The sequence below is a fragment of the Marininema halotolerans genome (assembly GCF_900116235.1).
In the GTDB taxonomy this organism is placed as follows: domain Bacteria; phylum Bacillota; class Bacilli; order Thermoactinomycetales; family DSM-45169; genus Marininema; species Marininema halotolerans.
In genome coordinates this window covers 57672-173014 of record NZ_FPAA01000004.1, presented here as the reverse complement: position 1 = coordinate 173014, position 115343 = coordinate 57672, and the positions used below count along the sequence as shown (strand labels likewise).

Here is a 115343-nt window from a genome sequence, read left to right as displayed (position 1 = left end):
AACGCGGAGGCACCCAAGGCACCGAAGGGATGCCATTTCCCAAAGATCAACGCTGCCAGTGCGATAAACCCTTGGCCAGCAATCGTTGATTCACTAAATTGGCTTCCAATTGCGATGGATAAACTCGCTCCACCTAATCCAGCCAATGCACCACTGATGATCACGCCTGTATACCGCATCCGATATACATTCACTCCCATGGTCTCTGCTGCCTGAGGATGTTCCCCAACCGCCCGAAGTCGCATACCAAAAGGTGTACGGTACAGGACAAAATAACCGATAAAAACAATGATGAATGCAAGATAGGTCGTTGGAAATACATCGAATAGAGCAGGACCGATCACAGGAATTTTCTCCAACCCTGGAATCGGCATTTTTCGTAACACTTCCTGCACATCAGGAGTTTGGCCCGCTCCTTCGTACAATGCTTTTACCAAATAAACGGCCACCCCTAAAGCTAAGAAGTTAATCGCGACTCCACTTACTACTTGATCGGCTTTAAAGGTAATCGAAGCAACCGCATGGGGAATTGAAAAGAGCATCCCAGCAATCATCGCAGCGATCAGTCCAAGCCATGGATTGTGTGTCTCAAGCGTCGTAATCACAGCGGTAAATGCACCAATCGTCATTAAACCTTCCAAACCAATGTTGACGACACCGGAACGCTCTGAAAACAGGCCACCCATAGCAGTCAACAGGAGCGGAGTCATGTAGAGAATGGTTGTTGCCAAAATATCTGTTAGGGAATTGATCACTTACCTTCACCGCCTTTATCGATCACTTTTTTCTTCCTCCGTTGCGCTACCCACCGAACGATGTTCGCAGCAACAAAGAAGATAATTGCAGCAAACACCACTCGGATCACTTCACGAGGAACTGCTGCCACATACTCCATATTGCTGCCACCATAGGTGAGTATGCCAAAAAGTGAGGCGGATAACACAATGCCGAGTGGTGAATTTCCACCAAGCAGGGAGACCGCGATTCCATCAAAGCCAATTCCGGTATAGGAAGCTTGAATGGCTTGATATCCTGCCGTTCCAAGCAACTCCGATGCGCCCGCCAAACCAGCAAAAACCCCGCTGATCATCATCGACAAGACGATATTTCGTGATACATTCATCCCTGCATACTCTGAGGCATGAGGATTATAACCGACTGCTCGCAACTGATAGCCCGTGGTCGTTTTCCACAATAAATAATACATAAAGAATGCCGCTACGATAGCAATAAAGATACCAAAGTGAACCCGTGAGCTATCAAATAGTTGACTTAACATATTCCAATGAAGCGAGGCAGACTCAGGAATTTCCTTCGTTTTATCTGCCCCATCGGTCAACCATTCCCGAACGGTCAAATTGGATAGGTACAGCGCTATGAAATTGAGCATGATGGTAGTAATTACTTCATGGACGCCCCGTTTGGCTTTGAGATAGCCAGGAAGAAAGGCCCACAAAGCACCACCTAATGCCCCTGCAATCACGGCAACAATGGCATGAATAACGGGGGGTAAATCCAATTTTAAAGCAACAATCACGGCTGCCAGTTGACCAATTATAAATTGGCCTTCCACACCAATATTAAATAAACCGGTCCGAAACGCGAGTCCGACAGCAAGACCCGTTAAGATCAAAGGCGTGATCGTACGAATCGTTTCACCGATATCAAAGGGCTGTAAAAATGCACTCTGAAATAGGGCGATATAGGCTTGAATCGGGTTATAACCGGCTAAAATCATCATCACTCCACCAACCAATAACCCCAGGAACACGGAGACAAGAGAAGTGAAGATCGATGACTGCTTGTTAATCTTCGATAGTACCTGCATTTTAAGATGACACCTCCGTACCTACTTGACCACCAGCCATCAAGAGGCCGATCTCTTCTTCCGTCGTTGTAGCTGGATCAACCCACCCAGCGATCTTCCCTTCATAGATCACTGCAATGCGATCCGCTAATTGCCAAACTTCCTCAAGCTCGAGGGACATTAACAGAATCGCTTTTCCTTTATCCCGCTGCTCAATTAAGCGGCGATGGATCCCTTCGATCGCACCGACATCAAGCCCTCGTGTGGGTTGTGCTGCAATGAGGAAATCAGGATCCCGATCCACTTCACGTGCGATAATCCCCTTTTGCTGATTTCCTCCCGAAAGTGCTCGTGCTGGTGTGTGAATATCGGGGGTACGTACATCAAACTCTTTAATTAAGCGCTTGGCGTGCTTAAAAATTTGGGGATACTGTAATGTCCAACCCTTTGCAAAGGGTTTTTGATCAAAGGTTTGTAACACCATATTTTCACCAATCGAAAAGTCCAATACCAGGCCACGGCGATGGCGGTCTTCTGGAATGTGTCCCACACCACGGTGGGTAATGGCTTTAGGCTTTAAATTGGTAATCGCTTTTCCATTTAGGACAATTTCACCTTTATGGGCTGATTTCAACCCGGTAATCGCTTCGATTAATTCGGATTGACCATTCCCATCAACACCTGCTAAACCAACAATTTCCCCTGCCTTAATTTCCATATCCAGGCCACGAACCGCATCGACTCCACGGCTATTCTTTACCCGCAAGTTACGAATGGATAAGACAGTCTCTTTTGGTTGAGCCGGTTTTTTATCGACAGTGAAAGAGACATCGCGTCCAACCATCATCGAAGCAAGGCGACTTTCATCGGTATCGGCAACATCGACACGACCGATAAACTTTCCTTGTCGGATAATGGTTACCGCATCACAGATACGCATAATCTCTTTTAGCTTATGAGTGATGAAGATGATGGTTTTTCCCTCTTTAACTAGGTTCTCCATAATGACAATTAATTCATCAATTTCCTTGGGGGCGAGAACCGCTGTCGGTTCATCAAAGATCAGAATGTCCGCTCCGCGATACAAGGTTTTTAAAATCTCTACCCGCTGTTGCATTCCCACAGAAATATCGCGAATTTTCGCTCGCGGATCTACTTTAAGTCCATAACGGTCGGAAATGGCCTGCACTTCCTTTTCCGCTTTACGTTGATCAATCATTCCGTTCTGGGTGGGTTCCGAACCAAGGATAATATTTTCTGTTACCGTAAAAGGATCAACCAGCATGAAATGTTGGTGAACCATCCCAATCCCCAATTCCCCAGCAATATTAGGGCCTGTAATCTCAGTCTTTTTTTCCCGGATAAAAATTTCACCTTCGTCCGGTTGATAAAGACCAAAAAGGATGTTCATCAAGGTGGATTTTCCCGCACCATTTTCACCTAACAGCGCATGTATCTCCCCTTGTTTCACCGTGAGGTTGACGCGATCATTCGCTACAATTCCAGGGAAGCGTTTCGTAATCCCTTTCATTTCTACTGCATTCATTGACTCTTCCCCTTTCCAACACGGAGAAAGGACCAGCTGGCGAGCCGGCCCCTTTTTCCGCGCCTGATAATCTCATACTCTTCGAACGTTACGGCTTGAACTTTTTTAACTCGTTTTCGTTAGCAGGTACTTTGATTTTGCCGTCAATAATTTGTTGTTTGAAATCGTCTACTTTTTTCAAGACTTTCGCTGGGACATGTTCCTTGGTTGTATCAGCATAGCCAACTCCGTTATCCTTCAGACCTATCTGGACTTGCTCGCCGCCTGGGAACTTATCATCCTTTACTTTCTTCATCATGTCGTATACCGCTACATCCACGCGTTTTACCATGGAAGACAAGGTATGATCCGGTGCGAGTTTGGACTGATCCATATCCACACCAATCGCCCAATACTTTCCTTGTTTGCGTGTTTTCACTTCGTTAAAGAGCCCTTTACCTACGCCACCCGCTGCATGATAGATGATATCGGTTCCACCATTATACAGACTCGATGCCAAGGCACGTCCTTTAGCACTATCGGTAAAGCTTTCTGCATAAACCACTTTTACCTCTGCCTTTGGATTGGCTGCTTTAACCCCTGCGCGGTACCCTGACTCAAACTTTTTAATCAATGGGGAGGTAATCCCGCCAATAAATCCAACTTTATTGGTTTTTGTCATTGACCCAGCGATAACCCCCATCAAGAAGGAGCCCTCTTCTTCTTTAAAGGTAACGGCTGCAACGTTGTCAGGAATTTTCCCACCCATATCGGTATCAACAATGGCGAAGTGTTGATCCTTAAATTGGTTGGATACCTTTTCTAATGCATTTTGAATTTTAAAGCCCATTCCCCACGTAATCGTCCGCTTTTCCCGAGCAAACTTGGTTAAGTTTGGAATATACTCATCATCCCGTTTGGATTCCAATGCTTTTACGTTAAAGTCCATTTCTTTTCCAGCTTTTTGGAGACCCGCCCAGGCATTTTGGTTAAAGGATTCGTCATTTAAACCACCAACATCTGTTACAAGGCCAGCGCTTTGACCTTTGCTTCCACCTTTACTATCTTGTGCCGCGCCACAACCTGCGACGGTTACGAGTGCTGCACTTAACAGCAATGCACCGAGTGCTTTCAGCTTCATTTTGTTTGAATCCCCCTTGGTTGAGATCTTTCGAGCAATTGGATCAGGCTTATTATCCCCCAAAATGTAAGCGCTTGTAAAAAGCAGACAGAAACAGCCATGATGGGGGTAAAACGGGGTTTCCGTTTTATGTTTGGATACTATCATTTCCCTGACCCATACTACGCTCTTATGTTATACCATGCTAGCAATCTTTTTTCTACACTTTTATTATGTCGTATTGTAATACTAATTATTGGTAATTTAAGCGTTATGTTGTTGTCGCCACTGTTCTGGATGCAAGAGCACCTCCCTTGGTTTACTGCCTTCATAGGGCCCCACAATTCCCTGTTGTTCCATAAAGTCAATTAAGCGTGCGGCACGCGTATAGCCAATGCGCAGACGCCGTTGCAAAAGGGATACAGAGGCTGTTTTTGCTTCGACGACTAACTGCACAGCATCCGGGAATAAATCATCTTCCACTTGATCGGTGGATAGTTCTGTCTCCTGTGGGATCATCTCTTCGTTATAGTCTGCCTTTTGTTGATCCTTTACAAACCGTACAACTGTTTCCACCTCTTTATCTGAGAGGAAGGAACCTTGCACCCGAATTGGCTTTGAAGCGCCAACAGGCAGGTAAAGCATATCGCCTCGTCCAAGCAGTTTCTCCGCTCCCCCCATATCCAATATTGTGCGAGAATCCGCTTGTGCAGATACACCAAACGCGATGCGAGAGGGAATATTCGCCTTAATTACCCCTGTGATTACATCCACAGATGGTCGCTGTGTAGCAATAATCAAATGGATTCCCGCAGCTCGCGCCATTTGTGCTAAACGGCAGATGGCATCCTCTACTTCTGAGGGAGCCACCATCATTAAATCAGCAAGTTCATCCACAATCACGACAATATAAGGAAGAAGACTTCCTTCTTTTTTCTCCCGGATCCCTTCATTATAGCGCTCAATGTCCCTTGCTCCCGATTTAGCAAACAATTCATACCGCTTCTCCATCTCTGCAACCACTTTTTTCAAAGCAACTGCCGCTCGACGTGAGTCGGTCACAACGGGGGCTAATAGATGGGGGATCCCATTATAAATGTTGAGCTCCACCATTTTGGGATCAATCATCATAAACTTTACTTCATGAGGCTTTGCCTTATAAAGAATGCTACAAATAATATCGTTTATACATACACTCTTCCCAGATCCCGTGGCACCTGCCACCAATAAATGGGGCATTTTAGAAAGGTCACCCACAATGGGTTCCCCGGAAATATCCCTTCCCAGTGCAATCGATACTTTTGAGGGTGATTCATGGTATTGGGAGCTTTCCAGTACATCCCTTAAGCCTACCACGGAAATCTCTGTGTTTGGCACCTCGATTCCAATGGCCGCTTTCCCTGGTATCGGTGCTTCAATACGAATATCTTTTGCAGCAAGGGAGAGCGCAATGTCATCGGAAAGGTTTACAATCCGACTCACCTTTACACCAATATCTGGCTGCACTTCATACCGTGTTACCGCCGGGCCACGATGAATCTGGGTCACTTTCGCTTTCACGCCAAAACTCTCCAAGGTCGCTTCCAATTTACGAGCATTTTCAGTCATGCCTTTACGCTCGTGATTTCTTCCGCTTTTCTTTTGCTTCTTTAGTAACGAATAAGAAGGAAGACGATATTCTGGCAATTCCTGCTCTTGATTAAATTCAACCACAACGGCACCGCGCTTCTCATTCGGCTCCTTTGAACCTTTTGCTTGTGAGGGGATCGATACTTCTTTATCGGTTGGTGTTGGAGGCTCCACAGGAAATAATTCAGGTTGTTCCAACTCGCCAGGTTGGTAACTCTCTTCTTCTTTTTCTGAAAAGTCATGGATCACTGGAACATCACCTGGTGACTCTTTATTCATGGTTGCTGACTGATTGGGTTCCACTTCTGCTTGTTTCTTTCGCGAAGGAGGTTTCTTTTTTCCCTGATTTTTCTTTGCAAACCGACGTACCATATGCGTCTTCCATTCCCGGAGCCATTGCCTTCCACTCTCACGCAAGGATCGCAGTGTATTAACAAAGGAAGAGCCCGTTGAAAGAAGGCCTCCAGCCAATCCAAGGGCGAAAATGGCTAAAGTGGAACCTGTGCGATCAAAAAGGTATTGGAAAAGTGCATAGCCCAATCCCCCTATCATTCCACCTCCAATATCGGTTGGCAATGCCGACTGGCGACTCGCAAGAATTTGGTTCCATGTTGTCTGAATCACCGGTCCATCCATGCCGCGGGCGCGAAGGTGATCAAAGGTATCCATATGATTCCAAATCAGAAAAGCCAGTACGATTAAAAGGATCCCCGTCCAGCGACTGGACCATCGATTGGGCCAATGACGTTTCACCATCACATAAACAGCAACAATTAATCCGCCAAGTGGTAAAATAAAATCCCAATTTCCTACAAAAAATCGAGAGAGATATGTAAGCGACCGTCCAACTGCACCCAGTTGTGCCAATGCCATTACGGACAATGTAAACAACGCGATTCCATATAGTTCATAAAAAATCGCCTGTTGTAGTCCTGTCTCTTTCTTTTTCTTTCCTTTTGCCATCGAATCACCTTTTCCGCCTATTCCAACACTTCGTTCCAAACATTCGCTATCTTTAACTTCGATTATAACATGGAAAGACCCTCCAACTGTTGGAGGATCCTTTTAAATGAATGGATTATACGAGATTGACTACATTTCCTGGTTGATAGCGTGGATCCAGGTAGTGCGCGGGGTCGGGAGAATGAAGACGGTGGATTCGTGCCTGTCCTTGAACCATCTCCACTGTCATCAATATCCCTTCCACTTCGACTTCCTGGTAATCGGGGGTGGGAGCCGATGCATCCACCAAAGCCACTTCTGGGGGCACAATGGAATAGTAAATCACTGCACCACGCCCCCACTGTTCTTACGGGTTTCAATCAATCGATTCAGTTCAGCAAGGGCATCCCCCAGACCGCCAACGCGATCGATCAGCCCATACTTCACTGCATCTGCTCCAATCACATTCGTTCCGATATCCCGCGCTAATTCACCCGTACGAAACATTAACTCACGAAATTGTTCTTCGTTACAATTAGAATGATTTTCGACAAAGCGAATCACTCGCTCCTGCATTTTCTCCATGTACTCAAAGGTTTGTGGAACCCCCACAACTAACCCCGTTAAGCGAACGGGATGGATCGTCATCGTTGCGGTTTCTGCGATAAAGGAAACATCTGAGGAAACAGCAATCGGAACCCCAATACTATGTCCTCCACCTAATACCAAGGAAACCGTCGGTTTCGTCATGGAAGCGAGCATTTCCGCAATTGCCAAACCTGCTTCGACGTCCCCACCTACCGTATTCAGAATGATAACTACACCCTCGATGTTGTCATTCTGTTCCGCTGCAACAATTTGAGGAATCACATGCTCATACTTCGTCGTCTTGTTTTGTGATGGCATGACAATATGTCCTTCAATTTGTCCAATCACCGACATGCAATAGATATTGGAAGCTAATTGAGGGACATTGGATTGCCCTAAAGACTGAATGGCATCAATGACCCCTTTTTTCTTCTCAGAATCTCCGTGTTTATCCGGCCCTTCACTTTCCGGCGAAGGATCCGAAGCGTTTTGAAACGCTCCTCGTTGACTATTCATGCGATTATCCATCATCCATCCCAACCCCCTTCTGTTCTAGTATGTACTGGAAGGGAAGGGTAACATTCAATTGAAAGGGCAAATCCCCCCTCCTTCGTCTGACGCTCGCTTTCATCCCAATCCTGAAGGGCTAGCTTTTCCCGCTCGCAATCAATAAAAACCACTAATACCAAAAAAGTCGCAACCGTAGGGTTGCGACTTATCATGTCTTCTTCACTCCATTATACTTCCATAATAATCGGTAGAATCATTGGTCTGCGGCGTGTCCGATCATATAGGAATCGAGACAATGCGTCACGAATGCTTGTCTTCAATGAAGCCCATTCACTTACACGTTCATTTGCACATTTTTCCATCGTTTGGGTGACAATGCGGTTAGCTTCCTCGAGCAGTTTTTCGGATTCGCGTACATAGACGAAGCCACGAGAGATGATATCCGGGCCGGACAAAATCTTACCGTTGTTTTTGCTGAGTGTGACGACAACGACGAGAATCCCATCCTGCGATAAGAGTTTTCGATCACGCAGGACAATGTTGCCGACATCCCCAATTCCTAGACCATCGATTAATACTTTTCCTGTTGCAATTTTTGAACCGAAGCGGGCTTTCCCACCGAAAAATTCGACTGCGTCTCCATTATCACAGATGAAGATATTTTCCGGTCGTACCCCTACGGATTCGGCTAGTTGGCCATGAGCCCGTAACATCCGGTGCTCACCATGAATCGGGAGAAAATATTTGGGTTGCATAAGGTTGAGCATGAGTTTGAGGTCTTCTTGAGAACCATGTCCGGATACGTGAACACCATTTGAGGAATTGGCGCTGTAAATCACGTTGGCACCGACACGGTAAAGTTGATCTACGGTTTTAGCCACTGTCTTCTCATTACCTGGGATGGGGGTAGCTGCAAGGACAACGGTATCACCAGGAAGAATCTCGATCTTCCGGTGTGCACCATGAGCCATACGAGTAAGCGCACTCATCGGTTCACCTTGGCTACCCGTAGAGATGACAGCGACTTTATGAGCGGGAAGTCGATTAATCTCATCCGGATCGATCAAAAGATCAGGAGGAACACGTAAATAACCTAGTTCCATCGAGATATTCACTGCATTCACCATACTCCGTCCGATCACAGCCAGTTTCCGGTTATGATCCTGGGCTGCATCCACCACTTGCTGAATTCGGGAAACATTGGATGCAAAGGTAGCGACAATCACCCGTTGCTTTGATGTACGGAATATTTCCGCTAACGCTTCCCCGACGTTCCGTTCCGAACCTGTAAAGCCAGGACGTTCAGCATTGGTGCTATCGGATAAAAGACACAAGACGCCCTTTTTACCGATTTCTGCCATCTTGTGCATATCCGCCATATTGGAGTTCACTGGGGTCATATCAAATTTAAAGTCCCCTGTATGAACTACCGTACCCTCTGGTGTTTCCAAAGCAATCCCTACGGAATCAGGGATGCTATGATTCACTTTAAAAAAGCTTGCTCGAATGGACCCCAGTGTCACTTCCGAGCGGTTATTGACAATTATCCGCTTTGTTTGGTTTAGCAAATGTGCCTCACGTAATTTATGTTCGACCAAACCTAACGTCAACTTCGTCCCGTAGATAGGAACATTCAGCTCCCTCAAAATATAGGGAAGCCCCCCAATATGATCCTCATGCCCGTGCGTCAGCAAAATGCCGCGCACTTTATCCCGATTTTCAACCAAATACGTGATGTCTGGGATCACCACATCGATCCCTAACATTTCCTCCTCTGGAAACATCAATCCGGAATCGATGACGATGATATCGTCTCCGTACCGCACCACGTACATATTTTTCCCGATTTCATCCAACCCACCGAGAGCAAATACAGATAGCTTGCTTCGTGAGTTGTTTTTCATTAAAAAAAATTCCTCCTGTTATTTATTCAATTGTTGTTAATCACCCATATAACCGCACAAGTCACTTAGCCACATTATACACGATTGCCGAATCCGCTTGCAAGAAATCCCCTCAAAAAAAGAAAGCGGTTCCTGAAAAGACGGGGCACATCCACTTGTATTTAGTAGATTTCCCCTGAGATCCATTCATTAACCCGTGGTTAGAAAAAGCCAGGAGAGAACCTCTGCTCGACAAGATCGAAAATGTTTTTGCCGTTCAAAGGAATCGCTTGTATCGAATGGGGTTCCATACAAAAAACCGTCTGACCTTGAACAGGTTCAGACGGTTTTAATCATTCCATGATCATTATTTTAAGAGTTGGAGTTCATCAAGAAGTCGATCCATGACCAATTTTTCTTCTGCAGATAGAGGAATCACTGGCATCCGAACATGCTCTTCACAAATTCCTAAACGATTCATTGCATATTTTAAGGGTGCTGGGCTAGAAGTCATAAATAGGGCCCGAATCAACGGAAGGTGTTTCCGTTGGATTTCTGCAGCGTGAGCGATCTCGCCCCGATCAAAAGCCTCAAGCATCTCCTTCATCTCCATACCCACAAGATGGCTCGCTACACTGACTACACCATCTCCACCCACCGAAAGATATGGCAGATTTAACTCATCGACACCACTATGCACAACAACATTCTCAGGTTTATTACTGATGACATCCATCACTTGAACCAAGTTGCCGCTAGCCTCTTTAATCGCCTGAATATTGTCGACTTCTGACGACAAGCGGACCATCGTGTCGGCACTCATGTTCACCGATGTACGGCCAGGTACATTGTAGACCATGATGGGCAAGGTGGTTGTCTTAGCAATCGTAGAAAAATGTTGAAACAACCCTTCCTGGGTTGGTTTATTGTAATAGGGAGCTACTAACATGATTCCGTCTACGCCACAATCGGCGGCTCTTTTCGTCAATTCCATGCTCGAGCGTGTATCATTGCTACCTGTACCCGCTATAACGTTTACGCGACCCTTCACACGTTCCACCACATAGGTAAAAAGCTGTACTTTTTCTTCTTGGGTCAACGTTGGCGATTCCCCCGTTGTGCCAGAGACGACAATCCCTTCTGTCCCAGTTGCTACCAGGTGTTCCAGAACCGCCTCTACACCATTCCAGTCGATGTCTCCCGTCTGATGCATCGGTGTGATCATCGCCGTCATGATTCTGCCAAATGTCACAGTGTCCAACCCCCTAAAACCAATCTACAAAGTAATGAACTCTATCTCTGTAATTCCTACATATACGTTTTATGGAGATCAAATTTACGATGAAGCGAGCGTACCGCATTCACCATATCATCCCCTTTTACTAACACCCAGATCGTAGTATGGGAATCCGCAGACTGTAATATTTGAATATCTTCTTCAGTAAGGGCCTCGGCAATTCTTGACATCACTCCAGGAACACCTGCAATCCCTGCACCCACAATGGATACTTTGGCACAACCCTGATGAAGCTCAGGTTCAAAGCCAAGGGAGCTAAGAATTTCCCGTGCCCTCTCTGCTTCATGATCATACACCGTATAAGCTACACCACTCGGATTGATGTTGATAAAATCCACACTAATCCCGTTCTCCGCCATCGCTTTAAATACGGTCAGCTGAAGATCATATTCTCCTTCTTTTGCAGCCACCTTAATTTGCGTCACATTCGCCATCTGCGTAATCCCAGTGATCATTCGCTCACGCATCTCGCCTGCGATCTTATCCTGCTCCTGGATGCTCGTAACCAGGGTACCTGGATGATCACTCATCGTTGAACGAACGCGAATGGGTACATTGGTCTGCATGGCAAGCTCCACCGCACGAGGATGAATCACCTTGGCCCCTTGGAAAGCTAAATTGCAAATTTCTGTATAAGTGACGGTTTCAAGGGGGGAGGCATCTTCAACAATGCGAGGATCTGCAGTCATAATTCCTTCCACATCCGTAAAGATGTCGACCACCTCAGCCTCTAAAGCGACGCCCAGGGCAGTCGCTGTCGTATCGCTTCCACCACGACCGAGGGTTGTTACTTCGCCATCTGCGGTTCTCCCTTGGAATCCAGCAAGAACAACCACGTTCCCCATTTCCAATTCCTCACGAACCCGCGTTGGGTTAATGGTAACAATCTGAGCATCCGTATATTTATTATTGGTAATAATGCCCGCTTGCCCACCTGTCAATACGGTATTGGCAATACCTTCTTCGTTAAGTAGGCTGGATAAGGTAGAAGCTGAAATAATCTCTCCACATGAAAGTAATAAGTCCTGTTCCCGAGGAGAAAGTGTACGCCCATTTTGACCGATCCATTCTAAGAACGTATCTGTCGCATAGGGGTCCCCTTTTCGTCCCATCGCTGAAACGACAACGACAAGCGAGGCACCTTCCTCTCTCGCCCGTTGGATATGATGAAGGACGCGTGATCGCAAGTCTGGTGTAGCTACTGACGTTCCGCCGAATTTTTGTACACGTATATTCATGAAGCATTCCCTTCTTCGATGAATGATTGTATTAGACCAGGTATTCAGCAATCTGAACGGCGTTTGTGGCCGCTCCTTTTAACAAGTTATCGGAGACAACCCACATATTCAACCCACGAGGGTTCACCGTATCTCTACGTACACGCCCTACAAAGACCTCATCTTTCCCTGTCGCGTTCAGTGGCATGGGATAAACTTGGGCAGCGATGTCGTCTTCCAAAATAACCCCCTCCGCCTCGCGAAGTGCGTGACGAATCTCTTCCATATCAAAATCCTTGTTTAATTCTACATAAACGGATTCACTATGCCCGCGTAACACCGGCACTCGGACACAAGTGGCTGATACGCCAATACGATCATCGGAAAAGATTTTTTTGGTCTCTCGTACCATTTTCATCTCTTCCAGTGTATACCCGTTTTCCTGTGCAACATCACATTGCGGAATTGCATTAAAGGCAAGGGGATAATGTTTATCCAATGCACCTACCGGCATCACTTCTGTGCGTGGCTCTTGACCCTCAAGAATGGCTCGCGATTGCTCCTCAAGTTCTTTCATCGCTTTCGCACCAGAGCCAGAAACTGCTTGGTAAGTAGAAACAATCACGCGTTCAAAGCCAAAACGATCATACAATGGTTTGAGTGCCACAACCATTTGGATCGTTGAACAATTGGGATTAGCAATGATACCTTTATGTTTTTTGATTGCTTCTTTGTTGACCTCCGGAACGACCAGCGGTACATCAGGATCCATCCGAAAGGCGTTGGTGTTATCTACTACCACCGCCCCCCGCTTCACCGCTTCTGGAGCAAACATCTTACTAATTCCTCCACCCGCGCTGAAAAGAGCGATGTCCACGCCTTCAAAAGCTTCTGGTGTCGCCTCGCGGATTACGACCTCTTCATTCCGAAAACGAATCGTTTTGCCTGCGGAACGTTTTGAAGCAAGAGGCCGTAATTCTTTGACAGGAAAGTTCCTCGCTTCTAGGTTGCGTAATAGTTGCTCCCCGACAGCTCCGCTAGCACCGAGGATGGCTACAGTCATTTCTCGTGATGGCATGGTTAGATATCCTCCTCATAAAAGATCGCCAAAAGAATTGAAGGCCTTCGTGTGATCATTCCTTTGGAAGGCCGTTCTGATTCTATGGCGTTTTTGCACAATCTTTATCTATTATGAGGTTAAATCACGATATTTTTCAACTATCAATGGTTGTAATTGATATCCATCCATTGCTGCTACTAGGGTTTCGGGTATCGATTCCATTCTTGCGACCATGGATTTTGGCTTTCCTGCTGGGTTATCTTGACCAAAGGGAACAAAATAAACATCCCGCGCAACCAAAAGCTTTGCCAAATTGGCCGCATTAAAACCAAGGGCGTCATTGGTTGAAATAGCGATAACAACTGGCCGATGATTTCTCATCTGCGCTTTTGCTGCCATTAACACCGGGCCATCGGTGAGTGCATTGGCCAAACGAGCAAGGCTGTTCCCTGTACAAGGGGCTATTAACATACAATCAAGCATTTCCTTTGGGCCAATCGGCTCCGCTTCAGCGACGCTGTCGATCACTTTTTCACCTGTAATGGATTCCATGCTCGTTAACCATTTTTCCGCTTCACCAAATCGGCTATCGACGGTTTTCACCGTATGAGAAACAACTGGAATCACTCGTGCTCCCATGTCGACAAGCCTTTGCATTTGGGGTAGGACTTCGTCATGGGTACAATGGGATCCAGTCAATCCAAATCCAATTGTCCTCCCTGCAAAATTCATGGGCTCGACCCCTCCTCACCAAACTCTTTTGCCAACAGGCGCGTCATCGTCTGAGCCAAAATCCTGCCTGCGGTTTTTGGAGCAACAATTCCAGGGAGGCTTGGGGCTAACAAAGCCTTGATTCCTCGCTTTTCAGCATAGGCGAAATCGACACCTCCCGGCTTGGAAGCCAGATCGATTATCACCGCGCTATAGGGCATTTTTTTCAAAACAGCCTCCGTCACAACCTTTGCAGGAATGGTATTAAATAGTAAATCGATATCTCCCACTTCATTTGCTAGTTCTTCCATTGAAAATGGTAACAGTCCCATCTCTACACTCCGTGCCACGTGAGCGGGTTTACGAACCCCCACTTTCACTTGTGCGCCTAAAGCATGGAGACTCCGACAAAGGGTAACGCCGACCCTTCCTAGCCCCAACACCATAGAATTGGAACCATGGATGGTGATGTTGGTATGTTGAATCGCCATCATCAAAGCACCCTCCATCGTCGGGATGGAGTTGTAAATTGCCACATCGTCCCGTTTCAGTAGTTCAACGAGGCGAATTGTCGCCTCTTCGCATAGATTTTTCAGATATGATTTCGCAATTCCGGCATAAACGACGGCATGGGGCGGAAGCGCCCGCATATCCCTTTCGGTTAACACGAGGGTCTTTGTTGTAAAAATACTATCCACATGCCCTTCTTCATCTGTGCCGAGAATTGGCAAAATTAACATGTCGACAGTCGCCAAGAGTTCCGGGGAGATCTCCCGGTTAGTTGCTCCACTGAACGGGCTTTGCAAGTTTTCGAATCCAATCAAGCTTACTTTTGCATCGAGTGAAAGACAGCTTTTAATCACTTCCAATTGCCTAGCATCCCCGCCGATAAATGCGACATGCTTCCCTGTCAACATCTCCCTCTGAAGACCCCTTTCCCGGGGAGCTCCCCAGCGATGCCCTCCCTTCGGAAGTCGTCGCTTCCATGCATCATATGTTGACTGCCCGGCAAGGGTTACCATAGGGTTTTGCTGATTCAACTCTCGCGCGCAGAGGAGGGATGATCCACTTCAACGATGACCATTTCCGGACCAATTTTCCGAATATGTTTCCATCGAATCATTTTTTCTTCCTGTTGACGCCCAAACCATGACGAACCAATGGATAACAGCAATGCTTCAACTTTTCCGTTCTCTGGATCAATCACCAAATCAGCCTGTCCTAGGCTCCCCATTCTTTCGCCTCCTGCGATATCAATTAATTCTTTCCCTGCTAATTCACTCCATCGCATCCGATCTTCCCCCTTCGATGATGGGATGAAAAACCCGTCCTTGATTGAAATCTATCGCTTACAGAGACCCCATATGCTAAAAACGTCCCACTCCCATCCATGAAAAAAACAGATAAGTGCAAGCACTTATCTGTCCAGAAACTTGATCCAACATTTTATTATGAAGGTTGCCGATTTTTTTCGGCATAGTACTGATTTAAAATGTCATCCAGTTCGCGGCTAATTGGTAGGACTGAGGTGTGGGAAAGACGTTCACGCTCTCCCTCGATTTCACGATATAGGGCGGCTCTCAACATTTCCATCTCCCACTCCAGGGTTTCCAATCGTGCAGAACTCACCTTGTCCCCTCCGCTGCGATTTATTTGCCAGTATGGCCGAATCCACCTGCACCACGTACCGTGCTAGAAAGCTCTGCTACCTCCGTGATCTTCACCTGGGGTAACATTTGAAAAACCAGTTGCGCAATACGCTCACCACGATGAACGATAAAGGGTGCATGTCCTAAGTTATGAAGGATCACTTTGACTTCCCCACGGTAATCCGCATCAATCGTCCCTGGCGAATTCATCAGAGTAATTCCATGCTTTAATGCCAGCCCACTTCGGGGTCGAACCTGTGCTTCCAATTGTTCTGGCATCTCCAGAGATATTCCTGTGGGAATGAGCTTCCATTCTCCAGGTGCAATCGTAATCGCTTCTTCCACAGCCGCTGTTAAGTCAAATCCCGCTGCTGCTGCGGACATCTGTTTTGGCAAAGACAAATCGTCATTTCCAGGGGTTTTACAAATCTTCACATTATACAACAAGTGCATTCCTCCTGTAAGCAGCCGGCACTTTCCCTGTCGGTGATAATAATGATAACGCGATGGGTTGTGAAAAAATGGTTTGCGCAGTGCTCAAAAGATCCTCTTTATGAACCCTTCCCACCGCACTCACCACTTCGTCCAGGGACATATGACGCCCTAACAGAAGTTCATTCTTTCCAAGGCGACTCATTCGGTTATTTGTGCTCTCAAGGCTCATCATTAAACTACCTTTTAACTGCTCTTTCCCTTTTTGTAATTCATTTTCCGTCACGCCATCCTGCCGTATCTTATCAATGGTATCTAAAATGAGTGTGGTCACATCCTCTGCTTGATCATGACCGGTTCCCGCATAGATCGTAAAAAGACCACTATCCTGATATGCACTATGATACGAATAAACAGAATAAGCCAACCCACGTTCTTCCCGGATCTCCTGAAAGAGTCGTGAGCTCATATTTCCACCAAGAATGTTATTTAATAAAATTAACGAGTAAATTCGCTCATCCGTTAACGCAATTCCAGGAAACCCTAGACAAATATGGGTTTGCTCGGTTCCCTTTGCTCGTACAATGGTCTCACCCGTATATACCGGTGAATCTCCCGCGCACCGCTCCCCTTTACCAGTAAAATGGGAAAAGCGCGCTTCGACCTGCGCTAACCAATTGGTTGGTAAATTCCCAGCAACCGCAATCACCAACTCTTCGGGTCGATAATGACGGTCGCGATAATCGAGAACCGTTTCACGATCGAAGGTTTGTAGATTTTCCAGAGTCCCTAACACAGGATAACCCAAGGGGTGACGCGAATAAGCGGCTTCGGAAAGCCAATCATGGATAATATCATCGGGGGTATCCTCTACCATCCGAATCTCTTCCTCGATTACTTTTCGCTCCTTTTGGATCTCCTCCGTTTGAAATGTTGACTCAAAAAACATATCCGCCAAGACATCCATTGCATGTTCCAAATGCTCGTCCAATACTTTGGCGTAATAGCACGTTATCTCCTTTGATGTGAAGGCATTAACATGACCTCCTACTTCATCAAAGGTTTCAGCTAGCTGACGAGCAGTCCTTGTTTTTGTCCCTTTGAACATCATATGTTCTAAGAAATGAGAAATCCCGTTATTATGTGGCATCTCAAAGCGTGAACCTGTCCCAATCCACAATCCAAATGCAACAGATCGCACATGGGGAATCGATTCTGCAACCACTCGAACACCATTAGGTAGTGTATATTTTTGTATCACCGTGTGCCAAGTTCCTCCTTCACCCCATCGCCACACTCGAAGCGTGGCATATGTAATAATTTTCCGCGAAGTATCCCCACTATATCAGAAGGTACCTTTTGGCTCAACAGGATTTACCCGCTTGGAAGAGAGTACCTCCGCTACCGTTCCCAATTTTATTCCTTTTTGCTTCATCGTCCGTATAATTTGAGGCAATGCGATAGCTGATCGATCAGTGGGATGCATTAAGATCAATGCTCCATTACCGGCCTTCTCTCTCACCCGAGAAATCATCCACGCAGGGGCTGATGTTTTTCGCCAATCCACCGTATCCACCGTCCACATCACCGTTTTCATCCCCAAACCATGAGCGACCTCTACGGTCTGCTGAGTGAAATCCCCACTCGGTGGAGCAAAAAAGTGGGAGCGTGTACCCAGTTTTCGAATGAAGGACTCTGTACGTTGAATTTCCTGAGTCGCTTTTGCGCGATTAAGCCGACTCATCATCGGATGCGAATAGGCATGATTACCTATTTCATGTCCCTGTGCCAGGATCAATCGTGCCTCCTGCTCGTGCTTGGATAACCATGAACCATCTAGAAAAAATGTAGCCTTAACGTGTTCTTTGTCCAAAGTAGCCAACATGTTTGATAGATGTTCAGTCCCCCAAGCGACATTAATCATCAAAGCAGCCATTGGCTTATGTTCATTGCCACGGTAAATAGGACTGGGAGAGAGGTCATCCAGCCCTACCTTTGGAGGCACTTCTCGATAAATCCATTGCTTAGGAAAGGTTCGTTTCTCCTTGGAAGCCAATTGGTAAGTAGCCTCTTGATCCACCACACGCCCATTATAACCTGGGATCGCTTTCCACACTTTATCAAAACGAGCATCAATAGGCTTTTGTGCTCGTCTCTCTGACTCCTTTGCAATTGCATCTTGTAGCTCATCATAGGCAAAAACCGCTGGAGTCGCTCCTCTTTTCACCGTCTCGATGTAAGCCGTCACTGCTGTAGAATGAACCCCCATCCATATAACAGGCACTAAAAAGAGGATCCACCGTTTTCGTATCTGCCACTTTTTCATTAGTTGCCCCCCTGTCTGACGCTACTAACTTATGCTAGACAAGGAGCTTCTATACGAAGTCGTTGAGATAGTAAGCCCGTCTTCACCTCATAAAAAAAGAGACAGATCGCTCTGACTCTTTTTGCCTGCGAAGACTTACTCTTTCGAGTCTGTCTCGCCCTTAAGTGCTGCTTTGCGCGACAAATTGATTCGCCCTTGGTTATCAATTTCCGTTACCTTGACCATAATCGAGTCACCGAGGTTGACCACATCCGTCACTTTGTTCACCCGTTCAGAATCCAGCTGAGAGATATGTACTAGACCCTCTTTTCCAGGGAACAACTCCACGAAGGCGCCATACTTCTCCACACGTTTAACCGTGGCATTATAGATTTCGCCTACCGTAACTTCTCGGACAAGATCTTCGATCATTTGTTTCGCGCGCTCATTATTGCCTTGATCTGGCGAAGCAATATAAACACGACCATCTTGTTCGATATCGATTTTCACGCCAGTTTCATCGATAATTTTATTGATGGTACGCCCACTTGGTCCAATCACGTCCCGGATTTTATCGGGATGAATTCGTAGGGCTACGATTTTAGGAGCATAGCGGGAGAGTTCCTGGCGAGGCTCAGCAATCGCTGTTTCCATATGATCCAGGATAGTAAGTCGAGCTTGATGGGCCTGCTTTAGTGCTTCCACTAAGACAGAGCGGCTAATCTCTTCAATCTTAATATCCATCTGCAAGGCGGTGACTCCTTGACGGGTTCCAGCGACCTTAAAGTCCATATCCCCGAGATGGTCTTCCATCCCTTGGATATCTGTTAGAATCGTTACCCGATCCTCTTCTTTCACTAGACCCATTGCAATCCCTGCAACAGGAGACTTAATCGGTACACCTGCATCCATCATTGCCATGGTCGACGCACAAATACTAGCCTGGGAGCTCGATCCATTAGATTCTAATACCTCAGATACCAAACGAATCGTATAGGGAAACTCTTCTTCGGAAGGAACAACGGGTTCCAACGCCCGTTCACCCAACGCACCATGTCCAATTTCTCGTCGACCTGGTGCACGCATCGGACGCGAATCGCCTACGGAAAAGGGCGGGAAGTTGTAGTGATGCATAAAGCGCTTTGATGCTTCCAAATCGAGGCCATCTAATATTTGCACATCACCCAACGCACCAAGTGTACAGATCGAAAGTACTTGGGTTTGTCCTCTGCGAAATAGACCTGACCCATGGGTACGTGGCAGGATGCCTGTTTCACTATCCAAGGGGCGAATCTCTTCAGGAAGACGTCCGTCAGGGCGCTTTTTCTCATCCAAGATCATCCGTCGAACTTCTTCCTTCAATACCGTATTAAGAATTGAAGTGATTTCTTCTTGTTGTTCTTCTTCCGGATACTCTGATGATAGTTGTTCGATAACTTGCTCTTTTACTCCATCAATCGCCGCTTGACGCGCTTGCTTCTCGACCACTTGTGCCGCTTCAACCATGGGAGGGACAGCTAACTCTCTCACACGACGATCCAATTCAGGATCAACCTGGATTAGCTCTGGCACCATTTTTTCTTGACCAATCTCTGCAATAATGCGTTCTTGGAAAGCAATATTTTCTTTGATGGCATCGTGACCAAAGAGAATCGCTTCTAACATTACTTCCTCAGAGATCTCTTGTGCCCCTGCTTCTACCATATTAACTCCGTGACGAGTCCCAGCAACAACTAGATGCAAATCACTCTGTTCCGATTCCTCAACCGTTGGGTTTAGAATCAGTTGACCGTCCACTCGACCTACGATTACCCCAGCAATGGGTCCAGCAAAGGGAATATCCGACACACCTAAAGCGGCGGATGCACCAATCATTGCTGCAACTTCTGAAGAACAATCCTGATCCACCGACATCACTGTCGTAACGACTTGCACATCATTTCGAAAGCCCTCTGGAAAGAGTGGTCGAATCGGTCGATCAATCAAGCGGCTGGCTAGAACCGCCTTTTCACTCGGACGTCCTTCCCGTTTAATAAAGCCTCCTGGGATTTTCCCTACTGCATAGAGTCGCTCTTCATAGTTAACGGTTAGGGGAAAGAAACCCATGTTTTTTGGTTTTTCTGATGCAACAACCGTAGCTAATACAGCGGTTTCTCCATATCGTACAAAAACGGCGCCGTTTGCTTGATTTGCAAATTTCCCAAACTCCAAGGTGAGCATCCGGCCAGCCAGTTCGGTTTCATATCGCACGTTTTCCATTATGATTCTCACTCCTCCTCTCATGGGAGACATTACCCTTTACTTTTCTGCATTCATCCAGTATATCCTTTTGACGCAAATTTAGATCGGACTACGAAAAAAGCGGGGGAAATCCCCGCTTTGCTGTGTTACCGACGTAAACCAAGTTTTCCAATCACTGTCCGGTACCGTGCGATGTCGTTGTTCTTCAGGTAGTTGAGTAGGTTACGACGTTGCCCAACCATCTTCAGAAGACCACGGCGGGAGTGATGATCCTTCTTATGATCACGCAAATGATCATTCAATTCGTTGATCCGCGTGGTCAGAATAGCGATCTGCACTTCTGGAGAACCCGTATCATTCTCGTGGGTTTTAAACTCGCTAATAATCTGTTGTTTACGCTCCAAAGACAAGCTCATTACTTTCACCTCCTTCAATATTGAACCCCCCTTGGCCCAGGACAACGCCGAGGCAGTCGATGAACCGCGCCAAGGGTTATGGTTAAAGTGAGTCGATACCCACTCTAGCACATCCAACAGTATAGCATACAAACCTTATCAGAGTAAATAATTGCAAAAGAGAATTCACTTACGCTCCAAGAGCACTCGTGCATCACGTTCATCCCGTTGTAGCTGATCAATTAAATCCGCGACTGAACCAAAGCGCTTTTCTTCTCGCAGACGATGGTGGAAGTGAACGATCAGTTCCTCCCCATATAAGTCGATATCGCGATCAAAAAGATGAACCTCTAGTGTACGTTGGGCAGTCGGATTCTTAAAGGTGGGTCGATGACCAATATTCATCATGCCTTCTGCCACCTGATTCTCTCCCCATGTTACCTTGACCGCATATACACCTTCGAGGGGAACGGTATACGGCTCCTCTAACGATAGGTTGGCCGTTGGATAGCCGATCGTACGCCCTCGTTGATCCCCTTTTTCAACTCGACCACGAAGGGAGTACGGACGCCCTAATATCTTCGTCGCTTCCTCAACTTTGCCAGCGTCTAATAGGCGCCGTAGGCGGGAACTCGACATGGGTTGTCCCTCTAGATCAATCGGAGGAGCGACCACAGCTTGAAAGTGCCCCTCTCCTAACTGGCGTAAATCCGCTGGCTTCCCGGCTGCACCTCGTCCGAAGGAGAAGTTGAAACCACAAGCCATCCCCGTCACACCCAAGGGAAGCAAGACCCTCTCAACAAAATCTTCCTTCGATAGTCCTGCAAATTCTTTATCAAAGCGTACAACGTATGTCCGATCGACTCCCAAATCCGCAAACTGTCGTAATTTTTCTGGCAAAGGCGTTAAATAATGACTCATTTTCCCCTTTCCCAACACTTCCCTTGGGTGGGGGTGAAAGGTCATCACACCTGTCTTTGCATCGGTTTCTTCCGCTAGTCGACGGGCCTGTTCGATCACTGATTGATGGCCCCGATGGACCCCGTCGAAGTAGCCAATTGCCAGAGCAACTGGGCCCGAAGGAACTTCCTCCCTCAGCGGATATGATATATGGATGGTCTCCATCGGTGTCATCTCCTATCCCGTCACCACTCTCGGAAAACTTTTTCCGGATCAGCCCTTCTCTCATCTACCTGTCGGTATAAACCGCAGAATCGACCATCCTCCGTATACACTCGATAACGTAAGGATTCTGGCAGTAGCATTTCCTCTTCTTCCCACTCCAACGACAACCCATTCATCAGATCCCCATAGTGTTCATTGGCAAGAACCATACTTGGAAAATGGGGTAACGCTTCCCCAGGCCCGGTTAAAACATCTTCCCAAGTACCCTGTGCCGCAACTTCCGTCAACTCCTCTAAAGTAAAACAATCCTCAAGGGTAAACGGACCACTGTTCACACGGACAAGATGCGCCATATGGGCAGGCACACCTAGATCATCTCCGATATCGACACAAAGCGTACGCACATAGGTACCTTTCGAACACCATACATCAAAATCGATCACTGGGTGATTCCCTTCTTTAAAATCCATTTGTTGCAACGAATAGATTACCGCACGACGTGGGGAGCGTTTCACCTCTTTGCCTTCCCTTGCATATTCATACAAGCGCCGTCCATCGACCTTGACAGCGGATACCATGGGAGGAATTTGCTCAATTTCACCCGTAAATCGCATAAAGGCTTCATCCACTTGCTGAGAAGTGATGTCCACCTTCTCTACATCTACAAGGGTCTGTCCAGAGGCATCCTGGGTATCGGTGGACCGACCGAAGACAAGCTTCCCTTGATATCGTTTTGGCAGATGCTGTACATATTCCGCAATGCGTGTCGCTTGTCCCAAACAAATAGGCAGCACCCCTTCGACATCAGGGTCGAGTGTTCCGGTATGACCGACGCGTTTTTGTCCAGCTAATCGGCGAATCCGAGAGACAACATCATGAGAGGTCATTCCCGCTGCTTTTTTTACTGGAAGCACTCCATGAAGCATTCAGGATTCACTCCCTTCTCGCAAGCGTTGCTTCACCTGATCAAGAAGGCGACGTTCCACTTCATTACGTGATCCACGTAAAGTACAGCCAGCAGCACGGGCATGTCCGCCCCCACCTAAGGACTGAGCCAATGCGCCGACATCCACAATCTCTCGGGAGCGAAGCGATGCTTTAACATCCCCGGTAGAAGTCTCTCGAAATAAAATACCGACATCCACGCCTACCACATTGCGTGCATAATTGACAATCCCATCCATGTCGTTTTCATTCGCACCCGTCATGATAAAGTCTTGTCGAGATAACCACATCCATGCGATTCTGCCTTCGTCAGCAAAGGTGAGTGTATCAAGTGATCGCTGAAGAAGTTGCAGTTGGTTTTGTGTCATCGTCTCTAATGTGCGATCAGCAATTCCAGCTGCATCCACACCAACTGCTAACAGTCGTGATGCCAACTTCATAACCGCAGGAGTTGTGTTAGCGTAACGAAAACCACCCGTGTCCGTCAGTAGTCCTGTATAAAGTGATTCTGCCAAGATAAGATCCCAGGTCAAACCCAGCTCATCGGCTAACTGACATAAAATTTCCGTTGTTGATGCTGCATGATCAATGATTAAATTAACCGCACCAAAACGATCATTTGTCGGATGGTGATCAATATTTAAGATGTGCCCATCTTCAGCGATGAATGGTTCGATATCACCCATCCGCTCTGCATCCGCTACATCCACCGCCACCACGCGGGAAAAGGGATCCCCCTCCCGCACTTGCTCCGGGGTGAGGATCCTTTTTGAATGGGAAAGAAATGCAAATTTTTCAGGGACTCCGCTCGCATTGATTAGGGTATAACTTTTCCCCAATTGATCCAAAATCGAAGCCACCGCACAGGTTGATCCGATCGCGTCACCATCCGGATGGATGTGGGAAACCACTAAAAAGCGATCTCCCTCTTGGAGAAAATTTACAGCTTCCGCCCAGTTATTGTTCTTCATCCTTATTCACTTCTTCCAACAGCTTGGAAATATGGTTTCCATGTTCGATGGATCCATCGAACTTAAAAACCAATTCGGGTGTATGACGAAGCTGGATGCGTCGACCCAGTTCCGAACGGAGGAAACCCTTCGCTTTTTCTAATCCCTCTAGCGATTCCTTCTTCTTTTCATCATCGCCATAGACACTGATAAATACCTTTGCTTGTTGCAAGTCCCCACTCATCTCTACCGCCGTTACTGTAACAAATCCGATGCGTGGATCCTTCATTTCTTGTTGTAGTACCTGACTTAGTTCTTTTTTTATCTGTTCGCCGACTCGACTCGCACGGATACGGGACATCGACGACACCTCCTGTTTGCCTAATCCCTTCCTAGTTGGTCAATCCAACCGGTACCCTACTTATAGGAAGGATATATCAGCATCAATAATCTCTAACCCGTCGATGTTTTCCAATAGGTTGAGGGCGAGCGTCAGCTCACGTTCTAAGAGCCTCTTATCGCTCGCCACTCCTCCCACTGCCATCATCGCCATCTGCCGATCGTCCTGAGCCCCTACTTCGGCTGTGGATAGATTAAATCGCTGCCGAACTCGTTCAAGACCGCTTTTCACTACGCTCCGCTTCTCTTTTAGAGATCGGGAGCCTAAGATCCGACAACGGCACTCCAATAGGCCGACGACCAGCTGATCAGCGTGCAATTTCTTCCATGATGAAAACTTCGATAATGTCTCCCTCATGAATATCATTGTAATTTTTAAGGGTCACACCACATTCATAACCTTGAGCCACTTCTTTGGCATCATCCTTAAAGCGTTTCAATGCATCAATATCGCCTTCGTGAACGACTACACCATCACGAATTAATTGTGCTTTCCCATCACGAACAATTTTGCCTTCAGTCACATAGCAACCTGCGATGGTACCCACTTTAGACACTTTAAAGGTTTGCCGTACCTCTGCCCGACCCACAACCTTTTCCCGGAATTCAGGATCGAGCATCCCTTTCATCGCGGATTCAATCTCTTCAATGACATTGTAGATCACACGATGAAGTCGAATATCTACTTTTTCTTGGTCTGCTGTCACACGAGCGTTCGGTTCAGGGCGGACGTTAAATCCAATCACAATCGCATTGGAAGCGGAAGCAAGGGTCACATCGGATTCCGTAATCGCGCCTGCACCCGAGTGTTTAATATTAATACGTACGCCAGCAACATCGATTTTTTCCAAGGAACTGCGTAAAGCTTCTGCTGATCCTTGTACATCCGCTTTGATGATGACGTTCAGATCTTTTACATCGCCTTCTTGAATCTGTTTGAAGAGATCGTCCAATGTAACCCGGCTGGATGCCCCGAGCTCAGACTGCTGCTTCTTTTGCTCCCGTGCAGCTGCCACATCCCGTGCTTTTTTCTCATCTTCATAGACGATAAAGGGATCCCCTGCAGCGGGTACATCTGCTAAGCCAAGAATCTCTACTGGTGTAGAAGGACCTGCTGTTTTTACTCGTTTCCCAAGGTCATTCACCATCGCCCGAATCTTACCGAAGTAAGGACCCGCTACGACCGCATCTCCTACTTGCAAGGTACCATTTTGCACCAATATCGTTGCAACAGTTCCCCGGCCTTTATCAAGTTCCGCCTCGATAACGACTCCACGCGCTCGTTTATCCGGGTTGGCTTTATATTCTTCCACTTCTGAGACAAGCAGAATCATTTCAAGAATGTCATCGATCCCTTCACCTGTTACCGCTGAAACGGGAACAAAGATGGCATCGCCACCCCACTCCTCAGGTACAAGACCATGTTCGGAGAGTTGTTGTTTCACTCTGTCTGGATTCGCTTCTGGTTTATCCATTTTGTTCACAGCGACAATGATCGGTACCTCAGCTGCTTTCGCATGGTTAATCGCTTCGATGGTTTGTGGCATGACACCATCATCCGCAGCAACTACGAGGATGGTTATATCCGTTACCTGAGCCCCACGTGCCCGCATGGTTGTAAAGGCAGCATGACCTGGCGTATCCAAAAAAGTGACTTTCTTTCCTTTTTTCTCCACTTGATACGCACCAATATGTTGAGTAATTCCGCCAGCTTCCCCTGCGGTTACCTTCGTCTGCCGAATCGTATCGAGTAGCGTCGTTTTCCCATGATCGACGTGACCCATGATGGTTACAACCGGAGGACGCTCTTTTAAATCTGCCTGATCATCTTCTTCTTCGATGTTTTCAAAGGCAGATTCATCAATTTTCTCTTTATAGTTCATCTTCGCGCCAAATTCTTCAGACACAAGACCAATGGTGTCCACATCAATCTCCTGGTTAATGGTCGCCATCGTCCCCATGCTGATTAACTTCTTGATCACTTCTGAAGCTTCTCGGCGTAATAGACGTGCAACTTCCCCCACAGTCATTGGTCCACTTACTTCAATTTCGGAAGGGAGTACAGGTGCTTGCTTTGGTGCTTGGGAACGGCGATTGTCTCTTCTTCCACCCCGACGGCCTCCACGGTTTCCACCGCCACCAAAGTTGCTACGTCCCCCGCGATTGTTTGCGTTTCGACGGTCGCCGCCACCACGATTCTCTCCACCTTGGTTGCTGCGATTTCCTTGACTGCGGTTGCCTTGGCCACCGCCTTGACTACGGTTGCCTTGGCCGCCACCTTGACTGCGGTTGCCTTGGCTGCCACCTTGACTGCGGTTGCCTTGGCTGCCGCCTTGACTGCGGTTGCCTTGGCCGCCACCTTGACTGCGGTTACCTTGGCCACCGCCTTGACTGCGGTTGCCTTGGCCACCGCCTTGACTGCGGTTGCCTTGGCCACCGCCTTGACTGCGGTTGCCTTGGCCACCACCTTGACTGCGGTTGCCTTGGCCACCACCTTGACTGCGATTGCCTTGGCCACCGCCTTGACTACGATTGCCTTGGCCGCCTTGATTGCGGCTTTCCGATTTCTGATGCGTCGTTTTCTGTTCCGTTTTCTCCGCCCCCTGCTTTACATCTTTAAAAAATTTCTCTACCTTATTAACTGCTTCATCATCCATTACGCTCATATGGTTGTTCACTTCCACACCCATACGCTTTAGGATGGTAATCACTTCTTTACTGCTCATATCCAGGTTTTTAGCATACTCATATACGCGAATCTTCGACAAATCAGCCACCCCCGTCAGTTGCTGGTATCCGATTCCTCATCGCACGTGAGAAGCCAGGGTCCGTAATGGCGATCACTACACGCTCCGCTTTCCCCACTGCCCTGCCCAACGCCTGACGGGAACCTGCCTGGGACAACGGGACTTGATAGGTAGAGCATTTGTCCGTGATTTTCTTGTAGGTATTCGCAGAAGCATCATCGGACAAGAGAACCAGATGTGCTTTACCTGATCGCACAACCTTTAGAACCTGTTCTTCTCCTGAAACGACCTTCCCTGCGCGCATCGCTAGTCCTAGAAGCTGGTACATTCTATCCATTTAGTTTGCCCTTTGCAATGAACGCATGCAACTCATCGTACAGTTCATCATTGACCTTCATTTTCAATGCTCGCTCGAGGGCTTTCCGCTTCTTTGCCATCTCGACATAGTCAGCTTCCGCCCGGAGATATGCCCCCCGCCCCGATTGTTTACCAGTCGGGTCAATTTGAACTTCTCCATCCGGGGTTCGCACAACCCGGATCAGTTCCTTTTTAGGGAACATCTCTTGGGATGCCACACATTTACGCATGGGCACTTTGCGTGTTTTCAACACGGACCACCTCCTTGCGGATGGATTTACGCCCGGTCGAGATCAGGATGTTCATCCATCACTTCTTCGACCTGCTCTGGCTCCTTAACTGCTGCCCCATCAGTTCCTTCAGACTCATTTTTAATATCAATTTTCCAACCTGTCAACTTCGCAGCCAGGCGAGCATTTTGCCCTTCCTTCCCAATCGCTAGAGAAAGTTGATGATCGGGTACGATCACACGAGCAATTTTTTCTTCCTCGCGAATATCGACACTCACTACCTTCGAAGGACTAAGCGCGTTGGAAACAAACTCAATCGGATCTTCAGACCACCTTACAATATCCACCTTCTCGCCACGAAGCTCGTTGACGATGGTTTGAACCCGCATCCCCCGGTGACCCACACAGGCTCCCACCGGATCCACTTGTTCATCCCGGGTTGCTACCGCAATTTTAGACCGTTGACCCGCTTCTCTTGCTACTGAGCGAATTTCAACAATGCCTTCGTAGATTTCGGGTACCTCAAGTTCAAAAAGGCGCTTAAGTAAGCCTGGATGGGTACGTGACACAAACACTTGCGGTCCCTTAGTGGACTTCTCCACCCGTGTGATAAATGCTTTCACCCGATCATTATGTTTAAACCGCTCCCCAGGCATTGTTTCCGCATGAGGCAGGAGCGCTTCCACCCGACCTAAATCAATAAAATAGTTGCGATTATCCGAGCGTTGCACAATTCCTGTTACGATATCCTCTTCACGATCTGCGAATTCTTCATAGATAATGCTGCGTTCCGCTTCTCGGATCCGCTGTGTAACCACTTGTTTCGCTGTCTGAGCCGCAATACGCCCAAAGTCAGCAGGAGTTACTTCAATTTCTACGATATCATCGAGTTCATATGAGGGAAGAATCTCCTGAGCCGCGTCCAGTGAGATTTCCAGGCGAGGATCTAACGCTTCTTCCACTACGGTTTTACGAGCAAAAACACGCACTTGTCCTGTATCCCTATCAATATCGACACGTACGTTTTGTGCCGAGTGGAAGTTGCGTTTATATCCCGAGATCAAAGCCGCTTCAATCGCCTCAATCAAGACCTCTTTACGAATGCCCTTTTCTTTCTCTAATTGATTGAGGGCTTCGATGAACTCTGCATTCATCGCCACTTCTCCTCCCTTCGATTAAACCACAAAGACCCGCTTCGCTTTGGCTATTTTATCGGTTGGAATTTCCACTGAATCCCCTTCAATATCAAGAATCACTTTTCCATCGGGTCCTCCGGAATATTCGAGGAGCTCTCCCTCGAATGATTTTTTCCCGTCCAACGCTTTATACGTGGTGATTAACACCCGACTTCCAATAGCCTGTGTAAAGTGGTCTTCTTTTTTCAGAGACCGCTCTATCCCTGGGGAAGAGACTTCTAAAAAGTAACCCTCTGAAATTAGATTACCCTCATCCAGTTCAGCGCTGAGCCGTTCGCTGATCCGACTGCAATCATCGAGGTCCACTTTTCCTTGAGGTCGGTCGATATACACACGAAGGAACCAGTTCTTTCCTTCCTTCGTAAATTCCGTATCATACAGCTCCAACCCTTCTTTCTCCAAGATCGGAACCGCCAATGCCTCGACAGTCTCTACGACTTTACGGCTCACCCCAAATTCCCTCCTTCAATGGCCCTCATCCCTTTATATCCCTGTACAAAGGGAAAGAGTGGGTGACAAACCCACTCTCCTCGGCCGGACTTTCATTCTTCTATCAGTATAGCCAAAAAGATAGTGAACTACAACGCCTGCGAAAAATCCATCACCAATCGTGATCACACGAAAGATGGTATGCGTTGCTACACCGGCATCACCGATCTCTCCAACCAAAATCCAGAGGTTGGTGAGCTTTTGAAAACGTTCACCCTTGCATCATACCATACTCTGAGCTACCTCCGCAAAATCAATCGGTTAGAAAAGGGTGAGTTGATTGCTTTCTGGTAAGTTCTCTAGACAGCCAAGACGTCGTAATACATCCACTACGGCACTGGATGCACGACTTCGCTTTTGTAAGTCTTCGATTGAGAGAAACTCTCCACCCTTACTCGCCTCGACAATATTACTAGCGGCATTGACACCTACCCCCGCCGCTGATGAAAGAGGTGGAATTAAACTATCTCCATCGACAAGGAATCGTGTCGCATCGGAACGATATAAGTCCACTTTCTGAAAACGCAGTCCCCGCGCCATCATTTCTCGAACCGATTCAAGTACCGTCATGAGCCCTTTTTCCTTTGGGCTCGCGGAAATTCCCTTTTCTTCAATTTCCAAAATCGTCTTTTTGACGGCATCCATCCCTTTTAGGACCACTTCCACGTCAAAATCATCCGCTCGTACCGTGAAGTATGTTGCATAATACTCAATTGGCCGATGCACTTTAAACCAAGCAATGCGCACTGCCATCATGACATAGGCTACCGCATGAGCCTTTGGAAACATATATTTAATCTTCCGGCAGGAATCGACATACCACTGAGGAACATCCTGACTTCGCATCAGTTCCCCTTCTTCCTCTGTCAAGCCTTTTCCTTTGCGGACCTTCTCCATCAACTTAAAGGCAACAGAGGGCTCCATTCCTTTATAAATAAGATAGATCATGATATCGTCCCGTGTTGAGATGACCTCCGAAAGAACTGCCGTTTGTGATCGGACAAGCTCTTGCGCGTTATTCAACCAAACATCCGTACCATGGGATAGGCCAGAGATTCGTACCAACTCACTAAAGGTCGTTGGCTTTGTATCTTCGAGCATTTGCCGAACAAAGCGGGTACCGAATTCAGGAATCCCTAGCGTTCCCGTCACCGTGCCAATTTCTTCAGGGGTCACTCCCATCGATTCTGTACCTGAGAATAACTTCATTACTTCCGCATCATCCACAGGAATCGTCTTGGGATCGATCGCGGTCAAGTCCTGCAACATCCGAATAACCGTTGGATCATCGTGTCCTAAGATATCCAGCTTAAGTAACCGCCCACTAATCGCATGGTAATCAAAGTGTGTCGTCACCGTCTCTGATTTCACATCATCGGCAGGGCGCTGAATGGGTGTAAAATCAAACACATCTTTATTCTGCGGAATGACCATTAATCCACCGGGATGCTGACCGGTTGTGCGTTTCACTCCTTGACACCCTTCAACCATTCGGTCAATCTCCGCTCCCCGCCACTGATATCCTTTATGCTCTTCAAACTTCTTCACATAGCCAAAGGCTGTTTTTTGTGCCACCGTTGAGATCGTACCGGCTCGGTAGACATACTCTTTACCAAAGAGCTCTTCGGTGTATTTGTGTGCCCGTGGCTGGTATTCTCCAGAAAAGTTGAGATCAATATCCGGTACCTTGTCTCCTTTAAAGCCAAGGAAGGTTTCAAAAGGAATATCATGGCCGTCCTTCATCATCACGGTGCCACATGTAGGACAATTTTCATCGGGAAGGTCAAACCCTGAGGCCACGGTTCCATCAGCTATAAAGCGGCTATATTGACAAGTTGCACAGACATAGTGGGGAGGAAGAGGATTTACTTCAGTAATGTGGCTCATCGTGGCTACAAAGGATGAACCTACCGAACCCCGAGAACCAACAAGATAGCCATCCTCAAGGGATTTTGTTACAAGCTTATGGGAAATGAGATAAATCACAGCAAATCCATGTTTAATAATGCTACCTAATTCCTTCTCTAACCGTTTTTCTACGATGTCTGGCAAGGGTGCCCCATACAACCCCTCCGCCGTTTCATGACAGATACGGCGTAATTCTTCCTCCGCACCTTCGATAATTGGCGTATGAAGATCATCCGGGAACGGCTTCATTTCCTCAATGCGATCCGCTAACGCACGGGTATTTTCGACAACGACTTCTTTTGCCTTTTCTTCACCGAGATAGGCAAATTCCGTCAGCATCTCCTCTGTCGTTCGGAAGTGCACCGCGGAAAGTGGACCACTGTTGCGGAAGCCACCCGTCTGGTTGAAGGCGAGGATATCACGATACGTCGCATCCCATTCATCTAAGTAATGGGCATTCCCTGTAGCAACAACTGGCTTCTCCAGCTTCTCTCCGATCGCTACTAACACACGATTCGCCTCACGCAACCGTTCAGGATTATCAACGATTTCTTTATCCACCAAGTGTTGATTCACCGCAGTTGGCTGAATCTCCAAGTAATCGTAAAAGCGAGCGACCTGTTCCACTTCTTCCTGGGACTTTTGTAGAGCCGCTTCATACACTTCTCCCTTTTCACAGCCCGAACCGATTAATAACCCCTCACGGTTCTTTTCTAACAAACTACGTGGAATTCGGGGAGTGCGATGGAAATATTCCATATGGGCTTTGGAAACCAATCGATATAAGTTCTTCAGACCCGTATAGTTCTCTACCAAGACCGTGGCATGAAAGGGGCGTAGGCGAGAAAGATCCCGCTCTCCTGTCAATTCGTTCAGCTGATCAAGGTGTGTCACCTTACGTTCCACACAGTCAGCCACCATTTTCCACAGCAAATATCCTGTCGCTTCCGCATCATAGATCGCTCGGTGGTGCTGGGTTAAATCAATATTAAATTGTTTACATAAGGTATTTAAGCGATGATTTTTTAGTCGTGGATAAAGAAGTCGCCCTAACTCCAATGTATCAATCACTGGGTTTGGAACCGGTGCGTGATCTGTTTTTTTACAAGCCTGTTGTAAGAAGCCCATATCAAAGCGTGCATTATGGGCAACAAGAATACTTCCATCAATAAACTCTAGAAAGCGAGGTACCACTTCCACAAGATCTGGGGCATCCTTCACCATATCATCGGTAATCCCTGTCAGCTCTGTGGTGAAGGAACTTAACTTCCGATGCGGGTTCACAAAGGCTTCAAACCGATCAACAATCTCTCCATCCCGTAGCTTAACTGCTGCCAATTCAATTATTTGATCATAAACTGCGGACAACCCCGTGGTCTCCACATCAAATACCACATACGTATCGGTTTTTAAATCTCGTTGGGATTCATTCATCACGATCGGAACCCCATCATCCACCACAAAAGCCTCTAAACCAAAGAGGACTTTAATCCCGTGCTTTTGACCAGCAGCATAAGCGTCTGGATACGCCTGCAGTACACCATGATCCGTGATCGCTACGGCAGGATGGCCCCATTGTGCAGCCCGTTTAATCATCTCAGCAGGTTCATAGACGCCATCCATTGCGCTCATTGCGGTGTGTAAATGCAGCTCTACTCGTTTCTCAGGCGCATGATCCTCTCGCCGGTAGGCCTCGACCTCCCGCAAATCATTCGCCATAATCACCAAATCTCGGGCAAAGGTATCGAATTGCACGGAGCCGCGAAGGGTTACCCACATTCCATCCTTTACTCTTGCGAGGGTGGCCGCATCTTCTTTATCCCGAGCAAATACTTTCACCCCGATGGAATCACTATAATCGGTTACATTAAAAGTGATCAATGTCCGTCCACTTCGTAATTCACGAACCTCCGCCTTAAACACCTTACCGCGCACACATACCCTACGCTCTTCATCCGTGATCTCCCGAATCAAGATCGGTTCATCACGAAAGTCATAGCCAATCGCGACCGGACCTTGGGGAGGAGCATCGCCTTCGGTCGGAGGAGGCTCGGAAGCTTCTAAGGAACTGATCGCTTCTTCCACAAGTTGTCGTTCCGCCTCCTGTCTTTCCTCAAGGAACTTCTCCTTCGCCCGTTCCTCTGGCGTATAGGTGAGAATCACCTGGACTCGTGTCCCTGACACTTCATGAAAGAGGGAGCTAACTACCTGATCCAATTGCTTGGAAACGGCCATCTTCACCATCATGTCATTGGGAAAAGAAAGCGTCAGACGGTCTCCCTCCATCTCCCATTCTGCACGGGAAAGCCATCCAGCAACGGATGGAGAAACCTTTACTGCAGTTTGTTGCCGAATCCACTGCCAATACATTTCTGCCAATTGCGCTAAATTCTCTTGGCGATAATGCACGACAAACTGTACATCGACGACCGGTTGAAATGCTTGTTTCACTTTCTCTTGGACACGAAACCAGATATTAGGTGGGACAGGCTCTGCCAGTCGCAGGTAAAAGGTCCAGCTTTTTTTACGACGACTGACTTTCACCTTCTCAATCACCGCCCCTGGGAAATGACGTTGTGCCACATCGAGAGGGATTTCTGCTTGCTTTAACACTTGTAACCAACGATCCTGTATTTCTTCGGCCATCCTCATCCTCCGTTCCAAAAAATCCATGGCTAAAGTGTATCAGAAAGCCGTAAAGAGGACTAGACATCGAAAAAAGGGAAACCCTCTCCCTTGCTTGAAGTTTCCCGTCAGTTATATCGCATCCAATGTATCTTTTTGTTTTCACAAAAATTACTAGCAGGATTTTTTGTGATGACTATGGAAATGATTAAGGTCATTCTTTATTTTTCATTAGGAAGTCGGCCATGTGATGGACGCACCCATCATCCATTGGATGGGGAACCTACTGGCTCGAAGGGAGTACAATACCATGACGAAGCGTTCACATTCGCCAACGCTCCATGACAGGCGAACAATCACATATGAAAGTGAAAGGGGGATCGAGACAACTGACTCGATGCCCCTTTTCTATGAACACTGTTCTCTAATAAAGGAGGAAAGCGCACCCATGACTCACATCGACCCCATCGTCCTCGATGGACATTCCCTTACCTTAGAAGCTTTTCGTGACGTGGTTCTTCATGCTCGACCCGTTATCCTTCACCCTGATGCCATTGAGGAAATGAACCGTTCCCGTGAAATGGTAGAATCCCTCCTGGAATCGGGAGAGACCGTCTATGGAATCACCACCGGTTTCGGGAAATTTAGTGATACATTGATTGATGCTTCGCAAGTACAAACCCTACAACGAAACCTGATTGTTAGTCATGCTTGTGGTGTTGGGGATCCTCTCTCGGAAAAGGTGGTACGTGGGATGATGCTTCTCCGTGCCAACGCCCTAGCGAAGGGGCATTCGGGAATCCGCCCCATCGTTGTGGAGCGCCTGCTCACGCTGCTTAACCAGCAGATTCATCCCGTTGTACCCAAACAGGGTTCCCTCGGCGCCAGTGGAGACCTCGCTCCCCTCTCTCATATGGCGCTTCCTTTGATTGGGGAAGGAATGGTCTATTTTCAGGGTGAGAAACAATCCGCAAGTACCCTTCTGAAAAAACAAAACCTCTCCCCCTTAGTATTGGAAGCGAAGGAAGGACTCGCCTTGATCAATGGCACCCAGTTGATGGCCAGTCTCCTCTCCCTTGCCTTATTAAAAGCGGAGGTGTTGTTAGATACAGCAGACATCATTTCCGCCTTAACCGTAGAAGCCTTAAACGGGATTCCCCATGCCTACCACCCTCTACTTCATGAGGCTCGAGGCCAAGTCGGACAGATCACTTGCGCCACCCAACTTCGCCGATATCTCCAGGGGAGCGAACGGATTACCCAACCTGGCGAGAAGCGTGTACAGGATGCCTATAGCCTCCGTTGTATCCCTCAGGTACACGGTGCTAGCCGGGACTCCTTTACCCATGTCAAACAGATCGTGGAACGTGAACTAAATGCCGCCACCGATAACCCCCTCCTTTTTGCAGAGGAAGGCGAGGTGATCTCTGGCGGGAATTTCCATGGCCAACCGCTTGCCCTCGTCGCTGATTTTCTCTCCATTGCCATGGCGGAATTGGCCAACATCTCGGAGCGACGCACCGAGCGACTCGTCAATCCCCAATTGTCAGGACTCCCTGCTTTTCTCACCCATCAAGGGGGCCTTCATTCTGGGTATATGATTTTACAATACACTGCCGCTTCCCTGGTTTCCGAAAATAAAACCCTCTGCCATCCCGCCTCGGTAGACTCCATTCCTTCCTCTGCCAATCAAGAGGATCATGTAAGCATGGGGGCCTTTGGGTCACGGAAATTGCATCAGGTCCTGCGGAACGTCACCCACGTTCTTGCCATCGAATCCATATGCGCTTCCCAGGCCCTCGAATTTGGTACTGGTTTGTTAGGGAACGGCACGCAAGCGGCTTACGACCACATTCGCACACAAATCCCCGCCCTTACGGATGACCGTGAGAGCGGGGAGGATATCGCCCATGCTGTGGCGTTCATTCAAAGCGGGAAATTGCGCCAAGTTGTTTTCTCCCAGCTCAAGGGGTAACCTTTTTCATTAAAAAAACCGTCACGATGGATCATCACCATCATGGCGGTTTTTTATAATGCCCTTCCTTCAGCGAAGATGACCCCCAATTTTACCTACCCGATCCGTAAATACACTCGCCTCTGAAAGGGACTGCGCCAAAAAAATACTCTGTGTACCAAATCGGCCGCGAATCTCATCAATCGCTTCAGCCAATTGATAATCTTTATCCTTCGCATGAAATAAGTCCAGCTGAATGGCATCGTCTGATGACAAATTACTTAGCGTAATCCCAACAAGACGAACCGGTTCTTGATTCCAATGCTGATCCATTAGATGAACCGCTGCATCAAAGATGTCTCGACCGATATTGGAGGCATCCGGCATCGTAAAGGAACGATGTACCGAGTGGAAGTCTGCCCCCTTTAGACTAAGCGAGACGGTCCGACCTACACATTTTGCACGGCGTACACGGGCACCCACTTCTTCTGCTAACTCGCGCAACACCACATGGATCTCTTTTTCCGACACGTAGTCCTTGGGCAAGGTAAATTGGTGGCCAATGGACTTGCATCCATCCAATGTATACGGGTCTACAGGACTGTAGTCGATTCCCTGTGCTGATTGATGAAGAACCCTCCCTACCACCCCAAATCGCCGGGCAAGCAAATTGGGATCGCACGCCGCCAGATCACCAATCGTACGAATCGCCATACGCTGAAAGTGGCGCTCCATTCGATCCCCTACCCCAAACAACTTCTTAACAGGGAGCGGCCAGATCCGTCGCGGGACATCTTGTGGTGTCAGGACGGTTAAGCCATGGGGCTTTTGCAGACCCGCTGCCATTTTGGCCAGCAACTTGTTAGGACCCACCCCAATCGAACAAGAAACTCCTGTTTCCTTGTCGATACGACTTTGCAAGGATTGCGCCGTTTGTTTTCCATCTCCGAATAATTGTTCACAACCGGTCACGTCGATAAAAGCCTCATCGATGGAAAAGGGTTCAACTAATGGGGAGAACTCCTTCATGATCTCCACAATCTGTGTCGACACCTCCACATAGGTTGCCATCCGCGGAGGAATCAACTTCGCCATCGGACATAACCGTTGTGCTTCACCCACTGTCATCGCTGTCTTTACTCCATATGCCTTTGCTTCATAGGATGCAGCCAAGACAATGCCATGCCGGCGTTTAGGGTCCCCACACACAATGACAGGCTGGTTTTTCAAGGCGGGATTCGCCGCTTGCTCCACACTGGCATAGAAAGAATTCATGTCCGCCAATAGAATGGTCCGCTTCGTTTCATTCATCTTCATAGGGCTCCTCCACACCGATAATGGACGGGAAGGGGATCCACCGAATTTCACGCCCATTCCGGATCTTGATCACCTGCTCTTGTAGCAACACCCGTTCAATAAACCCGCAAAAGGTTTCCGGTCCATATCGTTCTGCCACCGTGATCATGATCGGTCGCTCTTCCTCCATCGCCCACCGAACCCTGCGGCTCATTTGTTCCAGCTCATCCTCATCCAAATTCGGGGCAATAAACACCTCTTGGTGTCTGCGCCTCTCCCACAGAGCGTCTTCGTGTTGAGGCAAAATCATACGATGCCCTTCCCACAGTTTGTTCCCCCGATGGATTCCCTTCACTGCTAATCACCTCAACTACAGTATATACGAATATACGTTCGTATTATACTTCCAAAATAAGGACCCCTCTTTCTGCTTGACGCTTCGTCCATACCTTCCCATCTCTCCTCCAACCAGAGCAAAAAAGCATCCCGGTTTGGGATGCTTAAAACCTGCTTCTTATTCCATGAATCCCTTGCTACGACATCCCGACAATGTACCAGTCACTCCCATTCGATTCAACCTCGATAAAGTCATACTGACCGGTAATCATTTGATGAGCATGTAAAGAAGGAACGGCTCACATAACCCGTGCGAAAAAGATAGACTCTCCCATCCACTCCATTCATTCGGTATAATAGGACACACATCATCCGTCAACGAAGGACGGCTTTTTCTTTGCTCATCGATTCTTGTTATCCTTCATGAAACAATCGATTTTTGTCTCAAGAGGACAACTATAAAGGAGGTCATGGATTGAAACCCTTGGACCTGTTGCAGAAAGTGTATGGATTTACCGCTTTCCGCCCTGGTCAGGAAGCCATTGTTAACAGTATCCTTTCCGGCCACAATACCTTAGCAATCATGCCTACCGGGGGCGGAAAATCCGTCTGTTATCAAATTCCGGCCCTGATGATGGACGGGCTATCCCTTGTCATCTCCCCCTTGATTTCCTTAATGAAGGATCAGGTGGACCATTTAAATGAAATCGGGATATCCGCGACGTATATTAATAGCACCTTATCATCAACTGAGATGAACACCCGACTAAACGATGCCGCACAAGGCGTGTATCGTCTTCTTTATGTTGCACCAGAACGGTTGGAGTCGGATCACTTTCAACAGTTACTCCAGCGAGTTCCTTTATCCATTGTCACCATTGATGAAGCTCACTGTATCTCCCAATGGGGACACGACTTTCGGCCCAGCTACCGCTCATTAGCGCAGTGGCTCAGCCATTTAAATCCCCGTCCGATCATTACTGCTTTTACAGCAACCGCCACCCAGGAAGTGCGTAACGATATCGCCCAACTCCTTTCCTTTTCCCCCGAGCACACCTTTATCAATGGGGTAAAACGAGAAAATCTCTCCTTCTCCGTTTTCCATGGGGAAAAGGTCCGTGATTTCGCTCTACATTACCTACAGGAGCATCCTGCAGACCCTGGAATCTTTTACTGCGCCACCCGTAAAGAGGTGGACGCACTTCATCACTTTTTAGCCAGTCGTGGGTTCCTAGTGGGAAAATATCATGCTGGCCTTACGGAACAAGAACGCCAACAGGCGCAAGAGGATTTTTCCTTCGACCGCATCCAAGGAATGGTCGCCACGAACGCCTTTGGCATGGGGATTGATAAATCCAATGTACGCTTTGTTATCCATTGCCAAATGCCGCGCAATCTCGAGTCTTATTATCAGGAAGCCGGACGAGCGGGACGTGATGGAGAAGCAAGCGCCTGTATATTACTCTTCAGCCCTTCCGATGTTCAAACACAAAAATACTTGATTGAGCAGTCCCAAATGGCACCTACACTCAAACAAAAGGAACATCACAAATTAACGGAAATGATTCGTTATGCGCATACGCAAACCTGCTTACAGGAAACCTTCGCTCACTACTTCGGAGATCAACCAGGAGAGCCCTGTGGAAATTGCAGCAACTGCCTGGATGAAGGAGAGCGTACGGATGTCACCGTGGAAGCACAAAAAATCTTCTCTTGTGTCAAACGAATGCGCGAACGCTTTGGCGTCTCCCTCACCGCCAAGGTATTAAAGGGCTCCGCTAGTAAACGGGTCAAGGAGCTTAGGTTTGATACCCTTCCGACCTATGGCTTATTAAACAACTATACCGAAAAAGAGATTGTCCACCGGATCCAGGTATTAGCCGCTGAAGGGTACCTTCGAATCACAGATGACGAATACCCTGTACTAACCCTTACTTCAAAAGCCATCGATGTACTCACGGGCAAACAAGGGGTACTTCTGCGGATGAAAAAAGTATCCACCCCAGTCGCAACCCCTGTCCATGAAGATCTCTTGGAAAGACTCCGTGCGCTCCGTAAAGAGCTATCGACTAAGGAACAGATTCCGCCCTATATGATCTTTCCTGATAGCACACTAACGGATCTAGCTCGAACTTGCCCATCCAATCACCAAGAAATGAAGTCGATTCGAGGAGTGGGTGAGAAGAAGTTAAAAAAATACGGAGAAACCTTCCTCAAAGCCATCCAGGCTTATGTTACAGAAAAGGGGATAACTCCTGTGGCTTCTTCTCCCCCAACGAAATCATCCTCTTCAGAGCAAAAAGAGCCCAGTCATCTTACCACCTGGCGCATGTGGCACGAAGAGGGGATTTCCTACGAAGAAATCGCTACGACACGTGGACTCACCCCTTCCACCTTGGACAATCACTTGCTACGCGCTGCCCAGGAAGGGCATCCCGTCGATTGGAATCGACTGATCCCAACCGATCAAGAACCTTTGATCCTACGGGCTATTGAAGAAACCGGTGGCACCCAATTACGCCCCATTAAAGACAAACTACCCGAGCCCATCTCCTATACCACGATCAAAGCGGTCTTAGCAAAACGGGCGGAGCAACAATAAAATGAATAAGACACATGGAAAGGCCCCCCTTCGCTAGCGAAGGGGGGCCTTTCCATGAACTCATCAGAAACTATACTTTGTTCCCGCACGTCCTCTGCATTCCGCATTAACAAGTCTGTTATTCATTAAATCTCCCCATAATGAGGGTGCTATAGTACTTGCCATCAGACAAAATTCTATCGTTTTTCAATAACCCTTCGATTTCAAATCCAAACGTTTTATACAATTGTATCGCTGTCTCGTTTGTTTCTAAAACATTCAAACTGATTTTTTTAATATCGTTAGCATCCGCCCAGGAAACCGATTCGTTCAATAAATTCTTTCCAATCCCATATCCCCAACAATCCTTTAATACACAAATCCCAAATTCCACCTTATGGGCAAATCGTTTTAAGTAGATTCCCTCACACCTGGAAAATGCTACAATTTTATCGTTAGCTACAGCAACCAAAAATAAATTTCTTTCTTTTTCTGTATCTTCTTTTATCATTTTCTCAAAACCAGCTTGATCGATCAACGCCTCTCCTTTTTCTCGATCCAAATTTTGAGTTTCTCCATCAATCTGTAATCGTAACTCAGACAACGCTTTCGCATCCTCCAACATGGCAGGCCTTACCGTATAATTCATTCTATGAACACAAAATTCGCGCGGTTGAATCACATCATTCACTCCATTCCCTCTAATTGAAAAAGACGAGAGCCTTGCTTCTTCAATCGAAGCAAGGCTCTTTCTGAGAAGAGACCGATTACAAATGAACTGGAACGGGCTTAAAGTCAAGATAATCGCAAGAGACCAATTGCAGGTGTAAACCCCCATACTCACCTACCAAAGCATCCCGATGAGAACGACCATGCAAATGACCATAAAGACACGTTTTTACTTGGTAATCCCGCATCACCCGCATAAAATCAGAATCAGGGATCTTCGGTGTGACCGGTGGATAATGAAGCATCACAATGCGTTCTTTTTCTGGATGATCCTTGACAGCAGCAGAAAGAGCCATCTCTAAACGCCCTATTTGGCGATCATAAATCCGGCGATCTGAACTTTCATCCCAACCCGGCTCCCCAGGCAGATTCCAACCGCGAGTGCCTGCAATAATGTACCCTTCAGCCAATGTGTAGTCTGCATCAATCCATTCCATTTGCTCCGGAAGCGTCTGACGCACCTTTTTTTTACTTTGCGCGTAATAACAATGATTCCCCGGTGAAAGAATTTTCCGACCCGGCAAGGCATTAATCCAATCGAAATCATAACGCGCCTGTTCGAGGCGTAAAGCCCAGCTGATATCACCAGGAATTAATACGGTATCTCCTTCAGCAACCACCTCTAACCAGGCATCTCGCACACGGTCATAATGGTGATCCCACCCAAAGACATCCATCGGTTTTTCAATATCTTTTTCATGATCAATGTTCGTCAATCCAACTGGTTTATTAAACGAAAGATGAAGATCGCTTATGGCAAACAAACTCAAACCGGTCCACTTCCTTTGTACACTTAAATCAGCGTGTATCATTATAACATGTCGCAAAGCCCTAAAGCCAAGAACCCCTCCATATTGCCCTGCCCCCCTTATCCGAAAGCTCATACGATACAATACGATCTTGCGAACGGGAGGGGGTACCCTATATGACCACATCTTCATACTTATATGTCGCATTGGGAGACTCCATCGCAGAGGGCCATTCAGCACCCAACCTTCAAGGATTCGCTTCCCAATTGACTCAACATCTCAATGACCATGTTGGCCCCTTTACGTTAGTAAACTTCGGTAAAAAAGGATTAACCAGTGGACGTTTAGCTTCGTTTCTCTCTTCCACCTCCCCCCATACCCATGCGGTAAACCAAAGCTCACTCACCACATTAAACATTGGAGGAAATGACTTACTTTACGCCTACGTTAAATTCTTTCTATTTGGCAATCCCTCGATCTATGGGCGCACTGTTCAAACCTATAAGAACAACTTACACCACATCTATAAACAAATTCGGCAGTTTAGTCGTTCGCCCCTGTACATGTTTAATCAATACAATCCCTTTCCTCACTCCCGAACCGCCAACACATGGATCCCTCTATTTAACAAAGCAACGACAGAAGTTTCTAACACGTGGAATGTCACTGTCATCGATATTGAAAAAATCTTCCGTAATCGGGAGTCCAAACTAATTAATCAATATCGAACCGGTCGGTTGACCGATATCCGCTTTGGATCAGGAAGTTACCCGGTTCATCCAAACCGCTTGGGCCATCAAATGATTGCAGAAGCCATTTGGGAATGCCTAAAAGGCAAAAAAAATTCCCGCACCGAATCCTAGGTGCGAGGAATTTTGCTGTTCAACATGTTCAAATTCAACCCTTAAGAGCAACCAGTCGTTCCTCCACAATCCAAGCAAACATAACAAGAACCGTTCCGTTTCGTCATTCCTCCACAATCAATGCACAAAGGCGCGCCCGATGAAGCCCGAATCGCTTCAAGATTATCCTGGGGAGTCTCGCTGCTTCCGGTGACTTCCACATATCCCTGTTCCACTTCAGCATGCGCATGGATAGGGGTTTCCGTTGCTTCTGCCTGCTCAGCATCGATTGATTCATGACGTCGCCAACGGTTGTCATAACTTCGTAACTCCTGCTGTCGAGGGGGCACCTGCACAAAATCCGTTCGCCCAAGGTACTCCATCCCAAGCAATCGAAACACATAATCAATGACGCTGGTAGCCATTTTGATATTTGGATGACTAACCGTTCCCGCTGGTTCAAAACGAGTAAAGGTCATCGAATCAATGTACTTTTCAAGGGGAACACCATGTTGAAGTCCCAAAGAGACCGCCACAGCAAAGGCATCCAGCATCCCACGCATCGTCGAACCTGCTTTATGCATGTCAATAAAGATTTCACCCAATGAACCATCCTCGTACTCGCCTGTACGAACAAAGATTTTCTGACCCGCAACACGTGCTTCTTGGGTAATCCCTTCGCGCTTCCTGGGTAGGCGGCGTCGAACACTGGGCACATGCCCTTTCGCATACACTTCTTTACTCGATGCAATCGAAGCGCTTGCTGCTGGAACACTTTCGGTCGATGCTTGAGTTTGTGTCGTTGGTGTTGGGGTAGACACTTCTTCCTCGTCTTCTTGATCATCACTCTTTGAGTTCAGCGGTTGGGAACTCTTTGAGCCATCCCGATAAAGGGCGACCGCTTTAAGACCCAGTGTCCATCCCTCATGATATGCCAACTGAATATCCTCAAGCGTAGACTCATGGGGCATATTAATGGTTTTAGAAATAGCGCCAGAGAGGAAGGGCTGTGCTGCTGCCATCATCCGTAAATGTCCCATAAAGTGAATAAACCGTTTGCCAATTCGACCACAGGGATTGGCCGTATCAAAAACTGGATAGTGCGCTTCCTTTAGATGAGGCGCACCCTCGGTTGTCATTCTGCCACAGATGGTATCATTGGCCTCCAAAATTTGTGATCGGGTAAAGCCTAGCGATTTCAATAGGTTAAAGTCAGGTGCCTGGGTCTCCTCGGGAGTAAACCCTAATCGACGCATCGTCTCCTCCCCAAGTACCCAGCTGTTAAAGGCAAAGGGAAGTTCAAACACCGACGCAAGCTGCCCTTCGAGAGTATCCAGATCTTCCTCTGTAAAACCTTTGGCACGTAAACTCTCTCGGTTGATATGGGGAGCCCCTTCAAGGCTGAGCGTTCCGGTCACATAGGTCAAAATCTCCTGGACCTGTGTTTCCGTATACCCCAGGGTGTGTAGTGCTGGACGAATCGATTGATTGGCAATCTTAAAGTATCCACCGCCAGCCAATTTCTTAAACTTGACCAACGCAAAATCTGGTTCCACCCCAGTCGTATCACAGTCCATTAACAAACCAATTGTACCTGTTGGTGCCAATAAAGTAGTTTGAGCATTGCGGTACCCATATTGCTCACCCCAAGCGAGAGCCTGATCCCAACTTTTTCGAGCTGCCTCCAGTAACTCAGGCGGGCAGTGAGTGGGATGAATACCCATAGGCGCAATCGCCAACTCTTCGTACTCCTCTGCTGGCACATGGTACGCAGCACGACGATGGTTGCGCATCACGCGTAACATATGTTCACGATTCATTGAGAATGCCTTAAAGGGTCCGAGTTCCTTCGCCATTTCAGCAGACGTAGCATAGGCGACTCCGGTCATAATAGCCGTCACCGCACCCGTCACAGCCAACGCCTTCTCGGAATCATAAGGAACGCCCGAGACCATCAAAACGGTCCCGATATTGGCATAACCCAGTCCCAACGTGCGATATTCATAGGAAAGTTTTGCGATCGATTGAGAAGGATACTGTGCCATCATGACAGAGATCTCTAAAACAATCGTCCAAAGGCGAGAAGCATGTTGTAACGCTGGGATATCAAAGGTTGCACTCTCTGCATCAAAGAACTTAATCAAATTGAGGGAAGCTAAGTTACACGCGGTATTATCGAGAAACATATACTCGGAACAAGGGTTAGAAGCATTGATCCGATTGTGACGTGCTCCGTACTCGCCGTCCATTCCTGCCGGAGAAGTATGCCATTCGTTAATGGTGCCATCATACTGTAAACCAGGATCAGCACATTCCCAAGCGGCTTGTCCGATCTGACGCCATAACTCACGTGCTGGAATCGTTTTTGCCGTCTTCCCATCTGTCCGGCGCTTTAGTTCCCAGGCACCATCTTCTTCTAATGCTTGGAAGAAGGCATGAGGGGCCCGCACCGAATTATTGGAGTTTTGTCCAGATACCGTCTCATAGGCCTCTCCATTAAAGGAAGGATCATACCCAGCTGCGATGAGTGCACGTACTTTCTTCTCTTCATTTGACTTCCAATTGATGAACTCCTCTACATCGGGATGATCCAGGTCAAGGGTAACCATTTTTGCCGCCCGGCGCGTCGTTCCACCGGATTTGATCGCACCTGCCGCCCGATCCCCGATTTTTAGGAAGGAAAGCAACCCAGAGGAAGTCCCCCCACCAGAAAGGGTCTCCCCTTTCCCACGGATACTTGAGAAGTTCGTGCCTGTACCACTTCCATATTTAAAAAGTCGTGCCTCTCGTACCCATAAATCCATGATCCCACCTTCATTCACGAGATCATCTTCGATGGATTGGATAAAGCAAGCATGAGGTTGAGGCCGACTGTATGCATCGATACCTTGCTTCAATTCTTCCGTTTCCGGATCCACATAATAATGACCCTGGGCTTTCCCTTTGATGCCATAGGCATAGGCTAAACCCGTATTAAACCATTGGGGGGAGTTAGGGGCAGCCATTTGATGCAATAACATATACACTAATTCATCATAAAAAGCCTGTGCATCCTCCGCAGTATCAAAGTATGCATTTTGCTCTCCCCACTCTCGCCAACATCCAGCAAGACGGTGGATCACTTGACGCGCACTCGTCTCAGAGCCCGTTACCGGATTCCCAGACTCGTCCAACAAAGGCTTCCCTTCTTCATCGATCTGGGGAACTCCCGCCTTGCGAAAGTATTTCGAGACCATGATGTCCGCAGCCACCTGGGACCAGGATTGTGGAACCTCTGCGCCCTGCATTTCAAAGACAATCGATCCATCTGGATTGGTTATGCGGCAATCCCTTTTCGTATACGCTACACTTTGGAAAGGATTTTCTCCCTTAACCGTAAAATGACGCTGAATTTTCAAAGCAAACTCCCCCTCTTTCTTCCCACGCAATTGCAGAAGTGAATGGAATTATCCCCATCATGATTGGGACAAAATCGCAATATATAGACCTACAACTATTATACCACTACTATATATAGGAAAAAATCTGGATTTCCTCGAATATGAACGAACTAGCCAGTCCCTCACGGACCCACAAGGATTATCCTTCCATTTTGAACGAATTTGGGATTTGCATTCTTGTTATTTTCATCAGAATAGTTGATTACTTATACAAAATCATGCAAACTAGTAACAAACCTTTTTCGTAAATCCAAGGAGGAAAGCATCATGAAAGTCCTAATGAATGATCAAATCACCAAACGCAATGATATCATCATCGATATAGAAGACCGAGGCTATCAATTTGGAGATGGCGTTTATGAAGTAATTCGTGTCTACAACGGTAACGCCTTTTATCTACAGGAGCATATTACACGGCTCATACGTAGCGCGAGTGAATTGAAAATGACACTTCCCTATAATGAAGAACGACTCCTCACCCTTCTCAACCAACTCGTTGCCGAAAATCAGCTCATCGAAGGAAATATTTACTTACAAGTAAGCCGTGGCGTCGCACCCCGCTCTCATCAATTCCCAGAACATTCCGAGGCCGTTCTAATCGCTTATACCTACAAGGCCGCCCGTCCACTATCCCTTTTGCAAAATGGCGTTTCCACCATCCTCACAGAAGATATTCGCTGGCTCCGTTGCGATATCAAGAGCCTGAATCTTCTTGGGGCAGTACTTGCCAAACAAGAAGCCGTTGATGCGGGCTGCCATGAGGCAATTCTTCACCGTAATGGTACGGTAACCGAAGGAAGCTCTACCAATGTGGCAATCATTAAAGAGGGTACACTCTACACTCACCCAGCAGACAACCTGATCCTTCATGGAATTACCCGTCAAATCATTCTCGAATGCGCGAATGATTTATGTATACCCGTTCGCGAAGAAACCTTTACCGTTGAGCAACTCTTTGCGGCTGACGAAGTCTTTATCAGTAGCACCACCATGGAAATCGCACCGGTTACCTCCATCGATCAAAAAACCATCGGTTCAGGAACCCCCGGACCACTCACTCATCGGCTACAACAAGCCTTTGAAGAAAAAATCAAGACGCTAAAACATCCTGGAACCGAAATATAATACCATGAAAAACCCCCTGTTTTCTAGAGACAGGGGGTTTCTACTATATGGAATCTACAATAATAGCAATTACTGATCAATCAATGTTAAACCCGGTTGACTTAAAATGGTGACGGTACGGAGCGATAATGGACCGTCCGGTTGATGCTGAACTTGTTCTTTAAGTGCTCCCTGTTTAACACCCACCGTAAACTCTTGTGTATTTCCAACGATGGAAACCGTACTCTTTTTACCAGGGTCCCAACTTCGGCTCATCGCGCCCAAAGCGAGCCGTTGCACATCGTAATCCAGTCGCGCCAATTCCATACTTCCGTTTCGCACCCAATTAAACTGATAGCGATTTCCATCCGCGTTCTCCATTTCCATCCGCAAAGGATCTCCGCTATAGTTCTTGGTACGCTGGAAGGCAAACTGCTCTTGACCTGGTTTTAAATCGACACGCGATTCTGAGTCCAACTTAAATTGATGATCCTCAATAACCCCCGTACCTTCCATCAGGGTCCAAGGAAATTGTTTCATCCATGCTTGAGCAACTGCCTTTTCACCTTTCAGTTTGGTGATGTTCGGCTGGTTAAAACTCGTTCCCTGTTGTCCTTCAACGCTAACCTTAAAAACCGAATCCATGGGGACTTTCCCTACCGCTACCCATTGTTTCTTGCTTTTTTCTTCTTTGATTGAAACACGGAAGGGATGATTGGGAACATAAAAGATAGTGATGGCGTACCTTTTATTCGGCTGAATATGAAAACTATTTTTTGAATTCGCCAATTTGAATGTTTCACCATTGACATACTGATAAAGGTGGAGTGCACCATTTTTATCGGCTCGCACACCAAAATCAGACTCAATATTTTCTGATTCTAAAGAGAGTGCAAAGGGGGCCTCGCTTGCTTGCGTCAACTGTCCCTGAACACGGAATGAACCTTGTACGGATGGGGGTAAAGAGACACTCTTCGTTCGTTGCCGTTGAAAGACAACGTTATCAAAGCTTGCATGTCCCCCTGCTTTAGAAAGCTGTGCTTCGGCTTGCTTTTCTTTTTCTGCGCCAGCAATCGCACTTCCCTTATCGCCGAAGAATTCCAACCCTGCAAGTACACTCACAATAGCAACTACTGCTACCAAGCCAGGTAACCAGTAACGTTGCTTTTTATTTTTTCGTCCGGTGGAAATTTTACGAGGAAGGGTCATGGATTCTGCTGAATCCAATACTTCTTTCATCGTCTTTCCTGGATCCATGGAAGCTAACACCAGATTTTTTAAGGGTTGGGGTAAAGTTTGAATACTTTTCTCTTTCTCTGGGTTGGCGGGTCGTTCTTCCAACTGAATACCCGTCAACAGAAAATGTAGCAAATACCGCCACTTTTCCTCCCCATTCTCCTTACTAAACGGCTTAAAACTGACAAAGAGAACAAACGGGCGATTCTCATCCAAGATAATGTTTCGTGGATCCAGCGTTGTATAAATCGGATCATCCATCGCTGACAAACGTACGGCTGTATGCAACAACTGCCGATAAATGGTGAGTGCACGAATCGGTTCCATTCCTTTACGTGGTGAAACCAACAAAGAAAGGGGCTCGCCACTCAATGGTGGATGTACCAAGACAATCCGATCCTCTTCCTCAATGACATCGAGAACCGGGGCGGTATGTTCATGTAGAAGTCCAGACAACATCTCTGCAGAGCCCGGTGATAGTGGTTGTTCTAGAGGGATCTCCTGTAGAAAAACCTCTGCCCCATCTGGTGATTGGGCGGAAACTAAATGACCCGAATAGAATGTCACCGAATCCTTGACTTGAAACCTTTCATAATACCGGCCCTTCTTCATACCCTGGGACTTCATTCCACTTTCCTCCTAAAAAACAACCAGGAATTAAATGGTTATTTGTACTTAATCCTATGCTACATTATGACATAAACCCCCTCGTTCCAACAGAGGAAAACACAAAAAAAATCAAAAAAACTCCTAAAAATTACCCTGATTCCCTTCCATTTAAATGGATTTCAGATCTTCCGCTTAAGAAGTCATCCACTCGCGCCCTATTTCCTCATCACTTTTCACCTCATAAATCGTTGCTTCACGAAAGATCGTCCCCTTCACCCCTTCAATTTCCACTTGATATTCCCTCGCCCCCGGAATAACAAATCCCAAAGTTGTCCATTTCATCATCCCATCACATTCTTGAATCAATACACGCAGGGACTTATATGGGAGGTAAAGGATTTTGATCTGGTATGATCTTCCTTGTTTTAGATAAAAACCTCTCGATTCTAGCAAGACGCGCGCATACTTCCCATCATTTTTTTCGAAAAAGCCGACCTCACCATAGCCATTGGTTTGCATTCCATAGGATCGCTTCTTTGAGCGATCATTCAACCTTACAATGAATGGGGATAATTCACTTTGCATCAACTGGCCTTCTATTAGGGAGGGCTTCCAAATCTTTCGGCTAAGCAATTCAACCGTTGGCAATTTCTCTTCAAAGTGAAAAGTTCCTCTCTCCTTTAAACTCGTTGGAGCCTTTCGTTGATGGGTTACCGGTACATGAACGCTTTCCCCTGAACTAAGGATCACTTGAGAGGATGCCGCTACTGCAGCGGGATGCCATTTATTTTTCGCATCACTGGTACGAGAGCGAGTATGCTTTCGTGGCAACTCAGTGAAGACCTGGTCAATTTTAGCCAGTAATTCTTCGCATGTATCATCTTGTTCGAGTAAATCAAGCGCGAATCGACGAATTGGAAGCGGTACCCGACGAATCTTTTTTTCAAAATCGCGTCTTTCTTTTGTTTCATAAAGCGGGTATTCTCCAGATAACAAATAGTAAAGTAAAAGACTTCGTGGGCCCTGTGCTAATGGCGTAGTATAGTCTGTTAAACCATAGAAAAGGAAGAAAGGCTCATCATCAAATAAGCAGATATTGCGAGGGTCCAACGAAGTCGATATCGAAACGGGTAAGTATTGTAGATCCACTTGCGTCTGAATCAATTTTCGGAACAGTGTCATTGCGCGCATCGGGGACAAGAACTGGTCTTTATTCACGATTGCCGTTAACGGCTCCCCTGCAAAAATGGGATGCACGAGAATCACCGCATCCTCCTTCACCATCACATCCATCACCGAAAGTAGACCCGGGTGTTTAAAGTTCATCCAAAGCTTCTCCTTTGTCTTTTGTGACAAAGGATCGTTTAGGTTCATGAATTGGAGAAGAACTTTGACCCCATCTAAGGATTTCGCTTGGATAAACCGTCCATTGAAGAAAGTCAGCGATTCTTGCACCTGAAAACGTTTGCATAAATGAAGAGGACCCACCATTTCCTGTGTCATAGAAGTACCCCCCATCCTCATTCCCCAAAACTGACCGTAGAGTCAGTTTTGGGGATACTCGCATACGATCCCCCACAACGCTTTCGAATCTTTCTTTAGAAAGATAGATTACCGAAAATGAAAGAACGGGTCAAGGTGTTCTAAACCTTTATAAAAACCCTCGAAAAGGACACCTGATTGGGTGTCCCTTTCATCCAGCGCAAATCCTCTTATTTACGAATCTGTCCCGTACCATGAATTCGATACTGATAGGAAGTCATCTCCTTTAATCCCATCGGACCACGAGCATGTAACTTCTGTGTACTAATGCCGATTTCCGCTCCAAATCCAAATTGTCCCCCGTCTGTGAAACGTGTTGAAGCATTGTGATACACGGCAGCTGCATCCACTACGGTAAGAAAAACGTGGGCAGCAGTCGCATCTTCTGTAAGGATGGCCTCGGAATGATGGGAGCCATATTGATCGATGTGCGTGATGGCACTTTCTAAAGAATCCACCACTTTCACCGCAAGGATGCGATCAAGGTACTCGGTTTTCCAATCCGCATCCGTTGCCAGATCGACTCCTGGAAGGATGGTTTGCGTTTGGAGGCATCCTCTTACTTCGACTTCTTGCTCCAACAGACGATTACCTAGTTCTCTTAAGTGACGTTCTGCCCATGCATGATGAACCAGAATCGTCTCTACGGCATTACATACGGCAGGTCGATCCGTCTTCGCATTGATGACAATATCATTGGCCATCTTGGGATTCGCATCCTGATGAATATAGATATGACAGTTTCCCACGCCTGTCTCTAACACAGGCACCGTCGACTCTTTCACCACCCGTTGGATTAAACCCGCCCCACCACGGGGAATGATCACATCGATCAATCCATTGGCTGTCATCATTTCCTGCACAGCAGAACGATCCTGATTCTCCACCAGTTGAACCGCTGCAGAAGGTACCGACGTTTGTTCTAATGCTTGTTGAATCACCTTCGTCAAAATGGCGTTGGAGTGGCATGCAGAAGAGCTTCCACGCAACAAAATAGCATTGCCCGTTTTAAGGGCGATTCCCGCCGCATCCACGGTCACATTGGGACGTGCTTCGTAGATCATTCCAATGACCCCCAGAGGAACACGTACCTTTTCAATCCGAAGCTCATTGGCAAGGGTCCTTGTCTCTAGTACCTCTCCAATCGGATCATCCAGATGGACTAACTGGCGCAATCCCTCCGCCATTTCCTGCACCCGTTTGTCTGTTAAGGTCAGTCGGTCAAGCAATGCTTGGGAAACCTGCTCCTTGATGGCTGCCTTACGATCCAGATCATTCCCTTGAATAATTTCTTCTTTTCGATTCACAATGGCATCCGCGACCTGTAACAGAGCTGCATCCTTCTCGTCCTTCGTAAGCATCACCAGTTGCCGAAGTACCGAACGTCCTAGAAGCGCTTTTTTGCGCACATCGGATTGACGACTCATTGCCCACTCTCCTCTCCATCTACCGAAGTCGATAAGTCCATTTGGGGCTTTCTGTGTAAATATGTTGCCACACTAGGTGTAGCCACCCAATCATTTCGATGAATCACCACATCTTCCGACCGCCTACCCAACACCTGAACAATCCAATTTGCGGCGTATCGAGACATTCCACGACCAATTTCAACCCCTGTTGAATCGACTACACGGACGATATCCCCCTCTTGAAATTCTCCATTCACCGCAACCACACCAATTGGAAGCAAACTGCTTCCCTCCTTCAACAGTGCTTGCGCTGCTCCTTCATCCACTTGAAGTTGACCTGCAGGAGCTGAATGGCGAGAAATCCAGTGTTCTTTCCGACTGATATGACGAGGGGCAGCTTCTATGGTTGTGCCGCTTCCCTGTTGCATAAGCGTTTGTATCATCCAATCGATCTCGAGCTGTTCCGATCCAATATGCACCCGTACGCCTGCCTCAGATGCAATTCGTGCCGCTAAAAGCTTCGAGCGCATCCCTCCACTCCCTAAGGTACTTTTGCTATCATCAAGACTTGCCAACAATTCCTCACCCACACTTTCTAAATGATGAATAAGAGTTGCCTTTGGATTCTTTTGTGGGTTATCGGTATAGACACCATTGGTATTGGTGACCAAAAGCAGTTCCTCAGCTTGCAACAAACCGGCAACAAGGGCAGCTAAGGTGTCATTATCTCCCCAACAAATTTCATCAACAGCGACTGAATCGTTTTCATTGATAATCGGTACTACACCACGATCCAAAAGATACTCTAAGGTTTGTAGGGCGTTACGATACCGACTCCGATTGTCAAAATCACTCCGGGTGAGAAGAACTTGAGCACAGATCACCCCTTGCTCAGCAAACCGTTCACGGTAATTTTGAATGAGCGCGCCCTGTCCGACAGCCGCAGCCGCTTGCTTCCCCGCCAACGTACGGGGTCGTTCGGTAAGCCCTAGTTCATAAAACCCCGCGGCAATCCCCCCCGATGAAACGAGTACCACGTGAAAGTTCTTTCTTTTTATTTCCCCAATGCTGGCAACATGGTGAGCCAACCTCTTTTTATCCAACCGCCCTCGCTCATCAACCAGGGAAGATGTGCCAATTTTCACAACTACAATCGGTTGTTTCACTCTGTTTCCTCCCATCCATACAAAAAAGCCCTCCTACGTCCATGTATCCAAGGACGAAAGAGCGCTCTCTTCCGCGGTACCACCGTTGGTTGACACATGATCTACCATCATATGCCCACTTTCATTAGCGACATTCGCCGCCTTCCCTGATAACGGTGGGAATCCGTTCCGTTTCATCAACGGCCACATCAAGAAGTGGGTTCAAACAGACATCACCGCGACACCTTCCAGCCGATGGGTCTCGCTCTCTGATCGGTTAAGTCCGCTTTACTAACTTCTGTCTTCATGTTTCAGCGATTCAATATTCAACAATGATTTTGTATGATTATGCAACAGGAAAACCCGTGATGTCAAGGGTTTCCTGTTGATTTTATTATAATTGCTTCTCAAATTGCACCGCGTCAAAATTTTGACTCGGCCAACGAATCTCCCCGATTTTTTGATATCCCAATTTTTCATAGAGGGCAGGTAGCCAAGGATGATCCTTTGCTGTATCGAGATAGATTCCTTCTCTTCCTCGTTCACGAGCATATTCTTCTGCATAAGCAATCAGCTTCCTACCAAGCCCGAGCCCTTTTAGTTCAGGGGAGATGCTAAACCAACCAAGGTGATCCATCTTCACATTATCCCACCGTTTTTTTAAGCGAAGGGTTCCTTGGATCCATCCCTGTTGATTGACGAGAACAAAAATTTCATCCTGTAGCAGACTCTCCCTGATCGCGACGATGGATACATCCGTCGCTTCCATGTTAAATCCTTGCTTCTTTATGGGGCGATACGCCTGATGGAGTTGTTGTTGGATGGCTTGTGCATCTTCATTGTTCGCTTTACGAATCATCCACATGTGCTCTTCCCCCTACCCGAGTTCCCTTCCCACTCAAAAAATTTTCTTTGGGAATTATACCGCCTTAATCCAATGTTGAAAACCGGGGTAGAGGATCTGACACTATTTTTTCAAATTCCACGCATCGGAGGCATAGCGCGTATGAACCAATTCCTCTGCTAATTCTTTTTCATAAGCGGTAAGTTCGCCGGGGACAAGCTCTACTTCCAGACCCGCCGCAAACCCTTTCCGGAAAGCATTCGTGGCTTCTTCAAAGGAGACAGGTTGCGCTCGCAACTGATTAATCGCGACGGCCTTGGTCACAAAGTTTCCTTTGATCTTCTCCTTTGCTTCCACCGAGGGAAAGCGGAGAAGTTCAAAGAGTCGATCCACATCCATGTCCAGCAAGATCGATCCATGTTGCAGGATCACCCCGCGTTGCCTTGTTTGTGCACTCCCAGCAATCTTCCGTCCTTCAACCACTAGCTCATAGTTAGATGGCGAGTCAAAACACGCGGCGGACCCAAGGGATTGGTACTTCGCTTGTTCCTCCTCCGTATCTAGCGGGACCATCTCCCCTTGCAACCCCAAATTTAAAAACCCTTTCAGTAGTCCCGTACTGATCACGCGATAGGAATCCGTCACTGAGGTTGGCATTCCTGGATAATCCTCACTGAGGATCACACTATATGTAAGTTCTTGATCATGGAAGACTGCACGCCCACCCGTCGGACGACGGACGAAGCCGATTCCCTGTTGTTTGAGCACATTCAAATCCACTTCCTTTTCCGCCTTCTGAAAGTATCCAATGGAAAGTGTCGCTGGATTCCAACCGTAAAAGCGGATCGTCGGTGGTGTCTTTCCTTCACTATGGGCGATGAGTATCGCTTCATCAATCGCCATATTCTCCGCACTATTCTTCATCCCTGACTGGATCAATCGCCATTGATTGTTATTCATCATTTGTCCTCCACTCGCTTCAGGCTCATCCTCTTTATATTACCGCGGAAGGGGACACGACACAAATACGCCATCAAGCGAAGAAAAGTGGGAAAAAGCGATTGGGTATTTTCAGCATGGAAGGAATTAGCGCCGTTACTTCAGCTCCCCTTCATACATAGGTTAATAGATACGAATGAAGGAGTTGCTCTTCCTTAATGTCACGAAAAATCTTAAACTATGCCGCCAGTGTCCCTTTAAGTGTACAATCAGGTTCGACCCTCATCCCTAATTCACCGGCCCGCTTGCAACTCGCAGGTATCGGCATTTTTATCCCTAACACTGCCGCTGGCGCGAATCGGGTCGAGCTCACCGCTTGTGTCGGAATCTTAAAAAACGTGAGCTCAAGCACTGGGAGGATTTTCTTTCGCATCTTCCGCGATGGCAATGAAATCTTTAATGGTATTCAATACACTCCCTCTTCGGGCCCCCCAGGCGCACAAACCACTACCTTCGCCTTTGAAACCATTGACTTCAATGTGCCTGCAGGATTTCACACATACGCCGTCACCGTTGAAAGCCTCATCTCTGTCAACAGTGTCGCGGGACCCATCACCTTTAGTGGCGCTGCCATCAGTACCGCCGACATCCTCAGCAATAATCAGGTGCTCAATTACCAAGCTGCCGTGCCACGAAGTGTAAGCGTGCAAGGCAATCCCATCCTACTGGCTACCTCTCCTAGCAACACCCAACTAGCAGGGCTTGGCATCTTCATTCCCCAGTCGGGAAGTAGTCCCAATCGCATTCAGTTAAAGGCAACGGTTGGAGTCGAGGGGCTCACCGACACTGGCACTACGGTTATCTTTCGTATGTTTCGGGATGGGGTTGAGATTTTTAACGAACAATTGACGTTATTTCTAGGTTCAAATGATTTTAATCTTTCAACCATGCAAACGATTGATTTTAATGGATCCACTGGTTTCCATGTGTACACGGTGACGGCGGAAACTTCGAGTGGGACCTCCCAAGCGATTGGACCGATTTCCTTTAGTGGATGGGTGATCGGGGCTGATACCCAAATCTCTCCTACCCTCCCCAATCAAGTGCTCGACTATGCTGCGAGCGTTCCCCGGAGTGTCTCCCTACCAGGCAACCCCATGGTCATCCCCATGACCCCTGCCCGTCTACAGTTAGCGGGACTCGGCATCTTCATTCCCGTGACACCATCCGGAGCCAATCGGGTGCAATTAACAGGGACGATTGGCGCCCAAGTACTAGGGGGGATTGGTTCAGCAGCTTCCCAACTAATTATCCGAATCTTCCGGGATGGCAGTGAAATCTTTAACGCTCCTTACGCATTAGTTAACGCAACCTTCTTCAACTGCTTTTCAGTGCAAGCGATTGATTTTAACGTCCCGACGGGATTCCATGTCTACTCGATGACTATCGAAGTACAAACCGTAATCTTTAATGGAGTCAGTCAAGTGATTGGTCCCATTACCCTGAGTGGGATGGTCATCGGGCCTCTTGGGTAAAAAAGCTTGGACTACTTGCCCATCCCATTATCCCTTCGTATCCATACAATATACCACCCCATCAATGAAGGGAGTCGTTTCTTTTCATGGCGTTAACAATTCTGGATTATGCCGCCAGTGTCCCCGCTAATACTACCTTCTCTGCATCCATTATCATCCCCACTGCCCCCAATCGCTTACAATTAGCAAGCATCGGGATCTTTATTCCAACCACGGCGGGTGGAGCCAACCGGGTCGAACTAACCACTTCCGTGGGATTATTAAGAAACATCTTTGGTAGTTCCGGTACGGTGCTCTTTCGCATCCTTCGCGATGGGAACGAAATTTTCAACGGGCTTCAAACCACTTCCTCAGGGGCTCCCCCTGGTTTTGCAAGTGTAGTCCCCACCTTTGAAACCATTGATTTTGATGTCCCTGCTGGGTTTCATGTCTATTCCGTCACGGTGGAATCGATTTTATTTGACAACTCAGTCATCGGACCCATTACCTTCAGCGGGACGGCAATCGGTACGGAACAGTCGGTAAATAACAACCAAGTGCTCACTTACCAAGCCAGTGTACCCCGTAGTGTTGCTCTTGTAGGAGATCCGATCATACTGCCCATTTCTCCTGCACGAACACAGTTAGCGGGTTTGGGAGTGTTTATTCCTACCTCGGGAAGTCGCTCAAATCGGGTGCAACTAAAGGCAACCATCGGGGTGGAAGGAACTACCGCCCAAGAACGAGACTATATCCTACGCATCTTTCGGGATGGCGGTGAAATCTATAACACCCAAGCCTCGATGACCACCGAGACGCTCACATTGAACTTAACCACCATCCAAACCATAGACTTGGATGTTGCTGCTGGTTTTCATATTTATACCATCACGGCTGAATCCGTAGAAGGAGATGTACGAGTAAATGGTCCGATAACCTTTAGTGGATGGGTAATCGGAACGGATACAGCGCCCTCCACGCCCTTACAAAATCAAGTGTTAGATTATGCAGCGAGTCTCCCTCGCAGTATCGTCGTAGCAGATGATCCACTCACGATTCCAAGAACGCCTGCTCGACTTGAGGTGGCAGGTGTCGGTATCTTTATCCCCCATGCCTATGTGGGTAACAATCGCGTCCAATTAATAGGAACCATCGGCTTGTTCATGCCACCGGGTAGTAATGATGTCTTATTACGTATTCGCATCTTTCGTGATGGAAGCGAAATCTTTAATGCTGCCTATGTCCTAGCTGTCCTGTTTCAACGTTATGGAGTGGTATCTGTTCAAACGATTGACTTTAATCTAACGAAAAAATTTCATACCTACTCGATGACGATTGAAATCACCACGGGTGTGACTCCTGAAGACACCTGCCAAGTAATTGGACCCATAAGCTTAAGTGCCACGGCCCTTGGTCTTATTGAATAACGATCCAACTCAACCTTTCACTATAAAAAAAGGCCTTTCTAAAGGCCTTTGCAAAGGATCGAGGGATCCAGTTGGTTAGCATTACCCTCTCCAACCTACTCATTCCCCATACCTTAACCCCCAACCATAGGGGTACAAATTAGGAATCGTCACTGGCAATTTCCCCTGCGGTGAATTGACACCAAATAACGTATCCACTGCCGCTTGCAATGAGACGGATCGATAGCCATAGGCGTTCATATAGGCCTCCACCTGGGGAAATTTCATAATGTCATAGGGATTGCGAAGGGCGACTACGGTGATAGGTTTTTCCAGTTTGGTCAACGCCTGAACCATTTTTACTTGTTGCGGATAAAGGCTTGCGGAATAGGTTCCCACGACCAAACGATCCATGCCCTTAGCCATTTCTAGCGCCTGATCGATCTCACTATCGGTGGGATTAACCGATGTCATTTTAAATTCCGTCGTATTGGCATGATAGGGTAGCACATAGTCACGTAAGGATACTGGGCTGATAATCCCAAGCTTTTCATCGGTTTGTAGCTGTAGAGGGAGAAGATGATTCTCATTCTTCACCAAGGTAATCGACTTCCTAGCCAATTCCTCTGCTTTTTTTCGGTGCTGGGAGGTTCCGACCCGTTGCTCAACGCGATTCACATGCACATAACGATGGTGAACAAGATGGTATTTACTTTTCACCTGCAATATTCGCCGGACCGATTCATCCATCCGCTTCTTTGAAATTTCCCCAGCGTAAACCGCTCTAACCAGTTCTTGATAGACCTCCATCTGCTCCTGCGTGGTTAGTTCTGGGGTCAACAAAACCATATCGGCACCTGCCTGTACCGCTTTTACCGAAGCCTTTGGAACCCCACCAAAGGTTCCTGATACCCCTGCCATCGTCATCGCATCAGTAATAATGATCCCTTTGTAATTTAATTCTTTTCGGAGTAAATCCGTCAGAATCGGCTTGGAAAGCGTGGCAGGCAAATCCGGGGTCGGATCGAATGCGGGTACATGGATATGGGCTGTCATCATGGCATCAACCTTACTCTTAATCGCTCGTTTAAAGGGGACAAGCTCGACCTCTTCAAGCTGGGCACGTGTTTTATCAATAACCGGTAAGCCAAGGTGAGAATCCACCGCGGTATCCCCGTGACCTGGAAAATGCTTTGCGGTTGCAATCACTCCGTGCTGCTGATAGCCTTGGATCGCAGCCGCACCCATATCGGCAACCAACTGCGGATTTTCTGCAAAGGAACGGACACCAATCACCGGATTAGCAGGGTTGACATTCACATCCACATCCGGCGCCAAATTCATATTTACACCCACTGCCCGCATTTCCGCGGCGGTTAACCGGGCAGCCGTATAAGCTCCCTTGGTCGATCGTGTCGCACCCAATGCCATGTTGCCAGGTAACTCCATCGCATGCTGTGTCAAGCGAGCCACCACACCGCCTTCTTGATCCATTGCAATCAAGAGCGGGAGTTGATGAGGGGTCTTGGCGGCGATCTTCTGTAAACCATTTGTAAGCTTTGCAACCTGCGTTGGTTCGCCTACATTTTCTGACCAGGAAAAGAGAATGATATTCCCTGCGTGGGCTTTGGTAATTAGATCACGAATCTCCGCTGTTGGCTCCGATCCTTTAAAGCCCACCATCATCATCTGCCCCACTTTTTCTTCAATTGACATCCGTTTTAGCAAGGGATCGATTCCTTGACTTCTCGGTTTCTCACTTTGATGTCCCTCTGCTGTCATCGGGTACCCAGCAACAAGGAAGAGCACAAGGAACAGGGATAAGATTGTCGTCACACGCTTTCTCCACAACATCCCAATCACCCCTTTTATTCAGGAATGGTACAGATCTGGCGCACATATTCCTCCTTCTAACCATAATCGGATTGGCTTTTTTTCCACCTATTGCAAAATTATCGAAAAGTATTAATGTTCAAACCTTGGTGCTGATTCGTGTGGGATCGAGAATCTTTTTTAAGTAGGGATTAAGAAAGATTCCTTGAGGATCCATCCCTGCCCTCAAGGTATGAAACTCATCCCACTGGGGGTAGATTTCAGCAAATGTCATCGCGTCCAACCCATGCATTTTCCCCCAATGAGGACGTCCTTCATAGCGGAGAAAAATCTCTTCCATTGCCTTAAAATAAGGCCTCCACTCCATGCCTCTGTACATATGAACCGCCACAAAGGCAGAATCCCTTCCATATGCTGGACTTAGCCAATTTTCTTCCTTGCGCGTAAATCGACATTCTACAGGAAAATGAACAGCAAATCCTTCCTGTGCAATCCGTGCTTTGACTTCCTTTAGCACCTCAGGCAATGTCTCTGCTGGTATCGCATACTCCATTTCATAGAAGCGGACTTTCCTCGGCGTTGCAAAAATGCGTCGACTTACTCCCGTCTCTTTGACTGAAGGAACTCCCCAAGCGGAGATACGGCTTACATTTGCTGAGAATCGAGGTTGTAAGCGCGCACCTTCGGATAAGCACCAGAAGAGACCATTTTCAAGTACATTCCGGCTAAATTCTCCCCACCATCCCCCTTCTTTCCCTGGGGTATCCGTCATATTCATGATTTTTGCTTGAACGGTTTCTGTGTAAGGGAACCAAAAGAATTCAAAATGACGATGTTCACTTTTTAATGAGGGTAGGGAGTTTAAAACCTCCGTCAACTCCATCCTGCGACTTTCTAGTTGCAAGAAATAGCGAGGAAGCACACGCAGTTGGACTTCGACAATGATTCCAAGGGAGCCAAGGGAAATACGTGAACCACGAAGGGTCTCAGAATGTTCTTCCTGGGTATGGGTAACAACCTCCCCATTCGCAGTGACAAAGGTAATGCCCACAACCTGACTCGATATTGAACCAAGTGTTACCCCTGTTCCATGGGTACCCGTACTAATTGCACCCGCAATCGTCTGTGCATCGATATCACCAAGGTTTTCCATCGCCCAACCCGCTTCTTCCAACGCCACCCCCAAGGCAGACAGTGGGGTGCCTCCTCGTACCGTGGCAACTTGGCGTACAGGATCCACCTTCACTAATCCTTGTAGCTCCTCAAGGGAAACTAGAATCTCATCGGTTTCTACTAAGGGGGTAAAGGAATGACCTGATCCCACTGCACGAAGGGTTCGACCCGCAAAAGCGGCTCGCCTTACTAGATCCACTACTTCTTCAATCGAGCTTGGGCGAACAATTTCGGCAGGGTGACATTGCACCGAACCCGACCAGTTCATAAAAACCTTCGATGGGCCTGCTTCACTCATAAAAAACACTTCCCTTCTCCACGATACGTTGGCAGTCGATCCACCACTTCATCCCCCTTAATTACCAAAATCTCTGTGAACCGTTCACACATTTCTCCTGCCTTAGCATGGCGAAAAAAGATGGGATCCCCTAACTTAAGAGAGCGATCCCCGCGATATTGTACAGGAGTTTGCACTTCACCAGCCCCCTCCAATGGCAATAGCTTTGCTCCTTCGGGTAACCATGGCGTGGGTAAACGATCCGCCCCACTGGCTCCAGAAGCTGGATAACCCCCGCCTAAACAGGTAACAATCTCTGGCGCAGGACGCCGAGTAATCTCAAGAGCAAAACCCGCAGCCGGTTCACCCGCAAAATCACGGTAAAAATCGAAAAGAACCGAGGTGAAAAAGCCAGAACCCACCGCAATTTCTGTGATCACATCTTCTTGGCTGGTTACCTTCAAACTTCCCGTGCCGCCACCGTTCACAAAACGTGGAGAGAGCCCCATCGCCTTAATTTCTTGCACCCATTCTTCTCGTTGCTGTGCAATTCGTCGAATGGAGTGACCTTTTAACAGGCGGATGACTTGATTCGTTGCCCATCGCCCAGGGACCCGATCCCCCACACCCGCGATCTGGGCTTCATAGCCCATCACCCCATCTAACTGAACCCATTGGGATTGTTTAATCCGCTTGGCTAATTGGATTAGTTGTTCTCGCGAACGAATGGAGGAACGCCGAACTCCAAAATGGAGCCCCGGCCAAGATACCGATAAATCGATATCCAGACATACTGGAAAAATGACTCCAATCGCTTGTCCCACTGCTTCTAACCGCGCAATATGCTCCTCATCATCCACCATCAAGGTGAGTTGTTTCCCCTTTAAAATCACCTCTCCAACTTCCATAAGGGAATGTTTCTCCCAAGTCGGATAAGCGACTAATAAATCATCCAAGCCCTGTTCACTAAGAAATTGAGCCTCTGCGACGGAAAAGCACATCACGCCTGTAAAGCGATCACTCGCCGCCATGATTTGTTTAAGTAAGGGGACGCAACGGATCGATTTACTAGCAATACGAAGCTTTTTATTCCCCGAAGCATCAAGAATACGAGAGAGATTTGTCATCATGGCATCCCCATCTAAAAAAGCAAGGGGCTTGGTGTAATTCGAAATAGCTTTCCGATATCGTTCGTACCGATCGTCCTTTCGATCTATCACGCGATACCTCCCTTGTTCTATCGAAATAGATGATGGAAAAACCCGCCGTTGGGCGGGTTTTTCCATCGCAATTAAGAAACCGATTCAATCGGAGTCAATGCTTTCTTCTCCTCTGAGGTAAAGGGACGCGATCGAATCAAAAACCGAATCCCTAAAGGGATTTCCAGGGAAAAAGAGGCCCCTCTCCCCTTCGTAATATCGACGGTTAACTGGGTATGTTCCCAGTACGCAAATTGAGAGCGTGACATATAAAAGGGGCATCCATGAACTTCACCCAGAAGAACATCGGACAATCCGATACGAAACTCTCCCTGTCGAAAGCACATGGGGGAAGAACCATCACAGCAACCACCACTTTGATGGAACATCAACTCCCCATGTTCCCCCCGCAACTGATCGATCACCTTTTGCGCCTCTTCAGTGACGAGCACGCGTGGTACCCGTTCCATGAAGACGCCTCCTTCCCCTCCTAAAATAGGCCCGTCGGATTTTGATCATAAGAAATCAAAATATTTTTCGTCTGGCGATAATGATCCAGCATCATCTTGTGATTCTCACGACCAATTCCGGATTGCTTGTAACCACCAAAAGCCGCATGGGCAGGGTAGTTGTGATAACAGTTGACCCAGACACGGCCTGCTTCGATCTTCCGGGCAATCTGATATGCTTGGTGGGTATCCCGTGTCCAAAGACCTGCACCGAGACCATACAAACTGTCATTGGCGATTTCGAGCAATTCTTTTTCATCCTTATATGTGGTCACCGAAACCACAGGCCCAAAGATCTCCTCCTGGAAGATCCGCATCTTGTTGTTCCCCTCAAAGATGGTCGGCTGTACGTAGAATCCACCCGGGTACTCTTTATTTTCGAAGACTTCACCACCAAAGAGTACTTTTGCGCCTTCTTTTTTACCAATGTCAAAGTAACTTAAGATCTTTTGGAATTGATCCTCGGATGCTTGTGCACCCATCATGGTCGTTGGATCAAGGGGGTCGCCAAGTTTAATTTTGCGAACGCGCTCAATCGCCTTTTCCATAAATTCATCATAGATGGATTCTTGAATCAGGGCACGGGAAGGACAAGTGCAGACTTCTCCTTGGTTAAGCGCAAACATGGTAAACCCTTCAACCGCTTTATCAAAAAAGGAATCCTTTTTAGCCAATACACTTTCTGTAAAAATATTTGGGGATTTCCCGCCCAATTCAAGGGTAACCGGTTTAATATTTTCAGAGGCAAATTGCATAATGAGACGTCCAGTCGTTGTTTCACCTGTAAAGGCAATTTTTCCGATATCCGGACATGTCGCAAGCGCTTGACCGGCTTCAGGGCCAAATCCGTTGACAATATTCAACACCCCTGGGGGCAGGATATCCGCAATAAGCTCAGCAAAAAGAAGGACGGTCACAGGCGTTTGCTCAGCGGGCTTTAAGATCACACAGTTCCCTGCAGCTAAAGCAGGAGCCATTTTCCATGCTGCCATAAGAAGGGGAAAATTCCAGGGAATGATTTGCCCCACAACGCCAATCGGTTCCTTCACATGCATTGCGAGGGTGTTCGCATCAATCTCAGACATGCTTCCTTCTTCTGCCCGAATGACTCCCGCAAAATAACGAAAGTGATCACTTGCTAAGGGTAAATCCGCGGCTAAACTTTCGCGAATCGGTTTGCCGTTATCCCAAGTTTCTGATAAGGCAAGTAATTCGCGATTTTTATCTAACACATCTGCAATTTTAAGGAGCATCCGGCTCCGCTTCGCCGCTGGCGTGTTCCCCCAACGCTCCTTGACTGCATGTGCTTTCTTAACGGCTAATTCAATATCTTCTTTCTTCGATCGGGGAATGCGAGTGAAAATTTTCCCATCTACTGGCGAGGGATTATCAAAATACTCACCATCAGCTGGTGGAACCCATTCACCGCCAATGAAATTTTCGTACTGTTTCTTAAACTGCAATACGCTTCCTTCGGTGTTTGGCTTTTTGTAGCCAGCCAGGGTTACACTCATAACTGACATTCCTCCTTCAGATAGTAAACCGTTCTTTTCTGCAAAGGGTTTCTTTCACCCTATCTCTACAACACTTCAACAATATGAAAGCGCTTCCCTTCCTATTCAATAAATTTTTCGTAAAATGACATGAAGTGGGATTTTATCCCACTTCTTAAGGTCGCACACCGTTTTTTTTGCTCCTCTTTACGGCAAGATCCGCCAGGAATCATGGAGTCGAATGGTCCGCGTAATAAAGCGATCGATATCCTTTTGATAATCGAGACGTTCCCGTAAGGAGACGACTTGTTCATCGCGAAATCGCTGGAGGGAAGACGCATCTTCCCATAAACTTGTGATAATAAAACGATTATTTCGTCCCCTCTCCTGACTAAATACCCCCCCTAACATCCCCGCAGATTGATGTAACGCGGGGTTCCACACCGCTTGTTGTTCCTTCATCACATCAAATTCACTACCTATTTTTGTAATAAAATCCCCCACGCGCAAACGTTTCGCCTGGGTCAGACCCCTTGAAAAATTAGTTCCATGGGCTCCAAGGATTTCATCCACTTTTATCGTATAGGATAATTGAACCGTTTCATAAGCCTCCCCTTGATCGTAAAAAATCCGATCATGGTAATTCCACATAAAGTTTTGGCAAGCTTCAAAATCTCTCCAAAAACCTAACGTACATGCCTCCCACGGCCGGTTCACATTCCATCCGCCAATTCTCCCTTGAAACCCATCGATAAATTTAAGAGCTTTCCAGCTTTCTTGCGATCGTGAAAAGGCTGTTTTCTGTTCTCTTCTCACATCCCATACGGACCAAATAATTAGCATCGCTACCCCGCCTTATTCACTATGACACACCCCACAGTTGAAACCTGTTTGATGTGGGGGTGTGCTTATCAATATCATTCACCATCGATTTACCCTAAGATTTCCATCTCAAAACGGGGGATCAGGGGGATCATCCGATTTCTTTCACTTTCTTATTTCCCGTTTAATCCTTACCCTGTTCTCTTTTAAATTTACATTTTATTCAAAAAAAGTCGCGATTCTTTTGGTAGAATATTGAATAGTAGTAATCTTGATGGGTAAGGGAGGCCATAAGAATGGTAGATCGTATGAAAGATCCGGATTCAAAGCCTGCTCACCTAGAGCGACGTGTTTTTCTAAAGTCGCTCCTCGCAGGTTCTGCCCTGCTTCTCTTAGAAAATACCGGTATCGACCGTATCGCCCAAGCCTTTGCACAAGAGAGCCCTTGGACAAGCATCCCCCCCTTTCAGCCTCAACATCCACCTGGGCTTGGTTTTCCTCAATCCGTAGCGGCGGGGGATCCAACAGCCTCAGGGGCTATCCTCTGGACCCGAATCGATCCCTCGATCCAGACGGGATTAGCAGCCACCCAAGTGGATTCCTCACTCATTCAATGGTTAGATGGCGAAACACCCCCTCCTGACTCAATCGTTTCAGCGATCAACAACGGAACGTTTGTCCTACTTGAAATTGCTAACTCTCCTGATTTTAAAAAACCGATCCTTCGTGGATATACACCCATCTGGAAAGACTATGATCAGGTTGTCAAAGTCGATGTGGATGGAAAGTTACCCCCACGCTCGCTCTATTACTACCGATTTATCACCCAGACCGGTCACGTCAGTCCTACAGGCCGTTTTAAAACGTTGGTTCCAGCTGGACAAGACCTATCTTCAACACGGTTTGCCTATATTTCGTGCCAAGATTTTTCTAGCGGGTATTTTCCTGTGCTCAACTATCTTGCTGAAGAGGAACTCGATTTTGTCGTTCATCTCGGTGACTACATCTATGAATCGGTAGGCAAATCCATCTATCAAGACCCTTTACCTGACCGCAAAATCACGGTTCCGAGTGGAGAATCAAAAGCGTTTACCATCGAAGACTACCGCACCCTCTATCGAACCTATCGTACGGATCCGGACCTGCGACGTCTCCATGAAAATCATGCGATGGTATCCATTTGGGACGACCATGAATTTGCCAATGATAGTTACTACCCTGCCGTGGCACCTGATGACAACACCGCGTCAAATCCTGTTCGACGACAGGTTGCCAATCGCGTCTGGTATGAATATACACCGGCAAGAGTCACCTTTGACCCCAAAAAGGAATTTGCTGAATCCCTGTGTATTTATCGCACCCTGCGTATTGGAAATCTATGTGAACTCATCTTAACCGATCAGCGTCTCTATCGAAGCTCCCACGCTTGTGGTAGCGGAACATTGGATCGATATTTTACGAAAGGGTGCACTGCTGTGAATGACCCTAAACAATCCATGTTAGGGATTCATTCTGGGCAAAAAGAATGGTTCCTCAATCGCCTTACCACTTCGAAGGCACAATGGAAAATATGGGCAAATGAAGTGCAGTTTACCCCTTTAAAACTATTGGGTCGGTGGATGAATCTCGATGCCTGGGATGGATTTGCAGGGGAGCGATTGGATATCATCCGTACCTTGAAAAAAAACCATGTGAAGAACTTGATTACCATCACTGGGGATCTTCATACATTTGAAGCCAGTTTAATCAAAGAGGATTTCAAAAAAGATGCGGATCGAAAGGCAGTTGGCGTTGAATTTATGGTGGGTTCCGTCACCTCTTCTAATGTTTTAGATCTTGTGACCCAGATATTTACCAAGAGCCAATCTCTCTCTAACCCACTCCCCCTCGAGGTAATTGAAAAAATCACACAAGTAGATAAAGAAATGGCTCAACAAGTCAAAGCGATCAAGGAGGAAAAACATAAAGGGATCACAGAGCTCTCGTCTTCTCACCCTCTCCTTAAAAAGCTGTTTGAGAATTTAATCAGTCTGATCCGCTTGGAAAATCCTTGGATTAAACTCTTCAACAGTAGTACCCACGGTTATTGCATTTTGGAACTCTCTCCTGCCAAGGCAACATGGACAGCCTATAGCGTATCGGATATTCGCAAGAAGAGCGGCACAAAAAAGACCCTCCTTTTTCAGTGTGAAGTTCCTAAAGATAAAGCTAAAATCCGCATCCTCCATAAATAAAACCACTCCCCGGTACATGTGTATGTACCGGGGAGTGGTTTCTCACAACAAGTCATGCCACATTCATGCCTGTGCAGCCGCCACTTCTTGTGTAGGCATGGGTTCATCATAGGTTGCTTGGATAACCTCACGATATCGTTCCTCAATAACTTTCATCTTTACTTTTAAGGTAGGAGTCAACTCTCCACCATCGACCGTCCACTCACCATCAACGATGATCGTCTTTTTCGGACGTTCGTATCCAGCAAACTTGGCTGTTTTCAATTCCACTTCTCGCAAAAGATGCTGCCTGACTACAGGATGATCGATTAGCTCTGTAGATGAACTGACTTGGATCCCTTTTCGTCTGGCCCAGGGACGCACGTTCTCCATATCCGGAACGATGATCGCAATCGTATACTTTCGTCCATTGCCTACAAGTGCCGATTGCGAAATAAATGGACTATTGTTCATCTCACTTTCTAGTGGCTGAGGGGCCACGTTTTTACCCGTTGACAGCACCAGGATACTTTTTTTCCGATCAATGAGGGTGAGAAATCCGCGCTCATCCAATTTCCCCAGATCCCCCGTGTGAAACCAGCCATCCTTTAAGGCTTCCGCTGTCGCTTCTTCATCTTTATAATAACCAACCATTACACTGGGTCCCTTCACCAATACCTCACCATCGTCCGCAATTCGCACTTCCAAATTCGGAAGGGCTCTTCCTACCGTGCCAATCTTTGCTTTCATCGATGGATTCGCTGTAATAATCGGAGACGTTTCAGTCAGCCCATATCCCTCAATAATCGGAATATTCATTGCCCAAAAAAAGCGGTTCACATCCGCATTAAGGGGGGCTCCACCTGAAACCATTCCACGCATCCTGCCACCCAGGCGTTCCTTTACTTTGCTGTACACCAACCGATCAGCAACTCGCAATTGTTGTCGTAATGCTGGGCTAAGAGGATCTTTAAAAATCCAATCCTCTTCATAAGCATGTTGATAACGGCGGTACCGCTCCATTCCTAATGCCATCGCCCAGTTAAAAATCTTACGACGCACAGGGGAAGCCTGTTTCATTTGCTCGAGTACAGCACTCGATACCTTTTCAAACAGACGAGGGACACTTGTCATCATGGTGGGACGGACTTCCAACAGGTTAGTGGAGATTTTGTCAATGCCCTCAGCAAAGGCGATGGTTGCGCCCACATATAAGGGAGCATACTGCCCTACCATCCGTTCAAACACATGGGAAAGCGGGAGATAGGAGAGACTTACATCCTCACGGCGCAGATCAACTACCCAAAAAAGCACACCCTCCATATTAGAGAGAAAATTCCCATGGGTCAGCATCACTCCCTTGGGTTTTCCCGTCGTTCCCGAAGTATGAATAATCGTGACTAGCTGATCACGATGAACCTTCATCCATCCTTCTTCCCAAGCAATTAATGGGAGCGATGCGCCTTCTTGCAATAGTTCGCGGAAGGAAAGAATTCCTTCTCCACGTGAGTACCCCGCCTCGGGTTTCATCACGATCATCTGAGAGATGGGGTATTCCCCTTCTTTTACTTTCTGCAATTGGTCTTCATTTTCCACAATTGCCACAATACAATCGGCATTCTGTAAAATGAAGCCAACCTGATCCGATGGGAGGGTCGGATAAATGGGAACGCTTACAGCACCTAAACTAGCGATTGCCAAATCCGATACCGTCCACATGGGGTTGTTTTCGGATAAAATCGCGACCTTGCTTCCTTCTTTGACACCAAGTCGAGCTAACCCCGCGGCGGCTTCTCGTACCTGCTCCCATAATTCTCGATAGGAGATACTTTTGTAAGCGCCTTCATTTTTCCACATCAAGGCTGCTTTCTCAGGACAAGCATCCACTGTCTTCTTCAGCATCTCTACAAGATTTCTCGACTTCAACAGAAGGCCTCCATTCCTGGGAATTGTCATAATGGTTCCCATAATCAATTTATGAAGAAGAGCAATTATTCTCTCCATCGTCCATGGCTTTACTGCATCTTATTTCAGTGAAGCTACTTTGTTCCTTCTTGTCCACTTCATTATAAGGTATCGGGTGTAATAAAAAAACAAACACCTACTTTTCCACAATGGATATGGGAATATATCCGCATCTTAATGAATTATCCTCTTTCTGTCAATTTGACACTCCCCATGCCTGAAGGCAGGGGATTCTTGGAAGCTCCCGTCTATTGACAGGATCATACCCAAGCTAACCCCGTGAGCCCCACGGTTGAAACTAAATATGCTCTACTAAGCTCCCTACTTTAGCTTGGTTTTCGCAACTTCGGTGAGCTGGGTGGTTGAAGATTTTACGCTACAGACCGATTTCCTGTAGCAACCCTATATCTCCAGTTTTCAAAGAGCTATCATAATTCTATCAAAACCATGTCAGACTTGCGAGAGAGAAAAACACCCTCCCTCATCTGACGCTCGCTTTCATCCCTATATCTGAAGCTAGGGGTTTTCTCGCTCGCAAAGATATAAAACGCTTACATTTGAAACAAAAAATAAGGACGATATCACGAATTTCCTCCATTTATCATAGATTGTTATTCAACTATATGAATTCCGGGCTTTTGATTTACCCGCGTTTAGGAAAAAGATATCCCTTGTGTACCAATATCTTGCGTCATACGTGTTAATTATCTAAAAGTTAGATTGCAAAGGACGTGTGGGAGCATAAGAGACTTGCAATTAACGAGTATGTTAAAAAGCACTATCCACTACGGATGAACGAAGGACGAGCAGAGGCAAACTTCCTTCGGGAAGCGAATTCATTGAAACACTTCTCTTGTCCTTAAGTGCCCGATCTCATCTGCTTCTGCTCTCGGTCAATGACAAAACACTATTTACCCTTACACACCTCCTTTATACTCCCTGCACTAGCCATATCCTTTTAATTTCTAAAAAGCGATTTTCATTTAAATCATAGGCTACTGAGAACATCCATGATGGCTGTAATTACCTGTCCAGTACCTGATGCAGCAGTAAAAACCCCTTGCCACTTTTGAAGTCGCTCTAACACAATATTCGCCAATGACTTTTGGGCATCAGCATCTCTCTGCTTTTGAATCATATCCAACAGCTGATAAGTATGCTCTTTTTCTGCCTCGGGTATTTCTATTTTTCCTGCCAATTGCCCCTTTAAATCCCCAATCAACTGAACCAATAAAGTCACTTGATTGTTGGTTACATAAACAGTAGACCCATGATTAGCATAATTGATTTGACCGCCAGATGCGTTGTTGAAGGTAACATTCTCCACAAATTTCTCTTCCTTCATCACAGTCACTCCTTCTCGTTGGTAATATTCACAATACTTGATTGATTATCGGCATAGTTAACCGTGCCATGATTAAAAATTGTAGTTTTAGACATTTTTTTCTTTGTCGTATTCATTCTTCTTCGCATCCGATTTTCCATTTCACTCAGTTCCAACAAGAAATCCTCCTTAGACAGCGGAAATGGATGCAAGCGATTTCGCAACAAACCGGAGGGATTCTTCTTGTTTTGCCGACCAAACACATCCATGCTACCAAAACTAAAAATGACTCTTTCGCTCTTGAAACAGCAACATTTAACAAATAACGGGTGTCATCATAAAACAGCTGTTGCTTCTTCACTTCGGGTCCTGCATACGTCGCAGAAAAAAGAATAATATCTTTCTCTGCTCCCTGTAGAGAGTGCACGGTATCTACTGTAAGTCCTTCAATCTGAAATTCCCGTTTTAAATAACTATCTATGAGATCCGCTTGCCTGCGGAAAGGAGTTACTACAGCAAGCACATCCTTTAATTGTCTCTCTTGTGTTAGTTCTTCACTTCTATTTGCAATCCAAGTAGCAACGTAAGCGGCTTCCCGATGGTTCTCCCAACTTCCTCCCACCTTTTCTGCTGTACCTTCGATGTCTACATAGCCCATCGTTGGAAACCCAGGATATACCTCCTCCCCTTGAATCGGATTGTTCTTCATGGGAATGAGTCTTCCATGATAACAGAGGTCATTACAATACTGAATGATATCCTCCGAACAACGGTAGTGTTCCGTTAATAACATTCCACCTAAATCTTTATGCTTACTAAAAGGACTTGCCTGCTGTGCAATTTTCATCGCACTTCCAGAGGAAGACGCTAACCCAGTGAGAACAAAAGAATTCAGCTCGTCTTGCGAACTTATTAAACCCATTCTTTGCATATTTGCTTCATCCACTTCCAAACTTACACGAGGAATTGGTTGTAACTGTTCTGTATCTCCAACGATCAACGCTTTTTTCGCTAGAGAAAATACCGGAGCCGTTTGTTCTGGAAGAACTTGACCTGACTCATCAAAGATTAACAAGTCAATAAAATTATAGAGATAATCGTTTGGTTTACGTAGTCTTTTAAAAAATTTTGGCGCAGATAACACCGTCGACACCATACAGGGAGTCAATTTTGCATATCTATACCATGTCTTTTCCTCTGACTCGAATGCATTCGTTTGTTGGTCATGACGTTCCTCCAGCCACCTTGCTTCCCAATAATGTGAAGCAAGCCAAAAAGCATGGTACCGCAAATGTGTATCTAGCTTAGAAAGAAGTCGTATTTCAAAATCCATCTCTGTATATAACTTCGTATGGTTATCTTTTTCCTGCTCCACCTCTTGCTCCTTCCATTCCTCCCAACGTTTATCCGATAACTCCAGTTGATTCTTAAATTTAATCATTTTGTTGTATTGATCTTTATTTTTTGTATATTCTTGTTCTGATGTATTCTTCAATGCTAACAGTTGTTTCCTGATATCTCGATCCTTAAAGGTATTCAATACTAAATCGGATTCTTGCTTTTGGAAAAATAATTCATTTGCCCACTTCTGTACAGGAGTGAACCATCGAATCAGAAAAAAACGACCTCTCTCCCTTAACCATTCTTTAAACAATGCATCAATGGATTCAAATGCGTCCCTTGATTCATTTTTCTTCTTCGTTATTTCTTCTATTTTAATTTCTAGTCCTTGGGTAGAATTGTAATCTTTTTTCAATTGAGAATGAAAACGTTTTCGACTATGGAAAAAGGCAGACTGATCTTCGATTTGATTTCCTATCTGTTGCAATTTAATATGTAGTCTCTTTTTCGCTTGATCTAATGTCAACCTTGATTCGCCAAAATAAGTGCAACAATGGGTGAGAAAAGTTTCAATTTGCTCTTCGATACTTCTCTTTTCTAACTCACTATGAAACCCATCTAGTTCGTCTCCCCTTCTTGACTTTGCCCTTTGGCGAATCGCCCACGCATACCGCTTTTCACTCGATAGAATATTCTTTAATTTATTTTTCGCTACACAAGTCATCCCGAAGCTTTCTACGCCATCAATCCACCGACTAAAAAGCATAGATTCCCCGTCATCTTCTGAGATCCCTTTCACCGCCTCAGCAAAACTATCTAATATGTTCCAAATCGCTGTGTTATTACTAGAGGAAGCCAATATAATGGGTGGCTCACTCTGTGCAAGGGCTTTTTGTATCCACAAAGACGATACTACGCTTTGAATCAACGTCGTCTTCCCTGTCCCTGGAGGGCCATTTATGCCTAAAAGTTGACCGTTTTCCAAGGCAAAGAAATGGTGAAGAGCTTCTCTCTGGGAGATAGTTAACGGATACCGATCCGTCATTTGTCCGAGATGGTGCGTACTATAGTTACCGTGCTCTTCTAAGTAATGTGACGCTTTTCCAACCCAAGCTCCTTCCGTATAGTTTTTCAATAATTCTGGAATGGGATTTTGTTTTGTTAGATCCTCATAGCACTTGGCAATCTCTTGATAAGGAATACTAGATACTTCGCCAAACCAAACAACTGCATGGGAGAGTGGTTGAAACCCTTGGAGCTGATACTGAGCTCCATTTTTTCCAGTCACTTTTTTCATCAATTCCTGGGCATCCTGCCATACCATCTCCCATGTTCCCTCATCAGAATGTGGCTTTCTCTCTCGGTACTTTTCCGCTGTATTTAATTGCCCGACAATTGGAGACTTAGCATGAGTGGGTTCAAGGTACTTTCGTGGAATGAATGGTGGTTCATTTTTTTGCGGATGCAAAGAGCCATCCACTTCTAATCTCCCAGGGATAACCAAAGGAAATAATCGATTCTTTTCACTCTGATTTCTCCCCGGTTTACATTGTGGATTGGGACAAATAAGAACATTTAAACTCTCGGAAGACCAGCCACCCCCTACTTTTTTTTCGATTATTTCCAAAGAAGAAACTGCTATTTGTCCTGCTTCAATTTCTTCCTTGGGCAATTCTACAAAATTTACAATCTCTTTTTCGTTGAAGTTGAGTCGATCTCCATCGCTTACACTCTGCATCCAATAGTTAAGTATCTTTCTGGAGTAATTCAACAAACTCCCCCTCGAAATTAAATTAAATTCTAATTCATTATACCAACTCAAATTTTATATTTACATATACGATAACAATCATCTCACACTAATTTCAATAATTTATAGATGCTCAGGCTTCCTTTTGCGTAAGCCTGTTTGCAGTCATTCCTATGAAGTTGCTTTTTAATCAAATGGATACACTCGTAACTCAAAGTTCTCTTCCTTGTATAGAGCTGTCCTCATCCCTGTCACATCTTCTAATCGTAAGACACAAGTTTCACCCAATTCGTATTCCCCCTCGATTAATGTGAAACCAACTTCGATATGACGATCAGCCGGTTCTTCTTCACTATCAAACACGAGGATAATCTCATTGGATATTCGCTCGTCTTTGTGATAAAAGACGGCTCGAATATGACGAGGGGGCTGATCAGGGGAGACTTTTTGTTCCTGAAAAAAGAGTACATTAAACTGGAATTGAGTAATCACTCGAGAACTAAGTGCTAATCGACTCTTTTCTCCATTTTTATTGCGGTGATGCCCATGAACTTCTCGATAGTGAATGAGTTTTTTGTTGTTCTATTTGTGTTCATTTGTCGATATTATTCATTCTCCTCTCCAATTATTTACACATTGTATATAATGGCACATATGATATTGAGATTCCCCTCCTATAATTATACATAAGACCTGTCACTCCCTGCTATTACTAAAAAAGAATCGATTTATCTTAATTACGCCGAGAATACTCCCATCTTCTATAAGTGGGGAATGAATTAGCGCATCAGACGAGGGAGGGGGTTTTTCTCTCTCGCAACTCTTTCGAGTCATTTTGTCACGAGCTTCAACCTTAGGATTCCTCCACCAGTTGTCCGTCAGTTACAAGGCCACTTGGTTGTTACATTGACTGGATTTTCACCAGCTAGTTCTCTGTAGCTTCGCTGGGCACACGCCTAATCAACACGCCTGAATTAAAGAAACTATCCCTAAAACCTGGGATAGTTTCTCTCAGTATAAGTTAAATCTTGCTTGTTTTTTATTAATTATATTTATTTAATACTTCCTTATATTTTTTAAATTTATCTTCAGGTAAATCACCATTAATCTGAATTAAAATATTTCCTTTGCTTGCTGTCCATGAAAAAAGCATGGCACTTTCTCTTCCTGCTTTATCATAGAATGCCTTCGTTTGTTTCAAGTCGTTAGTATTATCAAATTGAAAGATTCGTCCTCCTGCATCTTTACCTAACGAAGGGATGAAGAAGCGTTTGGCTTCTTTAGCTTTCATCGGAGCCATCCCATAATCTTTCTTTGTCATTTCTCTTGCGTTATCAGCTTCGAGTCCTGCATCCTTAAATTGTTTAATCACCCCTTCTGTCGTCATAGTTTCAGCCTGACTATCGCTACATCCTAAAAGAAACAAAAACAGTGCGACCATAGACAATAAACCGATCCGTTTCACTAACGTCATTCCTCTCTTAAAATAGTCTTATCATATTTATTATTCGTATTAAATTGGGTTTTTGTGTCCATTTTTAATTAAAGTGTCTGTTACGCATTCATAAATAATAACGCACCCAAACAACTGAAGCCACTGACAATATTAAAGGCCCTTTTTCCAATACCTTTTTCAATACTTCATCATCCTCAACACCTCCATATTAATTGCGCTCCCAACAATCTGGATACTTCCTCTCAGTAATTCATCAAAGGTATCACATATCTTTTCAGCTGCTTCAAGATCATCTGTAAGCATGTAATCTGTATTCCAAAAAATTATTTGCGGGCGATTCGCGAAATCACGATAATCGAAGCAAAAATGATTTTTCCCTCCATCCCATGCAAATGGGTAGATAGATTTCATCACTTCATCTTCGTCAACAGCGTCTTTGTAAGATCATATCATTTCCTCCAAGCTGCAAACTTTGTAAAATCTATGATTATTCCCCTCTTCTATTTCAATCTCGACATTGTCCTCCAATAAAGCATTATGGTATTCAGCAATCCCACTGTAAAACTCCCCTGGTAAGTTCTTATTTAGCACGACAAGTTTACTCTTCATTCCATCAAGAGCTCTACCAGACTCATCCCAAAAACTATTCCATGTAACAGGGGAAGCAGGTACAGGATTATCCCCCACAAAGCTTGAAGATTTACCTATCATGCTCGCAGCCGATAATCTATGGATTATCAAGAAAAAACAGGCTTCCTTTTACATAAGCCTGTTTGCAGTCATTTTATGAAGTTGTTTTTTAATCAAATGGATACACTCGTAACTCAAAGTTCTCTTCCTTGTATAACGCTGTCCTCGTCCCTGTCACGTCTTCTAATCGTAGGACACAAGTTTCACCCAATTCGTATTCCCCCTCGATTAACGTGAAACCTACCTCGATATGACGATCAGCCGGCTCTTCTTCACTATCAAACACGAGGATGATCTCATTGGATATTCGCTCGTCTTTGTGATAAAAGGCAGCTCGAATATGACGGGGACGCTGATCATGAGAGACTTTTTGTTCCTGAAAAAAGAGCACATTAAACTGGAATTGAGTAATCACTCGAGAGCTAAGTGCTACGCGTAAATCGACTCGCTTCTCCATTTTTTTGCGGTGATGCCCATGAACTTCTCGATAGTGAATAAGTGGTACGATTGCCTCTTGTGGCATCATTCCTCCATGGACAAATTTCACCCCTCCCCTTGCCTTCAAGCGGTTTACCCCTTTGGCCACTACCGCATCCAAATCCATACCTAAATATGAAAGTGAAAGATGACGGGTGCCTTCTGGTACGGATAACTCCTTCCCTAATACATAACGGCGGTGTTCTTCCGTTACCTTTCCTTCTACACGATCAGTTAATTGTCCATCTTGCACAGCAGAGTATTGGTACAAAAATCCATGATCCGCCGTAATAAAAATTCGTTTGGCCCCAAAAGTCCCTGTCAGCTTCGCCACTGCCCGTTCCAACTCTACGATTGCTCGTGATACATCCTCCAAAACATAGGACTCGGTAGCTTGTTGCTCTCCTATCGCATCAATCCGATTATGATAAAAATAGAGAAGGCGTTTGCCACGGATCGACTTTAACCCCTCTTCTTTTCGTAGTTGGATAAAATCATCCAGACGAAATGCCGCAGATTCGGGAATCGTCTGTTGCAAAATCTGCTCACGTGAACGGAGAGTGGTGGCAGGTATTTCCTCCACATACACAGCCCCCCGCTCATCCAGGTTCGTAATCTTGCCAGGTAATAGGGCAGCCATGCCGAGCTTTGTGCAAGTAGGTGCCACTGCTTGCATCGGCTTTATCTCCACTTCTGCATTTAATCTCCTTGCTAAATGGCTGGCCAATTCCATCCCCGCTTCATAACGAAGAGCGTCAGAGATAATAACAAATACACGATCTGATTTATTTTCTATAATGGGGACCAGTTCCTCCACATAAAACTGATCTTGCTGCAAAATATGAGGGATCGGCCACATCGCCGCCCCTTCTTCTAGATACTCCTCCGTATAAGAAGCCAATTCCGCAAGAAACTGCTTCTCATACCAAAAAACTAGCCCTTCAAACACTTGCCTTCCTACCTCAGGCATTCCCATATGTCGATAAATCTCAATGAACTTACGATAGTCTTGATCAATTTGAAAATCATGCTTAGCATAAGCCTCCACCCAGGCAGCTCCCCCCCGGCGATAGTGGGCTTTCGTTCCCTCATAGCGTTCACGAGTCAACGAGTATGCGTAATCGAAACAATGATAAAGGCCCTCTATCTGTTTCCCTTGCGCCCAAAAACCCTTCAACCGCTGGGAAATCATTTCTTTTAAATCCAGACCGTTAACTGAATAATTAAGTAGGATCTCTGCCATCCACTCAAAAACGATCTCATCCACAATCGGAAAAGTGACACAAGAAAGTGCCTGCTCTCGCGGCAGCTTGTGTAGAATCTCAGCAATTTTCCAATCGTTTTCCAATCGTTCAATATAGGGTCGCCATACTTCTCGTCCCGCTTGATCCTGCAATTCATCCTCTACAAATACATAACAAGCATTCGTCGATTTTGTTGGAAAACTGGGGAGATAATGTTTCATTTCTGGCGTCGTTACTGTCACATGAGCATATACTAATGTATCAAATATATCCTTTATCGAAGGTTCATTCGTTCTAGATAATCCAAAAGCATCATAAAGCCAAATAAAAAAGTCTTCGATCGGTGCAAACTTTTTAATTTGTTCAAGAAGTGGATTATGCCCCCCTTCCAATCCTCCTGTCAGTACAACACGCAGAACATCTGAAACCTGCGACGATTGGGCACGCACAAGGACCGCAAATACAGTCCCTTTCCATTCATGAAGCCCTCCATGACTTGGGCACAATTGTTTAAAACGATCTTTTCGTTGCTTACTGCGGAAAAATGCAGCATATTGCTGTAAAAAAGGTGCTGATTCGGCAAATGCCAAACTCAATTCTTCGGCAATCAGCTCCTGTTCATTATTCTTAAATTCTGCTCCATACAGGAGAATATCCAACAATGAATTTTTCTCAGGTTGTGGTTTAGTAAACGGAGCATACAAGAGGAAAGAGGTTTCTGGTCGCTCCACTTCCACTTGATATTTCGTAGCAAAAGCATTATTCTTTGTTACTTCCCACACCATTAACTCGTCATTTTTCAGTTCTTCGGTTAACTCAGAGAGATCGCCGACAGCACCCTCTGGATCGTACCAAAACACGATTGCCCGTTTGTGCGGTGAACGCTCCCTCTCTTTCTTAATAAGCGTACGCAACTTACTATAAAGAGACATCATCTCCCCCATTTCCCTCCTACCATAAGCTTGATCTCCATAAAGAAGGATGAGCAGGGATGTCTGCTCATCCACTTCTTGCTATCGAATCGGAGCCAATACGGCACCCAGTCGTTCGTAATTATGACTCACCCCATCATCCAAATCCAAGTGAACCTGATGACTGACCACTTCCGCTAGGGTTTGATCATATTGTACCAACTCATCCTGCTGGCTAAACAACAACGTTTCCCGTTTGGTTAATTCCCGCTTTTCCCGTGGCGTTAGACTCTCATCCGCCAATTGATCTTCAATATATTTCCGCTCATTAGCCAGTTTCATCTGCATCTCCTGCACATATGAAAAACGAAGAGTCCCTAAGGTATTCGGCGTGTAGCGATGGAGGTAGATGAGCGCCCGAATCCCTTTTTTCCGCCCAGAATTGGCAAGCCAGTAAATCGGACGTTTTTTGTATATCTGGCAATGATCCTTAAAAAACTCCTCAAAGAAATAGCGTCGGAGTCGATCCCCTGGGCTTTCATTTTTACGAACTCCCCCAAGGGAATCTGCCAACCACTTTAAATGATTAGCCACCTCTTGTTCACCATATAAGACTTGCAAGATGTGACTCAAGCGCGTGATGATGTCATCTTCAAAGTAGGCCACCTCTGTCAAAGGAATAATGCCATCGTTATCAGGGTGAAAAGTTTGATAGTGATCACTTTGCCACTCTCCCCCAGCATAAGCTAACCCCCCTTGATCAAGGGAGTATCTTCCCATCATCAACCCCACACAATAGGAAAGGAAAGACTTTACATCCCTGAGCCGATCAGCCCTCCGTACGGTCACTTCCTCATCTCTTACCTCAGGCGTAAGCTCCTCTTCTAGCCCATACAACTGAATGAAAATGCGATTCAGCGCCTCCTCGTTTGCTTTCAGTTGCTGAAATTGCGCCTCAGCATGGGTCGACCAGTTCGCATAGGAATCGGCTAAATTTTGCGCACCGTCTCGATAGGTAAGAAAGGGATGCTGTTCAAAGTTCCAGGAGGTTTCGAAGGAGTCCCAGTCGTTTTTGGAGAGGGCGATGTTTTGATCTGCAAAAGATTCAATTTCCGCTCGTTTTTTTCTCATATCGGCAATCGGTAATATGGCAATATTACCGACTTGAAAATTTAGAGTTGGGTTAATATGAGCCAAAAAATGAAAAGATAGCTTGCTTGCTAAAAAAGATAAAATGACTTTGATCTCATCTTTTTTTTCAAATAATGATGAGCCACCCACATCAAATACACTACCTATTGGAGCAAATCTAACACCAAAATTAGCAGAACTTACAAAAGACCACGTAATCCCTTCTTTAAAATAATAGCTTGGATTTCGAACGACAGCCCGACCAGACTCTCGGATTTCCTTGCCATCATCTTTCCAATTTATAACATAATCTTGATTTCCAAACCATTTCCTAAAAGAACCTCCTTTATTATAAGGAAACCACTTTTTCCGACTCTTTAATGCCTCTTCACTCGTGGCATTATTAAACCCAATAGGTTTGAAATAAATTTCATACCACATTCTTAAAAAGCGGTTGTTATCCCCAGATGTTAACCCCACTTTGGGTTCAGCAAATTCACCCAACGACTTTTGTTCTCGAAAAATTTTCCGCACTTGCTCTGATGCCCAATAGGCAATCGGGGAACCGGGGATATCTTTAAAATCCTTACTATCATACTGATAACGATAAGAGACCGATTCGAGAACGGCTTCCCTTACTTTCTCCGCCTGATCTCCCTTAAACTCTGATAAGCGAATATATTCACCGACAGGTTTTTCATCCTGGTTTTGCACGACAAAAGTACAAATTGGCACCGTCGCATCTTTAAAGGACGAGTACTCCAATTGGATCAAACTTGAAATACTTTGGTTGGTAATAATGGCTTCGCGCAAGGCTTGATGAGTAGAAATAAACATCCATGTAAAGGGTGTCATCAGAGCGGCATAGCCATTTTTTACCGTCCATTGCGTACAACGGAAGATAAATGCAGAATATAAGTCCGCTTTATACATTTTATAGTGTTTCACCATGAAGCTTTTCAGCTCAGGGTTGTACTTATTATGATAGGGTGGGTTCGTAACGACCACCTCATATTGATCGCTTAGCAGTTTACCCAATTTTAAAATCGGGAGTAAATCAGTTTTTAATTCAGCAATATACGCTTGTCTATCAATAAGAAAATTTTCTTCCCCTGCTAGAGTTTCCACTCTCTCACAATAGACCTCGTAGGGAATTTGTTGATCGGGCTCTAGCAAAGAGCCGAATTGTTTGCCATTTGAGAACTGTTTCAATACAGCGCCCAATTCATCCTTTTCTTGTTCATTCTTAACAATCAAATTTAGTGCTTCCGCTGAAACTCTATCGCTATCGACAATTTCACGAACATGAGTAGTTAGCATTTGGTTTCGTCGTAAAAAACGGGGATAAAATTGCTGGGCCGTCATATATAATGCTAAATTAGCCAATTGATACGCACGCTTATCAATGTCACACCCATATAAATTATGCTGCAAAATCAGATGAGGAATCTCCCTTTTCGAGTACCCTGCCTCATCGTACATCTCACACAACAATTTAAACGCGTATACCAGGATATGCCCGGAACCACAAGCAGGATCGAAGACTTTAATATCCTCTAGGCAGTTGATATTTGGGATGGGGTCCTTCTCTTCAGAGGGAAGATAATACTCCCACCCCTTCGTTAGCATATTAGCAGGATACAAGCGATCATAGATCTTCCCTAGGGAATTTTGCACCATGTATTCAACGATCCATTGGGGTGTATACAGTTGAGTCACGATTGGCAAATCCTCTTTCTTGACAGCTCCGCTGCGTAACCCTCCGATTTCTTCTTTTTTCGTTGTATTGTAATACTGATACAACCACCCAATCACTTCTACCTCGGCAAAATTACTTTCATCCAACTGGATCAAATCTTTAATGACCGAGTCTGTATGCAAGAGTTGATCTGGGAGAAGGAGCGCGGCGTAATCGGCGATCGGTTCAAAGAGAAAAGGCAAACTATCGCTCAGCTGATTACACTGGGCAATTAGGAGCGCACGATATGCCCCTTCACGGTCACTCCGCTCCAACAGACGGTGAATCCTTTCATTCGCAATCGGTAATTTCGCATGATGATAATCTGTGAGCAGATCTGGATCGACTTTGCCTGGTGTCGTGGTGGATAGTACCCGGATTCGTGAGGGAAGGTAGTGATGGATCTCCATATAACGGATAGCGATCAAGCGATTAAACCAGGTATAAGCCACTTCATCCATCAGTTGCTCCAGCCCCTGCTCCTGATAAGCCGCAAAGAGACGATTGAAGGCGAGACGTTCATTATTACTATAGCGAAGGTGGTTCAATTCAAAGTAATCCTGACCTTCTCGGATATCCGGAAGCCCATTTTCTGTGATCCCGTAGCTTTTGGCCTTCACTTTGATTTGCTTCATAAGGTCTTCACGTGCTTTTATAGCAAAGGCCATTAGTCTCTTTTTATCCATGCTGCACCTCTATCGTCGAAGATGTATTTTTCCGCGTTGGAGAGTAGATTGCAAGCGCGTACGTAGGTCTTTGAGAAACGCTTCCAACTCCTCTGTATGTTGAATCGCTACCCCTGTAGCCGGAATCAGATCTGACCATGTAATGGAGATACTCTCTTCCTCCCCACTTACTGTCGCCAATTGACTTTGTAGTTGATGATACTCCTGCCTTGTTTTTTCCTGGAACGTAGCAACAGTGGAACGTTGGGAAGCTGCCTCAATTGCTGTACGATATTTTTCTACCTTTTCTTTGGCTTCGGCAATTAGCGTTAGTGCATCCGGTTGATTGGCGTATTTCAGCGATAACGCTTCCGCTTCATGCTCGATTTGACCGACCTCTTCTAACACGACATTCCCTTCGTCACTGACCAACGCCTGGATACGTTGTTTCAAGCGAGCACAGAGCGTAGACAGTGAAGGAATTGATTTGTAGGGAGAGGTTTGTAGGAGGATCTGTTCCATCTGCTGTTTGGTTTGCATCACATCCGTGTCATGCTCAAAGGCGATGATTTCGTCCTCCTGATTTTGTAAAAGTTGAACCGCTTCATCAAATAGCTGAATTCCCTTTCCCTGATAAAAAGGATCACATCGATCCAATAATTCCAGCCCATCCAGCAGATCATCGAAGGCTTGAATGGATTGCTCTACCAAACTTTTACTATCCTTACATTCAAGCAAGGCCTGTATCTCACTTTGCAGAGCCGATAACTTTTCTCCTTCCGGATAAGGGAAGCGAGGATTGCCCTGTCTCGCACGTATTTGAATCGCGTTGATTCTGCCTTCCCATTCGCGCAAGTACCTTTCTAATAGTCGAGCACCATCCTGATAGGATTCAATTCCCTCGTAGTTATTAAAAACCTCTTGTAAAAGATCCATGAGATCACCATGATCCTGCGGAGACATTCGTACTTTGACACGGATTTCTACTTGTTCCCGCTCTCGTTTATTGAGCAAAGAGCTAGCAATCTGTTCAGGCACAGTCAGATCCGTACCCAATCGAATTAGTTCGATTTTCTTTGTTTGATATAGTGCAGCCGTGATCCCTGCGACATCCTGCTCTGTCCAACCATAGGGTTTATGGGTATACGTATCAATCAGTTGTTTATACATGATGACCTTATTTTGTAATTGTTCTAAATAACGGAGTAGATCATCATAGGCCAACTGATTATTTTGTCCCTGATTAATCGTGCCAGAGGGAAGCCCTTTTTTTCCCCATTCGGTGACGACCTCGACTGCGTTCTTTAACGGCACAGGCTCGGTAATGTAACTTTTTTTATTGAAAGTGTTATCCACTAGCTTTTTCATAGCTTCCTGGATTTGATTTTCGACGGTCCCCCGATAGATATACTCCTTGCCCATCACATAAAAAATTGCGCCTTTGCAGGCATCACGTAAAAGCACCTTTGCCTGTTTTTCAAACTCAGCCAATTGTTTTCCTAGATCATCGATGATGCGCTTATACTCTTCGGGTAGTTGAGTGGAGCGTTTCACATTGAGATAATTTTGCAGTTGAACGACTCGTTTAAAACCCTCCTCAAGGTCTCGAGCCACTACTGCATCGCCAATTCGCATGACGAGGTACCCGCCATAGGATTTCAGCATGGCTTCTTCCTCTGACAAATCCCGGGTAGAAACATGGAGTGTTAAATCCCGCGAACTATTTCCTTTACTGTAATCATTAAACTCCCGATTAAATTCAAATACAGCATCCAGATAAGAAAAGCGTGGATGGGGATAGAGTGAGTTGAAAAATTCCTTCCCCATCTTTTCATCGATATCATTGTCACTTACCGGCGTACGATCCACCTCGTGTTGGATCTCTTGTTCATCATCACTTAAAAAGCTAAAAGTTTGGTTGGCATGCTCTTGGATCAAGACCTCTTTGCGGAGGTTGTTAAGAGATGCGCGGACTTTCTTCTTGAGATCGGCTTTAATCGTATCCACGCTATCAATCAGAAGCGTCGTTATATTTTCATAGGTGGCATCCACCTCAGAAATCCCTTTGATCATGTACAATACCTTTAATACCTGAATGTCAAAATCCGCTATATTTTCGCGGTCCGAAGCCCGATTAATCGTATAGGTGATCCTAGAATCTAAAAATCGGCGAATCGGTTCATAAAATTGCGAGAAGCTTGCCAAACGACTGGTTCCCTCATCCTTTAATTCTAGAGCCACCTCTTGAATGGCACTTAACAGAGACCGTTCTCCGTGAGCTAGATGTTTTCCCGCCTCACCTTGGTTCCGTACTCGCTCAAATATTTTCTGTAATAAGGGAATTTGGTAGGGAATGAAGGGGTAAAAACTTGCAAACTCTTCTGCCGAGCGATATCCCGAATTCAGATGAAATCGGTTATGGTCAAAAGCCAGTAGATTTTTAAGGGATTGTTCCTCCATCTCATACCGACTATATAGCTCATCCTTGGCAGGCTCTGTTTTTTGTAAAAGACGACGGCGAATCACTTCATCCGTGTTGGAACTAGTCAGTGCCATCCGTGTAGGGAAGCGGCCCTGAATTTTGGAAAAATCATCGTTCCCTTGATTCGCAATTTTGGTTACCGCATCGATCTTCTCCTGGGAAGTTACCACTACCCATACCTTTCCTGCACATGCCTCGCCAAGATCCTCTACGAGGGTTTGGAGATTTAGCATCAGACGTCGGTCATCCCCAATATGTTGACCCATCTCATCGACAAAAAAGGCAAGGCGATAGTTAGGCCCCTGCTTATCACAATGCTCTTTCATTAAGGTTGCAAATTCTCCAGAGCTGATCGAAAAGGTTCGGTTCGCTGTGCTCAATAAATCTTCGGCTGTCTCTTCTTCCACTCCGATGCTGGCGAGGGCCTCCTTAAACGCTTTTCGTTTAAATTTAATATTATTGCGATTCGCTTCCCAGGTCGTTCCATGCAGTTCAAAATAGGCTGTTTTAAAAGCCGCAAAATCACTTCCACGATCAATTTGCCGCTCAATATCTGCGATCCATAACGTGGAGGCATAGCCCAGATATTCATTAAACGTCTTTAAAAATGCCTCCACGATCATTTCTTTTTGATGCAAATCACTGTTATTCGCCGAGGATGTCGCACTTTTGGACTCAATATTAAACAAGATGGTATGGCTATCATACTCAGCCACTTGTTTCATCTGCGCGAGAAGTGTCTGGTTCTCGGTTTTCTCAAGAAAATAATCGACTGTCTTTTTGCCTGCATAAACCTTGCTATCCAGTAAATATGAAAGGATTTTGAGAAAGTGGGATTTACCTGAGCCAAAAAAACCGGAAATCCACGCGCCGATCTGTTTATGCGGTTGCTCTAGACTTTTCATATAGTTCCTATAAAAATAAGTCATCTGCTCTTCGATTTCCTCTGTAATCACATACTCTGTTAATTCAATGTCGCGTGTCTGCTCATCCATCGACCCTGCTTGAATGACTCCATTAATGTTCCGTTCAATATCTTTTTCAAAAAGTTCTTTGATGGTAAAAATATCGTGTAACAATCGCTTTTTCTCCCCTCTACTCGCTTATTTTTCATGAAAGGAAAACGCACGGTAATATCGCTGACTAGGGAACCGATTAAACATCATAAGTCCTTCTTGTGTATACTGACCCGGATAAAAGATCACAAGGGGGATTTGTAGATTGTGATCCCCGAAATTATGTAATAAATTATTCACGCGAATTAAGGGGTAGACGGACCCCACTCTCGTAATGAGGATCACTTCATATCCGTCACTCTGGTCTGAAATAATCTTTGCGAGGGTACCCGGCTCTAACGAAGGTAGCATCGCATCATATAATTCATTCGTCCCTTCTTCTTCTTCCATCATGAATAGTTCTTCGATTCCTACTTCACGAAATTGTTCTACCATCAGCTTAAACAAATCGATATGCAAGACGTTAATCGCGAATCGCTTCATCAACCGATCAATGGTAGCACGAAGCGTCAATTCTTCTTTAGGATCATATGGAAAGATAAAAAAGGGAACTTCGTTGGCAAGCCCCCGTTTTTGCAAAAAATCTTCCCTTTGCACTTCCTGATAAAATGATTCAAGCCGTTGAGGTAAGGATATTTTCACACTACAACACTCCAGTTAAAGACAATTCCGCAAGCATCCGGCATTCCGGTTCTTTTCGAATATCGATGATCAACCCTTCACTGAGGGGAAATGGACAGATGTTCCACTCCCCATTGTCCCCGAGTTCTAACCATTCACTATCAACCATGGCTTTTAAGATAACCTGACGCATTTTCTGTTTCGTCTGATGAGTATATCGCCGTACGACTACACTTTGCTCTTCCTTCCTTGCAAAAAAATCAGCGACATCGCCTATTTCAACCGTTCCTTTTCCACGTTGGTAATTGAATATGATCACTTCATAGGCAAATTCCCGAACCAGACGGTAACAGCGAAGAAACGCATAGAGAAGGATCGCATTGCGATCCGCATTCGTACCTGTTAATAACCTGTATTGCAAGTTCGAATTCAGCGTTCCCGCTCGATTGCGTGTTCTTGCGAAAAGTGAGACCAGTCCTCGGTGGCTTCGTTGTTGAAATAAATTGTTGGTGAGCACTTCATGACGTATCTCCTCGCTACTCAACCCATTTTGCAACATTTGAATATATAGTTTCAGTTCATAACGCAACAAATGATCTGACCCAGAAATAAAACCCGCTGAATAATCCTGCTTCACACTCACACCGTTCACATCCCGCTTTTTTACTAAGCGTTATTGTCCCACAGTTGAGGCGATTATTGAAGAGTGTTCAGCACCGTTTGCGTCCCTTGTTCACTTGCCCATTTCTTCCATATTTCTCGCCATGCATAAAAATCCTGCACGCGATTCCGATCGCCATCAAAGTACTCGGTCATCAGCTGTTCTTCTTCCTCTTCGAATAGTAGGATCGCATCTGGGTCCTTGACCTCTCTCTGTGATTCCACCTGAGGGAGGACACTGGGATCACGATAGTCTGTGATGAGCCAGTCAGCAAAGGTAGGACGAGGGGGAGGTGGCTCCGCAGGATCTCGATAAGTGAGAAGGGGTGATAACTCACCACGGTAATATAATACGAGTTCATGATGCGCCCTCGTGATGGACATATATAACATTTTAGCATGGTGCGTTTGATCCTCAAAGACTTTGTCACTGACATCCTCCATGATCACAGCATCAAACTCTAATCCTTTTACCAGATAGGAGGGGATAATAATCACCCGCTGCTGTAGCTCATGGCTTGGGTCCATCACTAACTCCAGTTCCTTACGTCCCTTCTGTTTGAGCTGGTGATATAGATCGGTCGCTGATTCAGCATCTTTGGACAGAATTGCAATTGTCTGATGCCCGGATGCCAAAATACGATCCAATGATTCATTGATACGGTCACAAAGTTCACCAAAGTGTGTCACTTTTTCAAACGTAGGGTGACTGCCTTGTCTATTCACCGGGATGACCAGCGGATAGGGATAGCTATTGTTAATCAAGACACGATTGGCAATATCCATAATTTCTTTCGTGGATCGATAACTGGTTTGCAAGTTAATCCGCTGTACTGGATGCTTCTCTTCTGCATAATTTTGAAATTCATCCCAATTATCCAAACCATAATGGGAAAAAATACCTTGAGCAACATCCCCTAGGATCGTTGTCGACTTGGCATAGTCCTGCATAATGGCTAACTGAAATGGACTGTAATCCTGAGCTTCATCAATTACGATATGATCATATTGTAATGACTTTCCGTTAATTTTCGCATCCAGATAAATCAATGGTGCGATATCTTCATAAGAAAATTGTTCCTTCGCTATTTTTTTTCCATTTTCCAACAACAAACCAAGCAGTTTTTCATCCATATCAGGTGCCCAAAGATTAAAAATACGCTTTTGGAACACGCTTTTATACATCCGAAGTGCTGAAACACTTTTCATTTTTCTGCCATATTCGTCATTTGTCTTTTTCACTTGTTCTCTAAAAAGTTCTAAGCGTATTTTTTTCGCTTGTTCTAAATAGGTATAAATTTGTTTACGGTCTTCTCCTTCTGGTAGTGGCCGAATCCATTTTTCATACACTTCTTCAAATTCTTCCTCTACTTTCCTCTCATGCGCATTTTCTTCTTGTTTACTCCAATGTTGAATATACTGTTTCACTTCTTTAAATCGATCATTAAATGGCATGTGACTCCTTGATTCATAAAATTCTACGATACTTTCTTTCGTCAACATGTGTTGATCTGAAAAATGGATATCGCCATATGGCAATAACTTACGACCGATTTCCTCGACAAACTTATCCAACAATTTTTTAAATTGAAGCGAACCTTTATATTTAGAAATTAAAATGCGCTCTTCTTTTTTTTGATCTGCATAAATCTCAACGTAATTTTGGTGCAGATCCGGAATCGACCTTACATCGGTAAAGTACGTAGAAGCCCAATCGTAAAAAGTGCGTTGTTCAATACCGTTAATATCCAACTCAGGAACGAGGTTGCGAAAATAGGAGAGGAACATTTCATTTGGCGCGAGAATCAACACGTTACCGCGATCTAACTCATTTTGATATTGATATAAAAGATAGGAAATTCGATGGAGTGCAATACTCGACTTTCCACTCCCAGCTGCTCCTTGAACGACGATCGTATTATTCAACGGTAACCGAATGATTTCATCCTGCTCTTCTTGAATACTTGAAATAATATCTCTTAGTTGCAATTCATTTTCTGTCTCATGAAGAATCTCTTCCAGATATGCATCCATCATTTTTACTTTTTCGCCGGTCTCGGTTTCAACGACTTCGGTTTTCCCGACATCGGTATATTTAATAATTCGATCATCTTGAATAACAAGAGCGCGTTTACGTGTAATTTCGATGGATTGTTTACCATCCGTCCCTATCAAAAAGTCCTTTTTCACTCCTTGATAGGAATTGTATAGTTTTCCGATATCCGTCCGCCAATCCACTATAATTAAATGATCATTTTCCGCTACACCACATTTACCGATATACACCGTTTCCTGTCCCCACTCATCTTGAAAATCCAGGCGGCCGAAATACGGATTCGGTCGAATTTTCTGTAATGAGTCGAGTGTTTTATAATCTTGTTTGAGTAACTGCTCCTCACTTGGGCTTGTCGCCATTCTTTTACATGATTCACTTTTCATGTCTATTTGTTTTTCAATTATTGTTATCGTTTTATCTAAATGTTGTTGTTCTACCTGTTGTTCATTTTCCAATATGATTCATTCTCCTCTCCAATTATTTACATATCGCATATAATGGCATATGATATTTAGGATCCCCTTCATAATTATACATAAGACCTGTCACTTCCTGCTATGACTATAAAAGAATTGATTTATGACTATTAAGATAATAATATTTACATCTGTAGCTATATTGGATTCCCCACCAAGCTCCCCAATCACTTTGTTATATTCCAATCTCCTACCCTTCCCTCTTGTGGCAAAGAAGAAGGGCTTCCTCGATTTACATACCAAGCTCCAGTTTTGTCTGTTTTAGAAATGAGAGAAAATTGATTATCAATGACAGCCATTCCGTAACCATCTTCCAACGCCAGACCGCCCTCGCCTTGCTCAGAAAACGCTGGACAAAAAATTCCTGGCAGCTGCCCCCAGTCATTGCTCATGAGATACCCTTCTCTTCATAATGGGATCGCATCCCCTTGTTAAACCAGCAAATGGCCCCCGCACTGATTCCAACAAGAACCACGCCACGCTCCCAAGCCTCCAATATGGTTCGGTCCAGCCCTTGCTTCTTCCAGAGGCTAAGCATCGTTACATAATTGCCCCCGCCAAGGTAAATGAGGTCAGCTCCCAAAATTTTTTCTCTGATGGTTTTCTCATCAAGTTCCCAGTCAAAGCTACGAAGCACTTCTGTACGGCAACCCAATTTCCAACCGTAAACATCACGAAATCCCTCTATATAGGCTTCCTCGTCTCTACTTGCTGTGGGTACGAACAAAGCCAACGGAGACGGCTTATTTGTTAATTGGACAGCGAAAGAATCCACTTCTTCCGTGTCTCCGTCTCTCATCCATCCCCCACCAATCAACACCAACTTTTTTTGCATCGCTCTCTACCTTTCAGTCGGATGATTATTTACTTCTCTTCCCCAATATTTTCCGTCCATCGGATTATAGTAAATTTTAGTTACCCTGTTTTTATCATCGACTCCCGTTATCGATAAAAATAGCTTTCCATTATCTTTCAAGAGGGTAAAATGATAGCCCTCCCCCCAATCCAGACGCTTTCCATTCATCCCCTTGATCCCCTTGTATTTTTCCTCATCGTCCTTACTTACAGCCACAACAAGTTTCGCATTCGGATGCCATTTCTTTGCTTTATTAAAACCCTTAAGGACAGCCTCTCTAAGCGATGATTCAGTCAACTGATTCTCGTGGAAATGGGTACTTAAGAGATTTGCTGAACATTGATTGATTAAAAAAGCAAAAACCAGGACTCCGATCACCCCTATAATCCTCTTCAGAGAATCCACCCCTTTTCTTGTTGATTACATCCTATTCGGTAAGTTGATTCTCCTTTCTTTGAATCAATAGAGGTTGGTAGGAGAAAAAGAGCTTCGCTATCTAAGCGCTGTAATTACGACTTTAGGATAAAAACATAAACGGTGACAGAAAATGTAATTGATTTAAAAATAATCAGGAGGAATACGGTTCGCTTTTGTCGTAATGACAAAGGTAACATCCCATTGGATGATTTGACCCAATGAACCCCATGTAATTACCGCAGGGAAAGCTAAAATTAGGCGTTGTACAATAATATTAATTGGAGGATGTATATGAAAATAAAACTGACGAGTGTGTTTGTTGACGACCAAGACAAAGCCCTTCAATTCTATACAGAAATCCTTGGCTTTATAAAAAAACACAACGTTCCTGTAGGCACATTTAAGTGGATCACGGTTGTGTCCCCCACTGGATCCGGTGAGATTGAATTAGTTCTTGAGCCGAATGAAAACCCAGCTGCTAAAACCTATCAAAAAGCGTTATATGATCAAGGAATTCCTTTTACCTCTTTTTTTGTCGATGATGTTCAACAAGAGTACGAACGATTGCAGAAGCATGGGGTCACATTTACGGTGATGCCCACAAAAGAAGCCTGGGGAACGTACGCAAGATTTGATGACACATGCGGTAACCTGATTCAAATTCAAGAGGGCTAGTAAAACTATCGATTAAATATGCTCACATTAAAAAATTCGAGTCCTCATTTAAGGTCTCGAATTTTTATATAATTACAGGAAAAACATCTTTTCCTTCACACTACAATATATGTTTAATTATATATGATAGTGTTTAAATTTATTATTAGACAACATCCTTTAGGGCTTCACAAAACCTCGGCATATTTGAAATGCTCAGACTGGCAATACTGATTCGACCGCTATTAAGAAAATAGATACCATGATTTTCTCTCAAAGAATTTATTTTTTCTTGTGAAAGATCAAGACAAAGAAACATTCCATTCTGTTTACGATAAGGAAGGACTCTGTCTATAATACCTGCCTTTGTTAATTCAGAAAAAAACATGGTACGTCGTCGTTGAAGATCCTTAGATATCCCAGTAAGTTCTTGTTGCCAATTAGTAAAGCGGATCGGATCGTTAATAATATGGCTTACAATAAAACTACCATGTATTGGCGGTGTAGAATAGCTACTTCTTATTAATTCTTTTGAAATATTTATCCAATCTTTCAATTCTTTTTCATCTCTGAAAACGAAGGTTAATGCCCCTGTACGTTCACCATAAATACCCATATTCTTCGAGAATGAACTGCAGATAAGAAACTTATCAAGACGGTCCCTAAAAATATCAAAAAGTGCAGCATCTTGTTCAATGGAATGAGCAAACCCTTGATATGCAAAATCAAATAGCGGAATAAGTCTACGTTCAGCACAAAAATCAGCCAGTCTATTCCATTGAGACAAATCAGGGTCCATACCTGTTGGATTATGACAACAGGCTTGCAACAATACAAAGTCGCCTGGACTAGCAGAATGTAGGTCCTCTAAAACTGAATCCAAACATAATTCTTCCTGATTAGCAGGTTGATATCGATAGAAACCAAAATTGTGAGAGTGATCGCTTAAGAGAGCAGGATGATTTTCCCATGTTGGTGTACTTATCCAGATTCGCGCTGTTGGTGAGTTGTATTTAATCAATCGAGACACGAGATGCAGTGCCCCACTTGCTCCTAAGGTTTGAACAACCTGAATGTTATGATGAATACCATATTCCCTCATGGATGGAAAAAGTACATTACGTACAGCTTCGTGATACTCTGATGCTCCAGTAAGACTAAATGTAGCTTTACTTATTTGGTTTTTTGCACGATAATACTCCGCTTCTCTTACCGAGTCAAGAATAGGGCAACAGCCAGATTGATCTGTATAAACCCCCACCGTAAGGTTAAGTTTGTTCTGTCGCTCATCATTATTGTACCGATCTATCAATTGCATAATACTAAATTCTTTCTGCTTTTCGATGATCTTCACAATATTCATTAACCTCCTTTTTTTGAAGAATATCAGCAGCAATTGCATCTGCATCAATCATGAAGTCGATCCACTTATGTGGACGACTACTTCCAGATTGCATAAACCAACGTGTATGCTCTGTTGGAATGCCCAAGACATAAAGGCTGTCATTGATTTCTCCATCTACACTTATTGGATGAAATGGTGATGGCGTAACATGAACGCCTCCTGTTACAAATTGACTGTCATCATCTTTATTAACAAAGGGTGTGAAAATACCGTTGTTAATCAGTGACTGAGTCAATTTTGAGCAATCGTGTGTAATATTGGTACTTGGTATTCTAGCATCAATCACCACGTTTAGTGCTACAGTAGAGTTTTGAATACTGGGTGAATACATGTGAAAACAATCACTCGTGACAGCTGGTTCAACCTTCATGGAAGGCCCCATCATCGTTAAAACATTCGCCTCCATTAACGCTTGTAACTGCAGGATGCGAAAGGGGGGTGGACCAGCAGAAAGAGCACCACTTATAGGACTAAATTTATTAAGAAACTCATGTTGATGTGATTTAGGATCTAACCCACCAAAATCAACAAATAATCGAATCACCGACCTCGAGTTACGAATAACATCGAGTGCCGCTTTTATTGGAGAATCGACATTGCCGTGCATGGCTTCAGCGTAGTCAGCTGCAAGCACCGAATACAATGTCTCATTAAATGCTTCAATAGACGGAAACGTATCCCCTTTAAAGGGGTCAGCGAGATGATAAATATCGATATCAATTGAATTAGAGAGCCCGTATATACGAGCAAGTGATGCAACACCCTCTACAGAGTCTATCTGATAACTGATTATACTCTCACGAAAATCCTGTGCGGACTCTTCCCCTTTTTCAATGCGTAATTTTGTCTCAGCATAGACTAATGCTAGCTCAGCTTCTAGTAGGGGAAGCACATCACGATCAAAGTGTACATCTCCATGTTGACGGATGTTTTTGGCACGCTCTTGTGTAAAGATCGTTGGGTTATATTCATAGTTAAATGGCTTCTGATTTCGCCCCCGTGCTAGGACAGGCATTCCACTTCGACTACCCGCGTATATTTGTGGCTCTCGTCCAGATGGACAATACTTCATCGATCCATCATCTTTTGTTAAGAATTTCCCTCCACGTCCGATCGTAAGCTCAGCTATTAAATCATAAAAAGTTAGCCCCATTCCAATAATGCCCACTTTGTGGTTAGAATCAATGAACGATAAGTCCATGTCAGCCACCGAGTCTCCGTTAATAAAGGTGACTTGAGGTGTACTCGAGGCAAACTCATAGAGTCTCTTTTCAAAACCTTGTAAACGATTAATAGGATGTCCAGTTGATATCACTGTTTTGTCAACCTGTATCCACTCATCATTAGAAAGTCGTAGGAGTTGGGAGGTATTTATTTTGTCCAGACTTTCTACACGAGCGGATACCTTATATAAAGTAACAAAATGGGGAAGGGCACGCTCTATTGCTGATAAGACATACAACAAATATTCCCCATAATACGCGCGTGGTGCATAGCCACCATAATGTGAATAATCTTCACGGTTCAATTGCCACCACTGAGCAAAGGACGGTCCATTTCCAGGCCGAGCTTCTTTACCGTCCCACAATCCAGAGAAAGCAGAGATTTCTTGTGCTACGGTATTCATAAGAAGAAGATGAGATTGTTCAGTAGACCAGATTCTCCCGGTCCCTACATTTCCATCATCGATTAAAAAAATTTCAACTTTCTTCCCATTGTCTAATTCGATTAACCTAGCTACTAATCGTTCAAGTACTGACATCCCCCGAGGACCACTTCCAATTATGGCAACACGTAGCGAATTACTCATTGCTTTATTTTGATTTAGCACTGGTGAAATTTTCACCTCGCTCTATAGTAGTAGCCAAATAACGATATCTTGACTTTTCATATCCCTCGATAGATTCAATATCCTCTAAAGTTTGAGATATATCATCCAAATTTAGAATATACTTCCTTTTGAAGCGCTCCTCCATGATAGCTGAAATAACATTGTTTTCAATAGTAATCGTTTTGTCTTCCAAATCAATATCTATGACAGCTTCAGGGCTACGGGCAAGGATCCCCCATAAAGTTTCGATTCCCTGCTCAGTCGTTTTTAGTGGCAACAGGTCGTTAATAATCGCATTTTTATAAAAGATATCACCAAAGCTTTGTGCAATTACCACTTTAAAACCATAATCTTTGATTGCCCAAACCGCATATTCTCGAGATGAACCCGTCGCAAATTCCCGTCCAGCGACTAGAATAGTAGCGTCAGCGTATCTTGAATCATTTAATACAAACGATGGATCTTGACGCCAATTGCCAAACAATGAATCGCCATGCCCTACACGTTTTGCTTGATAGCAAAAACGTGCAGGTATAATTTGATCCGTATCAACATTATTTCTAAGCAAAGGAACACCCTGTCCACGAATATGTTCTCTACTCATTTCATCCTCCCACTACTATAAATCAGATGGACTTGCGATATGGCCCATAATCGCACTCGCTGCTGCTACAGCAGGTGAAGCAATATGTGTCATTGAGCCCGTTCCTTGACGACCCTCAAAGTTTCGATTACTTGTTGAGACAGAACGTTCTCCGCTCCTCATACTATCTTCATTAAGACCCACACACATCGAACAACCTGGCAAATAACGGAAATCAGCCCCCGCATTTTTAAAGACGATATCAAGCCCTTCACGAATTGCCTGATCACGTACTTTAATCGATCCAGGTACGATTACCATATCCACGTTGGTATGGACAGCTCGTCCCTTTAAAATACCTGCAACAACTCGCAAATCTTCTATTCGACCGTTGGTGCAAGATCCTACAAACACTTTATCAATCCTAATCTCTCGTAGGAATTGACCTGGCTTGATCTTCATATATTCGAGAGCACATTGAGCTGCCTCTTTTTCGCTTGTATCTCTATAACTACTTAAATCGGGTATACACTCGTTAAATGAGATATTTTGCGATGGATTTGTACCCCATGTAACTCTTTCATCAACTTCACTTCCATCAATAACAATTTCTTTGTCAAAAATAGCGTCAGCATCGCTCACGAAATTACGCCATCTATTAATTTCTTCTTCTATATTAGAATATCCATTTAGCACACTTCGCAAATAATCAATCGTTACATCATCAACACCAATGATCCCTGCGCTTGCACCTGCTTCTACTGACATGTTACACAATGTCATACGAGCTTCCATACTCAATTTGTGAATGGTATCACCTGCATATTCGATGACATGCCCAATACCACCACCGGTTCCTATCTGGTTGATAATGAAAAGTGCTAAATCCTTTGATGAAATATTTGCTCGCAAACTATTTTTTACTGTTATCCGCATTGAATTAAACCTTTGAAGCCTTAATGTTTGGGTTGCTAACACATGTTCCACTTGGCTTGTGCCAATACCAAATGCTAGAGCGGCCAAAGCACCATGCGTAGTTGTGTGCGAATCACAGCAAACAAGGGTTGTGCCCGGATGCACAAGCCCCTGTTCAGGTGCAATTACATGGGTGATACCTTGGCGAGATTCACCAAGCTGATATAGCGGAATGTCAAATTCTGAACAGTTTTGACGCAACAAATCGACCTGTTTTTTGCGCAATGGATCCGATTGTAGTGCAGCAATGGATCGAGTGGGTGTGTTATGATCTTCGGTTGCTACAGTTAAATCTGGCCGTCGGACTGTCAGGTTAGAAGCACGCAAACGATCAAAGGCTTGAGGGGTGTTGATTTCATGCAATAAATGCATATCAATATAAATCAAATCCTCAGAATCCCCTAATTGTTTTATGCTATGACCGTTCCAGATTTTTTCAAGTAAAGTTTTTGCCATTGCTTACACCTTCCTTTTTGACGGGCACTCTGACACGTAAGGCCATAAGTGGCCAAGCAATGGCAGAAGCAACGCCGACAACAATCCATACACCATTCCATGAAGATAGTTTAAGGATATGTGGAATAATATAAGGGATAATGAAAGACACTCCAAAAACAGTCGTCCCCATCATACCTAAAGCTGTACCTGCATATCGTACTCCTGCATTCACAGCAATCTCGGTATATCCAATTCCATGCCATGCGTTCCCTGCAAGCCCAACAATGATTAGCAAAGCGACTACAATGTAAGCATTCTGATCATATAAGAAACCAAGGACAATACTTGTTATACCAGCAATTATTGCTATAATACTCATTACTTTGCGCCGGTTTTGGTGTCTATCCGTTATACGACCTGTAACTATTCGTAAAACTCCACCACCTAAACTAATACAGAAGCCGATGATCGAAACTGCAACTAAACTTAGATGGTGCTGATCTTTTAGAAATACAGGAGAAAACGTTAGAACAGCCATTTGAGGAAACGTTAAGGCAGCTCCAGCTAACGCAACATTCCATACCGACAATCGTTTAATCGGTGACTTGCCTTCTGCATGCGATGCACCTGTAGAAGTTTTGGGTATCTTTTGTTCTACCAACCATAACCCTACACATATGGCAATGATATAGCTTATCGTGGCAAGAGTTAAAAATGCCATATCGAATCCATGGACGGATGCCAAATACGGGATTAATAATGAACCAATCGCTGCTCCAACAGGGATTGCCGTTTGGCGAATACTCATCGCAAAACCCCGTTCACTATCTTGGAACCAAGACATCACTGCACGACCCGAGGAAGAATTGATACTTCCACCTACAGCTCCGGCGAGAATCAAAAGTACTCCCACAGATAAATAAGAGGGTAGGTTCCCTGCCTCTGGAACAAAGCCAAAATACATAATCAAATATACAGTCCCCATTGATACTAAACCAATGATTAGGACAATCTTATCTCCTAGTTTATCGGTTAATATTCCCCAAACAATCTCTGAAATCGCAACACCCAATCCCATACATCCGAGGACAAACCCTAACTGACTGACAGTAAAGTGGTAATCTGCTCGCATAATCGTTGCAGAGGTAGGAATACCTGCAAACCCTATGGCAAATGCAATTTGTGCCAGAACACCGATCGATAAGATAAACCATCGATATTTAGATGTAGGCGAATGATTAGTCTCCATCAAAACATCCCTTCATTATTCAATAGTTACAGGGGGCTTTTCCCAAACAATTAACGCTAAACAACCTGTTTCACTTCGTGAACGATGTCGACTACCTGGAGGCAATAGCATTAGGTCATTCTTTTTAACCTTACCTTGATTCGTAATCATTTCTCCATCAAGCACATACGCGAACTCAAAGCCTGTATGCTCATGCAGTGGTGATTCTCCTCCTGGATGGTAACGGACAAGTGCAGCACCACACCCACCTGTTTCCTCAGGACGGAATAGCCAATGAATTTCAGATTTTGACCGATCATTTACTATAAACGGTGTAAAATTGATTTCCGCTTCGGACAGAACACCTGATTGATCCTCTTTAAGAAGGACTGGCAATCCCTGTATAATCTTGTTTACTTGATTCATGAGATCCATGTCTTTCATATAATACTCATCCCTTTCAATTTATACTTCATTTCTATTTCAAAACTTTCTCTATTCTATCACTGGCACAACCATAAATACCGTTATACCAATAATCAGCATAGGTATCAGCTACTGTAGAATCCCTAAATGTATAGGTTTTTAAAAGCCAACGCTTAGATACTTCATCAGGATTATTTACTTCAATACGTTCACGATTATGAAGTCCATATTGATTTGCAAAAACTAGTAAATCACCGTATTCAATTCGATGACGCATTTTAGGTGACTTCGTCATAGCATCTTTGAATGCAAGCAATGCTTCAACTGCACACGTTGGCGCATTGGAAATGGGTTGAGTAAGCGTATCTTGAAAACAAATCGTTTCACCATTAATGATGGCATGTGCACTTGATCTATCCCAGTTTTTCACTTTCTCTTTCGTTAAATCATCCACTTCCGTATAGTACCAATTTTCACTTAGCACACGAATTTGCTCTTCGGATAAGTGACTAAAAATATCTTTTCCATCAATATACGTGGTATAAACGAGATCATTTTCTGGACAACGCAAGCCCAAAAGCGTGATATAATCAGCCTTCACTGGATGACTTGAACGATCATTATGGAAAATTAGATCCCCATCAGTAAAGCCTGTACGTTTGCCTCGAAAACGATTAATACTTACTACATCAGTAAAAAAATCACCATTGTTACGTGTTGCATAAGACAAAAGTGGATTACCAAGAAGATAGGAAAATGTCCCTAAGAAGGCCTCACCAAGAAAAGTTTTCTTAAGTCGATACTTATCACTCACCGGATCATCATGATTCAACTCTGGAATATCCGTATCAACCGGACAATTTTTCAGAACATGAATATGATTCCCTTCTTCTCTCTCAGAACGTATACGTTCACATAGCGCAATAAAAAATTCAGGAATTAAACCCTCTTGAACGTTGCGAATCATCCTGTCCTTAAACCTCGTATATTCAACGTGTGGTGAGATTGAAGCAAGATTGGAAAGCGCTAAACACAATTCCTTATTTTCAGTCTCTGAAAAGATGTGAAACGGTTTCATAGGGAATCTTCCTCTCTAAATTGACATAGGTGAACCAACTGCTAGTCTATTGCTGATCATACTATTCTTCAAATGCCATGATTAATGAATTGTTCAACACTGTAAACATCAGAAAGTTTATTTATCACTGTCATTGCACATTCATGACTGTAGGAATCACTAGATGCGATACAATCTTCTAATGGTCTAATTCCATATCCACGATCATGTCCGCTTAAAACCGTACTCAATACAACAAAATCTGTCGAAACTCCAGTCAAATAAAGAGTATCAATATTCATTGAACGTAGAACGATATCTAAATTCGTGTTGAAAAATGGATCAATACGATGCTTCGTAATAATTACATCATTCGGTAAGGGCTGCAGATCATCATGTACTTGTGTTGCCCAGGTACCTAGCAAGACCTGCTGTCTACTTTTTACATTACGAAATAATTTCGGTTGTTCACTCCATTCTGGATAACCATCGCTATAACCGAAAATTACATAAATAACAGGAATATCTTCTTGTCGACAATGATCGATGGCTCGTGCAGTATTTGCAATTACTTGTCGCTGCTGCACCTGATCATAAAATCCATCTTTACTTACACTGCCATCTTCATGAACAATATCATTGATTAAATCCAATACAAGTAATGCCTTTTTCAAAGCACTGCCTCCTCAGTCGATTTGGATTCAAGTTCACTTAAGATCTTTTGTTTGAAATCATTTAAATCATCACACATACTGGATTGTTGATTGAAAATAAATTTATCATACAAATAATCAATTTCATCCTTGTTATGAGTTTCAAAGTTTTCCTGTAGAAGATGGCGAATGATTGTTTTTCCTGAGTGGCGAGTTACTAATAGTTGCCTTTCTCTATCTAAATCCTGAGGTTTCACATATTCATAAGTATTCGGATCGTTTAAAATACCCTGTTGGTGAATACCAGCCGCAGTACTAAATACATATTTACCAAATAAGGGCTGCATCCGAGACTCTTCCAAATTAATAATGTCTTGTAAAGTTATATAAGCTTTATATAACTTATTAAGACGAGCGGTCGTATATAATCCATATTCATCTCCCTTGTAGTAAAGGTTTGCCACAATTTGTTCAAGTGAAGTGTTCCCTGCTCGTTCACCTATCCCACCAAGCGTTGCCTGTATTTCGTTCGCACCCGCTTTAAGACCTTCTAATGCATTTGCAACACCAAGACCAAGATCATTATGGCAATGAGTCGAAATTTTAATATCAGGTCCAGAAATCTTACGTACAAAACGAACCAAATCACCAAAAGAGGTGGGCGTTGCATATCCAGTTGTGTCAGCAAGGATGATTTGGTTTGCACCTGCTTTTATAGACGTCCTCGTAATCGATTCAATATAATCATACTCTCCACGGCTTGCATCTTCGATTCCTACTGCAACATTTTGAAGGCCCTGATCCTTTGCATAAGTTACGGCTTCAATTATTTCGGTAAGACCTTGCTCACGCGTGATATGGCGTTTATTTTTCAAATGCAGATCACTACCAGTAGCGACTAGCATCACAAGATGTCGATCACTCACTCCACCAGCATCTATTGCAATTTTCACATCTTTTACTAAGGCACGCGAAAACGTTGCAAACGATGACTTTTTTAACTGTGAACTGATCATCTGGGTTGCTATAAAATCCGTACTTGATGATGCAGGAAAACCCGTTTCAATGGTATGTACGCCAGCATCTTCGAGCATCAGAGCTAATCTCAATTTTTGTTCAGGTGTCATAGCATTACCAGGCGCTTGTTCACCATCCCGAAGTGTAGTATCGAGTAAGCTAATTAAACGTTTTTCCATATTATCACATCCTTATGAATAATTGAGAGAAGATAAAATATCATTTTTCGCAAGCTCTTTACATCCTTTGGTGTAATTAACAATAGTTATTGTAGTATATAAAGATAGGATTTTCAATCGATTTTTTATTTTTTTATTAATATATTTATTATTATTCCATTAATATACTGTTAAAAACTCTTCTATAGGAAATTTTCACTTAATAATCATTGATTATGAATTAAATTATGCTTTAAAGAAATAATAACAATTTATTTTTTGTGATTTATTTACTTATTAAAATAAATTTACTAAATTTCACGATATGATTCCAAAAAAATAAGCAACCTCAGTTCGATGAAATATCGAACCGAGGTTGCTTAGGGACTATATGGTATTATTGGTTGCTCTTCTCCCATCGCAAAACGGGCTTTCGAGCAGCCCCTACTTCATCCAAACGCTTCACCAACGTATGGTGAGGCGCTTCTTGAATGACTTCCGGGTGATCCTCCGCTTCCTTTGCAATCTTCACCATCACGTCAATAAACTGATCCAATGTCTCTTTGCTTTCCGTTTCGGTGGGTTCAATCATCATACACTCATCCACGATTAACGGGAAGTAGACCGTGGGGGGATGAACGCCAAAGTCTAGCAAACGCTTCGCCATATCCAGGGTTCGTACCCCTAACTTTTTCTGACGATTCCCAGAGAGGACGAACTCATGCTTACAATATTGTGGGAACGGAACCTCAAAATGTTCTTCGAGGCGTTTCATCATATAGTTTGCATTGAGTACGGCATTTTCAGAGATTTGACGCAGTCCATCGGGGCCCATGGTCCGAATATACGCATACGCACGTACCAGCATCCCGAAGTTCCCATGAAAGGCCTTCACGCGGCCAATCGACTGGGGACGATCCGCATCAAAGTAGTATCCTTTTTCGCTTTTCGATACCACGGGTACTGGAAGAAAAGGAGAAAGGACGCTTTTCACACCCACAGGACCAGAACCAGGGCCACCCCCGCCATGTGGCGTCGTAAAGGTTTTATGAAGGTTCAGATGAACCACATCAAATCCCATATCCCCCGGACGCGTCTTCCCTAAAATCGCATTGGCATTGGCTCCATCATAGTAGAGTAGACCCCCTGCATCATGGACGATATCCGCAATCTCTTTAATTTCTCGTTCAAAAAGACCCAAGGTGTTGGGGTTTGTCAGCATCAGTGCGGCTGTATCTTCCCCTACTACTTTTTTTAGATCAGCGACGCTGACAAGCCCTTCACTATTCGATTTTACAGTGACCGATTCAAAGCCTGCGACTGTTGCACTGGCTGGATTGGTTCCATGGGCCGAATCCGGAACAATCACTTTGTTTCGCTTGGTTTCTCCGCGGCTCTCATGATATGCCCGAATCATCATCAGACCGGTCCACTCCCCTTGAGCACCGGCAGCAGGTTGCAATGTTACTTCATCCATCCCTGTAATCTCAGCAAGATCTTGCTGTAATTCAAACATCAGTTGGAGTGCACCCTGAACCGATTCCTCCGGCTGATAAGGGTGGATTTTCGCAAAGCCAGGGTAACGAACCACATCTTCATGGACCTTCGGATTGTATTTCATCGTACAGGAACCTAGCGGGTAAAAGCCATTATCAATTCCATAGTTTCTCCGCGATAGTTCGGTATAATGACGAATTAAATCCAGTTCCGAGACCTCAGGAAATTCTGCCGGGGTCTTTCGAATCATTCCCTCTGGCAATAACTCACTTGGATCCCTATCGGGAACATCATTCTCTGGCAAACTAAATGCGACACGACCGGGTTTACTAAGTTCGAAGATAAGTTCCTTTTCTGCGCTCATAGGATTTCCCCCAATCCAGCAACCAGTTCATCGATGTCTTCCTTTGTTCTCATCTCGGTTACAGCGATGAGGGTAGCCCCTTTCAAGCGTTCATCATCCCGTCCAAGATCATAGCCCCCGATCATCCGCTTTTGTAAGAGCGCACGATTAACCTCGTGAATCGGTTTTGATAATTTCACTGCAAACTCATTAAAGAAAGGCTGATCAAAGAGTGGCTCTACACCTGGCAATTGAATCAATTGTTCCTTCGCATAGTGAGCTTTGGAAAAATTAAGGCGTGCCAGTTTCTGTAGACCACCTTTACCAAGAGCCGTCATATGAACTGCAGCCGCTAAGGCATTGAGTGCCTGGTTGGAACAGATATTAGAGGTCGCCTTTTCTCTACGGATATGCTGTTCTCGTGCTTGGAGGGTTAACACAAATCCACGAATCCCCTCTTCATCCACGGTTTGTCCCACGATCCGTCCAGGAACTTTTCGCATCAATTTACGGGTGACAGCAAAGAACCCGCAATGCGGCCCTCCAAATTGTGCCTGAATACCGAAGGGCTGTGCATCACCAACAACAATGTCCGCACCAAAATCTCCAGGGGGTGTTAATAATCCAAGGGAAACCGGATTTGCACTCACAATAAAAATGCCTTTATGCTGATGGGCAATCGGCTCAATTTGAGACAGATCCTCAATATTTCCATAGAAGTTGGGAGATTGGATGATCACACCTGCCGTATCAGAATCCGCCGTTTCTTTTAAGCGGTCAAGGTCGGTAACCCCCTCACGACATGGAATCTCGATTACCTCAAGACCTAGCCCTTTTGCTTGTACGGCTAAGATTTGACGGGCCTCTGGATGGACCGCTTTAGAAACGAGGATTTTGTTTTTCCCAGAAACTGCAGAAGCCACACCTGCCGCTTCTGCTAATGCCGTAGGACCGTCGTACATCGAAGAATTCGCAACATCCATCCCTGTCAATTCACAAATCATGGTTTGGAATTCAAAGATCGCTTGAAGTTCCCCTTGGCTAATCTCAGGTTGATAAGGGGTATAGGCAGTATAAAATTCAGAACGGGAGATCACATGGTTCACGACACTCGGAACATAGTGCTCATACGCTCCAGCACCCAGGAAGGATGCATAGTGATCGAAGGATGCATTTTTTTGGGCCATTCGCCCCATATGCTTTGTCAACGCGGGTTCTGACAGTGGTTCCGGTACTGCTAGACGTCCCTTAAACCGGATACCCTCTGGAATATCTTCAAATAGTTCGTCGACAGAATCGATGCCGAGGACCGATAGCATCTCCCGCCGATCCTCTTCTGTCATGGGTAAATAACGGTATGTCATCCGGTCTCCTCCTCCGTTCTCATCATGATGAGCGTTTATAAAACGGGGTAGGAACAATCTTAGCTACCACTCGTTTTCCCCGAATTTCAACATCAAGCTCTTGCCCCAACTCCGCTAATTCGCGTTGGATGAGGGCGAGGCCTACATTTTTCTTCAACGTTGGAGATTGTGTTCCACTTGTCACCACACCGACTTCCTCTTCCCCTCGATAGACCGAATAATTGGAACGCGGAATGCCACGTCCAATCATCTCCAATCCAACCAACTTCCGAGGAGCACCTTCTTCCTTTTGTCTCGCTAGTACTTCCCTACCAATAAACTCTCCTTTATCAAGCTTCACTGCAAATCCGATCCCTGCTTCGACCGGACTCACGCTCGCCGATAATTCATTGCCATAGAGAGCAAGTTTCGCTTCAAAACGAAGGGTATCCCGTGCACCCAATCCACATGGAATCACTCCCAACGCCTCACCCGCTTCGAGGATACTCTTCCATAAGCTTGGAGCATCCTCCGCTGGAAGATAGATTTCAAACCCATCTTCACCAGTATATCCCGTTCTAGAAACTAATCCACTCACTCCAGAAAGTTCAACCGACTCACGAAAACGAAAGGGTTTGATTTCAGCGAGATTCGTCTCAGTCAATTTTTGCAGCACAGAAACTGAAAGCGGACCTTGCAAAGCAAGTTGTGCCGTTTCTTTAGAGATATTCCTTACTTCGACATTGCCCACGGCATGCTTTTCAATCCATTCCAGATCCTTTTCAATATTGGCTGCATTGACCACCAGTAGAAAGGATGTTTCCCCTTTGCGATAGACCAATAAGTCGTCAACAGTTCCCCCATCGGGGTAACACATCGCGGTATATTGGGCCTGTCCTGGAACAGCCTTTTCCACATTATTCGTTGTCAAACGTTGTACCAAGGCAAAGGCATCCGGTCCAATGACCTCGATCTCTCCCATATGAGAGACATCAAAGAGCCCTGCTTTTTCTCGCACTGCTTCATGTTCTCGCTTAATACCAGAAAACTGAACCGGTAGCTCCCATCCTCCAAAGGGGACTAACTTCGCTTCATCCTTGTACACAGGATAGAGAGAGGTCCGTTTCAATTCGGCCACATGTTCCACCTCCATGAGAATTGGATCTTCGTGTGTAACTAGAATGAAAGCTTCCTGACTACCCTCTGTCCGGATACCTGAGAGTTAAACCCGTTGGCATCGGGTGTGCCCCTTGGGTGGCCCATTGAATTAAGCGCTTTCCAGAGGAACGTCCGACGGGCGTCCTTTTGCCTGAGAGATTCACCACATGGGTTTGCTCCTTCGGCGCCACAACTTGTGGTCTCTCCTCCCGTCATCAACCGCCGTAGCTTGGGAATTTTCATCTTCATTGTGCCACAACTTGAATGGTATTTCGATACCCTGCTATCAAATGCCCTCTACTACTCTATAAAAGATGTGCATATTCCCTCTACCATCCGTCTAAACAATCTTTCATCCCTCGCATATGAATATATCAAGCCAGAGGGAAAGAGATTGAAGTTCTTCCTATCAATCTCCCAACGGCAGCGATCATGAAACGGTCCCTCTTACCTTATCACGAAAGGGGGTGACACAATGTCAGCACATCTCAATGACTGGGGTAAATGGGGTAAATGGGGTAGTTGCGGATGCGGTTGTGGCTCTAACAAATGTTGCGGTCGTGATTGCATTACGAACACCAATATCAATATCATTAAACGCGGCGACAATGGTACAACTGCAGGTGAAGTAAAAAACAAATAACACCACGTATGAATTTCAATCAGGAGTTGAAATCCCATGGCAGATGGGTTTAAGAATTTTGTTAGTAGTGATGGTTGCAGAAAAGATCGATGTTGTTGCGATCGGAAAAATTGCCAATGTTGTGGTCGTGACTGCATTACGAACACCAATATCAATATCATTAAACGCGATGATTAACAAAACGTCGCTTGCCATTCATTTTTAATAAGTCATATCGAGGGGGTGAGTTCGTGTCCGGATATATCAACGATTGGGACGGTGGCTGGGGCGACTGTGGTTGGGGAGGTTATAGAGATCCTAACCGGGGACGTCGAAGAGGGGATACCATAACCAATGTGAATATCAACATCATTAACGGTGATGATGATCTCGGTAATCTCGAAGACACATTGGGGCAAGCTGGTCTCAAAAAGACCCAGATTGATTCCGTGGTAAACCAAGTACGCTCCCAGAAAAAACGGTAGTTTCCGTGGCTTCGACCGGTCCTCATCCGACCGGTTATTTTTTTCCATCGGTTGGAGTACCCGTGCCCCAATGGAAATGGAGGGGAGTATATCTTGTTTTTCGATGAATGGGAGCATATGCAGCGCACCCAATACTATCAACAAGCACAAAAGAAAATTACCAATGTGAATGTCAATATCATCAATACGCAAGAGATGATCGAAATGTTAAAAGTCCAACAACAAGAAATTCAAGCCTTACGCAAAGAAGTTAAGCAATTACAAAGCCACATAGCAAAACCTGCGAAAACAAAAAAGAGCAAATAGCACCTAGGGACTGCAGGATAAGGTCACATGTTTGTGGCCTCTTTTATATGCAGTCTCACGATATTTTTTATTATGTGCAGAAAGCTCTTTTAATTGTTTCAATAAATAAGTGCGCCGTTGATGAATGTATGCAAGAATTTGCTTGTGTTCGTGGCGAAAGCGTTTTATTAAACCCGGTTTATACGGATCTTTATACACATAAGGGGCAAGTTGCTCATAATGATGTTGAATAATGGGCTGTAGCACTTTGGGATGAAAATATTTGTGGAGGATGACTTCCAGAATATCGCAGTAACGACGACGATATTGAGGAATGGCTAATAATCGAGCGGATAATTGATTGTCCCCCTTAATTGAGACAAAATTATATTTCATAACCCTACCGTTACAATCTCGTCCCCACGTTGCATCAAAATCCCAGGGTATAATCTGAAAGCAACCGGTAAGCGGATTGCGATAGAGAGCATAATTGTGTAAAAAACCATCATAATTTTGTGTACATACGACACCTGCCAGCCAACGAAGGTAGTTTTCGACATCTAAGTAATTGCCGATCTTTTCACGAAAGATGGCGGTGTGTGTTCCATTCACCCATGATAAAAAATTTCGCAGGGTTTCATCATCGCATGGAACCCCCTCTTTGCGTTCATAACCCGATAACAAATCCTCTTTGATCTCGTTGCGAGTATTCCGTCTTGAAAAATTGGCATCGTCATTCACTGCATAATGGATAGAACCCCTTGGTTTATTCCGCCTACGAAAAAACGAAGCATTGACTGATTCTAAAGCAAGGTATAAGCCTTCATCTTTATCATTGATGCGTAACCACACATGACGTGACCGCGGGGACATCACCCCAATGCTTCTGAAAAAATCAAGGGAGAGTTTATTTCGAATGAAGGAATTATCCACATATTCCGCATTCAGATGCACTTCCTGTCCGTGTTCTTCGTCAATGAGATAGTAGGATTTTTTTAATAATACACGGGTATGCGCCCCTCGAAAGCAACACCCTACTCTGACCTCTTCTCCATCTTCAATTCGAAGCAAGGCAGGTGCGGGATGACTACTCCATACATTAAACTTCATTTGTTGCCACAAAGTTGGATCCACCTGCAACGTGTATATAGGAAGTGGTGACCGCATCACACCTACCCCCTCATCCATCGTGTGTTGCTACTACTATATGAAGAGGCTATTCCGGGTGAACGGCTTCTCAAAAAACCATCATTCGCCTTTTTGTATCTGGTCCCTAGGAAAAACTCTGGCACATAAAGAAGGAGAAATGCACTCATACTAGGATCAACGCATGATGACAATTTTTCCTCGGAGGTTAAAAAATGGAATCTCTACCTATCCGCGTGGATCGTACATGGTTAAATGACTTCCTTAAGAACATGGAGCAAGAGTCAGGATGGTCGACCTGGGAACGTTATCGTCTTGCGTTGGAAGCCGCTGAGCTGCAGTGTATTCCTGATTTTGATACCCTCCGTTGCTTAGAATATGTTACCGGCTTTGAGCCACTTCCTCACCAAATTGAAACGGCTCAGAAAGTGCTCGGTCAAATGAAGGGGCGTGCGATCCTTGCGGATGAAGTGGGCCTAGGAAAAACCATTGAAGCCGGCCTCATTTTAAAAGAATACATGGTACGAGGGCTTGTTAAGAATGCGTTGATCTTAGTCCCATCCTCCTTGGTTCTCCAATGGACACGTGAGCTGAATCAAAAATTTCAAATTCCTGCAACGCCACAAAAAAAAGAGTGGATGTGGGATCAGTACGATATTCTCGTGGCATCAATTGATACGGCTAAAAGAGACCCTCACCGCAGTAAAGTATTAAATCGTCATTATGACTTATTGATCGTTGATGAAGCCCACAAATTAAAAAATCGCCGTACAAAAAACTGGCAGTTTATTAATGAAATGAAAAAGAAATACACCCTACTGCTCACAGCAACGCCCATTCAAAATGATCTACACGAATTATATAACCTCGTTACCTTGTTAAAACCTGGTCAACTTGGACAACAAACCTCTTTCAACACAACCTATGTTGCCGGCAAACGAAAACCCAAAAATGAAGATCAACTGCGGGAAGAAGTTCATCGCGTCATGATTCGCAATAAACGAAGTGATGGTCATATCTCCTTCACCAAACGTCATGTCCATACCGTACGAGTCACCCTCTCTCCAGAGGAACGCGCGCTCTATGAAGGAATTACACAGTTTATTCGTGAACAATACCAGTCCAACCGCGGCCAATTAAAAAGCCTACTCTCTCTCATCACCTTACAGCGGGAGGTATGTAGTAGCCGTGATGCTGCCTTTCACACCCTATTTAAGCTGTTTAAACGAGAAAGCGACGGATTAGAATCTCTTTCCCCCGAAGTCCTTCACCTGGCAGGGCTGCTTCGAGCTGTCCAAACGCAGTCAAAGGTCAATGAAGCGCTTCGCCTGGTGAAGGAAATTAATGATAAGGTCATCATTTTTACTGAATATCGCGCGACCCAGGACCTATTGATACGGGCACTCAATGAACACAATATCTATGCAGTCCCTTATCGCGGGGGCTTTGCACGCAATAAAAAGGATTGGATGCGGGAAATTTTCCAAACTCGAGCTCAGGTCATGGTCGCTACCGAAGCAGGGGGAGAGGGGATCAACCTTCAATTTTGTCACCACATCATCAACTATGATCTTCCTTGGAATCCCATGCGCGTAGAACAACGGATTGGACGCATTCATCGACTGGGACAATCCGAGGATGTTACCATTTTTAATTTTGCAACCGAAAATACGATTGAAGAACATATTGTTTGGCTTCTCCACGAAAAAATCGATATGTTTCGGACTGTAATTGGTGAAGTTGACACCATCCTTGAGAAAATGGGCTTAAAAGAAGATGTAGAGCAAAATTTAATGCGAATTTTAATCGAGTCTAAGGACGATCAAGAAATCCAAGTACAATTAGACAAACTTGGCGACCAATTTGCCAGTGCTGAAGAACAAGTCCGAACGGAAATTGAAAAACGGGAAGTGTTGATGGATGGAACCCAATCAAGTTAGATCCTTAACCCTCCGCTACTTAGAAGCTTATGATTGTCACATGATCGAAAAGCATCCTGATTATATAGAAACTCGCCTTTCCATTGAAGTGGATAAGGATATTATTCAACGCCCTTTTTACTGGATGTATGTAGAGAAGATGGGCTTAGAACCACAACCCGCTACGCTATTATTCACCTTTGAACCAGGAAAAGCGCCCTCTGGTGTTCGTGAAGATCTGCTCACTTCTGGCGCTCCACGCTTTCAGCAAATGCTCCGCTCTGCCCGTAACCACGGCCGTTTTGTTAGGCTTTACGAGGATAAAAGACCTCGTCTACTTAAAGAAGGATCCCTTCCCTATGAACCTTGGCTCGTTCTTCATTATCAGGTCTCTTTTCTATGTGATCGTAAAAAAGACCATCTGATCAGCTTAGGAATTGACCTTCGCACGGGTGCGATCAGCGAAGGCTTTGATCAACAACTACAGGGACGTGATTGGACCCATAAACTACCTGATCGGCGCCATACCCTGCCCTCCATCCTCTCCATCCCTGAAGCCGTTGGTGAATTAGAATATTGGCTACAAGGATGGATTGAGAATCAAGACCTCACCTGGGCCGATCAAGCGATGGATCAGCTAAATCAAGAATTAGCCCAACTGCATGCTTTTTATCCTGAGGAGTGGCGAATGAGTGATGAGCTCCATGAAGAAAAAAAACAGCGCCTTCGTGAAAGCATTTGGCAATACCATCCACGTGTGGAAGTGGAAACGGTAAGTGCAGGTCTCTTCTACCTCACACCCACCCATCCATAGGCCCTATCCAATATAGGCATCGAGAAATCCCATATCCTTGATGTCTTGCAATCGTGCTTCGGCATTGGACCGAACTTGGAATGCCCCCGCCTGCACTTGATAACATTGGTGGGAAGCACCCACATTCATAATCATCGAGTCAATGCCACCCAGGCGTAAGTATTTCTGTAAAGCGACTGCTTGCTCACGTTGGTTGAACGAACCAGCAATAATTCGGTAGACAATTCCCGCCCTACGGGGGATGAATTGTAGAGCTTTTGCGATCCCCTCACCCATGGCATTCCCTAACTTTGTCATAAAGGAGTGATTTTGTAGGTACCGTTGCTCATCAACGGTATCAATAAACAAACACTCGAAGTGAATTCCTGGCACCATGGCATAGTGCAAGAGATACATGTCAGCTTGTTTCATTCCTCGATCCATGATCTTATAGGGTGCTAATAATGAGATTACCTTTGTGTGAATACGATGTTGTACTTCGATGGATTGATCCAGAGAGGATGATTTACTTACATAGCTTTCCAATCCATGCCCCTTGCCTGAATTGATATGAAGGGAGCAAAAGAAATCAGCATAGTGATGATTAATCAACGACACCCGCTCACGAAGCCGAAGGGTTCGATCCGTTGTGCGTGTCATATAGACATGGACGCGATAGCGACTCGTCAGGTACCCCCTCATTCGTAGGGCTAATTGAAGGGTAAGATCCTTTTCACGCAATTGCCCTGCTACTACGCCAGGATCTTCACCTCCATGTCCTGGATCAATCACCATTTTCATCATATCAAGGGCACCTCCTGCTATCAGTCTATGAAATGCCCTTGTTGCCTGTTTAGTCAGCTGTATGGAAATAAAAAAATAATTAAAAGGGCTCCCAGTTGGGAGCCCTTTTTATCTTTGGTGTTTAATATAACGTAGAATCTTCTAAGCCCAAGGAACGCCGATAGATCCAATGATAATCTTCGACTCGCTTAATCACCCGTGGGTTACCAAAGGTCTGAGGATCTTCCATCGCCGCCTGAGCATATCGTTCGATTTGTTCAGGATCAACACCTTGTTCGATCAGACTTGGAATCTCAACATCCAAAACTAATTCTTCTACAGCAAGTACCGCTGATTTCGCCGCTTCTTCCAGTGTCATCCCTTCAATATCGACACCCATGGCAACAGCAATGCGTGCAAATTTCTCTGGGTTCCCCATCCAGTTGAATTCCATCACAGGAGGCAACATGGCGGATACACATTGACCATGCATGACAGGAACCATTCCACCAAGTGTTTGAGCCATCGCATGAGCCGCTCCTGCAGAGTCACTCCCATAAGAAAGTCCTGCTAACATCGCAGCTTGCGCCATACCATAACGTGCTTCAATGTCGCCACCATTGGCATAAGCCCGACGTAGATATTTTGCTACGTATTCAATCGCGAGCAACGCAAAGGCATCCGTAATCGGTTGTGATTGGTGCATGGTATAACACTCAATAGCGTGAGAGAGCGCATCAACACCCGTTGCTGCAGTAATGTGAGGCGGCATTGACAAATGGAGTTCAGGATCGATAATCGCTAGGTGAGCGGGGATCAATGGACCACCCACATTAAATTTGATTTCCCGAACAGGATCTTTAATTACAGCCCATTGGGTAACTTCTGAACCCGTACCTGCTGTTGTAGGAATTGTCGTTAGCGGAGGAATACGATTTTCCAAAGGCTTACCATTATCGGAAGCTTCATAGGTTAACAGGGGTTCAGGATGCACCGCTTCGACACCGATTGCTTTCGCTGTATCCATCGAGCTTCCGCCACCAATTGCAACGAGTCCATTACACCCTTGTTCCTTGTAAATGCTACTTCCACGTGCCACTAACTCCGTGTCAGGTTCGCCTTGAATCTCATGGAAAATATAAATGTCGAGTCCAGCAGCCTTCAAAGATTCCGCAATGGGATCAATAATTCCTGCTTGGAAAATCCCATTATCTGTAACGATCATTGCTTTGGTAACACCCAACGCTTTAATTTCATCCGCTGCCTGCTTAGATGCACCAATTCCTGAGACGACTTTGGTAGGCATAATAAAGTTTTTTTGATCCATCATTTGTTCGAATCGCATGGTCATGGTGTTTCCCCCTTAAATGTTTACCTGTTATTTAAACCAACCCATCGGTTGAGGGTTTAGATTTTGGAAAATGTGTTTTTGTTCCGTGTACTCTTCGAGACCGGTCTTTCCAAGTTCGCGACCAATCCCTGATTGTTTATATCCACCCCAAGGTGCTTGTGGGAAATAGGGATGGAAATCGTTAATCCAAACCGTCCCCATACGCAGACTCCGGCTCACCCGTTGTGCTCGACTCATATCTTGTGTCCACACAGCCCCAGCCAAACCGTATACAGAATCGTTGGCAAGAGCGATTGCTTCTTCCTCAGTCTTAAAGGTTTCAATCGTCAAAATGGGACCAAAGGTCTCTTCTTGGACGATTCTCATCTTCGTATCACATCCATCGAAAATCGTCGGTTCCAAGAAAAATCCTTTTTCGAACTCAGCTCCTTCGGGTCGTTTCCCCCCAATCAGCAGTTTCGCCCCTTCATCTTGACCCACTTGAATGTAACCTTCTACCTTCATCCGATGCTCTGCAGAAGTTAGAGGGCCCATTTGAGTGGCTTCATCCATCCCATTTCCTTGTCGAATATTCTTGACTCGTTTTACTAACTCCTCAACAAAACGATCATGAATACTCTCTTCAACAAGCAAGCGAGCTCCTGCAGAGCAAACTTGTCCAGCATGGAAATAGACCGCGTTCATCGCATAATCGACGGTTGTTTCAAAATCACCATCTGCAAATACGATGTTCGGATTTTTCCCACCTAATTCCAACGCAATTTTCTTCATGTTCCCTGTGGCAGCCTGCATGATTTTGCGGCCCGTTTCAATCCCGCCTGTAAAAGAAACTAAATCAACCTCATCGGATTCCGATAGCTGTGCACCCACTGTTGCACCCGGTCCGGTTACAACATTCACCACGCCTTTGGGAAAGCCAACCTTCTCCATTAACTCAGCCACTTTTAACGTGGTAAGCGGCGTGATTTCACTTGGCTTTAACACCATGGTACAACCAGCAGCCAAAGCAGGTGCCAACTTCCATGAAGCCTGAAGCAATGGATAATTCCAAGGGGTAATCATTCCACAGACCCCAACTGGCTCACGAACCACCTGACTGATGGCATCGGGCATAGGGGGCTCGATCGTTTCGCCACCATCTTTATCCGCTAACCCAGCATAGTAACGAAATACACCAGCGATATCTTCCATATCTGCGCGACTTTCCACCAGCGTTTTACCCGTATCTAGGGTTTCTAAAGTCGCTAATTCCTCATTATGCTCATCAATAAGTGCCGCTACCTGAAACAATTTCTTTCCCCGTTCAGCAGCGGGTATATGTGGCCATTCGCCTTGGTCAAAAGCAGTACGAGCAGCTTGGATCGCAGCCTTTGTATCCTCACGTCCCGCCTCGGGGACAATTGCAATTTTCTCTTGATTGTAAGGATTAATTATTTCCCGCGTCTCTCCGGACTGAGCGTGGATCCATTCACCATTAACATACATTTTTTTCGATTCCAAGGTTTCACCCCTTATTGTTTGTACAGTTTTTTCTGTACGAACTGTTTGTTTCTAATGATACCATTTCCCAATTGTCTTTGACAACCCATCCCTTTTATCATGTACATTCTCTTATCATTTCATTTGAAATTCACCTTATTCCCTTACAATCACCCTTTCCAATCGAATACCTTGCATTCACACCGGAGATAATGAAGGCAATCCCCTGTTTATCATGGATACAATTCCCAATCTGATTCCTGGTAGGTATCCTTTCATGCTGATTCCTCTTGTTTTGTAAACAGGGGGTGAATTTGAAAAAATAAAACCGTACAATATAAACTGTACATACTGTTGGCAAATTACTCATAGCAGAAAGGAGGAACTTCTTTGGTTCTCCCCACAAAAATTGAAGAAGCCAGGCGAGTTTATATTGAGTCACTGACCGAAACCATGGCCATGTATGGTCTAAGTCCATCGATGGGTCGTCTCTATGGGACCATGTTTTTTCATGAAGACCCGATGACTTTAGATGAGATGATGGATCTTACAGGAATGAGCAAAACGAGCATGAGTACGGGGGTTCGAGCTCTCTCCTCTTTAAAATTAGTCCATAAAAAATGGTTAAAAGGCGTTCGGAAAGACCTTTATGAAGCCGAACACGATCAAGTGCGTTCCTTCGTTGAATTTTTTTGCGTCATGTGGGATAAGGAAATCGAATTAAATGCACGCGCAATCTCCCGGACAGAGGACGATTTACGAAAACTTCTGGATGAAGCCGACATCACTCCCGAGGAAACCACCATGATTTACAACGACTTAGAGCGGCTTACAAAAGCAAAGCTTTATTATGCTTGGTTAAAGGAACTGGTAAAAACCTTTGAAAGCGGAAAGATCTTTGAACATGTCCCTGTTCCGAAGCAAGAACAAGTGGAAGATTAATAAAGGATAGGCAAAGAGAA

General features: G+C 45.2%; 98 protein-coding genes, 1 pseudogene and 1 riboswitch (1 of these 100 only partly in view). Of the genes and pseudogenes, 16 read left to right on the top strand and 83 right to left on the bottom strand.

The genetic code is table 11. The features are described from left to right. The 32 genes from CHX35_RS06635 to CHX35_RS06480 all read right to left on the bottom strand — a co-directional run. On the bottom strand, positions 1-755 hold the 5' portion of the coding sequence (locus tag CHX35_RS06635; protein ID WP_091835800.1) for an ABC transporter permease. 181 nt of this gene lie to the left of the window's left edge; the window shows 755 of its 936 coding nt (coding positions 1-755); the start codon lies at positions 753-755; its stop codon lies beyond the left edge, outside the window. Further along, on the bottom strand, positions 752-1828 hold the full coding sequence (locus tag CHX35_RS06630; protein ID WP_091835796.1) for an ABC transporter permease: 1077 nt from the start codon (positions 1826-1828) through the stop codon (positions 752-754). The genes CHX35_RS06635 and CHX35_RS06630 overlap by 4 nt, the downstream gene beginning before the upstream one ends. A 1-nt stretch (position 1829) precedes the next feature. Beyond that, entirely contained in the window at positions 1830-3353 is a 1524-nt protein-coding gene (locus tag CHX35_RS06625) for an ABC transporter ATP-binding protein (protein WP_091835793.1), read from the bottom strand. An 88-nt stretch (positions 3354-3441) separates the two neighbouring features. Then, entirely contained in the window at positions 3442-4473 is a 1032-nt protein-coding gene (locus tag CHX35_RS06620; RefSeq protein WP_091835789.1) for a BMP family lipoprotein, read from the bottom strand. Positions 4474-4716: 243 nt separating this feature from the next. Continuing rightward, a complete protein-coding gene (locus tag CHX35_RS06615; RefSeq protein WP_091835785.1) occupies positions 4717-7044 on the bottom strand; it encodes an FtsK/SpoIIIE family DNA translocase in 2328 nt (775 codons plus the stop codon). A gap of 115 nt (positions 7045-7159) precedes the next feature. Continuing rightward, the gene (locus CHX35_RS06610) at positions 7160-7369 is read right to left on the bottom strand and encodes a YlzJ-like family protein (protein WP_091835782.1); all 210 of its coding nucleotides are present in this window, start codon (positions 7367-7369) and stop codon (positions 7160-7162) included. Continuing rightward, positions 7366-8142 carry a ClpP family protease gene (locus CHX35_RS06605; RefSeq protein ID WP_091835780.1) on the bottom strand — a complete coding sequence of 259 codons (777 nt, stop codon included), beginning with the start codon at positions 8140-8142 and terminating at the stop codon, positions 7366-7368. Before CHX35_RS06605 ends, CHX35_RS06610 begins: the two co-directional genes overlap by 4 nt. Further along, positions 8139-8333, bottom strand: coding sequence for a hypothetical protein (locus CHX35_RS06600; protein WP_091835777.1), 195 nt, complete (start codon positions 8331-8333; stop codon positions 8139-8141). The genes CHX35_RS06605 and CHX35_RS06600 overlap by 4 nt, the downstream gene beginning before the upstream one ends. A 15-nt stretch (positions 8334-8348) precedes the next feature. Beyond that, positions 8349-10025, bottom strand: a complete 1677-nt coding sequence (locus tag CHX35_RS06595) for a ribonuclease J (RefSeq protein WP_091835774.1) — start codon at positions 10023-10025, stop codon at positions 8349-8351. 346 nt (positions 10026-10371) lie between these two features. Further along, on the bottom strand, positions 10372-11256 hold the full coding sequence (gene dapA, locus CHX35_RS06590; RefSeq protein WP_091835771.1) for a 4-hydroxy-tetrahydrodipicolinate synthase: 885 nt from the start codon (positions 11254-11256) through the stop codon (positions 10372-10374). Between the two features lie 56 nt (positions 11257-11312). After that, positions 11313-12539 carry an aspartate kinase gene (dapG, locus tag CHX35_RS06585; RefSeq protein WP_091835768.1) on the bottom strand — a complete coding sequence of 409 codons (1227 nt, stop codon included), beginning with the start codon at positions 12537-12539 and terminating at the stop codon, positions 11313-11315. A gap of 31 nt (positions 12540-12570) precedes the next feature. Continuing rightward, positions 12571-13596 (bottom strand): aspartate-semialdehyde dehydrogenase, encoded by a 1026-nt coding sequence (locus CHX35_RS06580; protein WP_091835766.1) that lies wholly within the window; start codon positions 13594-13596, stop codon positions 12571-12573. Positions 13597-13707: 111 nt separating this feature from the next. Continuing rightward, complete coding sequence (locus tag CHX35_RS06575) at positions 13708-14310, bottom strand: dipicolinate synthase subunit B (RefSeq protein WP_091835764.1); 603 nt, start codon at positions 14308-14310, stop codon at positions 13708-13710. Beyond that, the gene (dpsA, locus tag CHX35_RS06570) at positions 14307-15206 is read right to left on the bottom strand and encodes a dipicolinate synthase subunit DpsA (protein WP_091836176.1); all 900 of its coding nucleotides are present in this window, start codon (positions 15204-15206) and stop codon (positions 14307-14309) included. The genes CHX35_RS06575 and dpsA overlap by 4 nt, the downstream gene beginning before the upstream one ends. Positions 15207-15325: 119 nt before the next feature. Beyond that, complete coding sequence (locus CHX35_RS06565) at positions 15326-15580, bottom strand: YlmC/YmxH family sporulation protein (protein ID WP_091835761.1); 255 nt, start codon at positions 15578-15580, stop codon at positions 15326-15328. A 158-nt stretch (positions 15581-15738) separates the two neighbouring features. Continuing rightward, the gene (locus tag CHX35_RS06560; RefSeq protein ID WP_091835758.1) at positions 15739-15918 is read right to left on the bottom strand and encodes an aspartyl-phosphate phosphatase Spo0E family protein; all 180 of its coding nucleotides are present in this window, start codon (positions 15916-15918) and stop codon (positions 15739-15741) included. A 20-nt stretch (positions 15919-15938) separates the two neighbouring features. After that, positions 15939-16391, bottom strand: a complete 453-nt coding sequence (dut, locus tag CHX35_RS06555; protein ID WP_176391937.1) for a dUTP diphosphatase — start codon at positions 16389-16391, stop codon at positions 15939-15941. After that, positions 16375-17631 carry a M16 family metallopeptidase gene (locus CHX35_RS06550; RefSeq protein ID WP_091835756.1) on the bottom strand — a complete coding sequence of 419 codons (1257 nt, stop codon included), beginning with the start codon at positions 17629-17631 and terminating at the stop codon, positions 16375-16377. Before CHX35_RS06550 ends, dut begins: the two co-directional genes overlap by 17 nt. A gap of 84 nt (positions 17632-17715) precedes the next feature. Next, positions 17716-18696, bottom strand: coding sequence for a polysaccharide deacetylase family protein (locus tag CHX35_RS06545; protein WP_091835753.1), 981 nt, complete (start codon positions 18694-18696; stop codon positions 17716-17718). 135 nt (positions 18697-18831) lie between these two features. Next, on the bottom strand, positions 18832-20934 hold the full coding sequence (pnp, locus tag CHX35_RS06540) for a polyribonucleotide nucleotidyltransferase (protein WP_091835750.1): 2103 nt from the start codon (positions 20932-20934) through the stop codon (positions 18832-18834). A gap of 128 nt (positions 20935-21062) precedes the next feature. After that, a complete protein-coding gene (gene rpsO / locus CHX35_RS06535; RefSeq protein ID WP_091836173.1) occupies positions 21063-21332 on the bottom strand; it encodes a 30S ribosomal protein S15 in 270 nt (89 codons plus the stop codon). A 165-nt stretch (positions 21333-21497) separates the two neighbouring features. Then, complete coding sequence (locus CHX35_RS06530) at positions 21498-22436, bottom strand: bifunctional riboflavin kinase/FAD synthetase (RefSeq protein ID WP_176391936.1); 939 nt, start codon at positions 22434-22436, stop codon at positions 21498-21500. A 20-nt stretch (positions 22437-22456) separates the two neighbouring features. Then, positions 22457-23362 carry a tRNA pseudouridine(55) synthase TruB gene (truB, locus tag CHX35_RS06525; RefSeq protein WP_091835744.1) on the bottom strand — a complete coding sequence of 302 codons (906 nt, stop codon included), beginning with the start codon at positions 23360-23362 and terminating at the stop codon, positions 22457-22459. Beyond that, the gene (locus CHX35_RS06520; RefSeq protein WP_091835741.1) at positions 23363-24352 is read right to left on the bottom strand and encodes a DHH family phosphoesterase; all 990 of its coding nucleotides are present in this window, start codon (positions 24350-24352) and stop codon (positions 23363-23365) included. It abuts the gene before it with no gap. After that, positions 24339-24692: a 30S ribosome-binding factor RbfA gene (gene rbfA, locus CHX35_RS06515; RefSeq protein ID WP_091835738.1), complete on the bottom strand. Its 354-nt coding sequence runs from the start codon at positions 24690-24692 to the stop codon at positions 24339-24341. The genes CHX35_RS06520 and rbfA overlap by 14 nt, the downstream gene beginning before the upstream one ends. 60 nt (positions 24693-24752) lie before the next feature. Next, positions 24753-25088 carry a DUF503 domain-containing protein gene (locus CHX35_RS06510; protein WP_245838682.1) on the bottom strand — a complete coding sequence of 112 codons (336 nt, stop codon included), beginning with the start codon at positions 25086-25088 and terminating at the stop codon, positions 24753-24755. Beyond that, entirely contained in the window at positions 25039-27516 is a 2478-nt protein-coding gene (gene infB, locus CHX35_RS06505) for a translation initiation factor IF-2 (RefSeq protein WP_425435310.1), read from the bottom strand. The genes CHX35_RS06510 and infB overlap by 50 nt, the downstream gene beginning before the upstream one ends. Then, positions 27500-27814, bottom strand: a complete 315-nt coding sequence (locus tag CHX35_RS06500; RefSeq protein ID WP_091835732.1) for a YlxQ family RNA-binding protein — start codon at positions 27812-27814, stop codon at positions 27500-27502. Before CHX35_RS06500 ends, infB begins: the two co-directional genes overlap by 17 nt. Next, the gene (gene rnpM / locus CHX35_RS06495) at positions 27807-28085 is read right to left on the bottom strand and encodes an RNase P modulator RnpM (protein WP_091836169.1); all 279 of its coding nucleotides are present in this window, start codon (positions 28083-28085) and stop codon (positions 27807-27809) included. Before rnpM ends, CHX35_RS06500 begins: the two co-directional genes overlap by 8 nt. A 26-nt stretch (positions 28086-28111) precedes the next feature. Further along, on the bottom strand, positions 28112-29218 hold the full coding sequence (nusA, locus tag CHX35_RS06490; RefSeq protein WP_091835730.1) for a transcription termination factor NusA: 1107 nt from the start codon (positions 29216-29218) through the stop codon (positions 28112-28114). A 21-nt stretch (positions 29219-29239) separates the two neighbouring features. Next, positions 29240-29710, bottom strand: coding sequence for a ribosome maturation factor RimP (locus tag CHX35_RS06485; RefSeq protein WP_091835727.1), 471 nt, complete (start codon positions 29708-29710; stop codon positions 29240-29242). Positions 29711-30010: 300 nt separating this feature from the next. Beyond that, complete coding sequence (locus tag CHX35_RS06480) at positions 30011-34303, bottom strand: PolC-type DNA polymerase III (RefSeq protein WP_091835724.1); 4293 nt, start codon at positions 34301-34303, stop codon at positions 30011-30013. A 171-nt stretch (positions 34304-34474) separates the two neighbouring features. Between CHX35_RS06480 and CHX35_RS17465 the strand changes: the two genes are divergently transcribed. Together CHX35_RS17465 and hutH are read left to right on the top strand one after the other, a co-directional pair. Beyond that, entirely contained in the window at positions 34475-34627 is a 153-nt protein-coding gene (locus tag CHX35_RS17465) for a hypothetical protein (protein ID WP_176391933.1), read from the top strand. A gap of 103 nt (positions 34628-34730) precedes the next feature. Continuing rightward, positions 34731-36257: a histidine ammonia-lyase gene (hutH, locus tag CHX35_RS06470; protein WP_091835719.1), complete on the top strand. Its 1527-nt coding sequence runs from the start codon at positions 34731-34733 to the stop codon at positions 36255-36257. Between the two features lie 69 nt (positions 36258-36326). On the opposite strand, the gene dinB is transcribed toward hutH, so the two are convergent. Both dinB and CHX35_RS06460 read right to left on the bottom strand, forming a co-directional pair. Further along, positions 36327-37553 (bottom strand): DNA polymerase IV, encoded by a 1227-nt coding sequence (gene dinB / locus CHX35_RS06465; RefSeq protein ID WP_217895871.1) that lies wholly within the window; start codon positions 37551-37553, stop codon positions 36327-36329. Continuing rightward, positions 37540-37842, bottom strand: a complete 303-nt coding sequence (locus CHX35_RS06460; protein ID WP_140413565.1) for a YolD-like family protein — start codon at positions 37840-37842, stop codon at positions 37540-37542. Before CHX35_RS06460 ends, dinB begins: the two co-directional genes overlap by 14 nt. A gap of 501 nt (positions 37843-38343) precedes the next feature. Between CHX35_RS06460 and recQ the strand changes: the two genes are divergently transcribed. After that, positions 38344-40470 carry a DNA helicase RecQ gene (gene recQ, locus CHX35_RS06455; protein ID WP_176391932.1) on the top strand — a complete coding sequence of 709 codons (2127 nt, stop codon included), beginning with the start codon at positions 38344-38346 and terminating at the stop codon, positions 40468-40470. A 118-nt stretch (positions 40471-40588) separates the two neighbouring features. Here recQ and CHX35_RS06450 read toward each other — a convergent pair whose 3' ends face one another. Together CHX35_RS06450 and CHX35_RS06445 are read right to left on the bottom strand one after the other, a co-directional pair. Further along, a complete protein-coding gene (locus CHX35_RS06450; RefSeq protein WP_091836166.1) occupies positions 40589-41098 on the bottom strand; it encodes a GNAT family N-acetyltransferase in 510 nt (169 codons plus the stop codon). A 118-nt stretch (positions 41099-41216) separates the two neighbouring features. Next, the gene (locus CHX35_RS06445) at positions 41217-41948 is read right to left on the bottom strand and encodes a metallophosphoesterase (RefSeq protein WP_245838680.1); all 732 of its coding nucleotides are present in this window, start codon (positions 41946-41948) and stop codon (positions 41217-41219) included. 155 nt (positions 41949-42103) lie between these two features. Between CHX35_RS06445 and CHX35_RS06440 the strand changes: the two genes are divergently transcribed. Next, positions 42104-42790: a GDSL-type esterase/lipase family protein gene (locus CHX35_RS06440; protein ID WP_091835706.1), complete on the top strand. Its 687-nt coding sequence runs from the start codon at positions 42104-42106 to the stop codon at positions 42788-42790. Between the two features lie 41 nt (positions 42791-42831). Here the strand turns inward: CHX35_RS06440 and CHX35_RS06435 are convergent, their stop codons facing one another. Beyond that, complete coding sequence (locus tag CHX35_RS06435) at positions 42832-46167, bottom strand: vitamin B12-dependent ribonucleotide reductase (RefSeq protein ID WP_245838678.1); 3336 nt, start codon at positions 46165-46167, stop codon at positions 42832-42834. Between the two features lie 309 nt (positions 46168-46476). Between CHX35_RS06435 and dat the strand changes: the two genes are divergently transcribed. Continuing rightward, positions 46477-47334, top strand: coding sequence for a D-amino-acid transaminase (gene dat / locus CHX35_RS06430; RefSeq protein ID WP_425435305.1), 858 nt, complete (start codon positions 46477-46479; stop codon positions 47332-47334). Between the two features lie 69 nt (positions 47335-47403). On the opposite strand, the gene CHX35_RS06425 is transcribed toward dat, so the two are convergent. The 7 genes from CHX35_RS06425 to CHX35_RS06400 form a co-directional block, all read right to left on the bottom strand. Next, positions 47404-49176 (bottom strand): hypothetical protein, encoded by a 1773-nt coding sequence (locus CHX35_RS06425; RefSeq protein WP_091835700.1) that lies wholly within the window; start codon positions 49174-49176, stop codon positions 47404-47406. A 174-nt stretch (positions 49177-49350) separates the two neighbouring features. Beyond that, on the bottom strand, positions 49351-50661 hold the full coding sequence (locus tag CHX35_RS06420) for a hypothetical protein (RefSeq protein ID WP_091835697.1): 1311 nt from the start codon (positions 50659-50661) through the stop codon (positions 49351-49353). A gap of 209 nt (positions 50662-50870) precedes the next feature. After that, the gene (locus CHX35_RS06415) at positions 50871-52127 is read right to left on the bottom strand and encodes a glutamate-5-semialdehyde dehydrogenase (protein WP_091835694.1); all 1257 of its coding nucleotides are present in this window, start codon (positions 52125-52127) and stop codon (positions 50871-50873) included. Next, the gene (gene proB / locus CHX35_RS06410; RefSeq protein WP_176391931.1) at positions 52124-53275 is read right to left on the bottom strand and encodes a glutamate 5-kinase; all 1152 of its coding nucleotides are present in this window, start codon (positions 53273-53275) and stop codon (positions 52124-52126) included. The genes CHX35_RS06415 and proB overlap by 4 nt, the downstream gene beginning before the upstream one ends. A gap of 33 nt (positions 53276-53308) precedes the next feature. Beyond that, positions 53309-53452, bottom strand: a complete 144-nt coding sequence (locus CHX35_RS17460) for a hypothetical protein (RefSeq protein WP_176391930.1) — start codon at positions 53450-53452, stop codon at positions 53309-53311. A 196-nt stretch (positions 53453-53648) separates the two neighbouring features. Continuing rightward, entirely contained in the window at positions 53649-54119 is a 471-nt protein-coding gene (locus tag CHX35_RS06405) for a GNAT family N-acetyltransferase (RefSeq protein ID WP_091835688.1), read from the bottom strand. Positions 54120-54221: 102 nt separating this feature from the next. Continuing rightward, positions 54222-55058: a lipoate--protein ligase family protein gene (locus tag CHX35_RS06400; RefSeq protein WP_091835686.1), complete on the bottom strand. Its 837-nt coding sequence runs from the start codon at positions 55056-55058 to the stop codon at positions 54222-54224. A 197-nt stretch (positions 55059-55255) separates the two neighbouring features. On the opposite strand from CHX35_RS06400, the gene CHX35_RS06395 reads away from it, so the two are divergent. Both CHX35_RS06395 and CHX35_RS06390 read left to right on the top strand, forming a co-directional pair. Further along, the gene (locus CHX35_RS06395; protein WP_091835683.1) at positions 55256-56572 is read left to right on the top strand and encodes a hypothetical protein; all 1317 of its coding nucleotides are present in this window, start codon (positions 55256-55258) and stop codon (positions 56570-56572) included. Positions 56573-56658: 86 nt separating this feature from the next. Continuing rightward, the gene (locus CHX35_RS06390; protein WP_091835680.1) at positions 56659-57978 is read left to right on the top strand and encodes a hypothetical protein; all 1320 of its coding nucleotides are present in this window, start codon (positions 56659-56661) and stop codon (positions 57976-57978) included. Between the two features lie 99 nt (positions 57979-58077). On the opposite strand, the gene nagZ is transcribed toward CHX35_RS06390, so the two are convergent. From nagZ to CHX35_RS06360, 6 genes are all read right to left on the bottom strand, one after another. Continuing rightward, a complete protein-coding gene (gene nagZ, locus CHX35_RS06385) occupies positions 58078-59811 on the bottom strand; it encodes a beta-N-acetylhexosaminidase (RefSeq protein ID WP_091835677.1) in 1734 nt (577 codons plus the stop codon). A gap of 118 nt (positions 59812-59929) precedes the next feature. Then, the gene (locus CHX35_RS06380) at positions 59930-61261 is read right to left on the bottom strand and encodes a D-arabinono-1,4-lactone oxidase (RefSeq protein ID WP_091835674.1); all 1332 of its coding nucleotides are present in this window, start codon (positions 61259-61261) and stop codon (positions 59930-59932) included. Further along, positions 61258-62370, bottom strand: coding sequence for an amino acid deaminase/aldolase (locus CHX35_RS06375; RefSeq protein WP_245838688.1), 1113 nt, complete (start codon positions 62368-62370; stop codon positions 61258-61260). The genes CHX35_RS06380 and CHX35_RS06375 overlap by 4 nt, the downstream gene beginning before the upstream one ends. 161 nt (positions 62371-62531) lie before the next feature. Continuing rightward, complete coding sequence (locus CHX35_RS06370) at positions 62532-62909, bottom strand: DUF779 domain-containing protein (RefSeq protein WP_091835668.1); 378 nt, start codon at positions 62907-62909, stop codon at positions 62532-62534. A gap of 20 nt (positions 62910-62929) precedes the next feature. Further along, the gene (locus CHX35_RS06365; RefSeq protein WP_091835665.1) at positions 62930-64462 is read right to left on the bottom strand and encodes an aldehyde dehydrogenase family protein; all 1533 of its coding nucleotides are present in this window, start codon (positions 64460-64462) and stop codon (positions 62930-62932) included. A gap of 186 nt (positions 64463-64648) precedes the next feature. Further along, positions 64649-65284: a DUF4937 domain-containing protein gene (locus CHX35_RS06360; protein ID WP_091835662.1), complete on the bottom strand. Its 636-nt coding sequence runs from the start codon at positions 65282-65284 to the stop codon at positions 64649-64651. 275 nt (positions 65285-65559) lie between these two features. Between CHX35_RS06360 and CHX35_RS06355 the strand changes: the two genes are divergently transcribed. Further along, a complete protein-coding gene (locus CHX35_RS06355) occupies positions 65560-67497 on the top strand; it encodes an alkaline phosphatase D family protein (RefSeq protein WP_091835659.1) in 1938 nt (645 codons plus the stop codon). Between the two features lie 63 nt (positions 67498-67560). On the opposite strand, the gene CHX35_RS06350 is transcribed toward CHX35_RS06355, so the two are convergent. From CHX35_RS06350 to CHX35_RS06275, 17 genes and pseudogenes are all read right to left on the bottom strand, one after another. Then, positions 67561-69402 (bottom strand): AMP-dependent synthetase/ligase, encoded by a 1842-nt coding sequence (locus CHX35_RS06350; RefSeq protein WP_245838676.1) that lies wholly within the window; start codon positions 69400-69402, stop codon positions 67561-67563. A 1027-nt stretch (positions 69403-70429) separates the two neighbouring features. Then, the gene (locus tag CHX35_RS06345; protein ID WP_091835656.1) at positions 70430-70786 is read right to left on the bottom strand and encodes a hypothetical protein; all 357 of its coding nucleotides are present in this window, start codon (positions 70784-70786) and stop codon (positions 70430-70432) included. A gap of 5 nt (positions 70787-70791) precedes the next feature. Then, positions 70792-70941, bottom strand: coding sequence for a hypothetical protein (locus CHX35_RS17455; RefSeq protein ID WP_176391929.1), 150 nt, complete (start codon positions 70939-70941; stop codon positions 70792-70794). Next, on the bottom strand, positions 70932-73877 hold the full coding sequence (locus CHX35_RS06340; RefSeq protein ID WP_091835652.1) for a DEAD/DEAH box helicase: 2946 nt from the start codon (positions 73875-73877) through the stop codon (positions 70932-70934). The genes CHX35_RS17455 and CHX35_RS06340 overlap by 10 nt, the downstream gene beginning before the upstream one ends. A gap of 165 nt (positions 73878-74042) precedes the next feature. Next, positions 74043-74348, bottom strand: a complete 306-nt coding sequence (locus CHX35_RS06335; protein ID WP_091835649.1) for a hypothetical protein — start codon at positions 74346-74348, stop codon at positions 74043-74045. 550 nt (positions 74349-74898) lie between these two features. Next, on the bottom strand, positions 74899-75321 hold the full coding sequence (locus CHX35_RS06330) for a hypothetical protein (RefSeq protein ID WP_091835646.1): 423 nt from the start codon (positions 75319-75321) through the stop codon (positions 74899-74901). 168 nt (positions 75322-75489) lie between these two features. After that, positions 75490-75729, bottom strand: a pseudogene (locus CHX35_RS18155) (SMI1/KNR4 family protein); the annotation flags it as partial. A 27-nt stretch (positions 75730-75756) separates the two neighbouring features. Then, complete coding sequence (locus CHX35_RS06320) at positions 75757-76053, bottom strand: hypothetical protein (RefSeq protein ID WP_091835640.1); 297 nt, start codon at positions 76051-76053, stop codon at positions 75757-75759. A gap of 58 nt (positions 76054-76111) precedes the next feature. Next, positions 76112-78658, bottom strand: a complete 2547-nt coding sequence (gene pglZ / locus CHX35_RS06315) for a BREX-1 system phosphatase PglZ type A (RefSeq protein ID WP_176391928.1) — start codon at positions 78656-78658, stop codon at positions 76112-76114. A gap of 78 nt (positions 78659-78736) precedes the next feature. Next, positions 78737-82189 (bottom strand): BREX-1 system adenine-specific DNA-methyltransferase PglX, encoded by a 3453-nt coding sequence (gene pglX / locus CHX35_RS06310; protein WP_091835635.1) that lies wholly within the window; start codon positions 82187-82189, stop codon positions 78737-78739. A 9-nt stretch (positions 82190-82198) separates the two neighbouring features. After that, a complete protein-coding gene (gene brxC / locus CHX35_RS06305; RefSeq protein WP_091835632.1) occupies positions 82199-85729 on the bottom strand; it encodes a BREX system P-loop protein BrxC in 3531 nt (1176 codons plus the stop codon). Positions 85730-85753: 24 nt separating this feature from the next. Beyond that, positions 85754-86308, bottom strand: a complete 555-nt coding sequence (locus CHX35_RS06300; RefSeq protein WP_091835629.1) for a BREX protein BrxB domain-containing protein — start codon at positions 86306-86308, stop codon at positions 85754-85756. 1 nt (position 86309) lies between these two features. Continuing rightward, positions 86310-86930 carry a DUF1819 family protein gene (locus tag CHX35_RS06295; RefSeq protein ID WP_176391927.1) on the bottom strand — a complete coding sequence of 207 codons (621 nt, stop codon included), beginning with the start codon at positions 86928-86930 and terminating at the stop codon, positions 86310-86312. A gap of 53 nt (positions 86931-86983) precedes the next feature. Then, entirely contained in the window at positions 86984-89458 is a 2475-nt protein-coding gene (locus CHX35_RS06290) for a HelD family protein (protein ID WP_091835623.1), read from the bottom strand. 188 nt (positions 89459-89646) lie between these two features. Further along, positions 89647-89871: a hypothetical protein gene (locus CHX35_RS06285; RefSeq protein ID WP_091835620.1), complete on the bottom strand. Its 225-nt coding sequence runs from the start codon at positions 89869-89871 to the stop codon at positions 89647-89649. Then, positions 89868-90314, bottom strand: coding sequence for a Type 1 glutamine amidotransferase-like domain-containing protein (locus CHX35_RS06280; RefSeq protein ID WP_091835617.1), 447 nt, complete (start codon positions 90312-90314; stop codon positions 89868-89870). Before CHX35_RS06280 ends, CHX35_RS06285 begins: the two co-directional genes overlap by 4 nt. Positions 90315-90320: 6 nt before the next feature. Then, positions 90321-90713, bottom strand: coding sequence for a hypothetical protein (locus CHX35_RS06275; protein WP_091835614.1), 393 nt, complete (start codon positions 90711-90713; stop codon positions 90321-90323). A 330-nt stretch (positions 90714-91043) separates the two neighbouring features. Here CHX35_RS06275 and CHX35_RS06270 point away from each other — a divergent pair, with 330 nt between their 5' ends. Continuing rightward, a complete protein-coding gene (locus CHX35_RS06270; RefSeq protein ID WP_091835612.1) occupies positions 91044-91427 on the top strand; it encodes a VOC family protein in 384 nt (127 codons plus the stop codon). A gap of 145 nt (positions 91428-91572) precedes the next feature. Here CHX35_RS06270 and CHX35_RS06265 read toward each other — a convergent pair whose 3' ends face one another. The 12 genes from CHX35_RS06265 to gcvT form a co-directional block, all read right to left on the bottom strand. Further along, positions 91573-92760: an aromatic amino acid transaminase gene (locus CHX35_RS06265; protein WP_176391926.1), complete on the bottom strand. Its 1188-nt coding sequence runs from the start codon at positions 92758-92760 to the stop codon at positions 91573-91575. Beyond that, on the bottom strand, positions 92729-94642 hold the full coding sequence (locus CHX35_RS06260; RefSeq protein ID WP_091835606.1) for an FAD/NAD(P)-binding protein: 1914 nt from the start codon (positions 94640-94642) through the stop codon (positions 92729-92731). Before CHX35_RS06260 ends, CHX35_RS06265 begins: the two co-directional genes overlap by 32 nt. Next, positions 94626-95246, bottom strand: a complete 621-nt coding sequence (leuD, locus tag CHX35_RS06255) for a 3-isopropylmalate dehydratase small subunit (RefSeq protein ID WP_091835603.1) — start codon at positions 95244-95246, stop codon at positions 94626-94628. Before leuD ends, CHX35_RS06260 begins: the two co-directional genes overlap by 17 nt. 15 nt (positions 95247-95261) lie before the next feature. Further along, positions 95262-96656 carry a 3-isopropylmalate dehydratase large subunit gene (gene leuC / locus CHX35_RS06250; RefSeq protein WP_091835599.1) on the bottom strand — a complete coding sequence of 465 codons (1395 nt, stop codon included), beginning with the start codon at positions 96654-96656 and terminating at the stop codon, positions 95262-95264. Beyond that, the gene (locus CHX35_RS06245; RefSeq protein ID WP_091835596.1) at positions 96637-97887 is read right to left on the bottom strand and encodes an MFS transporter; all 1251 of its coding nucleotides are present in this window, start codon (positions 97885-97887) and stop codon (positions 96637-96639) included. The genes leuC and CHX35_RS06245 overlap by 20 nt, the downstream gene beginning before the upstream one ends. Before the next feature lie 15 nt (positions 97888-97902). Beyond that, the gene (locus tag CHX35_RS06240; RefSeq protein WP_091835593.1) at positions 97903-98310 is read right to left on the bottom strand and encodes a cupin domain-containing protein; all 408 of its coding nucleotides are present in this window, start codon (positions 98308-98310) and stop codon (positions 97903-97905) included. A 34-nt stretch (positions 98311-98344) separates the two neighbouring features. Further along, positions 98345-99370, bottom strand: a complete 1026-nt coding sequence (locus CHX35_RS06235; RefSeq protein WP_140413563.1) for a TauD/TfdA family dioxygenase — start codon at positions 99368-99370, stop codon at positions 98345-98347. A 68-nt stretch (positions 99371-99438) separates the two neighbouring features. Continuing rightward, entirely contained in the window at positions 99439-100023 is a 585-nt protein-coding gene (locus CHX35_RS06230; RefSeq protein WP_091835590.1) for a cysteine hydrolase family protein, read from the bottom strand. Continuing rightward, positions 100020-101198, bottom strand: coding sequence for a LeuA family protein (locus CHX35_RS06225; protein WP_091835587.1), 1179 nt, complete (start codon positions 101196-101198; stop codon positions 100020-100022). The genes CHX35_RS06230 and CHX35_RS06225 overlap by 4 nt, the downstream gene beginning before the upstream one ends. A 376-nt stretch (positions 101199-101574) precedes the next feature. Beyond that, positions 101575-103038: an aminomethyl-transferring glycine dehydrogenase subunit GcvPB gene (gene gcvPB, locus CHX35_RS06220; protein ID WP_091835585.1), complete on the bottom strand. Its 1464-nt coding sequence runs from the start codon at positions 103036-103038 to the stop codon at positions 101575-101577. Next, positions 103035-104381, bottom strand: a complete 1347-nt coding sequence (gene gcvPA, locus CHX35_RS06215; protein WP_091835582.1) for an aminomethyl-transferring glycine dehydrogenase subunit GcvPA — start codon at positions 104379-104381, stop codon at positions 103035-103037. Before gcvPA ends, gcvPB begins: the two co-directional genes overlap by 4 nt. A 22-nt stretch (positions 104382-104403) precedes the next feature. Beyond that, positions 104404-105498, bottom strand: a complete 1095-nt coding sequence (gcvT, locus tag CHX35_RS06210) for a glycine cleavage system aminomethyltransferase GcvT (protein WP_091835579.1) — start codon at positions 105496-105498, stop codon at positions 104404-104406. Positions 105499-105647: 149 nt separating this feature from the next. Then, positions 105648-105737: riboswitch (glycine riboswitch) on the bottom strand. 248 nt (positions 105738-105985) lie between these two features. On the opposite strand from gcvT, the gene CHX35_RS17450 reads away from it, so the two are divergent. The 4 genes from CHX35_RS17450 (at position 105986) to CHX35_RS06200 (ending at position 106931) form a co-directional block, all read left to right on the top strand. Continuing rightward, entirely contained in the window at positions 105986-106150 is a 165-nt protein-coding gene (locus tag CHX35_RS17450) for a hypothetical protein (RefSeq protein ID WP_176391925.1), read from the top strand. Between the two features lie 69 nt (positions 106151-106219). Continuing rightward, complete coding sequence (locus tag CHX35_RS17445) at positions 106220-106366, top strand: hypothetical protein (protein ID WP_176391924.1); 147 nt, start codon at positions 106220-106222, stop codon at positions 106364-106366. 25 nt (positions 106367-106391) lie between these two features. Further along, positions 106392-106625, top strand: a complete 234-nt coding sequence (locus tag CHX35_RS06205; RefSeq protein ID WP_091835576.1) for a hypothetical protein — start codon at positions 106392-106394, stop codon at positions 106623-106625. A 93-nt stretch (positions 106626-106718) separates the two neighbouring features. Then, positions 106719-106931: a hypothetical protein gene (locus CHX35_RS06200; RefSeq protein ID WP_091835572.1), complete on the top strand. Its 213-nt coding sequence runs from the start codon at positions 106719-106721 to the stop codon at positions 106929-106931. 3 nt (positions 106932-106934) lie between these two features. On the opposite strand, the gene CHX35_RS06195 is transcribed toward CHX35_RS06200, so the two are convergent. Next, positions 106935-108077, bottom strand: coding sequence for a CotH kinase family protein (locus tag CHX35_RS06195; RefSeq protein ID WP_176391923.1), 1143 nt, complete (start codon positions 108075-108077; stop codon positions 106935-106937). A gap of 194 nt (positions 108078-108271) precedes the next feature. Here CHX35_RS06195 and CHX35_RS06190 point away from each other — a divergent pair, with 194 nt between their 5' ends. Together CHX35_RS06190 and CHX35_RS06185 are read left to right on the top strand one after the other, a co-directional pair. Next, the gene (locus CHX35_RS06190; RefSeq protein WP_091835566.1) at positions 108272-109996 is read left to right on the top strand and encodes a DEAD/DEAH box helicase; all 1725 of its coding nucleotides are present in this window, start codon (positions 108272-108274) and stop codon (positions 109994-109996) included. Continuing rightward, positions 109977-110789 (top strand): YqhG family protein, encoded by an 813-nt coding sequence (locus CHX35_RS06185; protein ID WP_091835563.1) that lies wholly within the window; start codon positions 109977-109979, stop codon positions 110787-110789. The genes CHX35_RS06190 and CHX35_RS06185 overlap by 20 nt, the downstream gene beginning before the upstream one ends. A gap of 3 nt (positions 110790-110792) precedes the next feature. Here CHX35_RS06185 and CHX35_RS06180 read toward each other — a convergent pair whose 3' ends face one another. From CHX35_RS06180 to betB, 3 genes are all read right to left on the bottom strand, one after another. After that, on the bottom strand, positions 110793-111572 hold the full coding sequence (locus CHX35_RS06180) for an N-acetylmuramoyl-L-alanine amidase (protein ID WP_091835560.1): 780 nt from the start codon (positions 111570-111572) through the stop codon (positions 110793-110795). Between the two features lie 121 nt (positions 111573-111693). After that, a complete protein-coding gene (gene gbsB, locus CHX35_RS06175) occupies positions 111694-112902 on the bottom strand; it encodes a choline dehydrogenase (RefSeq protein WP_091835558.1) in 1209 nt (402 codons plus the stop codon). Between the two features lie 27 nt (positions 112903-112929). Beyond that, positions 112930-114387, bottom strand: coding sequence for a betaine-aldehyde dehydrogenase (gene betB, locus CHX35_RS06170; RefSeq protein WP_091836159.1), 1458 nt, complete (start codon positions 114385-114387; stop codon positions 112930-112932). 384 nt (positions 114388-114771) lie between these two features. On the opposite strand from betB, the gene cudC reads away from it, so the two are divergent. After that, on the top strand, positions 114772-115323 hold the full coding sequence (gene cudC, locus CHX35_RS06165) for a choline uptake/conversion transcriptional regulator CudC (protein WP_091835555.1): 552 nt from the start codon (positions 114772-114774) through the stop codon (positions 115321-115323). Positions 115324-115343 lie beyond the last annotated feature (20 nt).

What these genes read in the sequence shown, in the direction of transcription:
- CHX35_RS06630 (WP_091835796.1), bottom strand. Translation starts at nt 1,828, where the DNA reads ATGCAGGTACTATCGAAGATTAACAAGCAGTCATCGATCTTCACTTCT.
- CHX35_RS06625 (WP_091835793.1), bottom strand. Translation starts at nt 3,353, where the DNA reads ATGAATGCAGTAGAAATGAAAGGGATTACGAAACGCTTCCCTGGAATT.
- CHX35_RS06620 (WP_091835789.1), bottom strand. Translation starts at nt 4,473, where the DNA reads ATGAAGCTGAAAGCACTCGGTGCATTGCTGTTAAGTGCAGCACTCGTA.
- CHX35_RS06615 (WP_091835785.1), bottom strand. Translation starts at nt 7,044, where the DNA reads ATGGCAAAAGGAAAGAAAAAGAAAGAGACAGGACTACAACAGGCGATT.
- CHX35_RS06605 (WP_091835780.1), bottom strand. Translation starts at nt 8,142, where the DNA reads ATGATGGATAATCGCATGAATAGTCAACGAGGAGCGTTTCAAAACGCT.
- CHX35_RS06600 (WP_091835777.1), bottom strand. Translation starts at nt 8,333, where the DNA reads ATGATAAGTCGCAACCCTACGGTTGCGACTTTTTTGGTATTAGTGGTT.
- CHX35_RS06595 (WP_091835774.1), bottom strand. Translation starts at nt 10,025, where the DNA reads ATGAAAAACAACTCACGAAGCAAGCTATCTGTATTTGCTCTCGGTGGG.
- dapG (WP_091835768.1), bottom strand. Translation starts at nt 12,539, where the DNA reads ATGAATATACGTGTACAAAAATTCGGCGGAACGTCAGTAGCTACACCA.
- CHX35_RS06580 (WP_091835766.1), bottom strand. Translation starts at nt 13,596, where the DNA reads ATGCCATCACGAGAAATGACTGTAGCCATCCTCGGTGCTAGCGGAGCT.
- CHX35_RS06575 (WP_091835764.1), bottom strand. Translation starts at nt 14,310, where the DNA reads ATGAATTTTGCAGGGAGGACAATTGGATTTGGATTGACTGGATCCCAT.
- dpsA (WP_091836176.1), bottom strand. Translation starts at nt 15,206, where the DNA reads ATGTTGACAGGGAAGCATGTCGCATTTATCGGCGGGGATGCTAGGCAA.
- CHX35_RS06565 (WP_091835761.1), bottom strand. Translation starts at nt 15,580, where the DNA reads ATGCGATGGAGTGAATTAGCAGGGAAAGAATTAATTGATATCGCAGGA.
- dut (WP_176391937.1), bottom strand. Translation starts at nt 16,391, where the DNA reads ATGCACTTGTTGTATAATGTGAAGATTTGTAAAACCCCTGGAAATGAC.
- CHX35_RS06545 (WP_091835753.1), bottom strand. Translation starts at nt 18,696, where the DNA reads ATGAAAAAGTGGCAGATACGAAAACGGTGGATCCTCTTTTTAGTGCCT.
- pnp (WP_091835750.1), bottom strand. Translation starts at nt 20,934, where the DNA reads ATGGAAAACGTGCGATATGAAACCGAACTGGCTGGCCGGATGCTCACC.
- rpsO (WP_091836173.1), bottom strand. Translation starts at nt 21,332, where the DNA reads ATGAGCTTGTCTTTGGAGCGTAAACAACAGATTATTAGCGAGTTTAAA.
- CHX35_RS06530 (WP_176391936.1), bottom strand. Translation starts at nt 22,436, where the DNA reads ATGGAGACCATCCATATATCATATCCGCTGAGGGAGGAAGTTCCTTCG.
- truB (WP_091835744.1), bottom strand. Translation starts at nt 23,362, where the DNA reads ATGCTTCATGGAGTGCTTCCAGTAAAAAAAGCAGCGGGAATGACCTCT.
- CHX35_RS06520 (WP_091835741.1), bottom strand. Translation starts at nt 24,352, where the DNA reads ATGAAGAACAATAACTGGGCGGAAGCTGTAAATTTTCTCCAAGAGGGA.
- rbfA (WP_091835738.1), bottom strand. Translation starts at nt 24,692, where the DNA reads ATGTCCCGTATCCGTGCGAGTCGAGTCGGCGAACAGATAAAAAAAGAA.
- CHX35_RS06510 (WP_245838682.1), bottom strand. Translation starts at nt 25,088, where the DNA reads ATGAGGGAGACATTATCGAAGTTTTCATCATGGAAGAAATTGCACGCT.
- CHX35_RS06500 (WP_091835732.1), bottom strand. Translation starts at nt 27,814, where the DNA reads ATGGATAGAATGTACCAGCTTCTAGGACTAGCGATGCGCGCAGGGAAG.
- nusA (WP_091835730.1), bottom strand. Translation starts at nt 29,218, where the DNA reads ATGAATGCAGAGTTCATCGAAGCCCTCAATCAATTAGAGAAAGAAAAG.
- CHX35_RS06480 (WP_091835724.1), bottom strand. Translation starts at nt 34,303, where the DNA reads ATGGCCGAAGAAATACAGGATCGTTGGTTACAAGTGTTAAAGCAAGCA.
- CHX35_RS17465 (WP_176391933.1), top strand. Translation starts at nt 34,475, where the DNA reads ATGACTATGGAAATGATTAAGGTCATTCTTTATTTTTCATTAGGAAGT.
- hutH (WP_091835719.1), top strand. Translation starts at nt 34,731, where the DNA reads ATGACTCACATCGACCCCATCGTCCTCGATGGACATTCCCTTACCTTA.
- dinB (WP_217895871.1), bottom strand. Translation starts at nt 37,553, where the DNA reads ATGAAGATGAATGAAACGAAGCGGACCATTCTATTGGCGGACATGAAT.
- CHX35_RS06460 (WP_140413565.1), bottom strand. Translation starts at nt 37,842, where the DNA reads ATGATTTTGCCTCAACACGAAGACGCTCTGTGGGAGAGGCGCAGACAC.
- CHX35_RS06450 (WP_091836166.1), bottom strand. Translation starts at nt 41,098, where the DNA reads ATGAATTATACGGTAAGGCCTGCCATGTTGGAGGATGCGAAAGCGTTG.
- CHX35_RS06440 (WP_091835706.1), top strand. Translation starts at nt 42,104, where the DNA reads ATGACCACATCTTCATACTTATATGTCGCATTGGGAGACTCCATCGCA.
- dat (WP_425435305.1), top strand. Translation starts at nt 46,477, where the DNA reads ATGAAAGTCCTAATGAATGATCAAATCACCAAACGCAATGATATCATC.
- CHX35_RS06425 (WP_091835700.1), bottom strand. Translation starts at nt 49,176, where the DNA reads ATGAAGTCCCAGGGTATGAAGAAGGGCCGGTATTATGAAAGGTTTCAA.
- CHX35_RS06420 (WP_091835697.1), bottom strand. Translation starts at nt 50,661, where the DNA reads ATGACACAGGAAATGGTGGGTCCTCTTCATTTATGCAAACGTTTTCAG.
- CHX35_RS06415 (WP_091835694.1), bottom strand. Translation starts at nt 52,127, where the DNA reads ATGAGTCGTCAATCCGATGTGCGCAAAAAAGCGCTTCTAGGACGTTCG.
- CHX35_RS17460 (WP_176391930.1), bottom strand. Translation starts at nt 53,452, where the DNA reads ATGAAACGGAACGGATTCCCACCGTTATCAGGGAAGGCGGCGAATGTC.
- CHX35_RS06405 (WP_091835688.1), bottom strand. Translation starts at nt 54,119, where the DNA reads ATGTGGATGATTCGTAAAGCGAACAATGAAGATGCACAAGCCATCCAA.
- CHX35_RS06400 (WP_091835686.1), bottom strand. Translation starts at nt 55,058, where the DNA reads ATGAATAACAATCAATGGCGATTGATCCAGTCAGGGATGAAGAATAGT.
- CHX35_RS06395 (WP_091835683.1), top strand. Translation starts at nt 55,256, where the DNA reads ATGTCACGAAAAATCTTAAACTATGCCGCCAGTGTCCCTTTAAGTGTA.
- CHX35_RS06390 (WP_091835680.1), top strand. Translation starts at nt 56,659, where the DNA reads ATGGCGTTAACAATTCTGGATTATGCCGCCAGTGTCCCCGCTAATACT.
- nagZ (WP_091835677.1), bottom strand. Translation starts at nt 59,811, where the DNA reads ATGTTGTGGAGAAAGCGTGTGACGACAATCTTATCCCTGTTCCTTGTG.
- CHX35_RS06380 (WP_091835674.1), bottom strand. Translation starts at nt 61,261, where the DNA reads ATGAGTGAAGCAGGCCCATCGAAGGTTTTTATGAACTGGTCGGGTTCG.
- CHX35_RS06375 (WP_245838688.1), bottom strand. Translation starts at nt 62,370, where the DNA reads ATGATGACAAATCTCTCTCGTATTCTTGATGCTTCGGGGAATAAAAAG.
- CHX35_RS06370 (WP_091835668.1), bottom strand. Translation starts at nt 62,909, where the DNA reads ATGGAACGGGTACCACGCGTGCTCGTCACTGAAGAGGCGCAAAAGGTG.
- CHX35_RS06365 (WP_091835665.1), bottom strand. Translation starts at nt 64,462, where the DNA reads ATGAGTGTAACCCTGGCTGGCTACAAAAAGCCAAACACCGAAGGAAGC.
- CHX35_RS06360 (WP_091835662.1), bottom strand. Translation starts at nt 65,284, where the DNA reads ATGCTAATTATTTGGTCCGTATGGGATGTGAGAAGAGAACAGAAAACA.
- CHX35_RS06355 (WP_091835659.1), top strand. Translation starts at nt 65,560, where the DNA reads ATGGTAGATCGTATGAAAGATCCGGATTCAAAGCCTGCTCACCTAGAG.
- CHX35_RS06345 (WP_091835656.1), bottom strand. Translation starts at nt 70,786, where the DNA reads ATGAAGGAAGAGAAATTTGTGGAGAATGTTACCTTCAACAACGCATCT.
- pglZ (WP_176391928.1), bottom strand. Translation starts at nt 78,658, where the DNA reads ATGATGTCTCTTTATAGTAAGTTGCGTACGCTTATTAAGAAAGAGAGG.
- pglX (WP_091835635.1), bottom strand. Translation starts at nt 82,189, where the DNA reads ATGGATAAAAAGAGACTAATGGCCTTTGCTATAAAAGCACGTGAAGAC.
- CHX35_RS06285 (WP_091835620.1), bottom strand. Translation starts at nt 89,871, where the DNA reads ATGAGCAATGACTGGGGGCAGCTGCCAGGAATTTTTTGTCCAGCGTTT.
- CHX35_RS06280 (WP_091835617.1), bottom strand. Translation starts at nt 90,314, where the DNA reads ATGCAAAAAAAGTTGGTGTTGATTGGTGGGGGATGGATGAGAGACGGA.
- CHX35_RS06270 (WP_091835612.1), top strand. Translation starts at nt 91,044, where the DNA reads ATGAAAATAAAACTGACGAGTGTGTTTGTTGACGACCAAGACAAAGCC.
- leuD (WP_091835603.1), bottom strand. Translation starts at nt 95,246, where the DNA reads ATGAGTAGAGAACATATTCGTGGACAGGGTGTTCCTTTGCTTAGAAAT.
- leuC (WP_091835599.1), bottom strand. Translation starts at nt 96,656, where the DNA reads ATGGCAAAAACTTTACTTGAAAAAATCTGGAACGGTCATAGCATAAAA.
- CHX35_RS06245 (WP_091835596.1), bottom strand. Translation starts at nt 97,887, where the DNA reads ATGGAGACTAATCATTCGCCTACATCTAAATATCGATGGTTTATCTTA.
- CHX35_RS06240 (WP_091835593.1), bottom strand. Translation starts at nt 98,310, where the DNA reads ATGAAAGACATGGATCTCATGAATCAAGTAAACAAGATTATACAGGGA.
- CHX35_RS06235 (WP_140413563.1), bottom strand. Translation starts at nt 99,370, where the DNA reads ATGAAACCGTTTCACATCTTTTCAGAGACTGAAAATAAGGAATTGTGT.
- CHX35_RS06225 (WP_091835587.1), bottom strand. Translation starts at nt 101,198, where the DNA reads ATGGAAAAACGTTTAATTAGCTTACTCGATACTACACTTCGGGATGGT.
- gcvPB (WP_091835585.1), bottom strand. Translation starts at nt 103,038, where the DNA reads ATGAGCGCAGAAAAGGAACTTATCTTCGAACTTAGTAAACCCGGTCGT.
- gcvPA (WP_091835582.1), bottom strand. Translation starts at nt 104,381, where the DNA reads ATGACATACCGTTATTTACCCATGACAGAAGAGGATCGGCGGGAGATG.
- CHX35_RS06195 (WP_176391923.1), bottom strand. Translation starts at nt 108,077, where the DNA reads ATGCGGTCACCACTTCCTATATACACGTTGCAGGTGGATCCAACTTTG.
- CHX35_RS06190 (WP_091835566.1), top strand. Translation starts at nt 108,272, where the DNA reads ATGGAATCTCTACCTATCCGCGTGGATCGTACATGGTTAAATGACTTC.
- CHX35_RS06185 (WP_091835563.1), top strand. Translation starts at nt 109,977, where the DNA reads ATGGAACCCAATCAAGTTAGATCCTTAACCCTCCGCTACTTAGAAGCT.
- CHX35_RS06180 (WP_091835560.1), bottom strand. Translation starts at nt 111,572, where the DNA reads ATGATGAAAATGGTGATTGATCCAGGACATGGAGGTGAAGATCCTGGC.
- gbsB (WP_091835558.1), bottom strand. Translation starts at nt 112,902, where the DNA reads ATGACCATGCGATTCGAACAAATGATGGATCAAAAAAACTTTATTATG.
- betB (WP_091836159.1), bottom strand. Translation starts at nt 114,387, where the DNA reads ATGTATGTTAATGGTGAATGGATCCACGCTCAGTCCGGAGAGACGCGG.